We start from the raw sequence: 107,380 nt of genomic DNA, 5'->3' as shown, positions 1-107,380 counted from the left end.
GTGTCGGTGGCACGGACGGTGCTCTCTACGGTGGGGAACATTTTCTTGACGAGTATGCTGGCCTATGCGCTGAGCCGGAAGGAGTATGTGCTGCGCAAGCAGTATACGTTTATCTTGATTCTATCGATGTACGTGAGTGCGGGATTAATACCGTACTACTTTTTGATTCGGAGTCTGGGGCTCATCAATAGCTTCTGGGTGTACGTGATTCCCGGGTTGGTGAATGCCTTTAACTTTATTGTGATCCGGACCTACATTGGGACGATTCCGGATAGTCTTGTGGAATCGGCGCGGATTGATGGGGCGGGGGATTTCCGGATCTTTTTGCGGATCGTGTTTCCGCTGATTACGCCGGTATTGGCGACGGTGGCCCTGTTTGTGGCGGTAGGGAACTGGAACGCCTGGTTTGACACGATGATCTTTGCGTCAGGGCGGCAGGAACTGTCGACGTTGCAGTATGAGCTGATGAAGTTCCTTGCCTCGAGTCAGAACCAGGCCCGGAGCGCGGCCGACGTCGGGGCCATGGGGATGGCCAAGGACTATGCCGCCAGCATCGTGACCCCCGCCAGTATCCGGGCGGCCATCACCGTGGTTGCGGCGGCCCCTATCCTGGTAATCTACCCCTTCCTGCAGCGGTACTTCGTCATCGGTCTTACCGTCGGTGGGGTAAAAGAATAGCAAAGGAGGATGTGATTATGAATCAAAAATGGAAGATTGGTATTATTCTTTTTCTTACCATTGTTACCCTTCATCTCGGGGCTCAAACCTTTAAAAATGAGCTTATTCTTACCAGTGATTTCGAGGATGGTAAGGTTGGCAAATGGGGCCCCCGGGGTACTGAAAAGGTGGAAGTAACTACCGAGGTCGCTAAGGGCGGTAAATATTCACTTAAAATCAGTGAGCGAACGAAAACCTGGAATGGACCCATTCATGTGCTTACGGAGAAGCCGGTTCCTGAGGACACCTATATCATTACTGCCTGGATCTATTACAAAGAAGGTCCCGCTCAATCTGGTTTTGTATTAAGCGCTGAACGTTCTTTCCAGAATGAAAAGCAGGATCATTCGTACACCAATGTGGCTTCTTTCCTGGTAAAACGGGGAGAATGGACCCAGGTAAGTGCGGAGTACAATGTTCCGAAGGATCCTACCCAGAAAACCATTTGGTTCTACTTTGAACTTCCCTATAAGGATGATGCTTCAGTTACCGCGAATGATAAAATCACCTTTTATATCGACGATGTAAAGGTGGAAAAGCTGGACCCCGCCGCAAAACCAAAGATTGAACTCGGTATTCCCAGTTTGTATGAAACCTTGAGCAAATGGTTCTCTGTGGGTGCTGCGGTAGAACCGGAAGACGTTGAGCCTTCTACTCAAAAAGCTCAACTTATGATTAAACATTTTGATACCATGGTTGCTGGAAATGCTCACAAGATGGACTCGGTGCAGCCAAAAGAAGGGCAGTTCGATTGGAGCCGGGCCGATAAAATTATAGAATTTGGCGAGATGACAGGAATGCGCCTTCGGTGGCACACGCTCGTGTGGCACAATCAGGTTCCTGCCTGGTTCTTCCAGGATCCAAAGGATCCCAACAAACCTGCTTCAAAGGAACTTTTGAACCAGCGACTTAAGACTCATATTCAAACGGTAGTTCGTCGGTACAAGGGGCGGGTGGAATCCTACGATGTGGTGAATGAAGTTATCTCTGATAATGGAGGTCTACGGACCGGTGCAGAGGGTTCAAAATGGTATCAAATCCTGGGCCCCGAATATATCGAAAACGCCTTCCGCTGGGCTCGAGAAATAGATCCTAACGCCCAGTTGGTAATTAACGACTATAATCTGGAAAGCAATGCCCGGAAGCGGCAGGATATGTACAATCTCGTGCGGGACTTAAAACGAAAGGGCGTTCCTATCGATGCGGTGGGTCTCCAGATGCATATCTCTATTAATTATCCTTCTATCCAGGAAATCCGGGAAACCATCAATCTGTTTGCTTCCCTCGGGGTAAAGGTGATCATTACCGAACTTGATGTTTCTATCTATGACAATCCGAGTGAACCGAAAAAAAACATCACCAATGATATTCTCTTGCGGCAGGCCCAGCGGTATAAAGAACTGTTTGATCTTTTTAAAGAGGCGGCGAACAAGAAACAGTTGGACACGGTGGTTATTTGGGGATTGACCGATGATGGAAGCTGGCTGAATAACTTCCCTGTCCCTGGACGGACCAATGCTCCCCTCTTGTTTGACAAACAGCTTAAGGCAAAACCGGCCTTCTGGGCCATTGTGGACCCCAAAAAAGTCCCGGGTCTTCGGTAAAAACGTATTGTTTAAAATAGACGGCATGGGAACTACAGCTCAGCCCCGTGCCGTCGGTGGAAGCTAAAAAATAGGGGAGGTTAGGAAGAAGGCTCCTACCCTTTTGGGCTGCCCAAACCTTTGGGCAGCCCTTTTTTGTGGGGTCTGTGTGGCCTGTGGCTCTTATGAACTAAAAAAATTCCGGGGTTTCAGATTAAAAGCCCTTTAGCCTCCCGCATCGGTAAAACTCCCGATAGGAAAAAGAGGAAAGCTGGCCTATCCTATATTTACGTTTTACAAATCTTTGTAAAGGAGGATTCTTATGAAGCGTTTTGTGTTTACTCTGGTTCCGATGTTGCTAGTGCTTGTCTTCGCAATCGGTTGCGCTAGCACAGAAAGTGCCGCACCAGCGGCGCCTGCCGCTCAGGCTGCCCCTGTGGAAAAACCCACTCCCCAGCCCTGGACTATCGACTTTGAAGATGGAACTACCATGGGTTGGGCTGGTAACAATGCTACTGCGGCGGTAGCGAAAGACAAAGTCCACGGTGGCACCTACAGTATGCGAGTTGCGGCTGGAGATGCGGGATGGAAAACCGCCTGGTTCTATAATTGTGGCGATAAAATCCTGGCAGATGTTCCCTATTCCTATTCAGCCTGGATTTATCAAGAAACGGGAAAGAATGTGAAGTTTAATATTGTAATTAAAACTACCATGTCTTCTTATAAGCGAGCTGTGGATAGTGCAGTGGTTTCCTCCGGTGTATGGACTGAAATCAAGAATGATTCTTTTGTTTTATCTTCTGATGCAGGGAAGCCTCAGGATATTTATATTGAGCCCGAAACACCTGGTATTGTTTTCTACGTCGATGATATTGCCATTCTTCCCAAATAAGAGGTAGAAAAATGAAAAAGCCCCTGCTCGCAGGAATAGTACTACTTCTATTGCTGGCCTCTTGTCAGAGCACAGGGCCAAACCAGGGAAAGGAGCCTACGGTGAGTACCCCTAAGAAGTTATGCGCTCTTACCTTTGACGATGGGCCTGACCTTGTAAAGACCCAACGGGTGTTAGATAGACTTGCCCAGCACAGGGTGGTGGCTACCTTTTTCCTGGTAGGATCACGAGTTACGGATCAGACAAAGCCCCTCTTGCAGCAAATGGTCGCTATGGGGTGTGAACTGGCTAACCATAGCTGGGATTATGATAGTTTGAACACCGTTTCGGCAGAGGTGGTGCAGCAAAAATTTACCAGAACCCAGGAAGCGATTAAACGAATCGCCGGGGTGGACGCGAAATTCTTTCGGCCACCGAACCTGGCGGTAAGCCAGACCATGTTCGACGTAATACCCCTGCCCTTTGCAGAGGGAGTCCTGGGCTTTGATTGGGCTGGCTGTGGCACCACTGCTCAGGACCGGGCCCAGAAGGTACTGGCCGGTATGGATGATGGAGCCATCATCCTGCTCCATGACGTGCAGCCCGATCCTCATCCTACCCCCGAAGCGCTGGATATCCTGATCCCTGAACTTAAAAAGCAGGGATATGAGTTTGTAACCCTTTCGGAACTCTTTAAACGAAAGGGGATTGATCCAGCATCTCGGAAGGGGAGCATGTGGAAGTACGTACGCTAGTTGCTTAAGGAAACACTGCCGGCCCAGGCCGGCAGTGCTTGTTTGGGAACGGCGGAAATTAGGTTCGTGCCAATTCTTACCGCTCCTAGGGTCCCGAATGACCTTGGGACCCTGCGAAAACAAAAAAACTGAAAGGAGCAACTATTATGGAACAGGCTGTGCATCAGCAGAGTTACTTTGAACGGCTTGGGTATAGCCGGGAGGAAATAGACCGGCGCGTCAGCGAGGCCTGGCATACCCTCTTTGAAGGCCCCGCGGACGAGCGGATCTATTTCGAATCCGGGCCCGATATGGGCTATATGCTTGATACGGGCAACCTGGACGTGCGGACCGAAGGTCAGTCCTACGGTATGATGATGGCGGTCCAGATGGACAGGCAGGACGTGTTTGACCGAATCTGGAAGTGGACCATGACCTACATGTACCTTACCGAGGGACCCAACGCGGGCTACTTTGCCTGGTCCTGTCATCCCGACGGACGACGCAATTCCAACGGCCCCGCCCCCGATGGGGAAGAGTACTTTGCCATGGCCCTCTTCTTTGCATCCCACCGTTGGGGAGACCGGGAAGCCCCCTTTAATTACAGCAAACAGGCCCGGGACCTTCTTGCCCGCTGCATCCACAAGGGCGAACAGGGAGACGGCTGGCCCATGTGGGAGCCTTCAAACTATCTTATCAAATTTGTCCCCAACTGCGATTTTACCGATCCTTCCTATCATCTGCCTCATTTTTACGAGCTCTTTGCCCGCTGGGCCTACCCGGAGGACCGACCTTTCTGGCAAAAGGCTGCAGCAGCAAGCCGGGAATTCCTCCCCAAGGCCTGCCACCCCGTAACGGGTCTTGCGCCGGAATATTCCTATTACGACGGACGCCCCAATTTTTATAACGACCACGGTGATTTTTACAGCGATTCCTACCGGGTTGCCGCCAACCTGGGACTCGATGCCCTCTGGTTCGGCAGGAAGGCCTATCAAAAGGACATAATCGATAAGATTCATCGCTTTTTTGCGGATAAGGAACCGGAAAACTATCACTGGTATAAAATAGACGGGACTGCCCGACCTGAACCGGCTCTGCACCCCGTGGGGCTCATCGCTACCAATGCCATGGGAGCCCTGGCCACCGAAGGCCCCCTGGCAGAAAAGCTGGTCCGCCTTTTTTGGGAGACGCCCCTCCGACTGGGAAACCGCCGGTACTACGACAATTGTCTTTATTTCTTTGCCCTGCTTGCCCTGTCGGGCCGCTATCGGATATACGAACCCCGGTCGTAACCCCATCGCGTATTCTTTTGTGCCGGCGTTGTCGGGTAGTTACCGGTGGGCCTGGGACGGGGCCCCCAGGGGAGGGGCCCGGTTTCCCCCGTGTCCCGACGATTACTGTGGTGCGGAAGAGGGACCCCGGTCCCTCTTTATTTTTTCCCCCTAGGGGGGTCGTATGAATTCCTGGAGAAGCTGCCCTGGCTGGTGGCGCATATTTTTATTGTCTGGAGCATTTTTATACTATTTTCATGCAACCATCACGCAGTGTTAACCTTACCATGATAAAAATCTTCCTTAGTTCTGTATGGTAAGGAGGATGTGCGGATGCTCAGAAAGAAAATCGTTTGTATGGTGATAGGAATGCTCCTGGCTCTGGGGGGCTCTGGTTTTGCTCAGGACCTGGTGATTCTTGCAAGAGACGCCATCTGGAAGTATGAGGATTCCGGAACAGATCTGGGCAGCGAATGGAGAAAAGGGGAGTATCAGGATAGTCACTGGAAACGGGGGCGGGCCCCTTTAGGGTTTGGGGACGATGTTTCTGAAACGGATCCTACTATTCCACTGGCAACCTCCGTTGGGTTCGGACCGGATCCTCAAAATAAACATATGACCACCTATTTTAGAACCACGATTGAAATCCCCGAGTCTATCCAGAAAGCCCAGGGGGTAGAAGTATACATCCATGTGGACGATGGGGCGGTGGTGTACCTCAATGGGACAGAGCTTTTTAGGCGGGGGATAAAAGAGGGCGAACCGGTTACCTTTAAAACGACGGCCAAATTCAAACCTAAAGAAGAAACCTTTGTAGTACCCGCATCTCTTTTTAAGCCGGGGAAGGCCGTGATTGCTGCTGAAGTGCACCAGGATGGAGGGGATAGTTCGGACCTCTGGTTTGAACTCGGTCTTGTTGCCAAAGGCATTGGGACCCCCGCAAAAGTTTCTGAAACCACGACGACCACCACCGGTACGGGATTGGTCCGATTCATTCCCGATGCTGCCGCCCCGCGGGGAATCGTCACCAGGGTGGTTCAAACCCTGGGGAGTGATTCTGCCCGCACGCGGGCCTTTACCTGGTATACCTCCTTTGCTTCTGGAAGAAGTGATGTACAGATAGTGGAAAAGAAGGGCAACACCCCCAACTTTAGCCAGGCAAAAACCTTTACTGGTCGGCTGAAACCTTCCTACAATAGCGAAAACGAACTGGTGCATATGGCAGAAGCGACGGGTTTACAGCCCGGTACCACCTATTGGTATCGTGTCGGAGATGCTTCCCTTAACCTCTGGAGCGAGGTCGGTACTTTTACCACCGCTCCTGAAAGGGTGCAGAAATTTAGTTTTATTAACCTGGCGGATACCCAGGCAAAGACAGAAGAGGAGGCAATCCTCGTGGCCTCTACGATGGCAGAGGCGGTGAAAACCCTTCCTGCCGCAGCGTTTATCATTCACAATGGGGACCTTATTGATACGGGACGAACAGAACAGCAATGGGGATGGCTTTTGGGGCATGGGGCGGCGGTTTTCAGAAACTATCCCGTCATGCCTGCCGCAGGTAACCATGAGGAAGATCCCTACGCTCTGTATGAACATTTTAATCTTCCTGTCCCAAAGGGGGCAGAAACTAAAAGCGGCGTCTATTATTCCTTTGATTACGGGAATGCCCATTTTATTGTGCTTAATACCAACGAGGATAGCGCGGAATGGAATAATAGTACCCCCGCTCAGATTGCCTGGTTACGGGAGGATGTGGCTACAGCCCGTAAACGGGGAGCCACCTGGATAATTCTTACACTCCATAAAGGTCCCTATACGAGTGGGAACCATGCGACGGACGAAGATATTGCGGGCCCCAATGGGGTACGTACAAAAATGGCGCCCCTCTTTTCTGAGTTAGGCATAGACCTGGTGTTCCAGGGACATGATCATACCTATTCTCGAACCAAACCAATTGGCGGGGTGGTGTATGTTACCCCTGCGACCGCAGGCCCTAAGGCGTACTACAAAAACACTAAGATAGATCCTTCCTACTGGGAGAATTTTGTGGTAGCCCCCGAACATCCGGCCGCAAAATATGGGGTTGACCCCGGTAATGCCGGAAGACCTGTGCGGGGCGTCGTGCAGCACTTTATGGCTATCACCGTCGAAGGGAAAACCCTGAAGGCCACCACCTGGGAGATAGATCGGAAGAAGGGGGGAGCCCCTACCATTATAGATGAGTTTATCATGCAGAAGAGGTAATACCTCTGCTATACAGAAAATAAGAACGGTCCTGTTGGACTAGTTCCAACAGGACCGACGGGCCAGAGTGAAGGAGGAAAGAGCCCTTTTTCAAAGACTATTTTTACCTTTATATTTTTTATTTAGAAGTCTCTTTTATCATTCAAAGAAAATCTTATCCCTTAACAAGGCTAAAAACCCAGAGCTTTTTAATAGCTGGTTATCCCAAAACCTGCAGGGAAGGTCGGGTTTTGGGAATCGTTGGGAAGGTCCTCCTTGGATGTATATACCGCTTCCTGGCTTGATGGAATTTCCATGGGAAGAGTTCCTCGGGGCTGGATAGTCTTATCCTGTACTCCATTTCTCATCTGGAAAACCATATCAAGCAAAGCCTGATCGGTCATGCCAAAATCAGCGGCGAGCACATCAATGTGATCAAGGTAGTCGGAAATAATAAACGGACGATACATGGAAACCACCAGGATAAGTTTGAGGGTGGGATTCTTTTTCTTTACAGCAATGGCGGCTTCGATAGTCTGGGCTATTTTCAACGCTGCTTCGTTGTTGGCTTGTGCAGTAAAACCACGGCTTGAAGCAGTGGAAGGAGTCAGAGAGGGACCATTCTTTTCAAAATCGTAGACCATAATCGGATCTTTGTAGCTTAAGGGTACCCCACCATCAAAGCCAAAATAATAACCGTGGCGTGCACTTACCCGGACGATAGCATAATCGGCCTTGGTGATATCACTGGTGGCAGCAAAATTGGGAACCTTCGTAACATAGTCTTCAATAGCCGTATCATTAAGCCCATCGTAATACACGGTAATTTTCCCATCCCCATTTTGATCCACCGTTTCTTTATCAAGGGGAAGGATAGCTTCGTTGTTTTTAAGTAAGGTGAATGCCCGCATCATGGCCTCGTGAGCTTGTTGGGTGAAACTGTTTACAATTTCTGCTGCTTTGTTTTCATCTACGTAGGGATTTTCAAAAAGACCAGAGGCAAAAGTGACTTCGAGTACTTTTTGTGCGGCCGCTGCAATGTCCTTCGGAGTAAGGGTTCCTTCGCTAAGCCCGGCTTTCCAGACCGCCGCAGGGCTGGAACCCATCCCAATCTGATGGCCTCCACATTCTACATACCGTTTTATCCTTTGTCCGTTAGTCCAGCCCTCAGTTCCCCAGGCTTGGCCGGCAGTCCCATCGTCCCGGTTAAGAACTACCGCGGACCAGTCGGAGGTAACCATCCCATTCCATCCAATTTCTTTTCTGAGAATGTCTTGCATAAAGACCATTGAGTAGTGGGAACTGACTTGTTCAATAGCTTTACCTTTATACGTTACATCTTTGAAAATGCTATAGTTAGGCATGATAGAAAGGGGCTGGCTGGCCTGAATTACTTTTTTCATAATTTCGATGTGTTCTTCTAGATTATTCCCTGGGAAAACGTTGTATTTCCCTGGTGCACTGTGGCTATCCATTCCTCCCTGATTTGCCCCACCTCCTGGATAATGTTTCAGAGTAACGACGATGCCACTAAAAGGATTAACGCCCTTCTCTTTCCCTTGTAATCCTTGAATGTATGCGGTTCCTAAAGTGACCACCCGTTCATGAATGGCCCCGAAGGTGTCGTATACCCGGGACCACATGGGTTCGGTGGCAAAGTCAATCTGGGGGCCTAACATCCAGCGGATCCCCAGGGCCCGCAATTGAGCTGCATGCATACGTCCGATTTCTTTCACATAGGCTGGGTCATTAATGGCGCCAAGCCCCAGCACGAGGGGCCAGTCGGGAATTTGGGGGGCCATGTTTTGATGTGCCAGGGAGGTACTTTCCATGTTATTGGCAGCCCCAAAAATAGGGTCGGTGGTGATAAGTACGGGGATCCCAAAAGGTTCCGACTCGGCTAAAGCCTGGATCTTATTGACCTTTCGGGCAATAGCGGTAGCGCTGATGTTTTCACCGGGCCATCGCATAATCGTATATCGGGAAAACTCTTTTACAATAGCTTCGATTTCGTGGGTTCCCAGTTCGGCTTCTTCTGTTTTGGGAGCAATACCACCTGCCGCAAAACCTCCCCACATGTATTCTCCCAAAAGACCAATCTGTTGATCTGTCGAAAGACGAGGAACTAAATCAGCAGCCCGTTTAGCAGGAGAAAGCCGCCAATCTTCGTAGGGGTCCAGCTTTCCGTTGTTGTTTGAGTCCTTGAATTGCCATTTCCCCACGGTGAGCACTTTGACGCTCCGGACTCCGATTTCTGGTTGTACGAGTTTCCCATCAATGAAATAAGCACTTTCGGTATATCTAGTGCCACATGAGATCAGTAGACCTAATGCAACAATACATCCAAACGATACCATAATTCGTTTCATATAAATTTTCTCCCTGTTGTTTCTAGGGCCCCCAGTTCACAAGAACTGGGGTTTATGAACTCCCTTATCTAGTTACCGTAACCATAGCCACCCATGGATGCGTAATTCAGACCGTACCCAATTTCGTAGGTTTGTCGAGGAGTATCGCCTGCCACATCTTCTTTTTGCTCCAGTACGGCCTTGTCATCCGCGGGAATTTCGATGGGAAGTTTCCCCTTTGGCTCTATACCATCCTGCCAGAATACAATGTCCAGGAATGCCCGGTCGGTAGCGGCAAAATCGAGGTACAGGGCATCTACCTGATTTACAAAGTCTGAGACGATTGGTGGTCGGGAAGCGGTAATCCCCACCACAACCTTAAGGCCCGGATTCCGCCGTTTTGCAGCTAACGTTTTATCGATGATAGATTTACTTTCTTTTCCTGCAAGATAGGTCATATAGCCTTGTCCTATAAAGCCTGCCCCTCCCACCTGGCTCCAATCGCTAAACGTCCAGGGACCAAATTCACGGAAGGCATCGCTGCTTTTTTCAAGGACCGGGACTTTTTTGTCGGTGTATCGCTGGTTTTCTCGATCCCATACAAGGACCGGGGTGTCCCACGAAAGGGGAGTGCCCCCTTGGGTACCGAAGTATGTGGCCCCTCGACTAAAGACTCGAACCACAGCGATGTCTGCCTTTTCGATAGCATCCACAAAATTGACGTTAAGATACTGGGTTTCGGTAGAAAAGGCTTTGGTCTTGGACTGACCGCTGTCCTGATCTGGATAAGCTGAATCAAAATATACATCTACCTTACCGTTTTTATTCCGGTCAACCGCAGCAATGTAGTCCTGATTAGTTCCGAGAACAGGCATAAGAGCAAGCCCTGGGGCTACATCTTTATTTTCCGCAAGAACTATGGCCTTGCTCATGGCTTTTCTTCCTGCTGCAAGCCGTAATTGCATTGACTGTCCATTGGGATCCCAAAAAGCTCGGGCTTCGTTCAGGTCTACGTAAGGATTTTCAAAGAGTCCCAGTTTAAATTGAAGTTCCAGGGCTCGCTGGGCTGCCGTGTTGATCGTCTCTTCGGTGATAAGCCCCTTTTGATAGGCCTCTTTCCAGAGAGCGGTCATGTTTGCTCCCCCATACTGGTAGGTCCCCGCATTGAGCATTTCCGCCAGAATAGCCGGGCTGTTCTTAATCCGTTCGTGTCCCCAGTAGGCCCTATCGGCGATAGCCCAGTCAGAGACGATTGCTCCATCAAAGCCTAGTTTGTTTTTAAGCAGGTCCGTCATAATGGTTTTAGAAAAGGCTGACCCCTCGTCGATGGGATTTCCATCTACCACATCTTTATATGCAGGGACATCCATGATGCTGTAACACGCCATCACTCCTGCTACGTTGGCTTTAATGGCTGCTACGAAAGGTTTTAGGTGCTCTTCTACTTTGTTCCCCGGGAAAACACTGTAACGCCCCGCATAGGTGTGACTGTCCATCCCTTGTTCTACCGAACCTGAGCCGGGGAAATGTTTAATAACCGCCGCAATTCCCTTGGGACTAAGGGTCTCTCCTCCCTGGAGAGCCTTGACAAGCACCGAAATATGGGCTGCTACCACATCTGCATTGGCATGGATGGTATGCTGAATCCGGGCCCAGCGGGGTTCAGTGGCGAGATCTGCCTGGGGGCCAAGTAGTACATGGTGACCCATCATGCGAAACTCCTGGGCCACGGTTTTACCGAATTCTTCGGTGGTGGCAAGATCATCCAGAGCTCCGAGCCCCAAGTAATAGGGCCATTGGGAAAGACGAGCTTTACCTAATTCATCACCCGTCCAACCGGCATGGGAAGGATCGGAACTGATAATGAAGGGAATACCCCATTTGCTGCGTTCTGCCAGCCCCTGCAGGTTATTGTTGTATTTAATTTCGTCCAGAGGTTCGAATTCGAATTGATTATTACCGTATCGAATACCATCATTTATTACTGAATAGGCCATGGACGTACTTGCCCCCGTAGGGGTTGTTATTTTTTCTACAATGGTCCCATCACTGTTTAATCCCTGAATACCGTAGTAATAGGAACTACCATCATCGGATTTTGTCATATTGCTTATCCCTGAACTACCATTCCAGGAAAGAAGTCCTAGTTTTTCTTCTACCGACATCTTTTTGATAAGATCTGCAGCCCGTTCGCGGGCAGGAAGCCGCCAGTCCTCGTAGGGATCTAATTTTTTGTTACCATTGGAATCTTTAAAGATAAGTTTTCCTTTTTTTATTATTCCCTTTGTTGTTCCTACCTTTAGAATAGGTTCCGTACCTTCTTTGGGAAGATCCTGATTAGCCGCGAGATATTCTTCATACGTTACGATTCGGGGTTGTTCCTTGTAAATACTCTGTTTAAAAGGGTCCCCACCACAGGAAATTACTATCAATGATACGAGGGCAATCATTGATAGAAAAAATCCGATGGCTCCTAATTTTTTTTGCATAAATTCCTCCTGATATCGTCTGAATTTTTAAAAATCCTACCATAGAACTTTTTTCCCGCATATAAACAATACGTTACGGGGCAGAAACAATTTGTATGGGATTCTTTATAAAAAAACTCTTGCGTAACAAGCCATTTTCATCACAATTATTATGAAGAACTCATAAGAGATTTTTGGGGGGTATATCCCATGAGTAGTTATTGCTCTTCGCAAAGCAGAAGAGGGAATACATTGATTTTTCAAGGTTCTTATAAAGGAGTTCTATGAATACCAGAACGCTTCGGTGTTTTATCGAAGTTTATGAGAAAAAAAGTATCGCCGCTGCTGCTAAAGAGGTGTATATTTCTCCCCAGGGTTTAAGTAAAATTATCCGGCAGCTTGAATACGACCTGGATACGGAACTGTTTTATCGGGGAGCCCACGGAATGGAACCTACCGAGGCGGCAGAAGTTCTGTATGCCCGGGCCCGACACATTATTTATCTTCTAGATGATATAAAGAAAGAGATTAGTATCCTGGGAGGAAGTAAGACTGCCCTTCATATGGTGATAAGTTTCTCAGGGAGCCTGGCTGTTCCCTATGAAATTCTTCAGCGTTTCATGGAAGTACAACCCCAGGTTCAACTTAAAATCGATGAGTATCCTGATGAATATCCTATTAATGAACTCTTTCAAGATGAAGCCGATGTGGGAATTGTTTTGGGTCATGAAGGAATAGCCCATTGTACTTATGAAATTTTAGTTCCTGGTAGAACGGTAATCGTTGCGAAAAAAGGGCATCCTTTAAGTGAGAAAAAAGAGCTATCAATTCAGGATTTACGGGATGTAACGATCATTCTTAAAGCTACTGAACCAGGCCGGGACAATCCGTTACAGGAAGCCTGCGAGAAAGCGGGTTTTTTGCCCAAAATATTGTATGTTTCGGGTAATTTGCTTGCGGCCCGTCGGACCTGTAAGCAAAGTCTTGCGGTAATGGAATCGGTAGATCTCATTGAAAAAGTTTCCCCCGATGAGGATCTAGTAGTAATTCCCCTTAAAGAAAAAATTAGCCGGCCCATTTACTTGGTAAGCCGGGAACGGGATATTCAAAATCGGGCGGTAACGCTGCTGCAGAAATTTTTACGGGAGAATGTTAAGCGATGAGCAACCTTCGGTATGAGCAGATTATTCGTCAGTTAACAATAGATGAAAAAATATCACTCTTATCGGGAAAAGATTTTTGGCAAACCAGGGATATTCCCCGACTCCATATTCCTAGTATTTATTTGGCTGATGGTCCCCATGGGATTCGTCGACAGGCAGTAGCTGCGGAACGGATGGGACTGAATAAGGGGATTCCCGCTACCTGTTTCCCCACAGAAGCCACCGTTGCCAATAGCTGGAATGTAGAACTGGGAGAAAAGGTTGGAGCTTTCCTGGGAACCGAAGCGGTAAGCCAGGGGGTAAGCGTTTTACTTGGGCCGGGTATTAACATGAAACGAATACCTCTTTGTGGTCGTAATTTTGAGTACTTTAGTGAGGATCCCTATCTGGCAGGAAAAATGGCTGCCGCCTATGTGCGGGGAATCCAATCAAAAGGAATTGCTGCCTGTGTTAAACATTTTGCCGTATCAAATCAGGAATATATGGCCATGAGTATTGATGCGGTTATTGATGAACGGACCCTTAGGGAAATTTATCTTACCGCCTTTGAGATCGCCGTAAAAGAAGGGGGGGCTCGGGCATTAATGTCCGCTTATAATAAGGTGAATGGAACCTATGCAAATGAGAACCTGCACCTTATGCGGGAGATCCTGCGAGATGAATGGGGATTTACCGGTTGTGTTATTACCAACTGGGGCGGGAGTAACAATCGGGTTGCGGCCCTTATTGCTGGTAATGAACTTGAAATGCCCGGTTCTCATGGCGATAGTGATGCAGAGATAAAGCAGGGTTTACTGCGGGGAGAAATTCAGGAAAGCCTTATAGATGAAAATGTGGACCGCCTCTTGGATCTAATCTTTTCTACAGCCTCTGCGGCTCGGGAACCTCAATTTGATTTTAATATTACCCAGCACCATCGAATTAGCCAACGGGTTGCAGAAGAGTCTATCGTCCTTCTCAAGAATGAAGGGGGAATTCTCCCTCTCAATCATACAACCAAAGTAGCAGTCATCGGGAATTTTGCGCTTTCTCCTCGTTATCAGGGCTCTGGTTCTTCTCAGGTAAACCCTACCATACTGGATACAACGCTCCAGTGCCTGGATGAATCGGGTATTACGAGTATCGGATTTGAGGAAGGTTTCGATCGGTATGGCCGTTTTTCGGTAAAGAAAATAGAGCGGGCCTGTCGGCTAGCGAGCCGAGCTGATGTGGTGTTGTTGTATTTGGGATTAGATGAACTCAGCGAAACCCAAGGCATTGACCGGAGCCATATGCGACTTCCGGATAATCAAATTCAACTTCTAAATGCTCTGCATGAGGTAAATCCCAATATTGTGGTAATTCTTTCCTGTGGTTGTGCCATCGAAATGCCCTGGATTGGAAAAGTAAGGGGCCTTCTCCATGCATATTTAGGGGGGCAGGCGGTAGCACGGGCAGTGCTACGGGTGGTTTCGGGGGATGTAAATCCATCGGGGAAGCTGGCCGAAACCTATCCTCTTCGATATGAGGATACGCCGGCGTATTATTACTATCCCGGCAATGGGCAGACCGTTGAATATCGGGAAGGTCCCTATATTGGGTATCGTTATTATGATACGGCGAATATTCCGGTTCTTTTCCCTTTTGGGTTTGGATTAAGTTATACCACCTATGAATATACGGACCTTAGGGTTGAGAACGATGGGGTTTCTTTTACGCTTACTAATACTGGGCAATATGCAGGTATGGAGATAGCCCAGCTTTATGTGGGAAAACCTCAAAGTAAGGTCTTTCGTCCCCGTAAAGAACTGAAGGGCTTTATTAAAGTGTTTATCAATCCTGGGGAAAGTAAACGGGTTCATATACCTTTTGATGATAAGACGTTTCGCTATTATAACGTTGAACACCACGCCTGGGATATCGAACCAGGTGAATACTCCATACTGGTAGGTTCCTCGAGTCGAGATATACATCTTGTCTCATCATATGTGATTAAAGAGAAATCTCTTTGGAGGGAAAGAGGGCCTTCTTCAGCGATAAGTAGTGCGCCCCCTTCTTTTAGTGAGGTGCTTCCTTCATATTTTTCTGGTCACATCCGTCAGGTCCCGGAAAACGAATTTGAACACCTTATTGGAAGAACAATACCTCAACCGCAAAAAATCCGGGGCTCTATTTTTACTTACGAAAATACTATTTCCCAATGTCGCTATGCCCGGGGATGGCTTGGCCGCCTCGCCTTTTGGATTATCCACGGGGCGTACCATGGGCTTCGCTGGATTGGTCGAAGGGACATGGCAAATCTTATCATGATGTTTGTGTACCATCTACCATTTAGGGGTATTGCCCGTTTTACCGGGGGAAAAATAACCATGGCCATGGTAGATGGGTTGTTAGATATCGCTAATGGACATACCCTGCGCGGAATGTATCGTTTTATTCGTGGCTGGTTACGAAAAAAGCGATGAACGCATACCCAACTAATTGTTGAGGTGCTTCAACCACAAGCTGTTGGACAGCAGAAAAATTCCCATGATATAGTGCTATCCCAGAAAAGGAAAAAACCTATTACGGGATGGCCTGCAAAAAGATGTGCTGGCTCTTACGGTGATAGGTACTACCGGTGTGTATGACGAGGTTTATCGGTGAAACAGACAGCAAGTACTTTTACAGGCCTAACAGATATGACAGTGCCTAATGATATTGCAAAACTGGTAGCCCAATTATCCCTGGAGGAAAAGGCATCTCTTTTGTCGGGTAAGAATTTCTGGGAAACCATGGATATTCCTCGCTTAGGTATTTCCTCTCTGTTTCTTGCTGATGGTCCCCATGGGATTCGAAAGCAACAGGCCGCGGCGGATCATTTGGGCCTCAATGTGAGTGTTCCCGCTACGTGTTTCCCTACGGCAGCCACGATCGCTAACAGTTGGGATGTGAAGCTGGTAGAACAGATGGGAAAGTATCTTGGCGTCGAAGCCCGTTCCCTGGGAGTAAACGTCCTGTTGGGACCAGGGATTAATATTAAACGGAATCCCCTCTGCGGAAGAAATTTCGAATACTACAGTGAAGATCCCTATCTTACTGGCAAGTTGGCTGCAGCTCTTGTACGAGGTATCCAAAGTGAAGGTGTTGCGGCCTGCGTGAAACACTATGCGGTTAATAATCAGGAGACAAACCGCATGGCTATCAATGCGATTGTTGATGAGCGGGCCCTTCGGGAGATTTATCTTACGGCCTTCGAAATGGTCGTAAAAGAGGGGGCCGTTCAGACCCTTATGACTGCCTATAATCGGATAAATGGGGTTTATGCTAACGAACATAGCTATCTCCTTCGCCAGATCCTCCGTGAGGAATGGGGTTTTACCGGTCTCGTGGTAACTGATTGGGGGGGGAGTAACGACCGAATCGATGGACTTCTTGCTTCAAGCGATCTTGAAATGCCAGGAACGAACGGTGAATCGGACCGAGAACTGGTTGCCGCTGTACAAAGCGGTAGAGTCGCTGAATCATATCTGGATGAAAGTGTATCTCGTCTTCTGTATCTTGCTAAGAATACGAGCCGAATTCCTGAAAATAATCATGAGATTTCCTTTGATGTCCGGGCTCATCATGAAGTTGCTCGCCATATTGCAGAAGAATCTATCGTTCTATTAAAGAATCAAGGGAATCTCTTACCTCTTCAAAAAGGACAGCGGGTAGCAATAATAGGTGACTTTGCCCGCTCTCCCCGCTATCAAGGTGCGGGATCTTCAAATGTAAATCCTACCCAGATTTCGACCCTGTTAGGTGCGGCACAGCAAGCCGGTATTCAACTTGTAGGCTTTGAACCAGGATATGAACGATACGGCAAGAGGAATCAGTCTCTCCAGAAACGGGCGATAAATTTAGCGAAAAAGGCCGATGTGGTCCTGCTCTGTATTGGGCTTGATGAAGCCAGTGAAGCGGAAGGCCTTGATCGGCCTCACATGAGGCTGCCTGATAATCAAATAGAGTTATTGGGTGCCCTACAATCGGTAAATCCCGCGCTGGTAGTGATCCTCTCCTGTGGGTGTGCCGTGGAAATGCCCTGGATAGGGACTGTCCCTGCGGTACTCCATGCCTACTTGTCAGGGCAGGCGGGAGCAGAAGCGATAGTCAACATCATTACGGGGAAAGTGAACCCTTCGGGGAAATTGGCTGAAACCTATCCCCTGCGATACGAAGAGGTCCCTTCGGCCACTTTGTTCCCTGGGAAAGAGGCCACCGCTGAATATCGAGAATCCCTTTTTGTGGGATACCGATATTTTGATCGTTTCCCGGAAAAGGTACTGTTTCCTTTTGGGTATGGTCTTAGTTACACCTCTTTTTCTTATCGGGATCTTCAGATTTCAGAGGAGGGTGTAAGCTTTGTTATTCAGAACACCGGTAGATGGGATGGTAAGGAAATAGCTCAACTATATGTGCGAAAAAAGGCTTCTTCTCTTTTCCGACCTGAGAAAGAACTTAAGGGGTTTATAAAAGTATTTATCAAAGCGGGTGAAGAACAACGGGTTTTTATACCCTTTGATGAATATACTTTCCGGGTATTTGATGTATTAAACAAAACCTGGTCGGTAGAAGAGGGGGAGTATGAAATTCTTGTCGGTGCATCGAGCAGAGATATCCGTTTGCGAGGGAACTGGTATAAAAAAGGTCACATGGTTTTATCTCCCTGTGATCCGGCATCTCTTATTTCATACTATACCGGTGATCCCGCTCGGGTAAGTCGAGAGGAATTTCAATATCTTATGGAGGCCCCTCTTCCTTCAGATCGATGGGATAGAACCAGATCTCTTTCCTATAACGATACGGTGGCCCAGTGCCAGTATGCCAAGAGCTGTTTTGCCCGCCTGGTCTTCCATATCATTGATTTTTTGCCACCCTTTTTCCGGAAGATTGGTATGCGCAATCAGGCGAATCTTATCATGATGTCCTTTTATTACATGCCTTTTCGGGGTATTACCAAGATGATGGGGGGAATGGTGAATCGTGCAATGGCAGAGGGACTCCTTGTTATTGCAAATGGCCACTTTTTTAAAGGGATTAAACACATCGTAAAAGAATATATCAAACTAAGGAAGGCTGGTTATGCAAAGTACAGAACATAAGAAATCCCTTTCTTTTATTCAGGGACTTGTGTGTGTCTGGAAAGAATTTGGGGAGAAACATCCAGGGCTGGTTCAGTTTTTGGTGTTTTTTCTGCTAAGTAATGGGGTTACCCTGTTCCAGATGCTCCTTATGCCCCTGCTAAAGGGTCTTTTTGAAACCACAAGCCTTGTGGCGGTTAACTTTCAGATTTGGCCGGTAGGGAAAAACCTGGATGGGTCAACGTACTATATTTTTAATTATCCCGCCGGCTCTCTTGCGACAGGCGGAGGTGGAGGTCTCGCCTATTTCCTAGCGGGTACCAAATTACCATAGCTATTGCCCAGGTCATTAATTTCTTTGCCCAGCGCAACATTACATTTAAATCAAACAGTAGTGTCTGGTGGGCTGCCTTTTGGTACCTGGTTGCCTATGTGGCAATTACTATTGGAGCCGCGGCGGCTCAGGGGATATACAAGGTACCCTTGTATACGTTTTTAATTTCTTCCCTTTCTCTTGGTAAGGTGGGAGAAACCGTAGCAGACTTTATTACTATGGTAATTAATTCGACAATTTCTTTCTGGGTTTTCTTTCCTATCTTTAAAGTTATTTTTAGGAGAAAACCCGAAGATGTGAGGTCTTCTTGTGAAGGGTAAAAAGAACCAAAAAAGAAACGGTACATCCGGATCTTTCCGGTACTTTTAAAAACAGAATAATAATACAGAGGGGGATGCCTATGAAAGAGAAAAAAAAGAGATCCAAAAAGCTATTGGTGGTAGCGATTCTAGGGGGCCTTGCGCTTATTATCACTATTGGGATGACTGTGTTCAGTGCCCATATGGATTTATACCTGGGGCGAGGGAAAGCAATCGTTCGGCCGGCGGCAGGAACCGAAAATTGGGAAAAGATTTATTATCAGAAAGACTACGAAAGTAAAGAAGCTTTACAAAAGGCAGCTAATGAACTAGTAGAACGAATTGAAGCGGAAGGTATCGTTCTTCTTAAAAACAATGGAACCTTACCGTTGAAAGGACCGAATAATCGGCCGCTTCGGGTTACTCTCTTGGGGCGTAGTGCTGCGGACCCGGTGTATGGGGGTTCTGGATCTGGTTCGGTTGACTTATCTTCAGTGGTGGATTTACGAACGGCTCTAAAAGATCGGGGTTTTGAAATAAACGAGACAGTTTATAGTGAACTCGCAGAATTTGCGAGCTACACCACCCGTTTGAGTAATACCGGTGCTACGATCAGGGTGTATAAGAATCCCCGGGCAAATATTGTGATGGACCGGCCCGGTTCTTCTACCTATTACATCGGTGAAATGCCGGTGAATAAGTATTCCTCCAGGGCAATCGCTTCTTTTAAGGATTATGCTGATGCAGCAATAGTTGTAATAGGCCGTGGTGGGGGTGAAGGAGGAGACCTGAGCCAGGATATCAAGGGCTTTGATGACAATTATGTAAAGGGACAGCATCAACTTCAGTTGAATAAGGACGAACGGGATCTGCTTGAGCTTGCTACACGGAACTTTGAAAAGGTGATAGTTCTGATCAACTCTAGCTCTGCCATGGAGTTGGGTGTCGTTGAAAAAAATCCCGGTGTTGATAGTATCCTGTGGATCGGTTCTCCCGGGCAGACCGGTTTTTATGCGGTAGCGGATATCTTAAAAGGTACGGTAACTCCATCGGGAAAAACCGCTGATATTTATCCTGCGGATTTTCGGAAGGATCCTACGTTTGTGAATTTTGGTAACTTTAAATACCGAAACATTCACCGGGGTAATGCAATTGGAGATGGTTTCTTTGTTCATTACGAAGAAGGTATATACTATGGATATCGATATTATGAGACGGCCGCAAAAGAAGGTTTTATAAATTACGATGAAGCGGTGGTGTATCCCTTTGGTTTTGGATTAAGTTATACCACCTTTGCATGGGAACTGGTGTCTCAGGAATTAGGTCCTGCCGATGGCCGCATTACCCTTTCTGTTCGGGTAACCAACACAGGGAATTACCCCGGCAAAGATGTGGTTCAACTTTACTGTAGTCCTCCCTATAACAAAGGTGGAATTGAAAAAGCGGCGGTTATATTAGCGGATTTTGCCAAAACAAAACTTTTAAAGCCCGGTGAATCTGATGTGGTTACCTTGGGGGTAGCTGTAGAAGATATGGCTTCGTATGATTACAAAAAGGAACGTGCCTATGTTCTTGAAAAGGGTCCCTATGTTTTTACTCTCCAGACTGATAGCCATCATGTAAAAGAGGGAGTACCGGAAATAGTCTATACGGTAGATCGAACTATTGTGTATAACGGTTCCAATCATCGGCGTTCTGATAAAACGATGGTGACCAATCAGTTTGATGATGTTTCTTCGTTGTTTGTGGATGAACCAAAAGCCGGTTATATCCTTAATATGAGTCGACGGGATTTTGCCAAGACCTTCCCTACCGCACCGGTGGCAGAGGATTATATAGCGAATGATATGGTGCTCGCTGGTTTCCAACCGTGGAAAGCGAGCGAACATGGAGATCCCCGTTTAAAAATGCCAAAGACCGGTGCCCAGAATGGGGTTTCTCTAATCGATTTACGAGGGAAGGATTTTACCGATCCTCTTTGGGATCTGTTCCTTGATCAAATTAATCCCAAGGATATTGCATCTATAGTTGTAAATTCGGCATATGCTACCGAAGCAATTCCGAGCCTTGGTAAGCCCGCTACAGTGGACCTTGATGGCCCCGCAGGTATTTCGGCCTTCATGGGAAATATTCATGGAACAGCCTATCCTTCGGAAGTTGTTATCGCCTCTACGTTTAATACTGAGCTTGCCCGAGAGATGGGGCGTATGGTGGGGAACGAAGCGCTGGAACTAGGAGTAAATGGCTGGTATGCCCCCGCTGTGAACATCCATCGTTCCCCCTTTGCGGGTCGAAACTTTGAATATTATTCTGAGGACCCCTATCTTTCCGGTAAGCTTGCTACTGCCGTTGTTTCTGGAGCTGCTGATAAGGGAGTATACGCGTTTCTCAAACATTACGTGTTGAACGATCAGGAGACAAACCGAAACAATAACGGTCTTGCTACCTGGGCCAATGAACAGGCCATTCGGGAAATCTATCTGAAACCTTTTGAAATGGTAGTAAAGAATGCCAAGACCACCATTAGGTATATTGCGGATGATAAAGGAACAATGAAGGAAAAAGAAATTTCTGCAGCTACCGCATTGATGAGTTCCTTTAACCGTATTGGTGCGGTTTGGACGGGAGGTTCGGTTCCTCTTATGCAACGGGTTCTTCGGGAAGAATGGGGCTTTACAGGGGTGGTTATCAGCGACTTTAACCTGTATCCGCACATGTTTGTGAATCAGGGCCTTATGGCTGGGACCGATTACAACATCACCTTCGCATCGATGAAATCGATGGAAGATGCCACGAGTCCTACGGCGGTAAACTATTTGCGACGAACCGCCCATCGTCTTATGTATACCATTGCCCATAGTAATGCCATGAATGGTCTTGTACCTGGGACCTCTGTGCGGTACACCATGGCTCCCTGGCGGATCGGACTGATTGTTTTTGATGTCTTTGTAGCAATAATAATAGCAATTCTTTTAGTTTTGCACTTCAAAGGATTGAAGAAACAGGGGAGGGGCCAATGAACTTAAACAAACAGAAACTTAGCTCTTCCCGATTTAAATCTATGAAATCTCTTGGAAGTGAATTACTGTGGTGTGGGAAACCTGTTTTGGTATGGTTGTTGGTTCTTCTTGCTTTGATAAGTTGCAGCAAAGAATCAGCGGGAGGGAAAAAGCCCATGAATGCAGAAAGATTTCGTGTTACCCTTGACCCTATCCTGAATGGCAAGCTCTCTTTTAAGCCTGCCGTGGTTTCGGGGGAGGAAGTCCCCGAAGGGATGCTTATCACCGTAGAAGCCCAGCCGGACGAGGGGTATGTACTGGATTCTTTGTATTATGCTATCGAAGGTGAATGGGGCCCCCAATACTATGAATCCATGACACCCTCTCTTACCGTGCAAGTGAAGCAGCCATTAAGAATCGGAGCGGCCTTTTTACGTAAGGATCTTCTTTCTGGTATAGAAGTAATACAGGATGTGGTGTATGCCCAACCGGGGGTAAAACCGCTTAAATACGATGTTTTCCGACCGGTTGGAGCCCAGGATCTTCCCCTTATTGTGATCATTCATGGGGGGGGCTGGCGTATCAACGATGAGAATATCATGCGGGGCATGGCTCGAGAAATGGCAAAAACCGGAAAGTATGTAGTAGCCAGCATTGATTACCGGTGGCTTGGAACCCTTGATGGTGATAAAGAGCCTACCCAAATCTGGCAATTGATTGAAGATGTATTTGGTGCCCTCGTCCACATCCAAGAACATGCTCGGGAGTATGGCGCTACCCCCTCTCGTATAGCCCTGACCGGTGATAGCGCAGGGGGGCACCTCTGTGCCTCTGCGGCGGTCATGGTAGAACGCATTGGTAGTAAGGGCTTTGTGGCTCCGGACCACCAGTTTAAACCGACTTATCTTTCTCCGGGGAAAACAGCAGAAGATGTTCGATCTTCTTTACTCAGGGCAATTAAAGTGGTGGCCCCAAGTTATGGCGTTTTTGGTGGTCCCATGCTTGCCCAAGCGGTAGGGATAGATGAATCCCTTCTTAAATATGTGTCTCCCATAGAGGCTATTCCGCCATCAGATAAACGAACCATCCCTCACTATCTTATTCGGGGGAATGCGGATCCTCTAATCTCTCAAGAAATGGTCCGTTCCTATGCGGAGGCCCTTAAAAAGGCTGGACAGACGGTACAGTATGTAGAGGTAGAAGGCGCAGGACATGCCTTCTTTGATTGGAAGCCCGATGCGGTTACTCGTAAAACTTTTGAACGTTATGGCGTCCCTTATATTCGGGATATGCTGAATTTTTTTGACAAATACTTGTGATCTGTGAGAATTGATACGAGAATATGGCCTTTATGAAGCTCTTAACAATTATTGTGCCGGCGTATAACGCCGAATCATATCTTGCCCGTTGTCTTGATTCCCTGCTTCCCGGAGGAGATGAGGTGGAAATTCTTGTAGTGGATGATGGTTCCACGGATGCTACCGCTAAACTCGCCGGGAAATATGAAGAACAATATCCTACCCAGGTGCGTCTTATATCTCAGTCAAATAAAGGGCATGGGGGGGCTATCAATACCGGTATTCAGTATGCCAGCGGACGGTATCTTAAAGTGGTAGATAGTGATGATTGGCTTGATACAGGGGCATACCAAAAGGTGTTAGAAGTACTGCGCGGACTAATAGTAAACGGAACAGAACCGGATCTTGTTATAGCCAATTATGTCTATGAAAAGCAGGGGAAACGAAGAAAAAAGGTGATTCACTACCGGGGTATTATTCCCGCCAATCGGATTGCTTCCTGGGATGAAATGGGTCCGTTAAAAAAAGGCCGGTATATCCTTATGCATTCGGTTATATACCGTACCCAGCTGATAAAGGATGTGGGGCTTGTGTTGCCGGAACATACTTTTTATGTAGACAACCTGTATGTGTATTTCCCCTTATCAGCGGTAAAAAAGTTCTATTATGTTGATGTGGATTTGTATCGCTATTATATTGGCAGGGCCGATCAGTCGGTCCAAGAAAAAAATATGATCCGTCGTATTGATCAACAACTTCGGGTAAATCGTTTAATGCTCGAAACCGTTTTGTTAGAAAAGGTGGAGAATCCCCGTCTTTTCTGGTATCTTATCCATTACTTTGAAATTGTTACGGCTGTTTCTTCAGTTATGTTAGTCCTTGCAGGAACAAAGGAACACTTTAAAAAACTTCGTGAACTATGGGAAGATATTAATCACCATAATCCTCTTTTGTATCAACATTTACGGCGAAGTCTTGTTGGGCGCTTCTTCCATCTTCCCCTCTGGTTTGGGCGTCCTCTGATTATTGGTTTTTATCGACTTGCCCAGGGGATCTTTGGGTTTAACTGAGTAAAAGAGAATCCCATGAAATACGACGTAGTGATAGTAGGTTCCGGTCTTTATGGAGCAACCTGGGCATATTTGGCTGCCAGGGCAAATATGCGGTGCCTTGTGTTAGAGCGGCGGTCCCATATTGGAGGCAATGTATATACCGAAGAAATCGAAAGTATTCATGTGCATCGATATGGGGCCCATATTTTTCACACTAACGATAAGGAAGTATGGAATTTTATTCAACAGTTTGGAGAATTTAACCATTATATTAATAGTCCGCTTGCCTATTATAAAGGAAAAATATACAACCTTCCCTTTAATATGAACACCTTTTACCAGATGTGGGGTGTGGTTCGTCCAGAGGAAGCGAAGGCGATCATTGAGGCTCAAAGGAAAGATCACTACGTGGAATATCCATCAAACCTCGAAGAACAGGCGATTAACCTGGTGGGTGTAGATATATACGAAAAGCTTATTAAAGGATATACGGAAAAACAATGGGGACGTCCCTGTACTGAACTTCCCCCGGATATTATTAAACGTCTTCCGGTACGGTTCATTTATGACAATAATTACTTTGATTCTCGGTATCAAGGAATCCCTGTGGATGGATATACCGCGATTATTAAGAAAATGCTCCAGGGGACGGATGTCCTCCTTAACACGGACTTTCTATCTGATCCTGAATATTGGAAGAGACATGCTTCGCTGGTGGTATATGCTGGTCCTATTGATGCTTATTTTAATTATGAATTCGGTCCTCTTGAATACCGAAGCCTTTGCTTTGAAACGGAAATTCTTGATATCCCTAACTATCAAGGAAACGCGGTGGTAAATTATACTGATCGGGATGTGCCATACACAAGAATCATTGAGCATAAACATTTTGTGTTTGGGAAGCAACCTAAAACGGTAATAACCCGAGAATATAGTCAGCCCTGGGAAATTGGTAAAGAACCCTATTATCCGGTGGGAGACCAAAAGAATGTAAGCCTGTACCAGAAGTATCTTACGAAGGCTCGAGAAGAGACCTCTGTTGTTTTTGGTGGTCGCTTAGGGGAATACCGATACTATGATATGGATCAGGTGATACGCCGGGCAATGGACACCTTTTATTCGGTAGTAAAGTAGAATGTTTTACTTTATAAAATAAACACCGTTCCCTCAAACATTTTCCCCGAGGCTGGTTTTTAGAGTTGTGTACTGTTTTCGGGGAGTGAGGCCAAGCGGCGCAGAGCACCAGCCAGGAAAGCCCTGGCCAGTAAAGAGGGGTGTCCTTAGGAGAGCCCTGGCTGGCGGCGCTCGCCACCTGCCGGGATTCTCTCCAGCCCTCAGAGGGATCCTTCATCATACAGGATTCCTCTTCGACCACTGGACTCTCGCCACGGGCTTTTGAGCGGCCACGGGCCACGGCGCGGCCCTCAAAGAGCCCCCGTACCAGGGCGGGACCCCCTCCGACCCGCCCCTCTTACCAAAACGGAGCCCCGCGGCCGCTACCGGAAGGGGTTCTCCGTTTTCTGTATTAGTGGGGCGCCCCGTGTTTCCCCAGCCTTTGGTTCAAACGCTGGGTAACCATTTTCAAAAGGGCGTCTCGGCTTATCCATAACAGGATAAGCCCTGTTACCCCAAAGAGGATGGTGGTGAGTGTCAGGGGAATTCCATAGGAAATGAGTCGTCCCTTACCGGCAAATAAACGGTACAGGGCGGGGGAAACAAAATACACCGGGATACTCGCTAGCGCCGAGAAGGCAAGGAGTTTCCCCGTATAGCGGACACTGGAACCTACGATGTGCCCCATGTCGATCTGGGGGGTGCGCCGCATGAAAATAAAGAGGAGCACCGTATTTACCCCGCTGGCTATACTCAAGGCCAGGGCCACTCCGCCGCCTTTCATGGGACCCACCAGCAGGGCGGCCAGTATCATGTTGATAAAAAACGAAAAAACCCCCGCAATCGTAGGAGATTTGGAGTTGCTTTGGGCGTAGAAGGCCGGCGCAAGGATGCGGTTCAGGGCGATAAAAAAGAGTCCCAGCATGTGGAAGGTAAAGGCCTCTTTGGTAAGGGCGACGGAGCTTTCGTCAAAGGACCGGCTCTGAAAAAGAAGTCGAATGATATATTCTCCCTGGATAAGAGAAAAGAAGGTTATGGGAATAGTGATAAGGGCGATGATATCGATGGCCATCACGAGGCGGCGATTGAATTCTCCCCACTGGTTTCGTTTGGCTTGCCCCGCCAGGTCTGGTAACAGGACGGTGCCAAGAGAAACCGCAAAGACCCCCAGGATAAGTTCCTGGAGCCGCAGCGAGTACTGAAGACTCGAAACCACGCCGGGACCCGCATTCCCCGCCAGGGCGGTAGAGACCAGGTCATTTAATTGGTAGGCCGCCATTCCAATGATGGTGGGACCCACAAGGCGGAATACCGTCCGGGTGCCAGGGTTAGTAAAGGCCTGCTTCAGCCCGGTGTAGCCAAACCGATGCCCCTTTCTTAGCACCCCGGGCACCTGGATAAGCACCTGGAGGGTTCCTCCTATCATTACCCCCACCGCCATAGCCCGGGCAGGATTGGCCATGAGGGGCGTTAAAAGGTAGGAACAGCCGATCACCGTGATATTAAGGAGTATGGGGGCGAGCCCCGTGGGGATAAAAATGTGGTGGCTATTCAAAATACCCTGCAATAGGGCCGCAAAGGAGATGAGGGCCAGGTAGGGAAACATAATCCGGGTAAGCAGGATAGTTTCATCCAATTCTGTAAGCCCAAAGAAGGGAATGATCCAGGGGGAAGCGATGATACCGAGAATAACTACCGTCGTTACAAGAACCGTCAGGGCAGTAATGAAAGATGAAAGGAAGGTCTGGGTCTTTGAGGTATCCCCTTCGATGAGGTACCCCTTAAAGGTGGGGATGAAAGCCACCGAAATGGAGCCCTCTGCGAAGAGACGGCGGAATAGGTTGGGAACCATGAACGCCACGGTAAAAGCGTCCGAAAGAGGGGTGGTTCCCAGCAGGGCGGCCTTTACCATTTCCCGCATAAGACCGAGCACTCGAGATGCGAGGGTAAGGACCGAAAGTATACTGCCCTGTTTTACAAGGTTCTGGGGTTCCGTGGTTTGTTCGTCACTCATGAGAAGCGCTCCCAGGATTTTGTAGTGCCGGTACCATATCTTGCGGTCGATTGGTGATAATACCCGCGCACCCAAGGGTTACCAATCCCCGGGCTTTCGCTGAGTCGTCCACTGTCCAGGGGACCACGGGGCGCCGGCCAAGGGTCTGTCGGAAAAACAAAAAGGCCCTGTGTACCATGTCATAGCGGGGCTTAAGGTAGTCACAACCAGAGATCCAGCGACCTTCTCCCCGGCGTAAATACAAGGGAAGCTCCGGATCGTTGCACCAGATGATGGCGGTCGGAAACGATGGGGCCCATCGTTTAAAGGCCCGCAGGGCCAGCGGATTAAAGGAACTCACGGTGACCGCCCCCTGAGCGCGGGGGCCGAATCGTTTCAGAAGCTGGGCCAGAGCTTCTGCCAGAAAATGATCCCGGGAAGAACGGCTTTTTATTTCGATATCGATATAGAGGGTGGGAAGGAATTCTTCCAGAACCTCTTCTAAAAGGGGGACCCGACTGTGAGAAAAGGAGGGATCCTTCCAGGACCCCACATCGATGTGGCGGAGCTCTTCCCGGCTTACCTCTTCGATGGGACGGGGATCTCCCGCTACCCGCATAAGGGTATCATCGTGGAGCACCACGATTTCCCCGGTTTTACAGCGATGGATATCCAACTCGATGCCAGGGGCGCCTACTTCTTGAGCCAGCCGAAAGGCTTCCATGGTGTTTTCTGGAGCCACCGAAGAACAGCCCCGGTGGGCAAAAATCAAGGGCCGGGGATACTCAGGCAATAGGGGTACACGGTGCATCATGGGAAATTCTCCACAAATATCCTAACTGGGGTTCTGGGGGTTTTGCATTTTCTTTTTAAGTTCTTCCAACGCCGCCTGGGCCGCCTGTTCTTTTTCTAAGGCGCTCAGAGCCCGTTCCGTTGCAGTCCCTTCCTCTTCTCCCGGCAGGTGCCCCGTGGTCATGAGCAGTTCCTGTTCGAGTAGGTCCGTATCTATCGACCGTTCTCGAGCCTTCAGCGCCGGCAGTTGGCGTTGCATCTGCTGAATTTGGGTTTTTAGCGTATCTATTTCAGCCTGAAGTTGGGTTTCTTTTTGAAGAACCTCGTCCCGCTTTTTTCGGGCCTCCTCGACCAGGTCCGGTTGTCCAAGGGATTCGGCCAGGCTCATCCGTTTTTCCCACTTCTCCCGTTCCTGACGAAGCTCTTCCTTTTGTTTTTCGGTAAGCTTAAGGGTGCTAAGATGGCCCAGAATATAGTCCCGGGCTTCTTCTGGGCTCATTCCCCGCAGGTCTTCTGGCTGCTGTTCCATAGGCGTTACTATAGCACGTTTTAGTGTCCCTGTCTTGAGTTCCATCCCCTATTACGGATATTCTTGAGCCCATGAAATGCCGTATACGTCCCCATCGATTTTCCGGTACCTACCGGATTCCCGCCTCAAAAAGCCACACCATTCGTCGTCTCCTGTTTGCCAGCCTGGCAGACGGGGTTTCCACCCTGGAGTATCCGCTGGATTCACTGGATACCCGTTCCTGTATGGAGGTTTGTCGGGCCTTTGGCGCCCGGATAGAAGAATACTATCAGGATGCCGAAGAAGCCCGCATCACCAATAACCCTAATGGGCCTACCGCGGATGGTCGTTACCTGTACCGTCTTGAAGTAACAGGAGTGGGGGGAGCCTCAGGCTTAATGACGCCTGAGGATGTACTCAACGTGGGTAACTCGGGGACCACCCTGTATCTGGCATTGGCGGTGGCGGCCCTCCACTGGCGGACCAGCGTATTCACGGGGGATTTCCAAATCCGGCGCCGCAGCGCGGGTCCCCTTCTTGCGGCCCTCCAGGGCCTGGGGGTAGAGGCCTATTCTACCCGGGATAATGGGTGTGCCCCCATTGTTATTCGGGGCCCCTGGAAGGGGGGACGGGTCCGCATCGAATGTCCCACAAGCCAGTACCTTTCGGCCCTCCTCATTGCGGCGCCCCTGGCTCCCGCCGGCACGGTGACGGAGATTGAGGTTCCCCTCTTGAACGAGAGACCCTACATTGATATGACCCTTTCGTACCTTAAGGCCCAGGGGGTCCCCTATACTGCCGCGCCGGATTATTCGTTTTTCAGGATCCCCGGCGGCGCTTCCTATCGTCCCATGGATGGCATTGTGCCGGGAGATTTTTCTTCCGCCGCCTTTCCTGCCTGCGCCGCGGCGGTAAGCGGTGGCACCGTACGGCTTATTGGGCTTGATCCAAACGATACCCAGGGCGACCGGGCCCTGTTTGATATGCTCCGGGTTATGGGCTGTGTTGTCTCCTGGGAGCAGGACCCCCTGGGGCCGGTAATCCAGGTTCAGGCTCCCCCCTATGGTCTTAGGGGTGCCGATTTTGACCTTAATGCCACTCCTGATGCGCTCCCCGCTCTGGCGGCCACGGCGGCCTGTGGTCAGGGGACAACCCGCCTTCTTAATGTGCCCAACGCACGCATTAAAGAAACGGACCGGATTGCCGTGATGGCCCAGGAACTCGGTCGGCTGGGAGTTCCGGTGCAAGAGTTTTCCGATGGGCTTGTTATACAAGGGTCAGCGGGTAAGCTCCTCGGGGGAACTGTGCGGGGCCATCACGATCACCGGGTAGTGATGGCCCTGGCCGTCTGTGGTCTTGCCTGTCAGCAGCCCCTTGTGGTTGATACGGCGGAAGCCGCCGCCGTAACCTACCCCCACTTCCTGACGCTCCTTGAAGGAGAAATGTTCGAATAAACCCAAAAGAGAAAGGGTTCTGTTTTTGTGTTTTTGTGGTTCTATTGTTTATGAAGAAGATATGGTAGGATAGGTTCTATGCGGGTGGTTATTGTGGGAGCGGGGATGGTAGGAACCATTCTTGCCCGTCATCTTATCGACGAAAAACACGAGGTTTCCCTGGTGGAGCAGGACGAAAGCCGGGCTCGCCATGCCTCTAATCGACTTGATTGTCTGGTGGTCCACGGTTCTGGTAACAATATCCACACCCTGGAAGAGGCCGGTATCGGTCGGGCCGATGCCCTGGTGGCGGTTACCCAATCGGATGAATTGAACCTGATTATCTGTGGCCTCGTGGAGGCCCGATATCCCCAGGTAAAAAAAATTGCCCGGGTCCGAAACGAAGAATACGATGAACTCACCCGGGGGAACAATCGGGCCCTTGGGATCGATCATTTTGTGGATCCCGATATTGAAGCGGCCCAATCGGTGGTAAGCGCCCTTGCCCATGGGGCTCTGGGGGATGTGCTTTCCTTTGGGGATAGCCCCTTTGAGTTGGGGACGATTCCTATTCACGCTCGAAGTCCCTTCTGTGGGATCCCCGTAAAACAGTTTCGGTCCCTTGCTAAGGCGGAGGTCCTCCTTACCATGGTGCATCGGGCCGAGGAAACCCTTATTCCTTCGGGGACCACAACCCTTTTGGAAGGAGATCGGGTATATGTGCTGGGCACCCAGGATCAAATTAAAAAGGTGTATGAGCTTAATGGCCAGAAGTATCGATCTCTTAAGAAAATTGCAATCATTGGGGGAAGTCGCGTAGGCATATTGACCATCCGATCCCTCTTGGAAAAGAGTGCTACCCCTAAAAGGGGAACCTTTTTCTCATGGTTTTTCCGATCCTTTTCCCAGAAGAATTTGCTTCTTATCGATAAAGATTACGAGGTGTGTAAGTCTATAGCAGCCCAATTCCCCCAGATATTGGTTCTAAACGAAGATATTTCAGATGAAACCTTTGTTTCTGAAGAGGGGCTACATGATCTTGATGCGGTGGTAACCACCACCGAGAATCAGGAATTGAATATCATTACCGCCTTATATTTAAAGAATCGAGGGGTTGATCGGGCGATAGCTCTGGTGGGAAGCCCCGGGTATGCCGCCATCGCCCGTCACCTGGGGATCGATGTGATAATCCCCATGAAATCGGTGGTGGTAGATTCGATCCTTACCTTTTTGTTAGGAGAAGGGATTAATCGTTTCCATAGCCTGGGCGATGGTTCGGTGGAGGTAATGGAGTTACATCTCGGGGATCATTCTGAACTTATCGGAACCCGTCTCGATGTGTTCGGTCTTGTGTCCGGCGCCCTGATCCTCTATGTGCAACGGGGAAAAGAGACCTTTATCCCCCAGGGAAACTATGAGTTTAAAGCTCAGGATCGTATTGTGGTGCTTGCCAAAAAGGGCTTTGAGCAGGATCTTAAGCGACTTTTTGGTCATAGATCATAGGTATACAGGAAAGGTCCCATGAAACAACCGGTAATCCTGCGGCTCCTTACTATACTCCTTGGCCTTGTGGCTCTTTCCATGGTTCCCCCCTTTATTTTTGCGCTCCTTGATAAGGACCCCCAGGTGATAGGGGGCTTCCTGTTCCCTATTGTCTTTGCCCTGGTGGCAACGGTGGTGGTGCTTTTCCTGGGCTCTCCGGCGAATATTCAGTTTTCTAAAGGGGACGGCTTTGTGGTGGTAAGCCTTGCCTGGATTTTTACCAGCCTGTATGGGGCCCTACCGTTTTATTTAAGCGGGGTTACCCCGAATCCGGTGGACGCCCTTTTTGAAAGTGTCTCCGGGTTTACTACCACGGGGGCCTCCATATTTCAGAGTGTGGAAGCCCTTCCCCGGGCGATTCTTTTGTGGCGGGCCATTACCCACTGGTTGGGTGGGATGGGCATCGTGGTGCTCACCGTGGCCCTGCTCCCCCTCTTAGGGGTTGGAGGCTTTCAGCTTATTAAAGCGGAAACGCCGGGTCCTGAAAAGGATAAGGTAACCCCCCGCGTAACGGCCACCGCCAAGATTTTGTGGCTCATCTATATCTTTTTAACGGCCTTAGAAATCATCCTGTTACGAATGGCCGGCATGACCTGGTTCGATGCGGTTTGCCATGCCTTTGCGACGATGGCTACCGGTGGATTTGGGACGAAGAATGCAAGCGTGGGCCACTATAATTCTGCCCTTATTGATTGGATAATCACCTGTTTCATGTTTTTAGCGGGCATGAACTTCAGTCTGTATTATCGCCTGATTCAAGGAAAGATTGAAGATATCTGGCACAATACGGAACTGCGGGTTTATGTCGCTATTGTGCTCATCGCTACCCTGGTGGTAAGCCTTGCCATTCAGGATACCTACGAAAATTTCATTCATGCCCTCCGGTATGGAGCTTTTCAGGTGGTCTCCATTATAACTACCACCGGGTTTGCCACCGCCGATTTTGATGGGTGGGCTAGCCTTGCAAAGGGGGTTCTTTTTCTCCTTATGTTTGTGGGTGGCTGCTCCGGTTCCACCGGAGGGGGCATTAAGGTGATTCGCCACGTGGTGCTTTTTAAACAGGCGGGGAACGAACTGCGACGGGCTATTTATCCCCATGGGGTGTTCAGCGTTTGTCTTAACGGCAAGGTAGGGCGGAAAGATGTGGTGTATGGAGTGGCGGGTTTTGTGTTCCTGTACCTTTCGCTGGTGTTTGGGGTCACGTTGATAACCACCAGTGCGGGGGTAGATCTTCTATCGGCCTTTTCTACCGCCTTGGTTACCACGGGAAATATAGGTCCCGGCTTCGGTCTTGTGGGGCCCACTCAAAATTATGGGTTCCTTCCGGATTATGTAAAAATTGCCTGTTCTTTTGCTATGATTGCGGGACGCCTTGAGTTGTTGACCCTCTTTGTGCTCTTTAGTCCCGTGTTCTGGAGACGGTAGGGCTCCCTTTTTTTGCGGGTTTTACGGGCCCCGCCCTCTTTCATGGCCGGTCTCTTACCGGAAATGGGGCCTGCCGGTTTTCCCCCTTGACAGTCCCTGGTTCTCTCACTAGTCTACCAAGAAAGGCGTTGACGGAGACGAGTACCTGCAGGGCGGGTCAACCCTGGATGCAAAAAGGGCGTCCAGGCGAGAGAGGAGGGGCCACAGGCTGAAAGCCCCTCTGGCTGCGGCGGCAGGGAAAACCCCTCCCGAGCTGTCCTGGTGAACGGCCTTCTGGCCCAGTATTCAGGACCGGCAAGCCCCCGTCAGTGGCGAAGAGGGCGCTCCCCGTCGCGGGGAAGCGAAGCGGGGTGGTACCGCGGGCACGGTAGGTGTTCGTCCCCGCCCAGTGATACAGCAAGCACCCTTTGCAGACTTTTAGAAAACAGAAGGGTGCCGCTCCTGTATCGGGAGGTACAATATGTCTTCCAGTTCCGTATCGTCGGGGCAGGCCCCCGCGCAAGATCATCAAAAGCAGGATAAACTTTCCACCATTCGCCATTCCGTAAGTCATATCCTCGCTGCAGCGGTTACCCGTTTGTATCCGGGCACAAAGGTTGCTATCGGTCCCGCCATTGAAAACGGGTTTTATTACGATTTTCAGCTTCCCCGGCCTATTACGACGGAGGACCTTCCTGCCATTGAGGAAGAGATGAAGCGGCTTATCGAAAACCGCCATGACTTTGTACGGGTGGTGGTAAGCCGAGAAGAGGCCCTGCGACGATTTGCCGATGAACCCTTTAAGGTGGAGCTTATCAACGAACTTCCGGCGGATGCGGAAATCAGTATCTATGAACAGCGGGATGTTTCGGGGGCCCTTATCTGGGCGGACCTGTGTCGGGGTCCCCATGTGGCAAATACCCGGGAAATTAACTCCGCCGCCTTTAAACTCATGAATATCGCCGGGGCCTACTGGCGGGGCGATGAAAAACGGCCCATGCTTACCCGGATTTATGGAACCGCCTGGGAAAACCCGAAGGACCTCAAGGCCTATCTTAGCTTCCTGGAAGAAGTGGAAAAGCGAGACCATCGCCGGCTCGGGAAAGAACTGGACCTCTTTTCCATCCATGAAGAAGCCGGGGCGGGGCTTATCTACTGGCACCCCAATGGGGGCCGTATGCGGGTGGCCCTGGAAAACTTCTGGCGGACCGAACATTACCGGAATGGCTACGAGATTCTGTATACGCCCCACGTGGGTAAGTCCTGGCTGTGGGAAACCTCGGGGCACCTGGGCTTTTATAGAGAAAACATGTATGCCCCCATGCAGCTTGATGAGCAGGATTACTATGTAAAGCCCATGAACTGTCCCTTCCACATCATGATTTACAAGACCCGCCAGCATAGTTATCGGGACTTACCCCTTCGGTGGGCCGAACTGGGGACGGTCTATCGTTATGAACGGTCCGGGGTGCTCCATGGGCTTTTGCGGGTCCGGGGCTTTACCCAGGACGATGCCCACATCATCTGTACCCCTGACCAGATTGAAGGAGAAATCCGGGAGGTCCTGCGGTTTAGCCTTTCCATATGGAAGACCTTTGGCTTTAAAGATATTAAGGCCTACCTCGCTACCCGACCGGCCGCCTCGGTGGGAGAAGAATCCCGCTGGCAGGCCGCCCTGGAATCACTGCGAAAGGCCATCGAGGCGGAAGGGATGCCCTATGAGATTGATGAAGGGGGTGGGGCTTTCTATGGGCCTAAAATCGACTTGAAGATAAAGGACGCCCTGGGGCGAGAGTGGCAGATGACCACCATCCAGTTCGACTTTAATCTGCCCGAACGATTTGACATGACCTTTATCGATGCGGATGGGCAGCATAAGCGGCCCTACATGGTACATCGGGCCCTGTTGGGTTCTCTGGAACGTTTCTTTGGGGTGATGATTGAACACTTTGGGGGAGCCTTCCCGGTGTGGATTGCCCCCGAACAGGTGGCGGTCATTCCCGTGGCAGAGGCCTTTAATGACTATGCCCGTTCGGTTATTTCCCGTCTTAAGGCGCTGGATATCCGGGTGAGTGGGGAACTCTCGGATGAACGGATGAACGCCAAAATTCGTTCCTGCCAGGGCCGTAAAATACCCTATATGCTCGTGGTGGGCCAGAAAGAGGCGGATGAAGGAACCGTCTCTATTCGCCTGCGGGATGGTCGCCAACTGCCAGCCATGAAGGTGGAAGATTTTATCAGCTATCTCCAGGACAGGATACACACCCGTTCCCTGGAACTGTAGTAAAAAGGCAGGTCTAACCCCAAGGCCTATGGGCCAGGATTTCTCCATGAAAAAGCCCCCGTTTGCCGGGGGCTTTTCTTTTAGACGTTGTATTAATTGAAGATACAGAAGATCTCCACTGCCGGATGATCCGACAGCACACCGCTGCGGGTCATCCTTTTAGGTCCTATCCTCTTAGAAGGGCCGATCCGCCAGGTACTTGTATTCCTTCCAGGTCCGTTCAATCTGGGCCTTTGCCTTAGCCAGAAGCAGGTCTGCCCGGGCGGGATCCGCCGCCTTAAGGGCCTTAAAGCGAACTTCCTTATACATGAAGTCCTCCACGGGCGTGCTGGGCTCCTTAGAGTCAAGCTGGAAGGGATTCTTTCCCTGTTCCTTAAGTCGAGGATCATAGCGATACAGGGGCCATACACCGCTGGTGACGGCCGCCTTCTGCTGATCCATCCCCTTCATCATGTCGATACCGTGGTTGATACAGTGGGAGTAGGCGATGATGATGGAAGGTCCATCGTAGCTTTCCGCTTCCCGGAAGGCCTTGATGGTCTGGGCAATGTTGGCTCCCATGGCAACCCGGGCCACGTAGACGTAGCCATAACTCATGGCCATGGCGCCCAGGTCCTTCTTGGTGGTTTCCTTACCGGCGGCGGCAAACTTCGCGATCGCCCCGACCGGGGTTGCCTTGGACATCTGACCACCGGTGTTGGAGTATACCTCCGTATCCAGGACCAGAATATTCACGTTTCGACCCGAAGCAATCACATGGTCCAGTCCGCCGTACCCGATATCATAGGCCCATCCGTCCCCACCGATGATCCACACGGACCGCTTAATAAAGTGGTCCGCCAGGGACAGGAGATTTTTGGCCAGCGGTTTGGTTTCTTTTGCCAGGGCCGCCTTCAGTTCTTCCACATATTTTCGCTGGGTTTCAATTTCTTCGTCGCTGGATTGGGGGTTAGAAAGAATCTTATCGAGCAGGGCAGTCTGAATACCCGCCTGTTTGGCTTCTTCTGCCACTTCCCGGGCGTGCTCTGCCAGTTTGTCGCTGGTAAGGCGCATACCAAAACCAAATTCGGCCGCATCCTCAAAGAGGCTGTTGGACCATACCGGACCCCGCCCATCGTCTCGGGTCGTATAGGGAGTGGTTGGCAGGTTCCCTCCATAGATGGACGAACAGCCGGTAGCATTGGCGATGAGCAGGCGATCCCCAAAGAGCTGAGACATGAGTTTGATATAGGGTGTTTCCCCACAGCCTGCGCAAGCGCCCGAGAATTCAAAGAGGGGCTGCTTCATCCCAATCCCTTTGGGTACGTTCAGGTTAAGGAGTTTGCTGTCCGTGTTGGGGATCTTCAAGAAGAAGTCCCAGTTCTTAGCCTCTGTTTCTCGCAGAGGTATCTGGGGCTCCAGGTTAATCGCCTTAAGTTCCGGATTGTTCTTGTTCTTTGCAGGACAGATATTCACACAGGCCCCACAGCCGGTACAATCCTCCGGGGCAACCTGCAGGGTGAATTTCATGCCTTCGAATTCTTTCCCCTTGGCGTCGGTGGACTTGAAGGTTGCGGGAGCGCCCACCAGGTATTTGGGTTCATAGGCCTTCATGCGGATAACCGCATGGGGACATACCATGGTACAGTTGCCGCACTGGATACAGGTTTCGGGATCCCAGACGGGAATTTTTTCGGCGATATTCCGTTTTTCGTATTTGGTGGTTCCCGTCGGATAGGTTCCATCGTCGGGTAACTTAGATACGGGAAGCTTGTCACCCCGGTTGGCGATAATTTCGCCCAGGACTTCCTTGACGAACTTCGGTGCCGTTTCAGGAACGGGCGGTAACATGTGGGACTTGCTCGTTACCTGCTTGGGATAGTTCACCTGATGTACCCCTTCCAGGGCCATGTCGATGGTGGCGATGTTCTTCTTAACGATTTCTTCGCCCTTCTTCCCGTAGGTTTTCTTAATAGCCTGCTTGATGAGTTCTACCGCCTCTGCTTCAGGAAGTACGCCGGAAATCTTAAAGAAGGCGGTCTGCATGATAACGTTGATGCGGCCTCCCATACCGGCCTTTTCGGCGAGGGAAATAGCATCAATCACATAGAACTTAAGTTCCTTATCGATGATTTGTTTCTGCACTTCCTGGGGAAGGTGATCCCACACCTGGTCAGCCGGGTAGGGGCTTGCAAGGAGGAATGTGGCTCCCTTCTTTGCCCGGGAAAGCATTTCTACCTTTTCGATAAAGCTGAACTTGTGGCAGGCAATAAAGTCTGCCTTGGATACCAGGTAGGGCTTCTTAATGGGCTTTTTACCGAAGCGCAGGTGGGACACCGTCACGGTTCCTGCCTTCTTGGAGTCGTATACAAAGTACCCCTGGGCGTTGTTGTCGGTGGCATCTCCAATAATCTTAATGGAGTTCTTGTTAGCCCCTACGGTTCCATCGGAACCAAGCCCGTAGAAGAGGGCCTCAAACACCCCTTCTTCTTCAAGATCAAAATGTTCGTCCCATTCAAGGGATGTAAAGGCCACATCGTCGTAAATACCGACGGTAAAGTGGTTCTTGGGCTCCTCTTTTTTCAGGTTGTCGAAAATAGCCTTGGCCATGGCAGGGGTAAATTCTGCCGAACCAAGCCCATACCGCCCGCCTACGATTTTGGGGTACACCTTGAATTGGCTCTTACCACTTCCCATAACTTCGCCGATGGCGGTGCGGACATCTTCGTAGAGGGGTTCTCCGAGGGAGCCCGGTTCCTTGGTGCGGTCCATAACGGCGATGGCCTTTACGGTGGCCGGAAGGGCCGCTACGAACAGGGCGCTATCGAAGGGGCGGAAGAGGTGTACCTTAAGGACACCGACCTTCTCTCCCTTCTTATTGAGGTAGTCAACGATTTCTTCTACCGGTTCAGCCCCGGAGCCCATAATAACGATAACCCGCTCTGCGTCGGATGCACCATAGTATTGGTACACCTTATACTGCCGACCGGTAATCTTGGCAAACTGGTCCATGTATTTCTGGACAATGGCAGGAACGGCTTTGTAGTATTTGTTTACCGTTTCTCGCCCGGTAAAATACACGTCCGGGTTCTGGCTGGTACCCCGAATAGCCGGATGCTCCGGATTAAGTCCCCGCTGTCGGTGGGCCGCCACAAGCTCATCGGAGATAAGCTGCTTCATCACCTCGTACGAGAGCTCTTCTACCTTTTGCACCTCGTGGGATGTCCGGAAACCATCAAAGAAGTGCAGGAAGGGAACCCGGGATTCCAGGGTAGATGCATGGGCAATCAGGGCCAAATCCATAACTTCCTGGACATTGTTGGAAGCCAGCATGGCAAAGCCGGTCTGCCGGCAGGCCATCACGTCCTGGTGATCCCCGAAGATTGAAAGCCCCTGGGCTGCAATGGCCCGGGCCGCAATGTGGAACACCGTGGGGGTCAGCTCTCCCGCAATCTTGTACATGTTGGGAATCATCAAGAGGAGCCCCTGGCTTGCCGTAAAGGTAGTAGAGAGGGCTCCAGTGGTAAGAGCGCCGTGTACCGCGCCGGCGGCGCCGGCCTCAGACTGCATTTCTACAACCTGGGGAACCGTGCCCCACAGGTTCTTCCTTCCCTGGGCAGAAAACTCGTCGGAGAGTTCTCCCATGGGACTCGACGGGGTAATCGGATATATGGCGATTACTTCACTACAGGCGTGGGCTATGTGGGCCGCCGCTGTATTTCCGTCAATCATGACCATCTTTTTATCAGACATAGACCTTCCTCATAGGTGGGATTAATAAGGTGGAATGGCTATTTTACTTATAGCCATCTCTACTATAGAACGGTGAGAAAAAATGTGCAAGCACCCCTTTACTAAGGGGAAGAGAAAACAACCTTTCTTTCTGAAAAAACGTCGGGCTGGGGAAATTTTTGCAGGTCCCCTTTGTGGGCATGAACCGACGCTTCTGTGTTTTGTGGGCCCCAAGGTGAAATTTATAACACTTTTTTGTTTCCCGGGAGCCGCCCCCCTTTCTCTGAAACGGCGCTCCTCGAGGTATCCCTCTGGGTTTTATTCAGGTTTTACAAAGAATTGCATGAGTTGCACAAAATAGTAGATCTTCTTGTAGACTTCGGTGATTCGCTGGTCAATGGGATGTTCTGAGGCTCCCTCGAGCTCTTTCCAGTTAATGATAAGATCGTGGGGTGTTTTTTGATAATCCTCTAGGGCGGATTTCAGGTTTTTCCCGATGACAATACAGTCCTGGGCGGCGGTGGTAATCAGCTTAAGGGCCTCGTCATTTATGCCCTTAAGAAGGGTCCGAACGTATTTTATCTGTTCCTTATCTCGGTCGGCCTTGGCCATGGCGATGCGAAGCCGGGTTCCCATATCTCCCTCGTCGGCCAGGTTGTCATCGAAGGTAACAAGCCGGTTCGAAACTTCCATAAGCTCGTGATACGACTCTGAAAGTTGCTGAGATAACACGTTACTTACCCATTGGCCCCGGACCAAAAGGAGATCGCAGAGTTCCCGAATATCCTTTTTAAAGACATCAAGAAGAAAGGCCTTAAGATAATTCAGGGCCTGCACATAAATAAAGCCCCCCAGCATCTTTTTAGAAAAGACCACGTTCGCCTTATCGGTATAGTTCTTAAGACGGGAAATGGAGGGGGTCCCAAAGATGGCTGTGGCAAGTTCTTCGATTTTTGAAGTCCGCCGCTGCTGGATAATCCGCTGAATGGTAACATCTACCTGGGTTTTTATTTTTTGGATGTGGGGGTCCAGGATTGCTTCATGGGGGACTCGCAGTTGGGCCTGCCAGGTAGGATTCTTTTCTATGTGGCGTACCATCAATTCCAGGATACCAGTTCGTTTAATGTCAGAAAACAGGGAAAGGAGTTTTTGCCACTGGGAAGCTCCGATAACTTCTACCCCTTTGTAGGTCTTTAGTATCTCAAAGACCTTTGTCCACTCTTTTACCTGATCAAGGGGATACATCACTTCGATAAAATCCTTGATGTCGTCTACCACATACTCTGCCCGGATTGCTTCAAAACGGGGTTTATAAGAGAAATTTCGTTCCGCTAGGTTGGCATCAAACTTTTTCAGGAGGAAAAAATAATCAAACTTTACAAGCTGCACAAAGAGGAGAATCGCGTTATAACAATCCTCGATGGCAAGGCTCTTTTCTCCATCAAAGGAAGCGATAAAAGAAGTGAGATCTTCGTTGACCTGTTGGGAAAGATTTTTAAGGGGGATGGTCTTTGCCCGCTCTATAATAGCTTCTTCGGTAAGGCGATTTTGTAATTCCCGGCCCTTATCATCAAGGAAATGTTCGATGACTATTTTCTTAAGCTCGTTTGATTTATCCGCATTTTGTAAGAAGACCTGGGCGGGCGAAACAAGCTTATACACGTCGTAAAAAAATTTTGCAAACAGAGGCTGGGCCTCTTCTCCTTTTACCTTATAAAACCTATATTTATGCTTAGATAGATCCCTGGCTATCTGTTTGAGGAGCCTTTTTTTTTCTACCTCCGGATCGCCGGATGCGGTAAGGAAAGAAAGTATCCTTTCAATAAACCCTAATGCCATGGGAACCCCTGGATATAATAGAACGTCTTCTTTTACAGTAATGGTAAAATGGTCCAGTCGTCAATAGACTTGAAACAGCTACGGGCATATCTCCTGGAAAGGGCCCGACAATCGGGCTTTGTGGCGGTTCGTCTCCTGGAGCAATCCCGGTATGCCCATCTCCCGGAGGTGCTGGAGTATGTGGAGGGGGCTCCGACGCTGCTCCTTGTGGCGCTTCCCTATGGAAATAGGCTTGCCTCCCCTTTTCCGCCCCCTCCCGGCTGGAAGGTTCTTGCTCTGCAGGAGCCCCCTCTGGTGGGTCTGCCGGGATCAGAGGAAAGGGATAGATCCGAAGAAAAGCCCCTTGCCTCAGGTGAGGGGCTTGTGGAGGAAAAAGCCCTTCCGGAAAGAAGGGAGACTCCAGGGACTTTGAAAAGGCCGATAGCCCCTCAAGCAGTGCCCGGCTACATTGCCCCCTTTGCCGTGAGAAACTACTATGGGGAATTGGTGCATCGGCTTAAGCTTCTGGCGGCGGATCTGCGTTCCCGTTGGGGAGGAACAAAGGGGGATTTTCGCATTTTTTGTAATTCCCACCTTCCGGAACGGGAGCTCTGTCTCCGTTCCGGCCTTGGGTGGCAGGGGCGCCATGGGCTTCTGATTACACCCCAGGCGGGTTCGCTGGTAGTGCTTGGGGGAATGGGGCTTCCCTGGCCTTTAGCGGGTGATACGCCTTTCCCCGGTGTCCTCGAGGGGGATTTCCCCGCCTGTCGCCGCTGTATGAAGCGATATCCTCCCGAATCCCTCCCCTGTGTGGCCGCCTGCCCTACCGCCGCCCTTACGGCAGACGGGACCTTACGGCGGGAGCGGTGTATCCAGTGGTATGCCTCGGGACACGCCGCTCCACCCCCTGATATCCAGGCGGTATGGGGGCATCGGTTGTATGGGTGTACGAATTGCCAGGACGCCTGTCCATACAATCAGCGGTACATCCCCGGTGTCCCCACAAACCGGGGGGCCCTTCCTGCGGTCATGGACGTGCAAAGGGTACTTTCCCTGGAAGAAGGCGAACTTGCCTCCTATCTTCGGGGGACCACCCTGGGGATGCGGTGGCTTGGGGCAGCGGTTCTTAAGCAGAACGCTGCCCGGATTCTTACCTGGCATGAAAGATTTTTTTGTGGAGAATAGCCATCTCAAAAAGGGCCCATCCGTGGCTAGCCCTTTGCGGTGACTGGATTCTCCTGACTGCCATTTTCTGCCTGGTTCCCAGGGCCCCCGGCAAGGGGGCCTTTGCTGTTTTCTACCTGGGTTTTCAGGGTCCCCGAAAAGGGACCCTTTGCCGTTTTCCCCTGCTTGTCAGGGCTTAAGAAAGATAGCCTTTGTTTTTTTTTGTCTTTTACTTTTTCTTGCTGCTTACCTGCGCGGCACTGCTGATGGTTTCCACTATTTTACTCAGGGTGTTTCTGCCTGCAATGGCCGCCTCATAGGCTGCCTTGTACTGCCCTGACGCATAACTGGATTCGGCGGTTTTAAGAGAATCCCGGGCTTTCTGGAGATCCTGGCTTAGTTTTTCAATGTTGATGCGAGGATTTCGGGCCTTCCGGGCTGCCGCCAGGGCTGTTTCTGCTTCTGGAAAGGCCTTTTTTAGGGCTTCGATAGCCTGATTCGCTTCGTTTTTGGCCTGCTCTTGCCTTGTTTTAGCGTCGCTTATGGCCTGTTCAGCGGCGGCCTGGGCATCCAGGGCCAGTTTCCTGGCGGTATCATATTTCTTTGCCGCCGCGGCCTCATTCATCTGGGCAAGAAGGTCCGTTGCCCGCTGCAGAGATTCAGGAGCATATACCGGTACCAGGGGATCCTGTTGGGCCTTTGTCACCGCTTCGGTGGCTTTTTGCATTTCCGCTGTGGGCGGCTGCGTGCAGGCCCATGCTGCAAGGACGCAGACAATCAGAATGGCGGGCTTTACAATTGATACTCTTCTTTTCATGAAATATCCTCCGTATATAACTATATATCGGAAGGCTGCCGGTATCTATCAATAGGGGTAAAAACAAATCGATTTTTTAGGTTGATAAATAAAGGTGGAACGGTATAATGGGCTACATCATGCAGAGGTCTATCCGTCGTCGCTTCCGTTTTCTTGCTTTTTTCATAAGTGTTTTTTTCGGTTTAGGGGGTCTTTTCTTGTGGACTGAAAGGAAAGCCGAGCCAGAACCGGGGAAAGTTTTTGAGGTCCTTCGATCATTACGAGAACCGGTGACAGTTCCAGAAAAGGTGGTACTGATTGATTTGCTAGAAGTAAAGAAGGATCAGCAAGTCCCGGTGGAAGCGCTTTCTCCTGGGGATGTGCGGGACCTCTTTATAACCCTGGCGGAGTTGGGAAGCCAGGGTGGCCTGTGTCTTTTCTCGTTGAACCTGGAAACCTCCTCGGGAGAGATAAAGAACGAACGAATCGAACGGGAATTCACCCTCATCAATTCAAATGTGGAAACCTTTTTTACGGGTATCAAAAGAGGTTCTATTCGCCCTCAGGATGCGGATTTTTTTCTGAACCAGCTTAAACGGTCAATCCAGGAAAGTAAGCATCGACTGGTTCTGGCTACGGCGGACAGTCAAAAAAAGGACCTCCAAAAGATGGTAGCGGCTAGTCGTTTGTTTCCTTCGCTGGTGGTTCCCGACGACAGGGAAGGCCTTTTTGTGTTTAAACAGGACGTGGTTGAACGGCCCCCTACTGAAACCTGGGGAAAGGAGGTGCTCTATTCTAAAAATGAGGATCCCCTGGCGTATCGGCGGCTATATCCTCTCCGCAGGGAACCTGAGAATACCTATCTTCATGTGGGGCTTGCGCTGGTAGAGGTGCTTCTTGGTAAGGCCCATTTTTACCTTCAGCCGCAGCAGCTTATTGTGGCTGCTCCGATAGAAGGGGATGCCCCGCAGACTGCTCCCCTCGAGGAAGAAAAACCACCGACGGGACCTGCAAATGGAATGAGACAAGCGTCTAAAACGGAACAGCCTCCGGCGACTACAAAAGGATATACCCTTTCCTCCGTCTCTCTGCCCCTGGTAGTCCCTCTTTCCAGGAAGGGGGGCTTGTTACTGGAAATTCCCCGACGACCGGGGAAGCAAGACCCCTTTTATCGGCTCCCTCACCGGAATTTTGTACGGTATCGGGAAGAAGAACGGCGACTCTACGAGTATCTTAAAGAAATGGAACGGTCTGGCTATTTTGCTTCCCTTGATCCGCTGGAGTATCCAACCACCCGTTTTGAGTACCTCCGTTCCCTTGAGCAGGAACTTCTTTCTCGAGGAGATCCTACAGGCCTGGAACAATGGAGGGCCGAGCGGGAACGGTGGTACCGCCGATTAAAAGAACTCCTTTGGGGGAACCTGGAGACCTCTATACTCCAAGGCTATGATCGTCTCCTGGAAACAGAGCGGCTTGATGCTGAAGGAATCGAACGGATCTGTTCTTTAAAAGAACTGGTCCAGCAATCTTTTTCCTGGGCCCGCAGTACCTACGAATCGGTACTGGAAAAACGGGAATCCCTAAAAGAAGCGGTGGCCGGCAAATGGTGGATCATTGGAGCAGGCCGGGAGCAGTTTCTTGCCCAGGGGGGAGCCTTGCGGGTGGGAGGGGGGCCCAATCTTACGGATAGTGAAATGGCCGCTACCGTGGCCACGACGATCCTTTCCCGTTCCTATGTGCGGTATGGGTCGGTGCTCTGGATTCGTGTGGTAGGAGGGGTGGCTATTCTTCTTATGGGCCTTCTGGTAACCTGGCTAACGCCGGTGGTGGCGGGAATTTTCATCCTTTTTCTCATGGGCCTTGGAGGAGTAGGGTACACGCTGCTTTTTGTGGTAGGAGGCTGGTATGTGTCTCCCCTCGTGCTGCTTTTTCCTCTAGGCACTGCCCTCATGGCTTTTTCAATCCAGTATGGGATCCTCTATTGGTATCGCCGATCCTTTTTGCACATATTCCAGCATCGGGTAAGCCCTGACTTCTTGCAGGTTCTCCTCAATCACGTGGAACCCTTTCCCTCTCCTTTTTATTCGGAGGATACAATTATGGTGACGATCCGCCCATTCCCTTCTTTTTATGCGCTTTCCGAAGAACCCCTTCCTGTAGTAATGGAGCGCCTCAGGACCTTTCAGCGGGAGGTGCGCCGCTTCTGCGGCGCCCATAAAGGAGTGTTTCTTTGGGCTGATGGGGAAATTCTGTGTTTTTCCTTGGCCCTGGGGATGGCAAAGTCCTACCGTAATGCGGCTCTTAAGACCTTTGTGGAGGACCTCCTGGTTTTTCTTGAAAAACACCCCTGGTGCTGTGGCATCGACCGGGGCCCCTGTTCCTTTTCTTTTTCTGAAACGGAGGGGTTTCTTGCCTTTGGCGAGCCGATACGGATAGCCCGGGTTATTTCCAGCCTTGGGGAACGGTTGCATCGCCGGCTTTTCATCACCCGCCCGGTGTACGAAAGTCTTTCTTTTTCGCCGGGAACTTTTGAGGCCCTCCAGGGCCTTGTAGATGGTAGGGAAAAACAGGAGATTCCCCTGTATGGGGCGGTAAAAATATAGAAGAGAAGTTAGGGCCCTTTCTTTTCGAGGATTTTTTTTACTTTCCCAAATACTTTGAATCGTACTACCCGGCCTCCCCCAAATTCCGGGTAGGCCCGGTATCGCTGTCCATCGTCGGAAAAGGGGGAAGAAAATTCTCCGGGGAAGGGGGCGTATCGTTTCTGGGTCCACACCAGGGAGGGGTCTTTTAATGAAAGGTCCTTTTGGTTCGGAGGAAAGTAAATATACGATTCATGGATCCCCCGTTCTTCTAAGGGGGCCTCGTCAGTGCTCTGAAGGTAGCGAATCTGACCTTTTTCGATATTGATGGATTGAATTATTGCAGAATGGGCCGCCTGGCCGTTGGTTCCCCGAAAGAGGATGATATCGCCGGGGGCTAAATTCCCGATCCTGTCGGGGACTGCTTCTATTTCTGGATTCTTAGAATCGAAAAAGGAGGTGCCAATGTACAGGGTAGGATCGGTGATGCGGAGGGACCGGAAAGACCGGCGAACTATTTCCGTAAGATTTATCCCTGCCTGCCGGGCCACGGTGGTTAAAATGTACCAGACAAAACCAGAACAATCGATGCCCACCCTGCCGATGCAATAGATATAGTTATAGATGTCCGGAAGGGTAACTGCTTCGCCATGGACTAACACATAGGGACGATGGGGAAGCCCCTTGTAGGAGCGGGCCTTCATCCGGGCTATCTCGTAGAGGTCCTCTGTCCAGGTCCAGCGACGGGTGGCCAGGTCAAAGATAATGACCTTTTCCCGCCTGTCCTGGAGGATAGTAAGATATCGATTAAAATCATCCGAAACAATGAGTTTGTCGATTTCTTGCCATATGGCGGCGGGGGAGTTTTTCCCTCCTCCCTGGATTTTAAGGAGCGTTGGGGCTAGCTCTGAGCGCTCGTCATTTTCTGCAAAGGGGAGGGGAAGGGTAAAGAAGCGCCCCTGAACCACATAGGTTCTAAAACAGGATCGGTAGGCCTCTTCGATAGCCCCTTCAATTCCGTTCCCCCATTGGTGATAGGCCCGACTAAAGGTTTCTAAGTTACGAAGGGCTGCCTTATCATCCTCTTTAAAAAAGACTTCATTCCTCGCTGAAGGCAAAGGGAATGCCCCAAAGGACTGGGGCGGTTCTGTTTGGGAAAACGGAACCATGCTCCCCAGTCCCGACATGAGAAGGATATATAAAAGAAAGGGGCCCTTCCTTTTCATGCCGTTAAATACCCAAGATAAATTTAGCCGTGCTGAAATAGATGAAAAGTCCCGTGATATCCACGATGGTAGTCAGGGCCGGACTTGCCACCAGGGCGGGATCGAGCTTTACCGCTGCCGCAAGGAGCGGCAGGAGAGCCCCAATAACGGTGGCGCTTACTACCTGAATGCCCAGGGCAAGCCCTATGGCAAGGCCGATGCGAACCACGTCGAGTCCCGGTGGTATCTGGCTGGGATTAGACATGAAATATACCCGGACAAAGGCTAGAACCCCTAACACCAGGGCTAAGAGCAAGCCCACGCGGCATTCTTTCCAGAGCACCTTCAGGGTATCCCGGGGCTCTATTTCTTTAAGGGCCAGGGCCCGGACCACCACCGTCGCACTCTGGCTCCCGGTGTTTCCCCCCGTATCGGCAAGCATGGGCATGTAAAAGGCCAGGATCACCAGGTTGGTAAGGGTTGCTTCGAAGGATTGGAGGATGGCCCCTGAAATGAGCCCCAGGGCGGCGAGGATAACAAGCCAGACTACCCGGTGCCTGAAGTGGGACCAGATGGGGGTGTGAAGGTAGGCCGTATCTTCGTGTTTCCCCGCGATGGCCATGAACCGTTCCATGTCTTCGGTTCGTTCCTGCTCGATAACGTCCAGGGCATCGTCGTGGGTGATAATACCCACCAGCACACCCTGGGGGTCCACCACCGGCAGGGCCACGAGGTCATATTTGGAAAACTTGTATACCGCCTCTTCCCGGTCTGCATCGGCCTGTACGCTGACCACCTGGTCATCCATGATTTCTTCAAGTTTTTTATTGGGATTGGCAAGGATAAGGTCGGCAAGGGCAATGACCCCCAGGAGATGCCGGTGGGCGTCGACCACAAAAATGGAATAAATAGATTCTTTGGCCGAACCTTCAAGCCGAATTCGTTCCAGGGCCTGGCGTACCGAAAGATCCCCCGGCAGGGCGATATAATCGGTGGTCATGATAGACCCGGCGGTTCCTTCCCGGTAGGAAGCGAGTTTCCGGATATCTTCCCGTTCCCGTTGGGCGAGAATAGGAAGGACCTCTTCGAACTGTTCTTCCGGCAGGGCCTTCAGAAGGTCTACCCGGTCGTCCGGGGAAAGGCGAACGACGAGCTTGGCAAGCTCGTTTTTATCAAGCTGGGAAGCCAGTTCTGCCTGCAAGGATTGGGGAAGTTCGCAAAACACATCCGCCCGGACCTGGGGATCCATCCTGTTGAGGATTTCGTATACTTCCTCTTTGGTAAAATTCGAAAGGATTTCTGCCACCTCAGAGGGGTAGCGGTCACTCAAAAACTGGGCCACCTCATCGGTAGCCCCTTCTTCAAGTAAGGCCTTGATATCGGGTAAAATGAGTTCTTCTACCATGGGGTCCTCCATGTGGGTTACATTTCGGGAGGCCCTTAGAGAATAAGAATAAAAGAAGAAAAACAGGTTTTCGCTTTGAGGATCTTTACTATTCCCTGGTTGTCTTCTTGTGCTCTCTTACTAAGGGCATCTCCCGGTTGGGTATTCCGCAAGGAATACATAAGAAAGGTTCCGGGGGCTGACTACCAGGGCCATCGGAATCGGTCATACCCATCCCTCCTTAGTAAAAGATGCGAGATCGCCAGGGGTCAACGCAGGATAGGAATGGCTCCTATCCTGTCTTGTAACATATGCGATTCTTAATATTTATGCAAGCCCTTCTATTTCTTTAAAATAGCGGACGGTTCCCACTTTTAATTCTTCGGTGGCCTCTTCATCGCATACGATGATTGCCCTCGGGTGGAGCTGCAAGATCGAGACAGGCCAGAGGTGCGTTACCGGTCCTTCTACCGCGGCCTGCAGGGCCCGGGCTTTGGCAGGGCCTGAAGCAAGAACCACCACTTCTCGGGCATCCATGATGGTTCCCAGTCCTACGGTTAGGGCTGCGGCAGGAACCTTTTCGGGATCTCCCCCAAAGAAACGGGCATTGGCCCGCCGGGTATCCCGGGTTAATTCCTTATCCCGGGTACGGCTGCTTAAGGAAGATCCTGGTTCGTTAAATGCCAGGTGCCCATCTCCCCCCATCCCCCCAAGGAACAACTCGATTCCCCCATAGTGCCGTATTGTTGCTTCATACCGCTCACATTCGGCTTTTAGGTCCTGGGCCATGCCGTTGGGAATGTGGATGTTTTCGGCAGGAATATCCACGTGAGAAAAAAGGTTTTCCTGCATGAATCGATGGTAACTCTGAGGATGCTCTGGGGAGAGCCCAATATATTCATCCATGTTAAAAGTGACGATATGTTTGAATGAGAGACGTCCTTCCTGGTAATAACGGATAAATTCCCGGTATACCCCCAGGGGAGTAGAACCCGTAGGAAGCCCCAGCACAAAGGGCCTGCCCGGACCGGGGGCAAATTCTTGAATCCTCTTCAGGATGTAGGCCGCGGCCCACTGGCTCATGGCTTCGTAATCCTTTTGAATAATAAGACGCATGGTCTTTCTCCTTAGACAAAATTGTTTTTCTTGAATAAACCGCGAACCAGGGTGGCATGGATAGTAAAATCCTTATCGAATACCACCAGGTCTCCTTCATTTCCCGGAACAAGCGTCCCAAGCCGCTTAAAGCGCATCACGTTGGCAGGATTGGTACTGGCGGCCTGGAGGGCTTCTTCAAGGGAAAAGCCAAACCGCACAAGGTTTTGAACCCCCCGGATCATAGTAAGCCCTGAGCCGGCAATCACATCATCAATTTTACGGTGAAAGGCTCCCTCTTTCCAGATTACCTCTTCTCCGTTTGCATACAAGGGTCCTTCCGCGGGATTTTGTCCGGTTGGTTTAAGGGCATCGGTAACCAGAACAATCTTGTCGGAGGGTTTATCCCGCTTTAAAAGCTTAAAAAGGTCCGGATGCACATGTACCCCGTCGGCAATGATTTCGCAGGACATCTCGGGATGAATGAGCACCGCCCCCACCGCATTGGGATTCCGGTGGTCGAGCTTGCTCATGGCGTTGAAAAGGTGGGTGGTGTGAAGGATACCCACCTGCATTCCTTCTACCATGTTTTCGTACTGGGCGTTGGTGTGACCTGCCTGGAGCACGATCCCCTTCTTAGTACAATACAGGGCCAGGTCCCGCATGTTTTTGAGTTCCGGTGCCACGGTCATGTTGACGATATGGCCGTTACTTGCTTCCCAGAGTTCTTCCATATAGGAAAGATCCACCGGGCTCAAGGTTTCCGGCCGCTGGACCCCAAGCCGTTCGGGGCTTATGAAAGGGCCTTCCAGGTGGAGCCCCATGATGCGGGCCCCCGACTCTTTGCCGATGGCCCTGGAAGCCTCTTTTACAGCTTCGATAAGCCGGGGGCGTTCCGCCGGATAGAGGGTTGGGTTAAAAGCGGTGACTCCCTGTTGGGCCAAGAGACGGGACATTTCGATAACCGAATCGGCGGACATATCGTCGGTACCAAAACCGCCAAAGCCATGGATATGGGTATCGATAAAACCGGGGGCTATATAGCATCCCTGGACATCGACCACCTGTACTTCGCTCCCAAAACGTCGTTGCTCAAAGCGGCGCTGGGAGAATACATCGGCTATGACACCCCCTTCGATAAGAACGGCACACCGTTCCATCAGGGCAAAACCGGTGTATACCGTGGCGTTATACAAACAAACCGATGCCATAGGACCTCCTTAAAACGAAGGCATTTTTTACCATCCTTGTATCCCCGTCCCCCGGGGGAACATCCGCTCCTTCTCTTGTTCTTGAAGGCCTACCCCCACCGGCAAGCTTCCCCGTGGAGCAATATCCCCTTTAATAAGACGGGCTGCGGCTCTCAAAGAACACTCGGCCACCCCATAGGTAAGCACAAGGGTTTCTACCTTTGGGGCTACCTCCACAAGGTCCTGGGGACTCCTTACTACAAGCGTAATAAGTTTGTCTTTTTTTGCAAAAACCTGAATTCCCTGGAGTAGCTCCAACTGTTTTCTGAATTGATAGGCATTATAGGTACAGAAAATCACATAATCGGCCATAAAGGCCCAATCCTGGGCACCGAGGATCTCCGTTTCGTTGGGCTCAAGGCCAAAGGAGTATTCAATGATTTTCTGATGGGGAAAGTATTCCTGGAAAATGTCTTTGAAAGAATGGGTGTAGAAATTGGTGTTATCCGACATGACAAGCCGTCCCATGGTGGGGCGCAGGATAACGATTCGCTGGTTTGGCGAAGGTTTCAGAGGTAAGAGCCCTGCCGAATTCTTTATCAACGTAAGGGACTTGTCTGCCGCCTCTTGAACGGTTTTGAGGTGGACGGGGATGGCGCAGACTTTTTTCCGTTCCTTTTCTGTGGGGAATTCTTCTTTTATCCATTGTTTCTTTGCATCCAGCACCCGAAGGACCGATTCGTTAAAACGATCTTCATTGATATGCCCCTTTCGAACCGCCTCCGCAATGATTCTGTTTGCCTCCCGTACCCCTGCCGAAACGATGACGATATCGACCCCAGCCTGAATGGCCCGAATAAGGGCTCCCTCAATGCCGTAGGTGTCTTTTATGGGTTTCATCTGGATGTCATCGGAAATAACAAGCCCCTGATAGCCCAGCTTCTTACGAAGATATTCCTGGAGAATCACCGGCGACAGGGTTGCGGGTAACCCTGAAGGATCAAGTTGAGGATAGGCGGCATGGAGGGTCATCATCATGGCGACCCCTCCATCAATAGCCGCCTGGAAGGGTATCCATTCACGATTTTTAAGGCGCTCGTAGGTATAGGGCACTACATCGAGTTCAAAATGACTATCGATATCTACATTTCTCTGGCCCGGAAAATGTTTTGCGCAGCCCATGACTCCCTGTTTCTGCAGTCCCTGTACAAAGGCCCGGGCAAGGGTAGCTGCTTTCTGGGGGTCGCTTCCAAAATAGCGATTATCCTTTACCGGAAGGCCCTCTTCTTCACACAAATCAACCACGGGAGCAAAACAGCAGGTTATTCCGATGGAAGCGAGTTCTTTGCCGGTTATTTCGCCAGCCTTTTCGGCATAGCGGGGTGCCTCGTTTTCTGCGATAGCCGCCAGGGCCATGTTGCCGGGGTGGATGCTTATTCCCGTGGTAATCGGAGCGAGTTGTCCCCCTTCCTGGTCGATGGCAATAAAGGCGGGTATTCGCCATGGTCCGCTCCGGGCTGCGGTCTGAACCTTTTCAGTTAGGATTCGTAATTGATACGAATCGATAACGTTGCATCCAGAGAAATACAGAATAGAGCCAATAGCTCCTTCAGCTAATCCCTGAGTAACATCCTGGGGGACCTCCCATCGTCCTACAAAGTCCTGCATCACGAGTTGTCCCGCCTTTTCTTCTAAGCTCATGCGGGAAAATAGTTCTCTAGTATCAAACATCCTCATATTCTCCTTGATTCTGGCTCTTGTTTTTATTTGGGTATTGGGTCCGGGCATCGGTCTTTTCTCTGGGCCGGGAATTCCCACGGATCATCCCTTTACCGCCCCTGCCGAAACGCCCTGGGTTATTTGTTTTCGGAAGATGAGATAGAACACGAGCATGGGGACCATTCCAATAGTTAGTGCTGCAAATTGCTTGCCGTAGTCTGTGGCGAGGGCCCCCGAGAATTTCAGGATCCCCACGGGTAAGCTTTTAATGGTTTCTTTAGAGGCCAGAATGTTAATCAACATGAATTCGTTCCAGATGCCGGTAAAGGTAAGGATGGAAAGGGTGATAGCCACGGGCTTTGTCATGGGCACTACGATGGATGCAAAGATACGTCCGTAACTGGCCCCATCGATGCGGGCCGACTCTATTAATGCGTCGGGGATGGATTTAATGAATTCGGTGCCCAGGTAGACTCCCATGGGAAGACCGATCCCAATGTAGGGGATAAGAATCCCGAGGCGGGTGTTGTACAATCCCACCGCATTGGTTACTAAAAACAGGGGAACCATGATGGATTGCAGGGTGAGGAGAATTCCAATGACGAAGCTTTTATAGAGCCAGCCCGTGGCCTTGCTTTTTATCTTTGCGAAGGCAAAGCCGGCCATAAACGAGAAGAGGAGCACCGCCAACGTGGTGGTTATCGTGTAAAAAAGGGAATTCCCGAAGAGGATGTCGAACTTCCCTATCTTCCATGCCATGGGATAATTGCCGAAAAAGAAGGGGTTGGGTAAGCCGAGCCTATCCATCTGAAAGGCCTGGGTGGTTTTGAAGGAGGACATAACGAGCCAGAAGAGGGGATAAATGGTTAAAAAAGTGAAAATCCAGAAAACTCCATAGAGGAGAATCTTGCCAAGAAAATATGAAAATCCCAATTGATATGACTTTTTCATCCTATTCCCTCCCCCCAAACCGTTGTTCCAGTTTTTGGATGATGACAATCAGTAGTAAGCTAAGCACTACCATGAAGGTCGATATGGCGTTTGCAAGGGGGTAGTTTGGTGCCCCCCGGAAGGCATTGTCGAACATATAAATCGAAAGCACACTGGTTCTTCGTGCCGGATTTCCTGCGGTCATGGCGAAGATAAGGTCAAAGCTTTTCAGGGATCCGGATATTGCAAGGATTGCCGTGGTAACAATCACCCCTGAAAGGGCAGGGAGGATGACATACCGAAGGGTTTGCCACTCGTTGGCTCCATCAATCTTAGTAGCTTCGATTACTGAAATATCTATTTTTTGGAGATTTGCAAGGAAGATAATCATATAATAACCGGTATACATCCACAGAATCACGATTAAGACCGGGATCATTGCAAGGTTAGGATCCAGCATTAAGGTATTTTCGTAGGTAGGATTTATTTTTTTGAGTAATTCCGTGTAGGCCCCATAGGGGGAAAAAAAGGATTGAAACATCACCCCTATCACGATAGTAGAAATCGTATTTGGGAGATATACCATGGTTTGAAAAAAGTTTTGCAGACCTACTAGTTTCCTAAATAAAACATAGGCAAGGACAAAACCAATCGGAATCTGTCCAAACACCGAAACCAGGATGATATAAAAATTGTTCTTTAAAGCGAGCCAAAAATAAGGGTCCTTAAACATTTCTCCATAATGACGGAATCCCACAAATGTAAGTTCCGCCCCAAAAAGCTGACCTCCGCTAAAGTTTGTCATACTCAGATAGATGGAAAAAATGGTAGGGAAGGTTATGACGGCAAAATAGAGCAGAACCGCTGGAAGAACAAGCAACCAATAGGCCCATCGCTCTTCTCCTTTAGATGTTGTGATTTTCACAGAATCCTCCAACGTCAACATGGGTATCCAGTTTCTTCCTGGATAGCTTTTGAAAAATGCCCCCTGCCAAATCATTAAATCTGACAGGGGGCTCCGCCCGTTAGTTGTTTAAGAGCGTGTTAAAAAGCCTAGTACGAGGGAACTTACTTTTGTCCGGCCTTCCATTCATCAAAGGCCTTTTGTACCTTTGCGGCTACCTGCTCAGGCGTGGCAGTCCCAAGGCCAATCTCCTGCAGACCTATGTTGATAGGCCCATACACCTTGGGATCCAGTACCGCGTCGAGAACGTAGGTCCCTTTGTAGTTTTCATAGAACTTCGCGCGGTTCTGCATGATGGGTTCAAGGGATGGTACTGTTACCCCCTTAAGGGAGGGGAAGGCCGCACCGGATTCAAGCCGGATCTTCTGGACATACTCGGAGTTAAGGAACTTAATGAGTTCCCATGCTGCCTTTTCCTTAGCAGAACCGGCAGGAATCTTGGCGTTCATGCCAAACCCAACGCCCACCACGGCAGAACTGGTGTTGGGGAATTTTTCGCCCGGAAGGGCAGGGAGCACCATGAGCTGGATGTCCTTCTGCTTTTCCGGTGGGATGAGGGCGACCCCAGTGCTCTTGTCGGTGATGAAGGCGCCGGTTCGCCAGTCACCGTCGATAAGGAAGGGCGCCTTGCCAGCGGCAAAGAGGGCAGGCACTTCTCCATAGGGAGTCTGGAGGGCTTTCTTGGAGATGATTTCGCTCTTGAACATGTCTTCTACGATCTTGAGGGAGTCCACAAAGGGCTTGTCGGTAAACTTGGCCTTCCCGGCGAGCACATCATCGATAAACTTGTCCCCTGCGATGCGGCCCACAATGGCGGAGAAGAGACAGCTCTGCATGACCCAATCGTCCTGGGCCGCGATAAGCACCGTGTCCAGCCCCTTAGCTTTGAGCTTGGGAACCATGGCCTTCAGTTCTTCATAGGTCTTGGGCACGGAAAGACCATTATCCGCAAGCAGCTTGGTATTCACATACAGCATGTGGGTGAAGGTAATACCAATCGGAAGTTCCGCCAGGTATCCCGCCATCTGGGGAGCGACCGCAGCGGGGACAAATTTGTCATAGAGCCCATCGGCCTTTAAGAAGGGGGTAAGGTCCTTTACCAGCTTCTTGTTGTGGAGTTCCGCAGAACGACCACTGGGCCACATGTAAAGAACGTCAGGAAGCTGACCACTTGCGATGTACGCAGAGGTTTTCTGATGGAAGGGTTCGTTAAAAAGATCTTCCCGTTCGATCTTGATGTTAGGATAGCGCCTTTCAAATTCCCCCCAAATTTCCTTGATCTCCCGTTCGGAGTTTGCCTGAGAGGCATCAAGGTAATTCAATACCTTGAGGGTAACTACCTCCCCCTCTTTTGTAGAGGCGCCCTGTTGTTGTCCGCTGGCAAAGGCCAGAGCGGAGAGGAGCGTCCCCAGGACCAGAAAACTGGTCAACCGTTTAACAATAGACATAGCCTATACCCTCCTTTATACTAGAGGTAGCTGGAATTGGGCGAACCATACGGTTCGTCATATGTTCCCGGGACACGATGGGCCTATCGTGTCCCGTTTTTCACCCGTTCAAAAATTTCTTCCCAGCTAATTCGGTACGAACCCTTGCGGTCGGTGAGTTCAGGAACCGAAAACAGCCGGTGGATAAACATGGATGCCGCCCCGTGGGCCACATCAAAAACGTCGCCGGGGGAAAGCTCTAGTCGACAGCCTACCCGCTGAAGCACGCTTTTTAGGCCGTGCTGTTCATCTTTTTCCAAGAGATCGAGTACTACCTCCCGATTGCGGCATGCTTCGCCATGGAAGAACAGCACCTCGGGATCAAAAACGGAAACGATGGGTTTCAGACTTTTGAATAGCTCAATCAGAAATTGGCGGTAGGCCCCTTCGTTATCTGCCACATGGAGCATCACTTCATCGGACAATTCAAATTGACCGGATTTTCCCTGTTGCCACAACACACTGGTAAATTCACCGGCCGCATATCGTTTGCCGTAGTGGATTTTTCCCCCTAAGGCAATGCCCATGCCCACGCCTACTCCCGACCGGAGTCCCGTAAGGGGATTCTTGGTGTGATATTCTGCTAAGACGCTGATAAAATCCTCCAGGGGGGTATCGCGGTAGCGGTTTAAGTCTTCCCAGGCGCAGCAGTTGGCATCGTTTTCTATCATGATTGGTACGGGATATCGGGCTGCCACCTCTCTGTAGAAGTGATAGTTCGTGAGATCAAAAGGGTCCGATTGAATGATGATTCCCTCATCAGGGTTTATTATGCCCGGCAAGGCGATGCTTATTCCTAAGAAGGGAAGCCGGATGTTTTCTACCACCGTTCTCAGATGATCAAACAAAAACGCAAAAACTGCGGCCAGGGAGCTATCCTTTAGGGGCTTTTCTTCTTCATAGAGCCGCTGTCCATAGATGTTCGTTACCGCCGCCCGGTAAAAATCCGGTTGAATTTCAAGACCTACCACACAGCCCATTTTTTCATTGATTCGGAGCAAAATAGGTCGACGCCCTCCCTGGGGGGTAACTTCTCCTGCCTCCGCTTCGTATACAATGCCTGCTTCTATAAGATTTTGAATGATATTGGTTACCGTGGATCGATACAGATTGAGCGCCCGGGCTATGTCGATCCGGCTGATGCCTGGATGCCGCCAGATGGTTTGGGCCACAAGAGAGATATTGGCATCCCGCTGAAAGGTATTGTTGTTTATCCTCATAACGGTATTTTCACTCCCTGGGGGTATAGGATAAGGGACCTTATGGTCGATCGTAGCATACGCCCTTTCCCCCTTCCTGAAAATCCCTGAACTGTGATGAGGGGTTTCGCTGCCAGTTCCCCTCGTTTTATTGTTCGTTCTCTGTACAAACTATAATAGCACTGCTATACTGGGCTGTCAAGAAAAATTTTATCAAGGAGGGCATATGAAAATAGAGACATACAACCGGCCAGAGTGGAAGTTAGACGATGAGGGCTTTCATCTGTTTACCCCCCAACGCGTAAGACCCTGGTATAACTATCTTTCTAACGGGGAAGGGGGATTAAAAATTTCTCATCTAGGGGATGGCTACAGTACTACCTTGAAGGAACCCCGGATAGTGGTAAGTAACTATGATTTCTGGACGCCCCTAAAGGGACGTTTTGTGTATATTACCGACGGTGGATGCGTCTGGAATCCCTCATATCATCCTTCAGGGACAGCCCTCGATACCTATCACTGTATTCACAGTCCCTGGGCTACCCGCTGGATTTCGGAGAAAAACGGAATCCAGGTTGAACAGACGGTGTTTCTACCCCGGGAAGGGACTCTGGAAGTGCTTCTTGTTACCGTCCATAATCGGAGCCAGAAAAATCGATGTCTTTATGTGACGGCGGTGCAGGAATTCCTTTTGTATAATTCTTTTGGGGTTGATCCGGTGTATTACTCCTGGTTTACCGATACTACTTGGGACCCCGAAAGAACTATCCTGTGGCTAAAGAAAAATGTGGGAGCCCAGGTTGTAGGGGTGTATCATACGGGTACGGCGCCGAGTTCTTGGCAGGGAAGTCTTAAACGGCTTATTGGGGAAGGAACCCCCGGTATACCCCAGGAAATCCAGACTCCGCCCCTTTCGGGCTCTATGAGCGGCGGGGACCCCTATGTGGGAGCTTTCCAATGGGTTATGGAACTCGTGCCCGGGGAAAGTAAGACGGTAGCGGTGGTTTCTGGGCTGGCGCCCCTCACAAAAAATTCGATGGTAGGTGGTTCTTTTCTCACTGAAGTATCAAGTCTTCTTTCCCCCGACTTCTTACAAAAAATAAACCACCTCGGAACTCCCCAGGGAGCCCAGGAGGAATTAGCCCTGGTTCGGAGTCTCTGGCAACGACGGCTTTTCCGGAACTGGTATGGTGTTACCGGTTCGGGACTTTTTTCATCGTGGCTTAAAACCTTTTTTGGAACCCAGGTATATCAACAGTCTACCGGTATGGTTCGCTCTACCTTCCGGGGGTTTCGGGATGTGGCCCAGGACGTGATGGGCCTGTGTCGCTTTGAACCTGAGAAGGCCCGGAGCCTTCTGGTGGATCTCTGTTCTCATCAATATCTTTCTGGACGCTGTGTCCGACAATGGAATACCGAAGGCGGAGCCCCCGATGAACGGGATTTTCGGGATCTTCCCTTCTGGATTCCCGTTGCCCTTGCTACCTATGAGCGCATATGCCAGGACCCTTCTATCTGGGAAGAACTGGCTCCCTATCTGGATAGCCCCCAGCCAGAAACTTTGCGACACCACGCGATACGTGGAATTACCTATGCCCTTAAATATGGCGAACATGGACTTGTTCTCATGGGAGCCGGGGACTGGAACGATGCCCTTTCGGGACCGGGACCGCAGGGTGGGTCTACGTTCCTCAATATGTTTGCCTATTGGGCATTATCTTTGCTTGAGACAAGTCCCGGTGCCCAAAGGGGCGAAACAGAATTGTACCACCGCTATTCCCTTTCTCTCAAAGAGCATAAAGAACGATTGTATGAAGGGGTGTTGCGGTACTGGAATGGTTCCTGGTTTGACCGGGCCGTGGTAGGATCGGATAGTCCTACCGGTGCCGCACCTGGTACGATTGTGGGAACCACCAATAGAGAAGGAGGGGATAACCGAATATTCCTTTTGCCCCAGGCGTGGTTTACTATCAGTGGAATGGCAGAGCGAAACCCGGAAATAGCCCGCCAGGCCCTTACCAGCATGCTCCGGGAGTTAGAAACAGAGGTAGGTCTATTAAAATGTAAGCCCGGCTATACCGCCTGGGACCCCGCGGCGGGGAACCTTTCTTCTTTAAGCCCGGGTATGGCCGAGAACTTTGCGGTGTATAACCATGCGGCGGCCTTCGCGGTATATGCCCTTTTTAAGGCAGGAATGACCGACGATGCGCTGCGAATTTTCCGGAAGATACTTCCCCTTTACAAGGACTGGCGTAAAACGAGAGCAGAGCCCTATGTTCTGGTTAATTTTTACAACGGCGGCTACTATCCGGAACGCGCTGGCGAAGGGGGAATTCCCTGGTTAACCGGGACGGTCAACTGGGTTGCCCTCTGTTTGTGGGATTACCTTCTTCCCCTCGGCTTATCGGTTGAAGAAGGCTGAGAACGTTTTTTACAACACCCCGCATCCCTATCTCGATGGGGCAGGTTGAAGGAGGGGGGCGACTTCCCTTCTGTGCAGAGAGGGGGACGAGGAAGGGGGGGCGGCACGAGTTCCCTTCTCTGCAGATGGGGGGCGAAGAAACGGGTCCGGTGCTACTCCCCCTTACCAAATATGGGGCAGAGTTCCCCGGCGTAGTGCTTAGGAAGGCCGGGACCCGTCGGTGAACCAGCGGACTACCCCTACTTTGTTTTTCTTTTTGTTGTAAATCATTCCCCCGTTCCAGTATTCCAGGGCGGCGATGAGGCTATTACCCCCATCGTCGCTATCACTGTGGGGCCCCCGATAGCTTGCCAGGGCAAGAAAGGTATCAAAATCTTCTCGATACAGCGCTTCCTGCCGTTTTCGATAGAATTCGTTCCAGGCCTCTAGCTCCTGGAAACCCTCTCCCTCATCTTCAACGATAAACCGGACCCGGTTGCGAAAATCATACCAGACCCGCAGGAGTTTGCTAGGGTCCTTTTTATTCCCATGCTTTATCCCATTTTTTATGATTTCCGACAGTTGCTGTTCTAGCAGATTCCCCTCCAGGTACTGGGGAGGGCATTCCTGCAAGATGATGTGGGTGTATTCCCTGATTTTTGCATAGTCGCTGGGGAATTCTCGATACTTCATCCCCTGGGCATCAAAGAGTTCATTGTATTCGTCCACAATAAGTTTTCGTATAATAAGCTGTTTCATGGTTTGCTCCTTCTGGCTCAACATTATCCCTGCTTCCTCGGCTTCCGTCCTGGGAGAACGTTTTCTTCCTGGCGTTTCCCCCTTTTGTCATGGCCCCCTGCAGATTTCTACCCCTCTTTCTGGTGCTAAAAACAGAGGGAGTCCTGTTCACAGGGAAAGGCCTTTGCCCTTATTACCGTTCCTCGAGGTTAATGGGTAAGGGATAGTTCTGAAAGTTCCTTGGGCACTGGAATTTCTTGTAAAAGGGGGAGTATATTGGCCATGGAAAGGACCTTTCGGGGAGAGCCGCTAATCCCTGAAAAGGTAATAGCCGTTCCACGGTTTTTAACGAGCTGAAGGGTTTTGATGATAGTCCCCACCCCAGAAGAGTCCAGGTATTCCACCCCCGAGAGGTCCAGGTGCAGGGCGGAGGGGCCCTTTTCTACGATGCTTGTAATGGTGGTAAAAAGCCCGGGCGCTGAGTATAGGTCGACCTCGCCTTTTATCTGGAGTATTTTCCCATTTTGAGTAGGCCACTCGTATATTTTGGTTTCCATGGCTACAGGATGACAGAGAAAAATAAAAAGGCCGTGAAAAGTCTATCAAAAAATTATAAAATTAGAGGGGAATGGGCGGAGACGAGGGGCCGGGGAACGAGAACCAGAAACGAAGGGACTGGGAACAAAGACCGGCGGACCTGATATTTTAAAGGAAAATTCACATTTCAATAGCAGTTTTATAAAAAACACCCCCTACACTGTTCCCTATGATGGTAAAGAAAACCTGCCTTTTTATGGTTCGTCCCCATAAACGGTATCCCAATGCCATCAGTACCATAGCCCGGTACTTCATGGCTGTGTCGGCTTCGGACCGTCTTTTAGACGTGGCCGATGAATTACAGCGGCATCCAGACGTACCGGTTCTGGGCGTACTGGATGAACATCAACGGTTCTGCGGGGTTCTTGAGCGGGAACGGCTGTTTACCATGATTGGCAAGCCCTTCGGCCGGGATGTGTTTCAGCGGAGCATCGTGAATGAACTGGTTGCGGAGGTCCCCCTCTTTGATAGCCGGACGGGTATTTATGAGGTGGCCCAACAACTGCAGGCCTTTACCGATACCGCCCGGGATATTCATTACTATGGACTTGTCTCCCATGACGGAGAATTCGAAGGGATTTTTTCTAACATAGACCTTCACGAGTTTCTTTCCCGCATGACCCAGGAAGATATTGAACTGGCCGGTCGTCTCCAGGCCCGGTTGCTTGACCAGAACATGATAGAACGTCCTGATTGTGTTGTCCAGGGATGGTCCCGGCCGGCCAAAGGGGTAGGGGGAGACTTCTATTATGTACAGGAATTGCGGAATGGGAATGTTTTTGCAACCCTCTGTGATGTGTCGGGGAAGGGGGTTGCCGCTTCCCTGGTGGTCTCGCTCCTCTGGGGAATGCTCCGGGCCTACGAATACCGACGGGGCCTACGGGAACTGCTCATCGATTTAAACACGGCCATTGTAAACACCTTCCATCTTGAAAAATACCTCACGGGCTTTTTCTGTTTGTACGAGCCGCAGAAGAAATTTCTGATATACGCCGATATGGGGCACTCCCACAGCATACTCCTGCGGAACAACCACATCGTTCGGGTAAAGAGTAAGCACACCAACCTTCCCATTGGGGTAGACATCTCGATTACTCCCCACCTTTCGGGTATTCTCCTGAAAGAAGGGGATACGCTGTATGTCTATACCGATGGGATAACGGAACAGGAAAACTCGGAGGGGACCGAATTTGGAGAGGACCGGCTGTTCCGTTCTCTCCTTGGTGCCCGGCGGGAACAAAAGTCCGTGTGCGAAGTGGTAAGCCGGGCGGTAGACCAATTCCGGGGAACCGTACCGCAACAGGATGATATGTCTTTGTTGTATTTTGAATACAAAGGAATATAGGAATAGGATGAAAGGGATGCGACGAAATTCGACCTGTTGCTCCTTGCTTCTTGTTAAGAGGGGGTAAGGGGGCCCTCTTTTGTTCCGTTCCTTTTATCCGTGATAGGAGAAAATATCCGGGGCGAGGGTGCCTGGGCCAGAAGATGACCGACCACGACTGAGGTCTCTTTTACGAAGAGGCACTTTGAGGAGAGGCTCCCGCCACATTCCGTTGTCGGGCCAGCAGTATGGTCCGCTGCAAGAGTCCCGCCCCCCACATGGTGGTTCGATTCCTTCCCCGCTGTTTTGATTGATACAGGGCCTTATCCGCCCGAGCGATGATTTCTTCCGGGGTAAGGTTGCTGGCTGGTTCGTATTCTACGGCCCCTACACTGATGGTCACCGAGGGGAGGGGAGGATCCCAGGGAATCTGGGTTTTTGCGACCTTCTGGCGCAGCCGTTCTGCCACAAGCCAGGCCCCTGCCCGGTCTGTTTCGGGAAGGAGCACCGTAAATTCTTCGCCCCCAAAACGGGCGGGAATGTCCTGAACTCGAAGGCTCTCGCGGATAGTCAGGGCTATGGCTTCCAGCACCCGATCTCCGGCCAGATGTCCATAGGTATCGTTAAAGCTTTTAAAACGATCCACATCCATTATGATGAGAGAAAAGGGGATATGGAGCCGGTGGGACCGGGCGATTTCATCCTGGAGGCGCAATCGGAAATATCCATGGTTATACAGTCCCGTCTTAAGGTCCCGCACGGAGTGTTCATAATTCAATAGGTTTTGAATTGCCTGGGAACAAAAGGCCATGAGTCGGTCCAGGTATAAAAGTTCCTGGGGACTGTATTGGTCTTCTAGTAACTTATTGCCGACAAGGATAAGCCCATAGAGCCCCGAGGGCCCAATGATAGGAATAACGATGGCTGGTTCATAGGCCCTGAGGGGGGCGGTGGCCACTTCATTCTGAAGCTGAAACTCGAAAAGCTCAAAACTAATAGGCCGCGGATACTGTTTAAAAAAGGTTTCAAAGACCGAAAGATTGGGCAGGGCGATGCGAACATCGAAGGGACGGAAATTCTTGTACCCCTTTACAATAAGGTCCTGGTGGGTTGTGGAGGGTTTCCAGAGAAAAATCATAAAACTGGGCAGGAATTTATCCGAAATGAGTTTTACCGTAGTTTCTAGAACCGTATCGATGGAGGGCTGAGTAAAAATTTCCCGGGCTCCCCGCAGGACGTCTTCGTAATCCTTAATTTCAGCCTTAAGGGTATCAATATAGGTGAAAACCCCAATTTCTTCTAAGAGGCTGTAATTGGAAAGAACCTTAGGATTCCTTAAAAAATCTTCCTGCCGGGTCATGGAACTCCCTCAGGTCGTAGAGTAGTTGTCACAGATTTCTTTCCGCCACTGAGGACGGGAATCCTTATCTTCCCACTGGATAATCTTTTTTATGGTGAATTTGGTGGTATTCGTTGGCTCAGGATAGTGGACAATCCCAAATCTCCCCCCGCCGATGTAGCTTAGCACGTCTCCTTCAGAGAGGAACTCCATGGAGCGAAGCCGTTCCATGACGCAATCAAAATGAACGGGGACCCCGGTTTCTCGGTCTGCGAGGGCGGCCATAATGTCCTGAATAGGCTTACCACAGTAGGGACACTCAAAACGAGGCAGTTTTGCCTGACCCAGGCGAGGAGGTATCCATTGGGGGCGTTCTACGAGGGTTCCCCGTTGTTTATCATAGCGAATCTTATCTGGTTGTTTGGCAGAAACCGGAGCTTCGGTGGTTTTAGGGTTTTGCTTATTTTTTTGTTTTTGTTTTTTCCGATGATTCCACGGTCGGTTATGATCGTTCATGGTCTTCTCCTTGGTCAGGCAGGGCCATTAATTCCTCGGTCAGTACCTGGGCTATCCTCTGTATGGCATATGCTACATATCGTTCATCGTTAATAAGCCGTTTCAGTTCCTCTATTGAATGCCGCTGGTACTGCTGTCGCTGTTGTATTTCTATCATACACACTCCGTAAAGGCCCCGACAAGATGGTGAATCGCCTGTCCCTGAATAAAGAGTACATCAAACCGTACATTCATACGGTTATATTGTCGATGGCTGTCCAGAAAAACGTTAGCCGTTTTAATGATCCGTTCTTGTTTTTTATGGTTGATAGAATACTCAAGGTCCTCTTCTCCATAGCAATCCCAATTTTTCACTTCTGCGAAAACGATAGTATCTTCTTGTAATGCAATAATATCTATCTCTCCCGAGATAGAGCGAAAATTCCGTTCGAGAATTTGATAGCCCCTTTTTTCAAGAAACCGAGCGGCCAGATCTTCTCCCTGTTTCCCTTTTTGCTTGTTTTTCATACAAGGTTTTCGATTTCCTTTGGATTGATGGCCCGAACGATGAAAAGGCTCTTTTCGGTTAAAAGATCCAGCACTTCTCCTTCGTTCCCTTTATATGCTTTGCCAAATTCATCGATCAAGATTTGTAGTTTAGGACGCAGGGGCGCATCGCCATGGACATCGATGACCCGGGCTAAGGCGCCATTGTTGATAAGTACCAGGGAGCCTATAGGATAGATCCCCATGGTCTTGATAAAGGCTTTCAGTACCTCTGGATCGAAGCGGCGACCATTATCGGAAAGAAGATTCTTCATGGCCTGATACCCAATCATGGAGTTGCGGTAGGGTTTCTCGCTTACCATGGCTTCAAAGGCATCGCAAACGCTCACGATACGGGCCCCTATGTCGATAGCTTCGCCGGAAAGTCGCCGGGGGTAGCCTTCTCCATCCCATCGTTCGTGGTGCTGCAGGGCAATGCGACCAACCTCTTCGGAGTAAAGCAATTCTTTTACGATGATTTTATACCCATATAGGGGATGTACCTGAATTCGCTGAAGCTCCTGAGTGGTTAGATTTTCCTTTTTTTCAAGGATTTCTCGAGGAACCCGGAGCATCCCGATATCATGGAGTAAGGCACCGGTAGTGATGGTAAGAATCTTTACATTCGGAATTTTCATTTCTTCCGCGATCATCGCCGCAAGAATGGCCGTGTTTACTGAGCTTTTTGCCAGGGAGGCACTTGTTATTTCTCCCGCTAGAATGTAGGTAACCACCTGATCGCTGTTTTCTCGAACCAGTTCTAAGAGACGATCGGTAATCGTATCGATACTCCGATTGTTTACCGATAGGCCCTGGGCGATAGTTTCGAAAATGTCTGAGAGTTTTTCAATAAGATTGGTGTATGTTTTATAGGCCCCGGACCGTTCGAGTACTTCGGGTAAACTCAGAATTTGTCGTTTTGCTGAAGAAAGCTCTTCTTTTGCTTGTGGGGATGAAAGTGTCCCTTCATCTGGGGTTTTTGCCGTTCCTCTCGAGGGTGCCGCTTCTTCTTTTTCTTGCGGGGGAACTAGAATGTCGCCATTGGTGTATACGGCATCAATGCCCCAGGCTTTAAGCCGTTCCAACTCTTTTGGTTTTACCGGAACACCGGCGGCTACAAACAGGTGGTTATCCTGAATGTAGACCGGTTCTGTAAAAACGATACCCGGATTCAGCTGACTGAGCGGTACTTTTTTCATAGACCTTCCTCTTTCCGTTTAATGTATGCCAGAATTCGGGCCACCGCCTCCCAGCACCAGGAGGGGATGTAGGAACCAATGGGGGCAGACTCCTCCAGAAGCTGGGCAAGGGTAGCGTCCTCTACGATAGTAATACCCCATTCTTGCGCAATCCGAAGCAGGTATTCCGCCTGTTTCCCCTTTGCCTGGGCTACAACTCGAGGTGCATAGTCTCCGGTTTTATAGGAAAGGGCAGAGGCCAGCTTTTTTTTCATAGTTCCAGGAGGTCCTCCAATTCTGGGAAGAGTCCCTCTTCCTGAGGGATGGGCTTATAGGTGACTTCCTGCGTAAATGGCGCAAGGATGGCCTGGATACCTTTAGTATCGGATGGGTAGGGGCGGGACATTACAAGGGCCCGCCATTGGTTTGAGCTTCCCTGGCTGAATACAAAGACAAAGCGAAAACGGGGTATATCGGTTACATCTATCGTAAAACTCTGGAGAAGAGGAGGATTGTTAGGGGCGGTGCTGAAAAGGAAGCGCAGGGTACCGCTGACCCCTTCTTCTGGGGTAAGGGGAAGGATAAGCCATTCCCGCCCTGTTTTTGAGGGAATTCGGTTAAAAAAGTTCCAGGAAGGGAGGGAGGAAACAAAAAGAGAAGAAAGCAGTCCCCCCGGTTCCTGCGAAGAAAAAGAAGGTCCCCCTACCAGAGGGTCACACAGTTCCTGAATTTTTTGTAACAGGAACCTGGCAGGAGCTTCTTCTTCACTTTTTTCTTCCGATTGGGGAGGATTCTTTTCATTAAAAGATTGGTTTTCGTTCTGAGAAAAGGTAGAGGCCCCATCGTCTGGGTGGCCCCCATCGGGGTCGAGGGATTCTACGGCTTGGGATGGGTTAGGAGAAGAACTCGTCTTCACGGGAAAATATCCCCCTTGTTCTTCTTTTGTGGAAGGCAGGGTAGGGAAAAGCTCCGAAAGAGTCCGAGAAACAAAGTTGATGGAGAGGTGTACCCCCTTAGCCAGCGCAAGGGTGTGTAACCAGGCCGCTCCCTCCCGTTGGTTGATGGGATAGGGGAGGCTCGAAGCGCGAAGGGATTGGATTATCTCCTTTTTAAAAGGAAGCTGAAGTAATGTGAGAAACTGGACAATCCTCCGGGAGAGAGTATCAGCGGGAAGCCCAACTGATTCCAATATCTTTTCGGGAGAAAAGGTTCGAAGGGAAAGAGAAAAAACAGAACCCCCTCCCTCTTTTTTTTCAGGAGCAGGGCTCTTTACTGGGGAATGGAATGATTCTGTCGGGTCCACCGGTGCGGGATGTCGCTTTCCTGCCTGAACTCTGTCAGGCCCCGCAGGCGGCAGGGGCCCTGTTTTCATACTATCCTATGCTTGAACTTCTTCCCGGGCTGCTTCGTCGCTCTTCTTGGAAATAAGCTCCTTAATCTTAGAGGCCTTTCCAATTTTCTCGCGAATATAGTACAGCTTCGCCCGCCGAACCTTACCGGGTCTCATGACTTCGATCTTAACAATCCGGGGCGAATGAAGGGGGAATACCCGTTCCACCCCAACGCCGTAGGAATTTTTCCGAACCGTAAAGGTTTTTCCTACCCCGGAGTTTTTCATGCAAATAACAAGCCCTTCGTAGGCCTGGACCCGCTCGGTTTTTCCTTCCACGATTTTAAAGTGGACCCGGACCGTATCTCCTACTTTGAATTGATCCACCTCTTCCTTCATTTGTGATGCCTGGATAGCCCTAATCTCGTTCATCTGTGTCCCCTTAATTCTTCTCTGCGATATAAGAGAAGGACTACTCTCCCTTTCGCAGTTTTTCTATTAACGCTTTCACTTCTCCGTCGAAGACCCCCTCTTTAAGGCCCCGCTCAATCAGATCGGGCCGGACCGTAAGGGTCTTACGAACCCGTTGTTCCAGTCTCCATCGACGGATCTGTTCATGGTGTCCTGAAAGGAGCACCTCTGGAACTCGCATCATATCATAAACTTCTGGCCTTGTATACTGGGGGTATTCTAAAAGGCCTCCAGAAAAACTTTCTTCTTCCAGCGATTCCCGCGAAATGACCCCCTCTACCAATCGATAGGTGGCGTCAATAAGAACGAGGGCTGCCACTTCACCGGAAGATAGTACATAGTCCCCGATAGAAAGTTCTTCATCCACGTAGGCATCGATAATCCGCTGATCGATACCTTCGTACCTTCCACAAATAAGCACCAGCTCTTTCTTTTGCGCAAGCCCCCGGGCCTTTTCCTGGGTAAGGAGCTTCCCCGAGGGAGAAAGGTATATCACATAGGGAGCCGAACCCTGAGGTGCCTCTTCGCTCTCTGGCGCCCCTTCTGGGATTTGCCTTTGCCACCGGGGAACTACCCCTGCCGCCTGGAGGGCCCTTCCCAGGGGCTCGGGAAGCATGAGCATCCCCGCCCCACCCCCATAGGGAGCATCATCGCATTTATGATGTTTATCCAGCGCAAAATCTCGAATGTTAATGGTTCGGTAACCAATATGGCCCCGCTCCACCGCCTTTGCCATGATGGAGGTGGCAAAGAAGGCCTGGATAATTTCCGGGAAAAGGGTAAGAACGGTGTATTTCACTCTAAAATCCACCTTTCTTTAAGGACCGCAAACCCCTTTTCCACTTCAATGGCTCCAAAAAACTCATTCCGGAAGGGAACCAGTTTATAAGAACCATCGGCACAATGAATTTCCACAAGTTGACCGCCTCCGCCCTCTACCACGTCGGCGATGGTCCCAACCACCTCTCCTTCTGGTGTCGGGCTATATACGGTAAGGCCCCGCAGGTCTTCAATGTAATATTCATCCTTCCGGAGGGGAGCCGCCTCTTCTCGTCGGACAATCAGCTCTGCACCTTGCAATAAACGGGCCGCTTCAGGGCTATCCACCCCTTTCAGCTTTATAAGGAAGGCTTTCCCCGCTTTTTGGGTGCCCTCTACCTCAAACAGGAGCTCTTTTTCGCCCCGACGCAACACTATCCGTGAAAGCTTCTTTATATGGGCCGTTTCACCCGAAAAAAGCTGGAGTCGTATATAGCCACGTACACCATAGGGGGCCCCGATGATACCGGTAATAAACCGATCTACCACCCGGGCTCCTTATTAATCGAGAATTTCCAGTACTGTTCGCTTCCCGGAAGAGACCGTGGCAGCCTGGAGGATAGTCCGAATTGCTTTGGCGATGCGCCCTTGCTTACCGATGACCTTACCAATATCTTCTGGCGCCACTTTTAATTCTAGAATGGTGGACTTTTCTCCTTCTACAACCTTTACCTGGACAGCCTGAGGATTGTCAACCAGAGATTTCGCAATGTACTCAACGAGATCCTTTTCCATAATAGCTTCTCCCTTGATTTATTTAGAAGGTGAAATGGGCATTGTTCAGGATCTTCCGTACCGTATCGGTGGGAATAGCTCCTTTCTGCAGCCAGGAACGGACCTTTTCACTATCAAAGTGAATTTGGGATCCTTCCGCAGCGATGGGATGGTAATACCCTACCTCATCGATGGTTGCTCCATCCCGGGGAGCACGAGAATCCATTACCACGATCCGATAACAGGGACGCTTTTTGGTACCAAACTTCTTTAGTCGTATCCGTACGCTCAAGGGTTTCCTCCTCGAAATCAATTCCCTAAGGGAAGGCCCGGACAATGAATCCACCGATTCCGGAGTCGGGCTTTTCTCCGAAACCTGTTTGCGCTTGTAGTAAAGGGGCGCGTAAGCTTACTATGTACCAGAAAGAACCTGTTTCGTCAAGGGAAGAAAGGGGCGTTCTGTAAACAGACATGGTATCCCCCTGGGCCTACCCCAATCCAACAGATAGGGGTAGGCGGAGGTGTTCCCAAGCCCCTCTAGAGAAGGGGCTCTCCCCATTTTTATCCCCTTCCGCCAAGACGGGAAAGGAGCGACTGGGCCGCCTGGGGATTCTTACTCATCTTTGCCATTTTTTTCATCATGGTCCGCATCTTTTCGAATTTCTTCAGTAAACGGGCCACCTCTGCCACGGAGGTGCCCGACCCGCGGGCAATGCGGGCCCGGCGAGAGGGTCCGATAATAAGATAGTTGGCCCGTTCCTGCTTGGTCATGGAACAGATAATGGCCTCTTCTATCTTAAGCTCCGCCGTGTTAAGATCTTCTTCGTTTATTTGGCCCGCCATCCCCGGCAGGAGTTCCAGCATCGACTTAAGGGAACCCATCTTCTTTACCGATCGAATTTGATCCAGCCAGTCCTGCAGGGTAAACTCCTCTTTTTCCATTTTTTTCTGGAGTCTGGCGGCCTCTTCCTGGCTCACCACCTGCTGGGCCTTTTCTACAAGGCTTACCACGTCGCCCATACCTAAAATGCGGCTTGCCATCCGATCGGGATAGAAGGGTTCCAGATCCTCCGGTTTTTCACCCACCCCCACGAATTTGAGGGGCTTGCCGGTGATGGTTTTAAGGGAAAGGGCGGCACCCCCTCGGGTGTCAGAATCGAATTTGGTAAGGATGACCCCCGAAAGGCCAATCTGTTCATCAAAGGCTTTGGCGATGTCTACCGCCGATTGGCCGGTCATAGCGTCGGCCACGAGGAGTAATTCGTCCGGTTGAGCCACGTCCCGGAGCCGCTTAAGTTCGGCCATCATGGCCTCATCGATTTGCAGGCGGCCGGTGGTATCCACAATGATCGTGTTGATCAGGTTTTTCTTAGCCCAGGCGAGGGCCCCCTGATATACCCTTACCGGATCGGTGGCGCCACTTTCTTTATACACGGGAACACCGATTTTCTCACCCAGGACTGAAAGCTGTTCTACCGCCGCAGGTCGCACCAGGTCGGCCGCCACGAGGAGGATCTTACGGCCTTCTTTTTTAAGCCGCAGGGCTAGCTTGGCCGCCGTGGTAGTTTTACCGGACCCCTGGAGCCCCATCATAAGGATGACCGATATCGCATCGGGCCCCTTCAGATGAAGGTCCTGTTTCTGATCCCCTAAGAAGGACACCAGCTTATCATGGACTATCTTGATAAACTGTTGCCCCGGCTCCACCGACCGAAGAACCCGTTCGCCCTTTGCTTCTTCGATGGTACTGTTGACAAAACGCCGCACCACCCGGATGTTTACATCCGCTTCTAGCAGGGCCATCTTAATGGCTTCTACCGCATCTTCAATATTCTTTTCGGTAATCGTAGCTTTCCCTGCGATGGTGCGCAGGGCATCCTGTACCTTCTGGGTGATTTTCTCGAACATGGCTTACCCCAGATCTTTGATAAAGGTGTGGAGAAAGTCTAGGGGCCCGATTTCCCGATTCAGGATACGGTACACCCCTTGAGAGATGGGCATTTTCAGCTTGTACTGTTCTGCGAGCTGATATACATACTTGGCGGCCACCACCCCTTCAGGAAGATAACCGATTTCTCCGATCCGCTCAATGATATCATCAATAGAAGTGAAAGAGGCAAGGATATCCTTTTCGATAATTTCCCGCCCAAAGCGCCGGTTTCGTCCAAAGATAGAACGACAGGTTACATCCAGGTCTCCCACACCGGAAATGCTGGTAAAGGTTTCCGGATGGGTGGCCCCCATGGCCCGACCTAACAGCTGGATCTCGTTAAGCCCCGCCGCAAGGAGGAGTGATTCGGTCCCATCCCCAAACATGTCTTCGATATCTTTTTTGCACGCCTCCGTTTTAAGAGCATCAAGCATGCCAAAGGCGATGGCGACTACGTTTTTAGAGGCCGCTGCTACCTGGACCCCCTTTACATCAAAAGAAGAAAACACCAGGAGTCGATTGGTGCGCAGGAGGTCCCGGAAGCGAATCGAGTGTTTAGCGCTTTCGCTTGCCGCAATGAGGCCCGTGATTTTCCCGCGGGACACCTCTTCGGCATGGCTTGGACCGGCAATGTATACCAGGGAATGTTTGTAAAAGCCAGGGAGATAGTCCTCCAGGGTCTCCAGGATAAGCCGGGGCCCCTTTTTCGTGGGAATGAACCCCTTGGTAATGACCCCAATGGTGGTCTGGCCCTCCATGATTGAAGGAACCGAAAGAATTTTCTTTACCGTATCTAACAGGTAGAGCGAGGGGGCCGCCAGAATAAGGAACTCCTTCCCGTTAGCCACGGCTTCCGCATCCGTCGACGCCCGCAGGTTTTCGGGCAGGCGTACCTCGGGGAGAAAACGGCGGTTCTCGTGCAGTTGGTTAATGTCCTCGGCGGTGCTTTCTTCATGGCTCCAGATATCTACGGGGATACCCTTTTCGGCGATCACCTTGGCTACCGCCGTTCCCCAGGCTCCCGCTCCTAAAATACCGACGTTCGTGGTCATGGTGTTTCCTCTATCAAGTGTTCAAAGAGATCAACCCGCTCCTGAATGAGCGAAATTCCCGACTCCCAGAAAGAGGGGTCTTCTATGGTAAAGCCGGCTGCCTTTCCTACCGCTTCTGCCGGTGCCTGACCGGTAAGCCGCAGGAGTTTCCGGTAGGTTTCCGCAAATGATGGCCCTTCTTTCTGGAACCGTCGATACAGGCCATAGGCAAAGAGTTGCCCAAAGGCGTAGGGAAAGTTGTAGAATCCCAGGGCCTGGCTATAGTAGTGGCTCTTCACGGCCCACATGTAGGGATGAAGAAAATCCGGGTCGAGCCCTTCCCCGTAGGTTGCCTTTTGGGCTTCCAGCATAAGGGAACACAGTTCTTCCGGACTCAATTCTGCTCCAGCCCGTTTTTCAAAGAGGGCCCGTTCAAAATAAAAGCGACTCAGAATGTCTACCAGGACCTGGCAGGCATCTTTTAAGCTGCTTTCAATAAGAAAGAGTTGTTCTTCTTTGCTCGCCCTTTCCAGGGCCTTTTCAAGGATAAGGGTTTCCGCAAAGGTGCTGGCCGTCTCTGCCAATGTCATGGGATAGGCCGTTAAGGTCCGGGGGAGGTCTTTGATGACCTCGTGATGCCAGGCATGTCCCAGCTCGTGGGCCACGGTGCTCACCGAATCAAAGGACCCTTCGAAGTTGCACAGAATCCGGGACTCCCCTGGCAGGGGAAAATCGGTACAGTAGGCGCCGCCGATCTTGCCTTCCCGAACTTCCGCATCAATCCAGTGGCGGGTAAAGGCGGCCCGGGCAAAATCCCCCATTGTGGGGTCGAAGGCTTCGAAGGAACGACAGATAAATTCCTCCGCCTCTTTCCAGTCCCAGTGCTTGTGGCTCTTTCCCACCGGCGCAAAGAGGTCGAAGAAGGCGCACCGCCCTACACCAAGGGCCCGGGCCTTCAGGGCTAGGTAACGCCGAAACAGCGGAAGAGAGCTTTCGATGGTGCTGATCAGCGCTTCCAGGGTTTTCATGCTGATCCGGGACTGGAAGGCCGCTTTTTCGATGGGCGATTTCCACCCCCGTCGGGAGTCCACGGAAATAGCAAAGCCCTTTACCCCATTCAGGGAAGCCGCCAGGGGGATTTCCATCGATTTCCAGGCCTCTAGCTCTGCTTCGTATGCCCGTTTCCGTACCGATCGATCGGGATGAAAGGCCAGATTCCGCAGGGCCACCACGGTTTTTTTCTCCCCCGTGGTAGCATCCCAGACCACCGAAAGGTTCGAAGAAATAGCCTCCTGGAGGCGGCTCCAGGCATCGGCCCCGGAACGACAGAGATCGTTGGCCAGGTCCTCCAGGTCCACGCTCATCTGGTGACGGGCCTTTATGAAGGATTCTTCTATGAAAAAGCGATAGGGCTCAAGTTCGGGGTGTTCCAGGAGGGAACGCAGGAGAACTTCCTTTTCTGCGAGACGGCTCCGTAACAGGACCGCCGCCTTTCCCAGGGGAAGCGAAAGGGCTTCGATGTCATTGATTTCTTTGAGGGCCCGGGTGTTTTTGGTATCCGCTGTGTAGATTGCGGACGCGTAGGCTTCCAGGTTTTCCGCCAGATCCCCGCACCGTTCATAGGCATGGAACAGTTCCAGTACGGCCCTTACCACTTCGTTCTCAGAAGAAGGTTCTGCCCCGTCAGGCAGAGGTTTGCTCAGCAGGAGTAACAGCTTTTCTGTTTCTTCTTTAAGATGAATCTTGTCCTGCTGATACCGGGGACTATCAAAATTGTCGTAAATAGGAGATAAGTCCCACCGGGGAAGTTTATTAGAACCACCGGGCATTGCCGTCCTCCCAGGGATGAATTTCTTCGGGCTCAAAGAATAGCTTGATTTCCCGCTCCGCCGCTTCAGGAGAATCTGAGGCGTGGACGATATTGAGTCGGGTCTGATACGCATAGTCCCCCCGGATGGTTCCCGGCAGGGCCGCGGTGACATCGGTGGGACCCACCAGGCGCCGTACCGTAGCGATAACCCCTTCTCCTTCGATGATAAGGGCAATCACGGGACCTGACGTAGTGTAGGCGATCAATTTTTCGTAAAAAGGTTTGCCCTCATGTTCTTTATAGTGGGTTTTTACCAATTCTTCGCTTAGCTGCATCATTTTCAGGGCGATAATTTTAAGGCCCTTCCGTTCAAAACGGTGCAGGACCTCTCCGACGATTCGACGTTGTAAGACGCCCGGTTTGAGCATCACAAAGGTGCGTTCCATAATAGGCTACTATAGCAAGATTTCTCTAGGTGTGCTATAGGGGCCCTTTGGCAGGGCCTCTCGTTCCGGGATATATACCCCGGAACTCCCCCTGGTGCCCTGCTTCTACCTTCTACGCGAGGGCGCCGGTTCCGGCTCCGGCCTCAGTTTCAGCTTTTCTGCCCCTCTCTTTGTTACCATTCGATACCAATGGCCCGGCGCAGCCGCTGAATCGTTTGACGGGCGATGGCCCGGGCTTTCTCTGCCCCTTCGGCAAGGATCCGATCTAGCTCAGCGGGATTTGCCATGTAGGCTTCGTACCGTTCCCGAATGGGGGTCAGTTCCCGGTTCATGACCTGGAAAAGGGCTTCTTTGGCTTCGCCCCAGCCCATGCCACCCGCCCGGTATCGCTGGGCAAGCTGGGCCTGTTCTTCCGCCGTGGCAAAGAGCTTGTACAGGGCAAAGATCTGGCACTTGTCGGGATCCTTCGGTTCTTCTACGGTCTGGGAATTGGTCACGATCCGCATGATCAGCTTTCGTAGCTGTTTTTCCGGAACAAAGAGGGGAATGGTGTTGTTGTAGCTCTTACTCATCTTGCGGCCATCTAAGCCGGGGACCACCGCCACTTCTTCCTGGATAAGAGCCTGAGGAATGACCAGCAGGTCCTTCTTGTAGTTGTAATTCAGGGCCTGGGCGATATCCTGGGCCATTTCTACGTGCTGGACCTGGTCTTTCCCCACCGGAACCACGTGGGTATCAAACAGGAGAATATCCGCCGCCATAAGGACGGGGTAGGTGTACAGGCCCATGTTGATACCCGCATCGGGATCTTCCCCTTTTTCAAGGTTAGCCTGGACCGCCGCCTTGTAGGCATGGGCCCGGTTCATTAGTCCCTTGGCGGTAAAGCACATCAAGATGGTGGAAAGCTCAAAGGTTTCAGGAATAGAACTTTGTCGATAGAAGATTACCCGATTGGGATCGAGCCCCGCGGCGAGCCAGCTGGCTGCCACGCTGCGGATGTTCTGCACCAGTTCGTCCCGATTTTTTACGGTATTTAAGGCGTGATAATCGGCGATAAAATACCGGGCTTCATAGGTTTCTGCAAGACGAAGGGCCGGTTTGATGGCTCCAAAGTAATTTCCAATATGGACATCGCCGGTCGGTTTGATGCCCGTAAGGGATACCTTTGACATGGGCTGCTCCTGGTTTAGTGATAAAGTCGTGCTTGTAGGCCCCCTTATTGTACTGGTTTTGGGCAGCCGCGGCAAGGAATGATAGGGTCTTCTTTTCCTTCGAACTCAGAAAAAGGATAATCTCCGCACCTTTGAGTAAAACTGTCACCCTTCTAAAAACGGACTATTTTTGCATGATCGGGCCTTTCAACAAATCGCGGGGCCCCTTTCCTTTTTCACTTTTCCCCGATCCATGAGAAACAGAAAATAGGACCCCGCTTTATTGTAACTGCTGCGAAGAATTTTCGGAAAGATTTATCTATAGAGAGGCCCCAGGGTCTTACATGCCCGATAGTCGGCTCCTTCACTATCCATCCCAAAGGCCTTCCAATAGGTGGGACGGAAAATGTGATCTTCTTCCACATTGTGCATACATACAGGAATCCGGAGCATGGATGCCAGCGTAATAAGGTCTGCCCCAATGTGGCCATAACTTATGGCCCCATGGTTAGCGCCCCATGCGGCCATCACGGAATAAACATCCGTAAAGGGGCCTTTGCCCGTTAATCGAGGGACGAACCATGTGGTAGGCCAGGTCTCGTTGGTTCGTTTGTCCAGCTTATCGTGAACTTCCGCGGGAAGTGTGGCGGTAACCCCTTCAGCAATCTGAAGAACCGGACCCAACCCTTTAACCAGGTTTATCCGACTCATGGTAACAGGCATGCCCCCTTCGGTAAGAAAGTCTGATGAATATCCGCCGCCCCGAAAATAGCCAAGGTCCGCATAACGCCACAGAGTTGCATCAAGGCAGGCCTTTGCTTCTTCGGCAGTTACTTGCCAGTATGGTTTTATGGCCGGTTTTCCGTCCTTTTGTTGTTTGCCCGTGCCGTCAAGGCAGGTGGCCCCTGAATTAATAAGATGGATAAAGCCCCCTTCTGTCACTCCTTGAGGCTTCCATCCGGTGACCCGTTGCACCGCCTGGGGATTCCAGTAGGTTCGAACATCGGAAAAAATCTGGGCGGTTCCAGTAAGAAGATGTCCAAAAAGCATGGCGACACCATTGAGAGCATCATTTTCAGTAGCCACAAGGTAGGGCTGTCGAATGCCAGTCCAATCGAAAGAGGAGTTTAGGATGGTTTCCAGGAAGTCCCCATTGGGAAAGTGATCAGTCCATTGTCTTTGCCCCTGGAATCCGGCAAGAATTGCATTATGCCCCAGGGCCTCTTCTGAAAAACCAAGGGCCCTCAACTGGGGGTTCCCCACCATAAGGTCCCGGACAATCATGGCCATCTTAATGCTTGTTTCCCATACCTGATCTTTCCGGGTTCGGCTATGTTGTTTTTCTGGGGGATTAATGTCACTACCTTCATGACAATAGGTTTTGACCCATTGGAGAGCGTGTTGAAATTCCTCCTTTGAATAAATCCCTTCGTTTATTCGCCGGACCAATTCGCTCATATCTACGTATTCGTTTCGCATCCCCAGGTAGGTCTGGAAAAAATCGGGATCCACGATAGAACCGGCAATTCCCATGGAAACGGAACCTACCGAAAGATAACTTTTTCCCCGCATCCATGCCACCGCAAGGGCTGCTCGGGCAAAGCGAAGAATTTTTTCTGCCACGTCAGGAGGAATCTTGTCCGTATCCGTGAGGTCCTGTACATCATGTCCGTAAATACCAAAGGCGGGTAATCCTTTCTGATTATGGGCCGCGAGAACCGCTGCTAGATATACTGCTCCTGGACGGTCGGTTCCGTTGAATCCCCACACGGCTTTGATGGTCAGGGGATCCATATCCATTGTTTCAGACCCATAGCACCAGCAAGGGGTTACCGTGAGGGTGATGGCCACGTTTTCTCTACTGAATTTAGCCGCACAGGCTGCTGCCTCTGCTACTCCCCCGATGGTGGTATCGGCGATAACGCATTCTACGGGCATCCCGTTGGGATGGCGTAGATTATCCTGAATGAGGCGAGCGGCTGCTCGGGCCATTCCCATGGTGACTGTTTCAAGGGATTCTCGCACCCCTCCCATCCGGCCATCGATGGTGGGACGAATCCCTATCTTAGGGGGCTCCCCTTGGTATCGATATACCGGTTGTTGGATCTCAAAATCTTTGTTCATAGCGCTACCTCCTTAGCGTATGGTGTATAGTCCTTCATCTGGACAGGTATAGAAATGTGTGGGGGCTCCCGGATGTCCCTTGGGAGGGAGGGGTCCTTTGGGAAGAGATCCTGGGCCGGATCCGTTTCCCCTTCGACCCGTTGTAGTAAACGTCGAACCGCTACTTTTGCAATTTCCTGGACATTTTGGTGGGCGGTGGCAATGCAATGAGGGAAGAAAGGAATGTAAGGACTTTCATCAAAGGCCACGATTGGTACCGGTTGGGAAAGAGGGAAATCCAGTAACTGCCGTTGTATTCCTATATGCACCAGAAGATTAACCGCAAAGATACCATCAAAATAGAGACCTTCTTGTCGAAGTTCAGTCATCCGTTTGTATCCGTCCTGGATTTCCATGCCACCGAGTCGATATAGCCGAGGGTCTTGAGATATCCCCGCTTCTGTTAGGGCCTTCTGAAATCCCGCAAATCGATCTCGAGCGGGAGATAGATCGAGGGTTCCCCCCACAAAAGCAATATGCTTACACCTCCGCTGAATCAGACGGCGAGTTAATTCCCAGGCACCGGTAATATTATCGGAAACCACCCCTTCCAGAGGGAGACCTTCCACGTATCGGTCTACGAGAATAAGCGGTGGTCCGGCCTCGACAAAATCCCGTAGATACTCAGTCTTTTTGCCTGCCGGGATAAGAATGATCCCATCTACCCGCCGTTCTGCAAATAGGGAAAGCCGTTGGGCTTCAATATCAGAATCATTGGAAGAAGAGGCTATCAAAAGACTATAGCCTCTATCCTGCAGTTCCTGCTCAATTACCTCTGCCAATTCCATAAAGAAATCATTGGTAAGTTCTGGAGCGATAATACCAATAGTACGGGAAGAACGGGTCTTAAGACTTCGGGCAATAGGATTGGGTCGATATCCCAGTTCTTCGATAGTACGAAGGACCTTCTGGCGGGTCTCCTCTCGAACAAGATGACTCGTGTGGTCGTTCAGTACCCGGGATACGGTGGCGACTGAGACCCCTGCCTTACGGGCTACTAATTTTACCGTTACTGAATCGTTACTACTCATAGTATGTAATCGATTACATTTCTTAATGTGTATTATCCTATGGGAATTCGTTGGTGTCAAGAAAAATGTGTGGCATATTTGTTCTGTAAACAGCCATGGTACCCCCTTGGGGTACGTGCCCCATTGGCCTGGTTCGGTTTGGAACTACGGGCACTCTTTCCCTTATGACAGGAAACACAAAAATTCCCCGATTTAATTTTTTTGTTTTACAATATACGTCATGAAGCGTTTTTATACCTGTGCGGTGGTAGATGATGAACCAGAAATCCGGGAAGGAATGAGTAATCTGGTTCCCTGGGAGGACCTGGGGTTTCGCTGGGTAGGGGCCTGGGACAATGGGAAAGAAGCCCTGGAGATGCTCGAGAAAGAACCGGTTGATGTTCTTATTACCGATATTAATATGCCCTTTATGGATGGACTTGCCTTAAGCGAGCAGGTTCTTACTCGATATCCGGGGACTAAGATTCTTATCATTTCTGGTTATGATGAATTTGAATATGCCCGTCGGGCCTTGCAGCTACAGGTTCATGATTACATTGTAAAACCTATTACCCTTAAAGAGTTTAAACAAACCCTTGAAAAACTTAGAGATTTCCTTGATGCAGAACGGAGCCAGAAAGAAGAATATAGCAAGCTACGACAACAGCTTGCCGAAAGTCTTCCGCTCTTAAAAGAACGATATCTAGCTCAATTGTTTACAGCCGTACCGGACCTTCAGGAACTTCAGGAACGATTCCACTATTTTTCCATTTCCTTACCCTTGCAGGGGATGGTGTATCTTCTCTTGATGATCGATACCTGTTCTGTTCTTCAGGGAGAAACGCTGGATCTAACTATTCTCTCTCTTCGTAATGAAATTACTCTGAGGGGAGGAGAATCTCTTTTGCATGATGAGGGATACCTCGTGGGTATTTTCTGGGAAGAAACGGTGAATACGTTGTACGGCAAGGCCTTTTCAATTGCAGAGATTTGCCTTCAACGATTTCAAGAACATGCATTAGGTCCTATCGTGGTGTGCCTTAGTGAGGTTATTCGGACAATACATCAATTTCCCGACCAATATCGGATAACTCGCCGAATTCTGCAAAGTCATGTGCTTCGAGGAGAAGGAGGAATTGTTCTCGTACGAAATGAAATTTCGCAAGAAAATACCCAAACGCTTGAGCCCTTCAGGCAAACCCTGGATCTTTTGGAACGAGGGTTAACGTTGATTCAACCTGTTTTGATATCAAAGGCCATCGATGAACTAGTCTCGAAGGTTGTGTTGTATGAGCTATCCCCTCATGGTTTTCATCTTTTGCTTGAACGTTTGGCGGCTCTGGTGGTGGTAGTGTTAGAAGAACTCAATATCCCCTTGTCGGAACTTTTCCCTCCGGGGGCCGGCCCTTTTGAAGACCTTCGTTCTATTCGTACGTTAGATACTTTAAGAAACTGGCTTTCTGCCATGGCGGAAAGTATCCAGGCTCTGATAACACGACGACAAGAGAAGTTGGCTATCCAGAAGGTTCGAGAGACCCTGGGGTATATAGAACGTTTTTATATGCAAGAGGATCTTTCTATTCGTCGTCTCTGTGAGGAACTATATATTAGTCCTAGTTATTTAAGTGCCCTTCTCAAAACCCACACCGGCAAAACCTTTGTGGAACTTCTTACCGAAACGAGAATCCAGAAGGCCTGTGAATTACTGCGAAGTTCCGACAAAAAAACCGCGGAAATTGCCCGCCTTGTGGGATATCAGGATCCGCACTATTTTGGGCTAATATTCAAAAAACTAATTGGCAAGACACCTGGCGAATATAGGAAGAATTATGAGTGAACGAGCAGCATCCCATTCTCATAGTATTCAAGTAACCATGGCCCTGGCTTTTTCGGTGGTATCGGTCTCTATCATCGTGGCTGCTATTTTACTTTCATATGCTTTTACAGAGGAAGCGGCCCGACTTTCTTCCCGGACCTATACTCGCCAATTGATTCGTCAGATTGCCCAGAATGTGGACATGTATATCGATTACATGAAGAGTATTTCTTCCTTTATCCAGGGAAATCAGGATATTCAGGGATATCTTTCTGCTACAGAGGAAAGTCGTTTTTTTTCTCGTCAACGGGCCCGGGAAGTGTTGGAAACTATTATCCGCAGCCGGAAAGATATAAGTTTAGTCGCTCTTTTTGATATGCAGGGCAAACCTCTTTTTCATGATGAGCGGCTCGAAGTAAATCCTCATCGGGATCCAAGGCGGGAAAACTGGTTTGTCTCGGCTATGCAAAGGCCGGGAGAAAGTCATATTTCCTCTTCCCACGTCCAGAACATCCTTAAAAATCAATATCGGTGGGTGATATCTTTATCCCGTTGTATTGTTTCAGAACAGGACGCCTCTACTCTTGGTATCTTGCTGGTGGATCTGAATTATGATCTTATCCAGCGGATCTGTAGCTCTGTCCGGCTTGGGAAACGGGGGTATGTATTTATTATTGATGGAAAGGGGGAATTAGTATACCATCCCCAGCAACAGCTTATTTATAGTGGTTTAAAAAAAGAGAATATCCCTCAAATTCTTGAAACAAAAAGTGATTATTTTATCGCCGATATTCCCGACATGAAAGTTCTGTATAGTGTTCAAAACCTCCAGAATGTGGATTGGAAAGTGGTGGGGGTTAACTATAAAGATGAATTAGTGGAAAATCAGGAGCACATTCGACGGACCTATGCATTGTGGGGGGTGGCTTTTTTCTCGATTTCGATACTTCTTTCTATTGTTGTAGCCCAACAAATTTCTCGTCCCATAAAGCGACTGCGGAATTCGATGCGTCTTGTGGAACAGGGGAATTTCCATATTCGGTCAAATATTCGGGCGAATAATGAAATAGGGGAACTGGCCCGGGATTTTAATCTGATGGTAGAAGAAATCGAAAAACTTCTCTATCGAATTAAGGAACAACAGGAAGCAAAACGAAAAAGCGAGTTAAAGGCCCTTCAAATGCAAATAAATCCCCACTTTTTGTACAATACATTGGATTCTATTATTTGGATGGCCGAAGGAGGAAAACAGACCGAAGTGGTAGAAATGAGTGCAGCCCTGGCAAAGCTCTTTCGGCTCAGTATTAGTAAGGGTCGGGAGATTGTGACTATTGGCTCGGAAGTGGAACATGTCCGTAATTATCTTACTATTCAGAAGATCCGTTATCGGGACCGACTCGATTATCGAATAGAAATACCGGACCTTCTTATAGAATATCGAACGGTAAAAATTATCCTCCAGCCGTTGGTAGAAAATGCTATTTATCATGGCATCAAAAACAAAGGAGGCCCAGGACTTGTGGTAATTGGTGGTTGTTTGATCCATGAACCTGAGGGAAGTAGAGACCGGATAGAGCTTTTTGTTCAGGATGATGGGGTTGGCATGGATGATGAGACGCTTCAAAGATTGCGAAAACGACTGGGAAGGGTAAAAAATGAAGGTCTTCCCTCTGAATCTGAAGCCGGTGGGTTTTCTGAAGGAGAATCTGGTGCGTCCTTTTCTGGGGAGGGAGGCCTGTCTAGAAAGGGAGGGACATCCTTTGGAATTCCTTTAAAAATAGCAGATAATTCTCATAGCGGGACTTCGCATCATGGACTGGGGGTTCTTAATGTGGATGAACGAATCAAGTTGTATTTTGGTCCAGCCTATGGTTTACGCTATGAAAGCCAGGAAGGTAAAGGAACAACTGTCTACATCGACCTGCCGGCGATTTTAGAAGATATAGAAGAATAGGGGAAAAGTATGAAACGACGTACGGTTTTTATTGTACCGGCGATACTTCTTTTTCTTCTTTTTACGGGGATTTTTATCATCCTGTATTTTACTCGAACCCCTTTTCCACAAAAAGAAATACGAGTTGTGGCGGTTTTAAAAACCATCGATACAAATATGGAATTCTGGGAAGTAGTTAAAACGGCCATGCGAATGGCGGCGAATGAATTAGGAATAGGTCTTGAAATTGTAGGTCCTCCCGACGAAAGTGACATCGAAAGTCAAATCCGTATTATGGAGGCAGTAATTCAACAAAAGCCATCAGTAATTATTCTGGCGGCCACAGATAGAGATCGGCTTGTTCCTCTGGTAGAAAAGGCTCATAGCCAAAGAATTCCGGTAATTACCCTCGACTCGGGGGTAAAAAGTCCGCTACCCAGGACATTTGTGGCAACCAACAATGTGGAAGCGGCCCGGGAACTTGCTCGCTATGCCCAGCAACATATCCCGCCAGGGAGTATGGTAGCTATTGTAAATCACATCCCTGGAGCCACTACAGCTATAGAACGAGAACAGGGGGTTCGTAGTATCCTTGAAAAGGATCCTCGCTTTACTATTATTGGTACCTATTTTACCGACAATTTTGAGGAAAATGCCTATACCATCGCCCGTTCATTGATGAATCAGCATCCTCGCTTAAGGGCACTCCTTGCGATGAATGAGGTCTCGGTAATCGGGTGTGCCCGGGCCATCCGGGATCTGGGGAAAAAAGGTGTGGTGCAACTCTATGGTTTTGATAATTCCCTTGTGGAGGTTCAATTCCTCGAAGAGGGAGTCTTGAATGCCACCGTAATCCAGCGGCCCTTTTCGATGGGATACCTTTCTGTCCAAATAGCAGCGGATGTCCTGAGGGGAAAAACCTTTCCCTCTTTTACCGACACTGGTTCAGTGTTGATTACTCCTGAAAATATGTATTATCCAGAGCACCAAAAGCTTCTGTTTCCTTTTGTGAAGTAAAGCGATGCGAGGCTTGCTGTTTGAAAAATACTAGCCTCGGTAACCGGTGTTTAAAAAAGCCCCCTCTAAATTTCTTTCCCCTTTGTTTTTTTCAAAAAGACTGTTGATTTACTTATTTTCTGCTTGCATTTCTCGTATTATGATGTATAATATGAAAGTGTAATGAAAGTAATATGAAACTATGACGAAAGGTTTTGGCGTTATGATTGATGAACTTCAGGATCGGGAGCGACTTATCCTTGAACGACTTGCCCGGGAAGGGTCCCTCCAGGTAAGCGAGCTTGCTCAGGAATGGGATCTCTCGGAGGTTAGTATCCGGACTATCCTGCGGGGGCTGGAAGAAAAGGGCTGGCTCATCCGGACCCGAGGGGGAGCGGTTCCCGCCTATCACAAGGATATTCTGGAACGACAACAACAGCATATAGAAGAAAAGCATCGGATTGCCCGGGCTGCAGCAGAGCTCATTCGAGATGGGGATGTGGTAATGATAGAAGCAGGAACCACGACGGCGCTTATTACCCGCTATTTAATAGGGAAACGGGATGTCCATATCGTGACCAATTCTACCCTGGCGTTTTCCTATGCCCGTATGAATCCGGCGTTGCAAGTTACTATGACGGGGGGAGAATTTCGCAGACCCACCGAATCGCTGGTGGGTCCCCTGGCGCTTGAGACGATTGGTCAGCTTAATGTGCGTCTTGCCTTTGTAGGTACCGATGGTTTTAGCCTGGGCCGGGGAATGACTACCCATCTTATTGAAGGAGCGGAAATCGTAAAAGCCATGAAGCGTCATGCGGAACAAACAATCCTCGTGGCTGATTCAAGTAAATATGGAAAGGTTGGTTTCGTGTCGGTCCTTCCTCTTTCAGCGGTGGCCCTGATCATTACCGATTCGGCCCTTCCAGAGGCGGCGGTAGCGGAACTTCAGGAAGCGGCGGTTAATCTGAAACTGGTATGAAGGGTTCGGAAAGGGAAAAATTCCGAACCACAAGGAGGTGTACGGTATGGCCCAGGTGGTGGTAATGCCAAAGCAGGGAAACACGGTAGAATCATGCATTATTGTGGCCTGGCATGTTAAGGAAGGAGATTTGGTACAACCAGAAACTCCTCTGTGTGATGTGGAAACCGATAAGGCCACCTTTGAGGTGCCTGCCGGTGTGGCAGGGGTGGTTCTGAAGTTGTTATATCCCGAGGGAGAAGATGTTCCGGTATTACAGCCTATTGCGGTTATTGGCGAAGCGGGAGAAGCCTGGGAAACGGCCCTCGGCCAGAAAGAGCACAAAGAGGATGCGAGGGGCTCACTCTCCGCTAGGGGACAGGAGGAGAAAAACCTGGGCCCGTTGTCCACATCTCCAGGTGGGGTACCTTCCGGACAAGTAAAAGGCCCCATTTCGGTTGAAGCCCCCTCTCAGGAAATGAAACCCCCATCCTCACCCCCCGCGGACCATGTACCTGCTTCGCCACGGGCTCGGAAACGGGCGGAAAAAGAAGCGGTGCCCCTTTACCACCTTTCGGGTAGCGGCCCTGAGGGAAGAATTATCGAACGGGATGTAGAGGCCTATCTTGAAAAACGACCGCCCCTTACCACCGCAGCCCGGGCAACTCTGATAGAAAGTAGGAATTCCGGGCCGCCTCAGGCTGGTTACGGAAATGATGTTTCTGGAAAATCTCAAGAATTTACATCCCTTCCGACTGAAGGAACTGGAATTGGAGGTCGGATCCGGGAAGAAGATCTTCGTTCTTTTGTATTTCCAGAAGGAAAAGAGAAGGATCGCTCTTTCCCGCCTGGGGTAAGCCAGAAAGGGGTTCTTACTTCACAGGAAGAAAAAGAGACCCCAACATCTGGTACAGAGGGGCCCATCGTTACCCCTATCAAGGGTATTCGGAAGGTTATCGCAGAACGGATGTGGCAATCCCTGGCTACTACCGCCCAATTTACCCTTCATAGTCATGGATCCGCTCAGAAGATCCTTGCTCTGCGACAGGAATTTAAAGAGAGTGCAGAAACACTGGGCCTCAGGAATATTACCATCAACGATATGATTCTTTTCTTAGTGTCCCGGGTGCTTCTTCACTATTCATACATGAATGCCCATAAGGTGGATGAACAGCTTATTACCTACCAGGATGTGCACCTGGGAATGGCGGTGGATACCCCCCGAGGGCTCATGGTACCGGTGATTCGTTATGCCAATCGCTGTTCGTTAGTAGAAATTTCTCGGAAGGCAAAACTCCTTGCCCAGGCCTGTCTCGATGGAACCATTTCGCCGGATGACCTCACGGGTTCTACATTTACGGTCACTAATCTGGGGGCCCTCGGCGTAACAAGCTTTACACCGGTACTTAATGTGCCAGAGGTAGCTATCCTCGGTGTATGTTCCATAGAACCGCGGCCTATCCAGGGGCCTGAGGGGAACCTCGTGTTGGAACCTCACATAGGCTTTAGTCTTACCATTAATCACCAGGTCGTAGATGGGGCCCCGGCTGCCCGGTTCTTGCAGGCCCTGGTCCAGGCGGTAGAACAGTTTGATCTCTGGATGGCCCTTTGATGGGGAAGCAAGGAGGCCTTCTGACTGTTAGGGGAAGGAAAAAGATGAGGTGTAGATCATGAAAGAGCATAATAAGGAAAGGGAAAAACCATGTCAGCCTTTGATGTGATTATCCTGGGGGGTGGCCCGGCGGGTTATCAGGCGGCAGAGCGCCTAGGGAGCCACCATCGTAAGGTATTGTTGATAGAACCTCAGTTTTTAGGGGGCACCTGTCTTAATGTGGGGTGTATCCCCACCAAGACGCTCCTCCATAGTGCAAAGCTCTACTTCCATAGCCGAGATGCGGGATCCTTTGGCGTAACCGTGGAAGGGCTTCGCTATGATTGGGAGACCATGCAGGGCTGGAAAGAAGAGGTGGTGACAAAGCTCCGGGAAGGGATTGCCTTCCAGATGAAACGGTCTGGTGTCGCCGTGATAGAAGGGTGGGGTAGGTTGATATCTCCACCTCGAGGAACGGAGCCTGCCCGTGTCCAGATTAGCCAGGGGGAAAAGGCCGGAGAAGAATACAGCGCCCTCGCGGTGCTCGTGTGTACCGGTTCAGTACCAATAATACCCCCTATTCCCGGGATCCAGAATAACCCCGCCGTTGTGGATTCTACGGGGCTTTTAGATAGTAGGGATCCTCCCCAGAGCTTAGTAGTAGTGGGAGGGGGAGTCATCGGGGTTGAGTTTGCTGGTCTCTTCTCAGCCCTCGGGGTGCCTGTCACGGTAATTGAAATGACCGATGAGATTCTCCCCTTTATGGATCGAGAATTGGCGCCCCTGCTTCGAAAATCCCTTAAGGGAGTGGATTTTCGTCTCGGTTTTAGGGTGGAGAAAATTGAAGGGAATACGCTTGCGTATACGAATCGGGAAGGAAAGAGCGAACAGCTCACCGCAGACCGAATCCTTATGGCAGTAGGACGCCGTGCCCAAACCCAGGGATGGGGAGCTGAAACGGTTGGCCTTGACGTAGGTCCCCAGGGAGTTGTGGTGGATGAATGGATGCGCACCAATATACCGGGTATCTGGGCGGCGGGGGACGTGACGGGGAGGAGCCTGCTTGCCCACGGAGCCTACAGGATGGCCGATGTGGCATCCCAGGATATCCTGACCTATCTTGAGGGGGCCTCCCCTCGGCGGGGAACGTTCCGTATGCGGTGGGGGGCCATCCCCTGGGTGGTATATGGAATAAACGAAGCGGCAGGGGTTGGCCTTACTGAACAGGATGCCCAACGGCAGGGGATCCCTTACAAAAAGGTAACGGTGCCCCTCAAGGTTTCGGGTCGCTTTGTGGCAGAAAATGGCTTTGGAATCCCCGGCACTTGCAAAGTTCTGGCGGACCCCCATAAAGGCCGTATCCTGGGAATTCACCTGGTGGGTCCCTATGCGTCGGAAATTATCTGGGGGGCCGCCCTCATCCTTGAACAGGAACTCCGTATTCAGGATGTCCGGGAATTAATTTTTCCTCACCCCACAGTTTCAGAGGTGCTGCGAGATGCGGTGTGGGCCTTTGAATAAAAAATAGGAGGATGTTTATGCCAAAATCCATAGTGATAGATCCCAAAGAGGTACGAAAAAAGGGTACTTTAAAAATCGAATCGATCCCTCTTAATTCTTATACGAGCGATCTCTCAAGGGAATTGAAAGAGTATGGCAAGGAAGGGCTTATTCACATCTGGTACGATATGGTGACCATTCGTACCTTTGAAAGCATGTTGAATGCCATAAAGACTACCGGTTCCTGGGAGGGAATATCGTATACCCATAAGGGCCCGGCCCATCTTTCAATAGGACAAGAAGCCGCCGCTGTTGGTCAGTGTGTGCATCTGGGCCCAGAGGATTTTATTTTTGGGAGCCATCGCAGTCATGGGGAAATCCTTGCCAAGTGTTATTCAGCTCTTCGAAAGATTGAAGAACGCCAGCTCGAAAAGATAATGAAACAGTACCTTGGTGGAGAAACCCTTTCCTATGCCGAACGGATACCATATACGAATATCCGGGACCTGGCAGAAAATTTTGTGCTTTTTGGCACCCTGGCTGAGATATTCGCCCGAAAGGCTGGTTTTAATCGCGGCCTTGGGGGCTCTATGCATGCCTTTTTTACTCCCTTTGGTTCCATGCCTAATAACGCCATTGTGGGAGGTTCTGCGGACATCGCCACCGGCGCGGCCCTGTACAAACGGATAAACCGGAAACCGGGAATTGTTATTGCCAACATTGGAGATGCATCGATGGGCTGTGGCCCCGTATGGGAAGCCATGATGTTGGCTTCGATGGATCAGTATCGGACCCTCTGGCCAAAGGAAATAGGTGGGTCCCCGCCTATTCTCTTTAATTTCTTCAATAACTTTTACGGTATGGGTGGCCAGACCATGGGAGAAACCATGGGCTACCAGGTCCTGGCCCGGGTAGGCGCGGGGGTAAATCCCGAAAACATGCACAGTGAACGGGTCGATGGGTATAACCCCCTCGCCGTAGCCGATGCGATTAAACGAAAAAAGGAAATTCTGCTTGCTGGCAAAGGACCGGTTCTCCTGGATACCCTTACCTACCGGATTTCGGGACATTCCCCCTCGGATGCATCGAGTTACCGGACTGCCGAGGAAATTAAGCTCTGGCAAGAGGCGGATTCTATTGCCTGGTATGGAAAGTACCTGGTAGAAGGCGGTGTGGTAAGCCAGACTGAACTTGACAGCATACAGGGAGCTATTGTGGAAAAGGTCCGGCGAGTATTGGCCCTCGCCGCAGATGATACGGCCTGTCCCCGGGCAACCGGGACGTTTATTGAATCGGTAATGTTTTCTAACGGAAAGGTAGAAAGGTTTGATGAGCGACCAGTGGAACTCTTGCAGCCCCTTGAGGAAAATCCCCGAGTAAAGTCTATTGCAGGTCGGGCTCGGTATGCCCTCGATACCGAGGGAAAACCTCTCCCTAAGAACAGGGTATACCAGTATCGGGATGCCCTTTTTGAGGCCCTGGCCTATCGATTTTCAGTGGATCCTACCATGGCGGCCTGGGGTGAGGAAAACCGTGATTGGGGTGGCGCCTTTGCGGTATATCGGGGCCTTACTGAACTTCTTCCCTATCATCGTCTTTTTAATAGCCCCATTTCGGAAGGAGCCATTGTCGGTGCCGGTGTAGGATATGCCCTGTCGGGTGGGCGAGCAGTGGTGGAACTCATGTATTGCGACTTTATGGGCCGGGCGGGGGATGAAATTTTTAACCAGGCCGCAAAATGGCAGGCCATGTCGGCGGGTCTTTTGAAAATGCCCCTCGTCGTCCGGGTTTCGGTGGGGAACAAGTACGGAGCCCAGCATAGCCAGGACTGGAGTGCCCTGGTGGCCCACATCCCCGGCCTCAAGGTAATGTTCCCTGCTACCCCTTATGATGCCAAGGGAATGCTTAATCTGGCCCTGCGAGGAACCGATCCGGTGATTTTCTTTGAAAGCCAGTTGCTCTATGATATGGGAGAACTCTTTGTTCCTGGTGGTGTCCCTGAAGGGTACTATGAGATTCCCGAAGGGGAACCCATTGTTCGTCGTCCAGGTCAGGATCTTACCATTGCGACCCTGGGAGCTACCCTCTATCGGGCCCTGGATGCAGCAAAGCTCCTGGAGGAACGATGGGGTCTTTCTGCGGAAGTCATCGACCTGCGGTTTATCAATCCCTTAAAATACGATCTTCTTGTGGAGTCGGTGCAAAAAACGGGGCGGCTTCTGCTGGCAAGCGATGCGGTGGAACGGGGAAATTTCTTGCATACCGTGGCCAGTATGGTACAAACCCTGGCGTTTGATTACCTCGATGCGCCAGTGGCGGTGGTCGGAAGCCGCAATTGGATTACCCCTGCGGCAGAAATGGAAAGCCTCTATTTCCCCCAGGTGGAATGGATAGTGGATACCATTCATGAACGGATTCTTCCCTTGCCGGGGTATCGACCGACAACCGTGCAAACTCGGGGAGATCTGGCTCGTCGGTATCGTATGGGAGTATAGGGGGCCCTTATGGAACCTATTCAACCATGTCGGGAAGGCCCTAGGGAAGCGAAAGTCAGAGAACAGCAGGAACTGCTTGAACGAATTGATACCCCCTTTTCTACTAGGGAAGAACGGCTGCGAGCCCTCGTGCTATACCTTGAAGGATGTAACGGGGAAGCGGAACGAAAGCTTACCTCATCTTCTCAGGAAGAAGTTCAGGAAGTAAACAACCATATTCACACGGTGTATAGCTTTAGTCCCTATACTCCGACCATGGCAGCCCTGCGGGCTTGGGATGCGGGACTAGGAGCGGCTGGCTCGGTAGATCACGATTCGGTAGGCGCTGCAGAAGAAATGAAGGCCGCCTGTGCGCTCGTGGGAATCGGATCCTGTGTAGGCTTTGAAGTTCGGGTCAGTTTTAAAACTGATCGACAGGGGAACTTTACTACTTTCAAGGATCGTAAGATTAACAACCCCGATTCTCCCGGGATTGCCTACATGACGGTACAGGGTATCCCTTCACCATCCCTTGGTGTGGTCCAGCAATTCCTTGATCCTGTCAGAAAGGCCCGCTATCTCCGTAGTCGTCGCATGGTAGAACGGCTTAATGAAAAATTACTTGAAAGTTCACCACTCGGTCCCCTTTCTTTTGAGAGTCATGTGGTGCCCCTCTCCCTCTATCATCGGGGGGGGACCATTACGGAACGACACATTCTAGCTGCTCTGGCCCAGCGATGTATGGCGGTTTTTGGAAGGGGTCAGCCCTTACTTACAGCTTTAGAAGAAGTTTTGCTCGTTCAGGTCCCCCCTCGATTTGTGTCATACCTTTTGGAAGAAAACAATCCCCATTATCTTTACGACCTTCTGGGAATTTTTAAGACCGAAATCCTTCCCCTTATTTATATTGAACCGGACGAGACCGAGTGCCCACCGGTACATAGGGTGGTAGATTTTGCCCGTACTATCGGAGCCATTCCTGCCTATGCGTACCTGGGGGATGTGTCTGAATCTCCGACGGGGGATAAAAAAGCAGAACAGTTTGAAGATTCATATTTGGATGAACTGTTCTCTTTCCTTAAAACAACGGGTTTCCAGGCAGTAACCTACATGCCCCCCCGCAATAGCCGGGAACAACTTCGTCGTGTGCAAAGGCTCTGTGCTGAATATGGATTTATGGAAATATCAGGGGTAGATATCAACAGTTCCCGCCAATCCTTTCGGTGCCCCCAGGTGGTAGAACCAGAGTTTCGCCACCTGGTGGACACTACCTGGGCCCTTATTGCCCATGAACGGCTGGCCTCGGTCCGGCCATCCTTAGGACTTTTTTCGTCAACCAATCCCTGGAAAGAGCTTTCGCTTAAAGAACGACTTGACCGTTATGCCACAATTGGGAAAGGCCTGGACCGGAAGGAACCAGAAAAAAGTGCCCACCAGTGGGCAGAGCGAATCGAACAAGGAGGATGGCATGGGTGATCTTGAAATCCTATTAGCTCCCTTTGTCCGGGGCCTCTATCTTGATAGGTTACGGTATTCGGTTTTAGTCCAGGGGCGTCCTGTAAAGGAGGTTCCCCCATCGGTACCCCTGGTAGAGGTACCGGTACTCCCGCAGGAAAAAAATCCCGCAGAGGGAATCCCTGAGGGGAGTACAGAAAAACAAAGCGTGTCGGCGAAACTCCAGGGTCCGAAAGGGGGGACCTTCGAGACTTCGTTGGCGGCCCGCCGGCAGGAATGGGAAGAGGGGGTCACCAAAAAACTTAGAGAGGCTTTCTCTGGATTTACTGATGGACCTGCTCCAGGGAAAAAACTTTCTGGATCCCGCTCAAAGGGACAGGAAGGAACCGCCCTCACAGAAAATCGGGCGGCTCCTTCCCCTGCCGCCGGGGATGAAGGAAACGGCGGTTTTACTTCTTTGTTGGCCCTTCGCTGTGGCAATGATCTTTTTTGCTTCTGGGTCGATACAGACTACGATCGGCTCTGCCGGCGGGCCGCTACAGAGGACTTCTCCTCATTGGAGCTTGTTCTGTCAAAGGAAGACACCCCAGGACAAGAACCCGCAACAAATACTCAATGGGAGAAGCCCGGGCCGCCGCATATGAAAGAAGGGGAGGCCGACAACGTTACTCTTCTTTCTATCGATGCGGTGGCGCCACTATGTGCCCGGGCAGAGGGGCGAAACCAGGTTGTTGCCGGCCGTGTAGCCCTGGTTACTGGTGGCGCCCAGGGCTTCGGAGAAGAACTCGTCCGCGGGCTCGCCGCTTCGGGGGCCCTGGTGTATATCGCTGATATGAACCTGGAAAAAGCCAAAGCCCTTTCGGAGACAATAAATCGTGCTCTCAACAAAAAAATTACCATTCCCGTTTTTTGTAATGTGGCAGAAGAAAGGTCAGTGCGGGATCTTTTTGAGCTTGTAAGCCAGCAAACGGGAGGACTGGATATTTGTGTCAGTAATGCGGGGATTCTCCGAGCTGGGAGCGTACTTGATCAATCCCTTGAAGATTTTGATCAGGTAACTCGAGTGAATTATACGGCTTTTTTCTTGGTGACCAAGTATGCAGCGCAGGTGCTTCGTCGTCAGGCTCTTATGGCCCCTTACTGGTATACGGATATAGTTCAAATTAACTCTAAATCAGGGCTTGAAGGGTCTAACAAGAACGGCGCCTATGCGGGGAGTAAATTTGGAGGAATTGGCCTGGTGCAGAGTTTTGCCCTAGAACTGGTAGAGTATAACATAAAGGTGAATGCCATCTGTCCTGGTAACTTTTTTGATGGGCCCCTCTGGTCTGACCCTGAACGGGGGCTCTTTGTTCAATATTTACGGGCCGGGAAGGTCCCGGGGGCGAAGACCGTGCAGGATGTGCGGGCCTTTTATGAAGCCAAGATTCCTATGAAACGGGGCTGTACGGGGCCAGACGTACTCAAAGCCCTTTATTACATCGTGGAACAGGAATATGAAACGGGTCAGGCTGTGCCGGTAACGGGGGGACAGGTGATGCTCCACTAAGAAAGGGGGTGCCTATGGAATATGCCATTGCGGTTTTTGATATTGGAATGACCAATAAACGATTGGCGATTTACGATGAAAACTTGAACCAATTGGAGGCGGTATACCGGACGTTTCAGCCAGTAGAAAGGGGGGGTATACCCTGTCATGATCTTGAGGGAATAGAAAAGTGGTTTATAGAAGAATTGAGGAAGGTTGCCCAAAAATATCCGATTGTGGCTCTTTCGGTATCAACCCATGGGGCGACCTTTGTGGGTGTGGATAAAAAAGGGAAACCCGTACTTCCCTGCGTTTTATACACCCACGAGCCGGGACCTTCCTTCCACACCGAATTTTATAAGCGTTTTGGTAATCCCATCGAACTCCAGAAAAGCACTGGCACGCCTCCCTTTGGAGCCCTTATCAATCTTGCCAAGGGAATCTGGTTTGCCCAGCAACAATTCCCTGAAGACTGGTCCCAGGTCAGATATGTCTTGAATTATCCCCAATATTGGGGATTTCGTCTTACAGGACAGGTTGGGGCGGAAGGGACCTATACGGGCTGCCACACCTATCTGTGGGATTGGGAGCGCCAGGACTGGTCTTCGGTGGCCCGAGCGTTGGGGCTCCTTCCTCTACTGCCGTCTCACCTGCAAAATTCCTGGGATATCTTGGGAACCCTGAATCCAGAGATAGCGCGGCTCACAGGGCTTTCCCCAAATGTTCTGGTTACCATGGGTATTCATGACTCCAATGCGGCCCTTCTTCCTCATTTTGCAAAGAAGGGGAAAACCGGCTTTGTGCTCAATTCTACCGGTACCTGGTGTGTCATCATGAACCCGATGGATACCTATGGATTCAATCCCGAAGATCTGGGAAAGGTGGTGTTTTTTAATCAGTCTGCTTTTCGCAGTCCCGTAAAAACCGCCATTTTTCTCGGTGGTTTTGAGTTTGAGCAATGGTCTTCCTTGTTGATGCGCTTATACGGCCGGTCTGACATTCCTCCCTTTGAGCCTGGACGGTACCAGCGACTCCTTTCAGAGCGATCTGTCTTTGTGCTTCCTGAACTTACCCCCGGTTCGGGACAGTACCCTCAGTCCCGAGCCCGTCTTGTGGTAAAGGGCTATTCCTATGAATACGAGGAACTTGTAAAGATGGCAGGGCTACCAGGATCGGTGCCCATCCAAGAAAGGGAAAAACAGAGCTCAACGCAAGAAAACTTCAATGCCTCTGGACGAGGGCCATTGGCAGGATTTCCCTATGAGGATGCTATTGCGGCTCTCCGAATAGGACTGGTGATGCAAAGTCTTACTGCCCTGGAACGGGTGGTGCTTCGGTCTTCTCAGCCGATCTTTGTGGAGGGAGGCTTCCGAAAAGATCACGCCTATAATCACCTGCTTTCCGCAGCTCTCCCCGGGAATCCTCTTTTTTTGACAGATATTGCCGAAGCCAGTGCCTTTGGAGCTGCTATGATCGCCAAAATGGCTTATGCCGGCAAGGGACTTTCTGATTTGTCGGAAGATTTTGTGGTTGAGTACCGGGAAGTCCCCAAAGAATCCTATAAAGAAATAGGGGACTATCGAAAAGCCTGGGAACGGTGGATCCGGGGCTAGGGGAAAATACGTATCACCAATGAGGAGGGTACCATGAAAACAAAGGCGGTCCGTTTGTACGGAGTTAACGATTTACGGCTTGAGGAATTTGAACTCCCTGAACTTCGGGACGATGAGATCCTGGCCCGGGTAGTAACCGATTCGGTCTGTATGTCTACCCATAAGCTTGCCATGCAGGGAACTTCCCATAAGCGGGTCCGTCATGACCTCGCGAAGGAACCGGTGATGGTGGGGCACGAATTCTGTGGGGTTATCGAGAAGGTGGGTAAAAAATGGCAGGGCCGTTTTAAGGAGGGTTCTAAATTTGCAATTCAACCGGCTCTGAATTATCAAGGGACCCTCTGGGCGCCGGGTTATTCCTATCAATATATCGGCGGAGATGCCACCTACGTGATTATTCCCCCTGAAGTAATGGAAATGAACTGCCTATTGGATTATCAGGGGGACAACTTCTTTATGGGATCATTGGCGGAACCGGTCTCCTGTATTGTGGGAGCCTTCCACGCCCAGTATCATACTTCTCCCGGATCGTATGTTCATGAAATGGGTATAAAAGAAGGGGGAAGCCTCGCCCTCCTTGCAGGAGTGGGACCGATGGGGCTCGGGGCCATCGATTATGCCCTTCATAATCCTCGCAAACCCCGGTACATCGTCGTTACTGATATTGATGAGGCCCGTCTCAGCCGGGCTCAGGAACTGTTGAGCCCCGCTGAAGCCCAGCGCCTGGGTATTACCCTTCATTATGTAAACACCCGGGACCTGCCAGATCCGGTAGACCATTTGGTGAGCCTGAACGGGGGCAAAAAGTTTGATGATGTGTTTGTCTTTGCACCAGTCCGGGCCCTGGTGGAAATGGCGGATCGGCTCCTGGGGCATGATGGGTGTCTCAATTTCTTTGCGGGTCCCACGGATCCTGCTTTTTCGGCCCAACTGAACTTTTATGACGTCCATTATGAATCCCATCACCTCGTAGGTACCAGTGGGGGGAATACGGAAGACATGATCGAATCTCTGGAGATGATGTCCCGGGGCTTGTTAAATCCGGTTTTCATGATAACCCACGTGGGGGGACTGAATGCGGTGCCCGATACGGTGATTCACCTTGATAAAATCCCCGGTGGAAAAAAGCTGATCTATACCCATAAAAAGTTGGACCTAGTGGCAATCACAGATTTTGCCGAACGGGGGAAGACGGATCCTTTCTACGCCGAACTTGCCCGGATCTGTGCAAAACACGGGAACCTGTGGAGTCGAGAGGCGGAAGAGTATTTGTTGCAGCACGCTCCGGATATTTAGGGTTCCGGTGGCCCAGAGGGGATGATATTCGATGAAACTGCGGGGAAAGTTCGTAATTATCAATTTTCTTGTTTTTTCTGGAATGCTGGTGGTGGTGTTACTTTCCTTGAGGATCCAGTTTCAACTGCAGGCCCTTTCCGGGGCCATGAAAGAGGGGCAGGCTCTTCTTGAACAGACAAGAAAAATCCGCCATCTTACCAAAGATGCCATGATTGGCGCCTTTGCCCCGGAGGCCTATGGTAATCTGAAGGATATTCTGTATTTTCAGCCCTATCATACCACCCTCCGGGAATGGAAGGAAGCGACCCGCGACTTCCAGCAATTATTTTATTCTTTCATGCGTCATCCTCTTTTATTACAGGTGGTACAGGAACGGAAATTACGCGATGAATACGATACCGCGGAGGTGATGTTCCACAAGGCTCTGGCAAAACTGGAGGGGCTCCAGCAACGATTACAGCGGATACAAAATTCTTCCCTCTGGGGGGAAGATCTCTATATTAAGATCCAGATTTCCAGTGACCCTGATGTGATTGCCCTTTTCGATGAGGCCCGACAAACATCATATTACCTTGTAAATAGTTTTGAAAGTTATTTTAACTATTTTATCGAGACCCTCGAAACGGAGGGGGATCGGGTTCGGGCCGGTATGATGTATACCTTTCTCGGGCTTTCATTGGTAATGGCCTTAATTACTACAGGGATTCCCCTGGTTTTTTCTTCCCGGATTGTTTTTCGGCTCACGAGTCTTAGTAAGGCCCTTTCCCGCCTTTCAGAAGGTGATTTTTCGACGCCCCTTTCTTTTAATGTGCAGGACGAATTTCAGACTCTGGCTCATCAGTTTAATGGATACACTGCACTTTTGCAGGAAAACTTGCGGAGTTTGGTGTTTCTTGCCCGGGGACTTTTAGAAAACCGTCATGAATACGGGGAACTCCAGAGTCTTGATCCTGTTCTGGCAGGCGTTGTGGACCGGTGTGTGCAACTTTTTCCTGCTGAGGGAGGCTTGCTTATTTCTAAAGATGGGGAATCGTTCTTTGGGGGTATTCGGGAAAAGGGGGTAGAAAAAAAGCCTTTTATTTCTTGGCGGAATCTTCCTTTTCCTCTCTCAGAACATCTACAGATGCGTTTTCAGGCTGCTATTAAGGAAGCTCGACGTACCTATCCGGCTATTATTAGCGATGGAGATTCCCAACAGGGTTTCTGGCTAGCGGGGCACCTCCTTGTGGAAGAACAATCGGGAGGATTTTTGCTTCTTTATCGATCTAGCGGGCCCTTTAATGATCTAGAAATAATTCGATTTGAGAATTATTTAGATTTTGCGTCCCTTTTTCTTGCCCATGTGATCATGTCGATGGAATTGATGGAAAAACGGAATGCCGAATATCAGTCCCTTCAGGCTCAGGTGCAACCCCACTTTCTTTACAATGTGTTAAATAGTTTTGTGGCTTTGAATCAAATGGGAGAAAGAGAAGAGCTAGAAAAATCTCTCCTCGCATTAAAAACGCTCCTGCGATACACCGTAGATCATCGGAAGGAAAGCACCCTCGCGGAAGAACTCGACTTTATTGAACGATACCTGGAACTCCAAAAACTCCGATTCCAGCATCGCCTTCGGTGGACTATTGATGTCGATCCAGAAGCGGGTCCGGTACGTATTCCCAAGTTGCTCCTGCATCCTCTGGTGGAAAATGCCCTTATTCATGGAATAGAGCCCAAAGAGGAAGGAGGTACCGTAACAATTCAGATTGAAAAACCAGGCGAAGAACCCAATCGGACCCTCCGCATTATTATTCATGATACAGGGGTCGGTTTCGATCCTCTTACGACTGCGGAAGGAATAGGATTACAGAATGTCAGAAAACGGTTAGAACTGTGGTATTCTTCTCCCCGCTCTCCTATGCCCCAATTTAGCAAAGATTATTTACGGATTGAATCCTATCCAGGTGGTGGAACCACCATAACCCTTATTATGCCGGTGATATCATGAGATACCTTATAGCCGATGACGAACCCCTGGCTCGATACAATATAAGACGTCTCCTTCTTGAGATAGATAGCCATGCATGGATTGAAGAGGTAGAACACGGACGAACCCTGGTACAGGTTCTGCGAGAAAAAACGTTCCATGGGGTTTTTGTGGATATTCGAATGCCAGGGATCGATGGACTTACTGCTATAAATCTCCTTGTCCAAGAAGGATATACCTTCCCCTGGGTGGTTCTTACTAGTTATCCTGAGTTCTCCTATGCCAAAGAAGCCCTGGATCTGGGGGCCTGTGGATATCTTTTAAAACCGGTAGAACGGAAGGATGTAGAAGAAGCTTGCCGAAGATGTTTCGAACAGCTTAAGAAAATAAAAAAAGAACATCTGCAGGACCTTAAAAAAAGGTGGGAGTATTGTTTGTGTTCTTCTGGTCAAAAGGAAAAAATACCGGAAAATCCCCGGATCTGCTATATTCCCCTGGTGTTGGGGGGTGATCTTTTTTCACTCGCCCAGGTGATAGAAGAATATCTTTCTCTCCAGTACGACCCTGATGAAAACCTTGTGATGCGTATCAATATGGAAGGGTATACCCTGGAGTTAATAGGAGAATATCGATCTGAGAAAGGAGAAGAAAATCCCCCTGTCAGAATGGCTGTAAAAGAACGGCTCCGATTGCTTCTAGAAAAAACCGGCCTTCCCTATTATGGCCTTGAGGGTATGGTTGTTCTCCAGTTTGAGGAAGCCCTCGAACAGTTCCCTTCTCTTGAAAAGAATCTTTTCTATGCTCCACTTTTCCCTCAACGGCTGTTCTCGTGGATGACGCTGCGGGAATCCCTTCTTCCCTATGGTTCCCGGGAGTTGGAGGGGGCTCAGTTTTTATATGAGGGCATCATCGCTTTGAAACGTCGGGATGAAGAGAGGGCCCTTGAATGTTTTGTTTCGCTGGGAGAGCTTTTTGAAGATTTTTCGAAGGAACTCCAACAAACGTTCGATCAGTTTTTTCAGACCTTTGTGGAAAAACAGGTCTCTTTAGAATATCTGATAGGGGGTAGGCCGAACATTCCTAGACTTCGAGAACGGCTTGGACTACAGTTCCCTGATCTTTTTAGTGTATCCCAGGCTCTGAAAGATCCCATAAAAGAAATTCAACAATATATGGCAGCACATTTTCGGGAAGAACTCTCCGTAGCCATGCTCGCTCGACGGTATGGTTTTTCTCCAAATTATCTTTCTTCTCTATTTCATCAAAAAACAGGCTACACCTTTATAGAGTATCTAACGTTTTTGCGCCTAGCAAAGGCCCGTCTTTTACTTCGGGAGGGACACTCGGTCAAAGAAACCGCCTGGGAGGTAGGCTATCGGGATGAGAAATATTTTGCCCGGCTCTATCGGGAACATTTTGGGGTTGTTCCTTCTGAAGAAAAGGATGCTGCTGGTAAGAGCGAGCGCTTAAAAAAACTCACCGTAAATAATGGATGAACCCATTCTGTTTCCCTATGCAGGATCCAAAGATGAGGAATTTTTCCATTGATATCGTAGATTTATCCCCCCTTTAGGAGAGATCTCTCCTATATGCGGTACACAAAAGAGGGGCCATACTAAAAGGGTCACCCCTGTGGGTGAAAAATGGTATACCGTAAAGGAGGAAGACATGAAACGGAAAAGTCTCTTACTCTTGGTGCTGCTTATCGCAGGATTCGGGAGTCTTTTTGCAAGTGGAGGGCAGGAAGCCAAGGGTGGTGCTCCTGCCAAGAAAATTCGGATTGCGATTCTTGTAAAAAGCCTAGGAAACGGATTCTTTGAAGCTGTCCGGGATGGGGCTCAGGAGGCTGCAAAGGAACTTGGGAATGTGGAAATTATCTATCAGGGACCCAGTTCTGCTACTGCGGAAGGTCAGATTGAAATTATCAATAATTTGATTGCCCTTAAAGTAGACGCAATTGCGATTTCTGCGAACGATCAGGATGCTCTGGTCCCGGCCGCTAAGAAGGCCATGGAAGCGGGTATCAAGGTTATTTCTTTTGATTCAGGGATTGCTGAAGCAGGGCGTATCCTTCATCTTGCCCCTTCTGATACGGAACTTATTGGGCGCAGCCAGGTACGGCTTTTAGGGGAGATGATTGGCTGGAAAGGGGAAATCGCTATCCTTTCTGCTACCGCCCAGGCTACCAATCAAAATGCGTGGATCGAATACATGAAAAAAGAACTAGCCGAAAATCCCAAATGCAAGGAAATGAAACTTGTTTCGGTCGTATATGGAGATGACTCTTCTGATAAATCCTATCGAGAAGCCCTGGGCTTATTCAAATCTTATCCAAACTTAAAAGGAATCATTGCACCGACTACCGTGGGGGTGGCGGCCACTGCCAAGGCTATCCAGGATCAGGGGCTTACCGGTAAGATTCAACTGACCGGTCTTGGGCTCCCGTCCGAGATGAGGGCCTATGTGGAAGGTGGGGTTTCCAAGGCGATTGCTCTATGGAATCCGATCGATCTTGGTTATACCTCTACGTACATCTGTTACAACCTGGTAACAGGCAAGAATACTGGAAAGGAAGGGGATACTATCTCTGCGGGTCGGATGGGAACCATTAAGGTTGGTCCAAAAGGCCAGGCAATCATGGGTGAACCTTTTACTTTTACCAAAGATAACATCGCGAAGTTCGCGGCTATGTTCTAAGGTTGTTGTGAACTAAATCCTTATAAAGAAAGGAACCGCCCTCTGGTTTGGAAACAATTTTCTGCTTGTTCAGAAACGAGCCAAAGGCGGTTCCTCTATAGAGAAAGGAATATTCATGCAAGGACCGATACTTAGTCTAGAGCATATTTCTATGTATTTTCCGGGAATTAAAGCCCTGGAGGATGTGCATTTTACGGTCCGTCCTGGTGAAGTTCATGCCTTGATTGGGGAAAATGGGGCGGGAAAATCCACCCTTGTAAAAATAATGACCGGGGTGTATCGACCCACAAAAGGTACCATTACCTACCTGGGAAAAAAGGTGGATTTTAAGTCTCCCCAGGAAGCCCAGGCGGCGGGTATCGCTGTAATCCACCAGGAAACCAGTATGTTTGCGGACCTTTCGGTGGCAGAAAACATCTTTATAGGCCATGCCCCTCTCCTGGGGAAAGGTCTTCCTCTCCCGTGGCGGCCCCTTTCTTGGCGGGCCATGCACGAACAAGCTCAGGGGGTGCTTGAAAAATTAGGGATGCCCCTGGATACCCATGCCCTGGTCAAAAATCTTTCTACCGCAGAACGACATCTGGTGGAAATTGCCAAGGCCCTTTCTCGGGAAGCAAAGGTCCTTGTCATGGATGAGCCCACCAGTGCATTGACGTTTCGAGAAACGGAGGAATTATTTTCCCTGGTGCGAAGACTTAAGGCCCAGGGGGTTGCCATTGTCTTTATCTCTCATAAATTTGAAGAAATCTTTGAAATTGCGGACTATTACACGGTTCTCCGGGATGGTTCCTATATTGGAGAAGGGCCTCTCGCAGGAACCACTGAAGAAGAGCTTATTAAAATGATGGTTGGTCGTACCATCGAGCAACTCTTTCCTAAAAAAAATTCCTCCCCTGGAGAAGTTCGGCTAGAGGCGCGAAACCTATCGAAAAGTGGGGTGTTTAAGGATATCTCTTTCCAGGTTCGAGCGGGGGAAATCCTTGGATTCTTCGGCCTTGTTGGTTCGGGACGAAGCGAGGTAATGCAGGCTCTTATTGGGGTTGATTCCTATGATTCAGGGCTCCTTCTCTTGGATGGCCAGGAATGTCGTTTTACAAATCCTGGAGAAGCTATGCACAAGGGGGTGGTATATGTCCCTGAAGACCGTCAACGCCAGGGGGCGGTGCTTACCATGTCAATTATGGAGAACATAACCCTTCCTCAGATTGATGTTTTGTCGCGGATAGGTTTTTTGGATCGAAAGAGAGAATTACAATTCGCGAAAGAGTATGCCCGGTTATTGGAAGTTAAGGCTGCTGGTTTGCAGTACGATGTGCAAACCCTGTCAGGGGGAAATCAACAAAAGGTGGTACTCGCCAAGTGGCTCGCAACTCGTCCTCGGGTACTCATTCTTGACGAACCTACGAAGGGTATTGATGTGGCCACAAAGGCGGCGGTCCATGGCATTATTAGCGATTTGGCTGCTGAGGGAATGGCGGTTATTATGGTGTCTTCAGAACTACCGGAAATCATAGGCATGAGCGATCGGGTGGTGGTAATGCATGAAGGAGTGGTGGCTGGTGTTTTTGAACGGAAAGACTATAAAGAAGAACTAATTATGAAAGCTGCCATGGGAACAAAAGTGTCACATCAAAAGGAGCTTGTCCACCATGGGTAACTGGATACAGCGACGGGAAGTAACGTTAACAATTATCATTTTTCTTTTTATTGGGCTAGTAAGCCTGCGGGCTCCAGGATTTGCCCTTCCTTCTAATATGTACGATGTTCTTAATGATACGGCGGTGCTCATGCTGGCTGCGACGGCCCAGTTCCTCGTTCTTTTAACGGGGGGAATCGATCTTTCTATCCCATCAATAATGGCTCTAACGGGTATGAGCCTTGCCATGCTTAACATGAAGGTTCCTTTGCTACCGATTCCAGTGGTAGTTGCCCTTGCCATTCTAGTGGGGCTTATCCAGGGAGGACTCAATGGATTGTTTGTAGGAGTTCTCCGAATTCCCTCCATTATTACTACCCTTGGAACCATGGCGATGTATCGAGCCTTGGTTTTTCTTCTTTCAGGGGGACAGTGGGTAAGTGCCCACGAGATGGCCGAATCCTTTAAAAACATCCCTCATACACCTTTTTTGGGGATAAGCGGGATATTGTGGTATACCGCCATAGTGGTATGTCTGGTAGGGATTTTTTTAACCTACAGTCGGTGGGGGCGTTTCGTGTATGCGGTGGGAGGAAATCGAACAGCGGCCCGGCTTGTAGGTATTTCAGGCAGCAAAGTTGATGGTCTTGTTTTTCTGTTAAGTGGTGCTATTTCAGGGTTGGCGGGACTCCTGTATGTAACCCGCTATGCCGCGGCTCAGACCGATTCGGCCCTGGGATATGAATTACAGGCCGTAGCCGCCTGTGTGATTGGAGGGGTTTCTGTGAGTGGAGGTTCGGGGACTATCCTGGGGGTGGTTCTGGGAGCTTTTTTTCTGGGTCTTTTATATAACGCCCTCACGGTGGTCAATCTTTCACCTTTTTATCAGATGGCTCTCCAGGGCTTCGCAATCCTTGTGGCTATTGTGGCTAACACGGTGGTAAATCAAAAAAATCAGAAAACGATGGTTGCTAAAAGGAAGCTGATATGAAAGTGGAAGGTCTTGGGATTCAGGAACAGCGTATATTATATTCTCGGGGCTGGCAGGAGCGATTGTTTAATCTTTTTCGAAGCTGGGAGGTGGTCCTTACTATCATTTTTTTTGTAGTGATGGCCGTTGGGGCCTCCCTTTCTCCTTTCTTTCTTGATTGGGGAAATCTTCTAGAAACCACCTTTAACTTTACTGAAAAGGCGATTATTGCCCTTCCCATGATGTTTATCATTCTTTGTGGGGATATCGATGTCTCGGTAGGGTCTATCGTGGCGTTGGCCTCTCTTGCAATGGGAGCTGCAGCCCAGGCCCAAATGCCAACCCCGGTATTGGTGGTTGTGGGGCTCATGGTGGGGCTTGCAGCAGGGATGCTTAATGGTTTTCTTATCACTCGCTTTGGGATTCCTGCAATTGCGGTTACCATTGGTACCCAGTCTCTCTTTCGAGGAATTTCTCAGGCCGTTCTGGGGGATCAGGCCTATACCCAGTATCCAGCGGATTTCGCCTATTTGGGACAGGGATATTTCCCGGGGACCCACGTACCGTTCCAGCTTGTCCTGTTCTTGGTGCTGGCCACTGGTACAGGGATCCTGCTCCATCGTACCACCTTTGGTCGCAAGGTGTATGCCATTGGGAGAAATCCTGTGGCCTCTCGTTTTTCGGGTGTACCAGTAGATACCATCCGCTTTTTAATTTTCTCCTGGGCTGGCCTTTTTTCAGGTCTTGCCGCTATTTTGTTAACCAGCCGTATTGGTTCTACTCGACCCAACATAGCCATGGGATTTGAACTTGATGCAATTACCTCGGTAGTGTTGGGTGGAGTGGCAATTACTGGTGGTTTTGGAGGTATCTATGGAGTAGTACTGGCGAATTTTCTCCTGGGGTACCTCAAATTCGCCATGGGGCTCGTCAATATTCCCGGTCGAGTTATGAATTTCGTAACGGGGGCCCTGCTGATTCTTTCGGTTATCATCGGGGAAACCTTTAAACGATTGCGAAAAGGGAGGTAAAGAGTGAAACGACATGCCTTTGTGATGTACCTTAAGCCGGGCTGCCAGGAAGAGTATAAGCGACGGCATGATGCCATCTGGCCCGAACTTAAGGCGGAACTCCGAAAAGCGGGGATTTCCGATTATTCAATTTATCTGGAACCCAAGACGAATCTTCTCTTTGCGTTCCAGTATCTAGCCGATGATGCCACTGATGGGGAGCTTCCTAAGAATCCGGTAGTGCAAAAATGGTGGCACATGATGAAGGATCTCATGGAAACCAATCCTGACGAGTCACCGGTCGCGGAAGATCTCATCGAAATGTTTCATATGGATTAGGGGTACCCATGGGTATTACAGAGTTAGTACAGTTATCCCGCTGGTATGGATCTACTCCCGGCTATGTCATTGGAGGTGGTGGAAATACTTCATATAAAGAAGGTTCTATTCTGTATATAAAAGGGTCGGGCACATCCCTCGCAACGATAGATGAAGCTGGTTTTGTTCGCATGGATCGGGAACGTCTTAGGTCCATCTGGCTTCGTTCCTATAGCACGAATGCCTCGGAACGGGAAGTCCAAGTATTGGGTGATTTAATGGCTGCTCGTCTCCCTGGGGAAGAACATAAACGGCCCAGTGTAGAAACCCTGCTCCACGACCTTTTGCCCTTTGCTTACGTGGTTCATACCCATCCCGCGCTGGTAAATGGTCTTACCTGTGCTCAACTCGGTGAAACGGTGGCCCATCGTCTTTTTGGGGAACAGGCTCTCTGGATTCCCTACACAGACCCGGGGTATGTTCTTTCATGCAAGGTTCGAGAGATACTGGATAGTCGGGGCCGGGAAGGTAAGGCAATTCCGCCTATTTCGTTTTTGGAAAACCATGGCGTTTTTGTGGGAGGATCTAGCCCGGAAGAAATTCGGCAGATCTATGATGGTATTATGAGCACCCTGGAAATGGCTCTGAGGCGTCGCCCTGATGGTAAGAGTCTTCCGGTAGATCCAGCTACGATAGAACAAATTCAGGAACGTTTGAAAACGTTGGTGGCACCTCCTCATATCCCTGGTGGTTTTTCAGAGACACAAGAAGAGAAAAGCCGAGAAAGAGAAGATGCTCCTCTTTTTGTGGCTGCTAGAAATACGCGGGAATTGGAATTCCGTGCTCAAACTGAAACTACTTTTTCTCCCCTGGCAGGGGCTTTCACACCTGACCATATCGTGTATGCAGGACCTGAGCCCCTGTATGTGCCTACTCTAGAGGAATTGTCTCCTCGCTGGGAATCGTATTACCGTCGATATAACCGTTCTCCTAAAATAATAGTAGTCCGGGGCATTGGGGCCTTTGGCATGGGAAATACCGAAAAGGCGGCTCATTTGGCGGTGGCCCTGTTTATGGATAGTTTGGAAATTGCTGCTTATGCCGAATCCTTTGGGGGGAGTAAACTCCTTACCAGAGAACAGGTTGCCTTTATTCTAAATTGGGAGGTGGAGCAATACCGGAGTCAAGTTTCGACCCGTTAGGAAGGGAAGAAAAGGTATGTCCTGTCCGATAGCCTAATATTAAAGGGAGAAAATCCCATAAGAACAAGGAGAAGATTAATTATGGAAAGAACACAGCAGACCTCGATAGAAAAGGCCTATGAAATTGCTAAGGAAATTTATGCAAGTTATGGGGTGGATACGGATCAGGCGATAACCCAAACGCTGGCGGTTCCCCTTTCGCTTCATTGTTGGCAGGGAGACGATGTGGTAGGCTTTGAAGGAAGCGATTCCTTGTCCGGCGGAGGAATCCTTGCCACCGGTAATTATCCTGGCCGGGCCCGAAACGGAGATGAACTTCGTCAAGATGCTTCCTTTGCCTTTTCCCTTATTCCCGGGAAAAAACGTTTTAATCTCCATGCCATGTATGCGGAAACTGGTGGCAAAAAGGTAGATCGGGATGAGCTAGAACCAGAACATTTTAAAAAATGGATTGATTGGGCTCAGGAACAACAGATAGCCCTGGACTTTAATCCTACCTTTTTTTCTCATCCTAAAGCATCTTCAGGATATACCTTAGCCCATCCAGATAATGCTATTCGACAGTTTTGGGTTCGTCATGGGAAAGCCTGTCGGCGTATTGCGGCTTACCTGGGAAAGACCCTTAATGAGCCCTGTATCGATAACATCTGGATCCCTGATGGTTCAAAGGATCTTCCCCTGGATCGGCTCGGACCGCGGGAGCGGCTTTTCGACTCCCTGAATGAAATCCTTAAGGAATCCTATCCTGCTGGACACATCATAGACACCGTGGAGAGCAAGCTTTTTGGGATCGGGAGCGAAGCCTACGTGGTGGGTTCCCATGAATTTTATATGGGCTATGCGGTGCAACGTCAAATAGGGCTTTGTCTTGATATGGGGCATTTTCATCCGACTGAGACAATCCACGATAAAATCTCTGCCTTAAGTCTTTTCGTCCCAACGGTGCTTCTCCACATAAGCCGGGGAATTCGCTGGGATTCGGATCACGTCGTTTTGTATTCCGACGATGTGCGGGATGTCTGCCGGGCGGTGGTTCGGGCTAATTTAGTGAACCGGGTTGCCTTTGCCCTGGACTTTTTTGATGCCTCGATTAATCGGATTGCTGCTTGGGTGATTGGGGCCCGTAGTTTCCGTCTGGCCTTGCTGGAAGCGTTCCTTGAGCCGGTTAACCAAATTCGGAAGGCCGAAATGGGGGGAAAACTCCACGAACGCCTTGCCCTTATGGAAGAAGCAAAGACCCTTCCTTTCACGGCGGTTTGGGATTATCTGTGTTATCGGGAACATATCCCCAATGGTCCTACCTGGCGATCCCAGGTAGAACGGTACGAACGGGAGGTACTTTCTCATCGAAGATAGTATTTTATTGTATGACTTACTACTTCTTTTAATCTTGTTTATTCTATGTTAGAATACTTATATGAACATTCGAGCAAAACTAGTTGCCCTAGTGGTCGCGGTGGTGGCCCTGGTTCTCGGGGCCTCTTCTCTTTATGTGGTGATGCAGGCCCCTGTTGAACGGATAGAATCAGAACGGCGAATCCTGGATACGGTCAAAAATGGCATGTACAACCTTTCTATCGAAACGAATCGGCTCAGTACGGCCATGTTTAGCCGAAGTAAGCTTCGTTTTGAGGAAGCCCAGAATCGTTATAGAGAGGTTTTTACGAGGATAAACGAGGTTTCCTATTTGCGGCGGGACGCTACTTTACGGGAAGCCCTGGAGATTATCGAGCGACTTCAGAAGTTAAACGAAGAAAATCTTAAAAATGTGGACCAAATTTTTAAAGAGCTTTATGCCAATACGGAAGAACTTTTCGTCTCGGTAGATCGAATGACTTTCCGTCGAATTCTTACCGATGACCCTCTTAATAAGGATGGCAATCTCCGGATGCAGGCCCTTTTCAACTTGAACCGTCTTGAATCGGCCATCGGTATTTTAAACGATAGTCTTGATTCTTCCATCAAGGTGATTGATGAACAGAGCCTGGTTATCGATGACCGTATAGCCCAGATACGGCGCCAGTCCCTCTTTGTTACCCTGGGGGTTATTGCGGTGTTTGTGGTGCTTACCACCGTAGCGGCCCTGCTGTTTTCCGGTACCATTGCACGGAGTGTAGTATCGATCGTGGGGGGTATTCGCTCCCTGAGTGAGGGGGATCTGACGGTAGAAC

At 50.0% G+C, this 107,380-nt stretch carries 81 protein-coding genes; 43 read left to right on the top strand and 38 right to left on the bottom strand.

Annotation, left to right across the window (positions count from 1 at the left end; translation table 11 throughout):
- The 6 genes from C5O22_RS07875 to C5O22_RS07850 all read left to right on the top strand — a co-directional run.
- Nucleotides 1-678: carbohydrate ABC transporter permease (locus C5O22_RS07875; protein WP_132780672.1), on the top strand; the 678-nt coding region annotated here is incomplete at its 5' end.
- A 17-nt stretch (nucleotides 679-695) separates the two neighbouring features.
- A complete protein-coding gene (locus tag C5O22_RS07870) occupies nucleotides 696-2,321 on the top strand; it encodes an endo-1,4-beta-xylanase (RefSeq protein ID WP_132780671.1) in 1,626 nt (541 codons plus the stop codon).
- Nucleotides 2,322-2,622: 301 nt separating this feature from the next.
- Complete coding sequence (locus tag C5O22_RS07865; RefSeq protein ID WP_132780669.1) at nucleotides 2,623-3,192, top strand: carbohydrate binding domain-containing protein; 570 nt, start codon at nucleotides 2,623-2,625, stop codon at nucleotides 3,190-3,192.
- An 11-nt stretch (nucleotides 3,193-3,203) separates the two neighbouring features.
- Nucleotides 3,204-3,926 (top strand): polysaccharide deacetylase family protein, encoded by a 723-nt coding sequence (locus C5O22_RS07860; RefSeq protein ID WP_132780667.1) that lies wholly within the window; start codon nucleotides 3,204-3,206, stop codon nucleotides 3,924-3,926.
- Between the two features lie 146 nt (nucleotides 3,927-4,072).
- On the top strand, nucleotides 4,073-5,197 hold the full coding sequence (locus C5O22_RS07855) for a family 8 glycosyl hydrolase (RefSeq protein ID WP_132780666.1): 1,125 nt from the start codon (nucleotides 4,073-4,075) through the stop codon (nucleotides 5,195-5,197).
- Between the two features lie 312 nt (nucleotides 5,198-5,509).
- On the top strand, nucleotides 5,510-7,420 hold the full coding sequence (locus C5O22_RS07850) for a purple acid phosphatase family protein (protein ID WP_132780664.1): 1,911 nt from the start codon (nucleotides 5,510-5,512) through the stop codon (nucleotides 7,418-7,420).
- A gap of 188 nt (nucleotides 7,421-7,608) precedes the next feature.
- Here the strand turns inward: C5O22_RS07850 and C5O22_RS07845 are convergent, their stop codons facing one another.
- Nucleotides 7,609-9,768 (bottom strand): glycoside hydrolase family 3 protein, encoded by a 2,160-nt coding sequence (locus C5O22_RS07845; protein ID WP_132780663.1) that lies wholly within the window; start codon nucleotides 9,766-9,768, stop codon nucleotides 7,609-7,611.
- Between the two features lie 68 nt (nucleotides 9,769-9,836).
- On the bottom strand, nucleotides 9,837-12,236 hold the full coding sequence (locus C5O22_RS07840; protein ID WP_132780662.1) for a glycoside hydrolase family 3 protein: 2,400 nt from the start codon (nucleotides 12,234-12,236) through the stop codon (nucleotides 9,837-9,839).
- A 263-nt stretch (nucleotides 12,237-12,499) separates the two neighbouring features.
- Between C5O22_RS07840 and C5O22_RS07835 the strand changes: the two genes are divergently transcribed.
- The 8 genes from C5O22_RS07835 to glf all read left to right on the top strand — a co-directional run bounded on the left by C5O22_RS07835 (nucleotide 12,500) and on the right by glf (nucleotide 25,575).
- Nucleotides 12,500-13,378 carry a LysR family transcriptional regulator gene (locus tag C5O22_RS07835; protein WP_132780661.1) on the top strand — a complete coding sequence of 293 codons (879 nt, stop codon included), beginning with the start codon at nucleotides 12,500-12,502 and terminating at the stop codon, nucleotides 13,376-13,378.
- Entirely contained in the window at nucleotides 13,375-15,822 is a 2,448-nt protein-coding gene (locus C5O22_RS07830) for a beta-glucosidase (RefSeq protein ID WP_132780660.1), read from the top strand. Before C5O22_RS07835 ends, C5O22_RS07830 begins: the two co-directional genes overlap by 4 nt.
- A gap of 177 nt (nucleotides 15,823-15,999) precedes the next feature.
- Nucleotides 16,000-18,480 (top strand): glycoside hydrolase family 3 C-terminal domain-containing protein, encoded by a 2,481-nt coding sequence (locus C5O22_RS07825; protein ID WP_207895363.1) that lies wholly within the window; start codon nucleotides 16,000-16,002, stop codon nucleotides 18,478-18,480.
- Nucleotides 18,461-18,793, top strand: a complete 333-nt coding sequence (locus C5O22_RS13605) for a hypothetical protein (RefSeq protein ID WP_207895362.1) — start codon at nucleotides 18,461-18,463, stop codon at nucleotides 18,791-18,793. Before C5O22_RS07825 ends, C5O22_RS13605 begins: the two co-directional genes overlap by 20 nt.
- Nucleotides 18,794-19,193: 400 nt before the next feature.
- Nucleotides 19,194-22,112: a glycoside hydrolase family 3 C-terminal domain-containing protein gene (locus C5O22_RS07815; protein WP_165910455.1), complete on the top strand. Its 2,919-nt coding sequence runs from the start codon at nucleotides 19,194-19,196 to the stop codon at nucleotides 22,110-22,112.
- A gap of 155 nt (nucleotides 22,113-22,267) precedes the next feature.
- A complete protein-coding gene (locus tag C5O22_RS07810) occupies nucleotides 22,268-23,410 on the top strand; it encodes an alpha/beta hydrolase (RefSeq protein ID WP_165910454.1) in 1,143 nt (380 codons plus the stop codon).
- Between the two features lie 32 nt (nucleotides 23,411-23,442).
- Nucleotides 23,443-24,459, top strand: a complete 1,017-nt coding sequence (locus tag C5O22_RS07805; RefSeq protein WP_132780657.1) for a glycosyltransferase family 2 protein — start codon at nucleotides 23,443-23,445, stop codon at nucleotides 24,457-24,459.
- A 15-nt stretch (nucleotides 24,460-24,474) separates the two neighbouring features.
- Nucleotides 24,475-25,575 carry a UDP-galactopyranose mutase gene (gene glf / locus C5O22_RS07800; RefSeq protein WP_132780656.1) on the top strand — a complete coding sequence of 367 codons (1,101 nt, stop codon included), beginning with the start codon at nucleotides 24,475-24,477 and terminating at the stop codon, nucleotides 25,573-25,575.
- 391 nt (nucleotides 25,576-25,966) lie between these two features.
- Here the strand turns inward: glf and murJ are convergent, their stop codons facing one another.
- From murJ to C5O22_RS07785, 3 genes are read right to left on the bottom strand one after another with little or no spacing between them, the layout of a single operon-like run.
- Complete coding sequence (gene murJ / locus C5O22_RS07795; protein WP_132780655.1) at nucleotides 25,967-27,568, bottom strand: murein biosynthesis integral membrane protein MurJ; 1,602 nt, start codon at nucleotides 27,566-27,568, stop codon at nucleotides 25,967-25,969.
- Nucleotides 27,561-28,361 carry a glycerophosphodiester phosphodiesterase gene (locus C5O22_RS07790; RefSeq protein ID WP_243692907.1) on the bottom strand — a complete coding sequence of 267 codons (801 nt, stop codon included), beginning with the start codon at nucleotides 28,359-28,361 and terminating at the stop codon, nucleotides 27,561-27,563. The genes murJ and C5O22_RS07790 overlap by 8 nt, the downstream gene beginning before the upstream one ends.
- Before the next feature lie 21 nt (nucleotides 28,362-28,382).
- Nucleotides 28,383-28,868, bottom strand: coding sequence for a chromosome partitioning protein (locus C5O22_RS07785; protein WP_132780654.1), 486 nt, complete (start codon nucleotides 28,866-28,868; stop codon nucleotides 28,383-28,385).
- Between the two features lie 71 nt (nucleotides 28,869-28,939).
- On the opposite strand from C5O22_RS07785, the gene aroA reads away from it, so the two are divergent.
- From aroA to thrS, 4 genes are all read left to right on the top strand, one after another.
- Nucleotides 28,940-30,301: a 3-phosphoshikimate 1-carboxyvinyltransferase gene (gene aroA, locus C5O22_RS07780; RefSeq protein ID WP_132780653.1), complete on the top strand. Its 1,362-nt coding sequence runs from the start codon at nucleotides 28,940-28,942 to the stop codon at nucleotides 30,299-30,301.
- A gap of 78 nt (nucleotides 30,302-30,379) precedes the next feature.
- On the top strand, nucleotides 30,380-31,783 hold the full coding sequence (trkA, locus tag C5O22_RS07775; protein WP_132780652.1) for a Trk system potassium transporter TrkA: 1,404 nt from the start codon (nucleotides 30,380-30,382) through the stop codon (nucleotides 31,781-31,783).
- An 18-nt stretch (nucleotides 31,784-31,801) separates the two neighbouring features.
- Nucleotides 31,802-33,247, top strand: a complete 1,446-nt coding sequence (locus tag C5O22_RS07770; protein ID WP_132780651.1) for a TrkH family potassium uptake protein — start codon at nucleotides 31,802-31,804, stop codon at nucleotides 33,245-33,247.
- Between the two features lie 460 nt (nucleotides 33,248-33,707).
- A complete protein-coding gene (gene thrS / locus C5O22_RS07765; protein WP_132780650.1) occupies nucleotides 33,708-35,510 on the top strand; it encodes a threonine--tRNA ligase in 1,803 nt (600 codons plus the stop codon).
- 174 nt (nucleotides 35,511-35,684) lie between these two features.
- Here thrS and nifJ read toward each other — a convergent pair whose 3' ends face one another.
- Nucleotides 35,685-39,242 carry a pyruvate:ferredoxin (flavodoxin) oxidoreductase gene (gene nifJ / locus C5O22_RS07760; RefSeq protein WP_132780649.1) on the bottom strand — a complete coding sequence of 1,186 codons (3,558 nt, stop codon included), beginning with the start codon at nucleotides 39,240-39,242 and terminating at the stop codon, nucleotides 35,685-35,687.
- A gap of 297 nt (nucleotides 39,243-39,539) precedes the next feature.
- Complete coding sequence (locus C5O22_RS07755; RefSeq protein WP_132780648.1) at nucleotides 39,540-41,060, bottom strand: DUF5312 family protein; 1,521 nt, start codon at nucleotides 41,058-41,060, stop codon at nucleotides 39,540-39,542.
- A 48-nt stretch (nucleotides 41,061-41,108) separates the two neighbouring features.
- Here C5O22_RS07755 and C5O22_RS07750 point away from each other — a divergent pair, with 48 nt between their 5' ends.
- Nucleotides 41,109-42,224, top strand: coding sequence for an epoxyqueuosine reductase (locus C5O22_RS07750; protein ID WP_132780647.1), 1,116 nt, complete (start codon nucleotides 41,109-41,111; stop codon nucleotides 42,222-42,224).
- A gap of 208 nt (nucleotides 42,225-42,432) precedes the next feature.
- On the opposite strand, the gene C5O22_RS07745 is transcribed toward C5O22_RS07750, so the two are convergent.
- Complete coding sequence (locus C5O22_RS07745) at nucleotides 42,433-43,020, bottom strand: DUF4398 domain-containing protein (RefSeq protein ID WP_132780646.1); 588 nt, start codon at nucleotides 43,018-43,020, stop codon at nucleotides 42,433-42,435.
- A gap of 119 nt (nucleotides 43,021-43,139) precedes the next feature.
- Here C5O22_RS07745 and C5O22_RS07740 point away from each other — a divergent pair, with 119 nt between their 5' ends.
- Nucleotides 43,140-45,602 (top strand): MFS transporter, encoded by a 2,463-nt coding sequence (locus C5O22_RS07740; RefSeq protein ID WP_132780645.1) that lies wholly within the window; start codon nucleotides 43,140-43,142, stop codon nucleotides 45,600-45,602.
- Between the two features lie 8 nt (nucleotides 45,603-45,610).
- Here the strand turns inward: C5O22_RS07740 and C5O22_RS07735 are convergent, their stop codons facing one another.
- From C5O22_RS07735 to C5O22_RS07695, 9 genes are all read right to left on the bottom strand, one after another.
- Nucleotides 45,611-46,768 (bottom strand): NlpC/P60 family protein, encoded by a 1,158-nt coding sequence (locus C5O22_RS07735; protein ID WP_132780644.1) that lies wholly within the window; start codon nucleotides 46,766-46,768, stop codon nucleotides 45,611-45,613.
- A gap of 43 nt (nucleotides 46,769-46,811) precedes the next feature.
- Entirely contained in the window at nucleotides 46,812-48,191 is a 1,380-nt protein-coding gene (gene mgtE, locus C5O22_RS07730; protein ID WP_132780643.1) for a magnesium transporter, read from the bottom strand.
- A gap of 306 nt (nucleotides 48,192-48,497) precedes the next feature.
- Nucleotides 48,498-49,286, bottom strand: coding sequence for a glucosamine-6-phosphate deaminase (gene nagB, locus C5O22_RS07725; RefSeq protein ID WP_132780642.1), 789 nt, complete (start codon nucleotides 49,284-49,286; stop codon nucleotides 48,498-48,500).
- Between the two features lie 11 nt (nucleotides 49,287-49,297).
- A complete protein-coding gene (gene nagA, locus C5O22_RS07720) occupies nucleotides 49,298-50,476 on the bottom strand; it encodes an N-acetylglucosamine-6-phosphate deacetylase (protein ID WP_132780641.1) in 1,179 nt (392 codons plus the stop codon).
- A gap of 27 nt (nucleotides 50,477-50,503) precedes the next feature.
- Nucleotides 50,504-52,186 carry a glycoside hydrolase family 3 protein gene (locus C5O22_RS07715; protein ID WP_165910453.1) on the bottom strand — a complete coding sequence of 561 codons (1,683 nt, stop codon included), beginning with the start codon at nucleotides 52,184-52,186 and terminating at the stop codon, nucleotides 50,504-50,506.
- A gap of 90 nt (nucleotides 52,187-52,276) precedes the next feature.
- Nucleotides 52,277-53,125: a carbohydrate ABC transporter permease gene (locus tag C5O22_RS07710; protein WP_132780639.1), complete on the bottom strand. Its 849-nt coding sequence runs from the start codon at nucleotides 53,123-53,125 to the stop codon at nucleotides 52,277-52,279.
- A gap of 1 nt (nucleotide 53,126) precedes the next feature.
- On the bottom strand, nucleotides 53,127-54,029 hold the full coding sequence (locus tag C5O22_RS07705) for a carbohydrate ABC transporter permease (protein WP_132780638.1): 903 nt from the start codon (nucleotides 54,027-54,029) through the stop codon (nucleotides 53,127-53,129).
- Between the two features lie 143 nt (nucleotides 54,030-54,172).
- Nucleotides 54,173-55,516: an ABC transporter substrate-binding protein gene (locus C5O22_RS07700; RefSeq protein ID WP_132780637.1), complete on the bottom strand. Its 1,344-nt coding sequence runs from the start codon at nucleotides 55,514-55,516 to the stop codon at nucleotides 54,173-54,175.
- A gap of 83 nt (nucleotides 55,517-55,599) precedes the next feature.
- Nucleotides 55,600-56,775 (bottom strand): ROK family transcriptional regulator, encoded by a 1,176-nt coding sequence (locus C5O22_RS07695; RefSeq protein WP_132780636.1) that lies wholly within the window; start codon nucleotides 56,773-56,775, stop codon nucleotides 55,600-55,602.
- 205 nt (nucleotides 56,776-56,980) lie between these two features.
- Here C5O22_RS07695 and C5O22_RS07690 point away from each other — a divergent pair, with 205 nt between their 5' ends.
- On the top strand, nucleotides 56,981-59,176 hold the full coding sequence (locus C5O22_RS07690) for a GH36-type glycosyl hydrolase domain-containing protein (protein ID WP_132780635.1): 2,196 nt from the start codon (nucleotides 56,981-56,983) through the stop codon (nucleotides 59,174-59,176).
- Between the two features lie 198 nt (nucleotides 59,177-59,374).
- Here C5O22_RS07690 and C5O22_RS07685 read toward each other — a convergent pair whose 3' ends face one another.
- Both C5O22_RS07685 and C5O22_RS07680 read right to left on the bottom strand, forming a co-directional pair.
- A complete protein-coding gene (locus C5O22_RS07685) occupies nucleotides 59,375-59,914 on the bottom strand; it encodes an ATP-binding protein (RefSeq protein ID WP_132780634.1) in 540 nt (179 codons plus the stop codon).
- Between the two features lie 188 nt (nucleotides 59,915-60,102).
- Complete coding sequence (locus C5O22_RS07680; protein ID WP_132780633.1) at nucleotides 60,103-60,450, bottom strand: STAS domain-containing protein; 348 nt, start codon at nucleotides 60,448-60,450, stop codon at nucleotides 60,103-60,105.
- A gap of 209 nt (nucleotides 60,451-60,659) precedes the next feature.
- On the opposite strand from C5O22_RS07680, the gene C5O22_RS07675 reads away from it, so the two are divergent.
- Nucleotides 60,660-61,835, top strand: a complete 1,176-nt coding sequence (locus C5O22_RS07675) for a PP2C family protein-serine/threonine phosphatase (RefSeq protein ID WP_132780632.1) — start codon at nucleotides 60,660-60,662, stop codon at nucleotides 61,833-61,835.
- A gap of 169 nt (nucleotides 61,836-62,004) precedes the next feature.
- On the opposite strand, the gene C5O22_RS07670 is transcribed toward C5O22_RS07675, so the two are convergent.
- The 19 genes from C5O22_RS07670 to C5O22_RS07585 all read right to left on the bottom strand — a co-directional run bounded on the left by C5O22_RS07670 (nucleotide 62,005) and on the right by C5O22_RS07585 (nucleotide 78,268).
- Nucleotides 62,005-63,174, bottom strand: coding sequence for a GGDEF domain-containing protein (locus C5O22_RS07670; RefSeq protein ID WP_132780631.1), 1,170 nt, complete (start codon nucleotides 63,172-63,174; stop codon nucleotides 62,005-62,007).
- 9 nt (nucleotides 63,175-63,183) lie between these two features.
- Nucleotides 63,184-63,669: a hypothetical protein gene (locus C5O22_RS07665; protein WP_132780630.1), complete on the bottom strand. Its 486-nt coding sequence runs from the start codon at nucleotides 63,667-63,669 to the stop codon at nucleotides 63,184-63,186.
- Nucleotides 63,656-63,826 (bottom strand): hypothetical protein, encoded by a 171-nt coding sequence (locus C5O22_RS13490; RefSeq protein WP_165910451.1) that lies wholly within the window; start codon nucleotides 63,824-63,826, stop codon nucleotides 63,656-63,658. Before C5O22_RS13490 ends, C5O22_RS07665 begins: the two co-directional genes overlap by 14 nt.
- The gene (locus C5O22_RS07660) at nucleotides 63,823-64,176 is read right to left on the bottom strand and encodes a YraN family protein (protein WP_132780629.1); all 354 of its coding nucleotides are present in this window, start codon (nucleotides 64,174-64,176) and stop codon (nucleotides 63,823-63,825) included. The genes C5O22_RS13490 and C5O22_RS07660 overlap by 4 nt, the downstream gene beginning before the upstream one ends.
- A complete protein-coding gene (locus C5O22_RS07655) occupies nucleotides 64,173-65,393 on the bottom strand; it encodes an HD-GYP domain-containing protein (RefSeq protein WP_132780628.1) in 1,221 nt (406 codons plus the stop codon). The genes C5O22_RS07660 and C5O22_RS07655 overlap by 4 nt, the downstream gene beginning before the upstream one ends.
- Nucleotides 65,390-65,647 (bottom strand): EscU/YscU/HrcU family type III secretion system export apparatus switch protein, encoded by a 258-nt coding sequence (locus C5O22_RS07650; protein WP_132780627.1) that lies wholly within the window; start codon nucleotides 65,645-65,647, stop codon nucleotides 65,390-65,392. Before C5O22_RS07650 ends, C5O22_RS07655 begins: the two co-directional genes overlap by 4 nt.
- Nucleotides 65,644-66,744, bottom strand: coding sequence for a hypothetical protein (locus C5O22_RS07645; protein WP_132780626.1), 1,101 nt, complete (start codon nucleotides 66,742-66,744; stop codon nucleotides 65,644-65,646). The genes C5O22_RS07650 and C5O22_RS07645 overlap by 4 nt, the downstream gene beginning before the upstream one ends.
- Before the next feature lie 6 nt (nucleotides 66,745-66,750).
- Nucleotides 66,751-67,134: a 50S ribosomal protein L19 gene (gene rplS, locus C5O22_RS07640; protein WP_132780625.1), complete on the bottom strand. Its 384-nt coding sequence runs from the start codon at nucleotides 67,132-67,134 to the stop codon at nucleotides 66,751-66,753.
- Between the two features lie 40 nt (nucleotides 67,135-67,174).
- Nucleotides 67,175-67,972 (bottom strand): tRNA (guanosine(37)-N1)-methyltransferase TrmD, encoded by a 798-nt coding sequence (gene trmD / locus C5O22_RS07635; protein ID WP_132780624.1) that lies wholly within the window; start codon nucleotides 67,970-67,972, stop codon nucleotides 67,175-67,177.
- A complete protein-coding gene (gene rimM, locus C5O22_RS07630) occupies nucleotides 67,969-68,481 on the bottom strand; it encodes a ribosome maturation factor RimM (protein ID WP_132780623.1) in 513 nt (170 codons plus the stop codon). Before rimM ends, trmD begins: the two co-directional genes overlap by 4 nt.
- Nucleotides 68,482-68,493: 12 nt before the next feature.
- On the bottom strand, nucleotides 68,494-68,727 hold the full coding sequence (locus tag C5O22_RS07625) for a KH domain-containing protein (RefSeq protein ID WP_132780622.1): 234 nt from the start codon (nucleotides 68,725-68,727) through the stop codon (nucleotides 68,494-68,496).
- Nucleotides 68,728-68,749: 22 nt separating this feature from the next.
- On the bottom strand, nucleotides 68,750-68,998 hold the full coding sequence (gene rpsP / locus C5O22_RS07620; RefSeq protein WP_132780621.1) for a 30S ribosomal protein S16: 249 nt from the start codon (nucleotides 68,996-68,998) through the stop codon (nucleotides 68,750-68,752).
- A 269-nt stretch (nucleotides 68,999-69,267) separates the two neighbouring features.
- Nucleotides 69,268-70,614: a signal recognition particle protein gene (gene ffh, locus C5O22_RS07615; protein WP_132780620.1), complete on the bottom strand. Its 1,347-nt coding sequence runs from the start codon at nucleotides 70,612-70,614 to the stop codon at nucleotides 69,268-69,270.
- Between the two features lie 3 nt (nucleotides 70,615-70,617).
- Entirely contained in the window at nucleotides 70,618-71,688 is a 1,071-nt protein-coding gene (locus tag C5O22_RS07610; protein ID WP_132780619.1) for an NAD(P)H-dependent glycerol-3-phosphate dehydrogenase, read from the bottom strand.
- Nucleotides 71,685-73,496, bottom strand: a complete 1,812-nt coding sequence (locus C5O22_RS07605) for a M3 family oligoendopeptidase (protein ID WP_132780618.1) — start codon at nucleotides 73,494-73,496, stop codon at nucleotides 71,685-71,687. The genes C5O22_RS07610 and C5O22_RS07605 overlap by 4 nt, the downstream gene beginning before the upstream one ends.
- Nucleotides 73,480-73,923 carry a nucleoside-diphosphate kinase gene (gene ndk, locus C5O22_RS07600; protein WP_132780617.1) on the bottom strand — a complete coding sequence of 148 codons (444 nt, stop codon included), beginning with the start codon at nucleotides 73,921-73,923 and terminating at the stop codon, nucleotides 73,480-73,482. Before ndk ends, C5O22_RS07605 begins: the two co-directional genes overlap by 17 nt.
- 173 nt (nucleotides 73,924-74,096) lie before the next feature.
- The gene (locus tag C5O22_RS07595) at nucleotides 74,097-75,095 is read right to left on the bottom strand and encodes a tryptophan--tRNA ligase (RefSeq protein ID WP_132780616.1); all 999 of its coding nucleotides are present in this window, start codon (nucleotides 75,093-75,095) and stop codon (nucleotides 74,097-74,099) included.
- Between the two features lie 294 nt (nucleotides 75,096-75,389).
- Nucleotides 75,390-77,198, bottom strand: coding sequence for an L-fucose isomerase (locus tag C5O22_RS07590; protein ID WP_132780615.1), 1,809 nt, complete (start codon nucleotides 77,196-77,198; stop codon nucleotides 75,390-75,392).
- Complete coding sequence (locus C5O22_RS07585; protein WP_132780614.1) at nucleotides 77,195-78,268, bottom strand: LacI family DNA-binding transcriptional regulator; 1,074 nt, start codon at nucleotides 78,266-78,268, stop codon at nucleotides 77,195-77,197. The genes C5O22_RS07590 and C5O22_RS07585 overlap by 4 nt, the downstream gene beginning before the upstream one ends.
- 220 nt (nucleotides 78,269-78,488) lie before the next feature.
- Between C5O22_RS07585 and C5O22_RS07580 the strand changes: the two genes are divergently transcribed.
- The 21 genes from C5O22_RS07580 to C5O22_RS07480 all read left to right on the top strand — a co-directional run.
- On the top strand, nucleotides 78,489-80,084 hold the full coding sequence (locus C5O22_RS07580; protein ID WP_132780613.1) for a response regulator transcription factor: 1,596 nt from the start codon (nucleotides 78,489-78,491) through the stop codon (nucleotides 80,082-80,084).
- The gene (locus tag C5O22_RS07575) at nucleotides 80,077-82,017 is read left to right on the top strand and encodes a sensor histidine kinase (RefSeq protein ID WP_132780612.1); all 1,941 of its coding nucleotides are present in this window, start codon (nucleotides 80,077-80,079) and stop codon (nucleotides 82,015-82,017) included. Before C5O22_RS07580 ends, C5O22_RS07575 begins: the two co-directional genes overlap by 8 nt.
- A 9-nt stretch (nucleotides 82,018-82,026) precedes the next feature.
- Entirely contained in the window at nucleotides 82,027-83,013 is a 987-nt protein-coding gene (locus C5O22_RS07570) for a substrate-binding domain-containing protein (RefSeq protein WP_132780611.1), read from the top strand.
- Between the two features lie 181 nt (nucleotides 83,014-83,194).
- Nucleotides 83,195-83,971: a DeoR/GlpR family DNA-binding transcription regulator gene (locus C5O22_RS07565; protein WP_243692906.1), complete on the top strand. Its 777-nt coding sequence runs from the start codon at nucleotides 83,195-83,197 to the stop codon at nucleotides 83,969-83,971.
- 46 nt (nucleotides 83,972-84,017) lie between these two features.
- A complete protein-coding gene (locus C5O22_RS07560) occupies nucleotides 84,018-85,562 on the top strand; it encodes a dihydrolipoamide acetyltransferase family protein (protein ID WP_132780610.1) in 1,545 nt (514 codons plus the stop codon).
- Between the two features lie 90 nt (nucleotides 85,563-85,652).
- Entirely contained in the window at nucleotides 85,653-87,062 is a 1,410-nt protein-coding gene (gene lpdA / locus C5O22_RS07555) for a dihydrolipoyl dehydrogenase (RefSeq protein WP_132780609.1), read from the top strand.
- A gap of 17 nt (nucleotides 87,063-87,079) precedes the next feature.
- Entirely contained in the window at nucleotides 87,080-89,536 is a 2,457-nt protein-coding gene (locus C5O22_RS07550) for an alpha-ketoacid dehydrogenase subunit alpha/beta (RefSeq protein WP_132780608.1), read from the top strand.
- Between the two features lie 9 nt (nucleotides 89,537-89,545).
- Nucleotides 89,546-90,991: a PHP domain-containing protein gene (locus tag C5O22_RS07545; protein ID WP_132780607.1), complete on the top strand. Its 1,446-nt coding sequence runs from the start codon at nucleotides 89,546-89,548 to the stop codon at nucleotides 90,989-90,991.
- The gene (locus C5O22_RS13810; protein ID WP_486389493.1) at nucleotides 90,984-92,519 is read left to right on the top strand and encodes an SDR family NAD(P)-dependent oxidoreductase; all 1,536 of its coding nucleotides are present in this window, start codon (nucleotides 90,984-90,986) and stop codon (nucleotides 92,517-92,519) included. The genes C5O22_RS07545 and C5O22_RS13810 overlap by 8 nt, the downstream gene beginning before the upstream one ends.
- Nucleotides 92,520-92,533: 14 nt before the next feature.
- Nucleotides 92,534-94,111 carry an FGGY-family carbohydrate kinase gene (locus tag C5O22_RS07535; protein WP_132780606.1) on the top strand — a complete coding sequence of 526 codons (1,578 nt, stop codon included), beginning with the start codon at nucleotides 92,534-92,536 and terminating at the stop codon, nucleotides 94,109-94,111.
- A 33-nt stretch (nucleotides 94,112-94,144) separates the two neighbouring features.
- Nucleotides 94,145-95,407: a zinc-binding dehydrogenase gene (locus tag C5O22_RS07530; RefSeq protein WP_132780605.1), complete on the top strand. Its 1,263-nt coding sequence runs from the start codon at nucleotides 94,145-94,147 to the stop codon at nucleotides 95,405-95,407.
- A gap of 31 nt (nucleotides 95,408-95,438) precedes the next feature.
- Complete coding sequence (locus C5O22_RS07525; RefSeq protein WP_132780604.1) at nucleotides 95,439-97,397, top strand: histidine kinase; 1,959 nt, start codon at nucleotides 95,439-95,441, stop codon at nucleotides 97,395-97,397.
- Entirely contained in the window at nucleotides 97,394-98,872 is a 1,479-nt protein-coding gene (locus tag C5O22_RS07520; protein WP_132780603.1) for a helix-turn-helix domain-containing protein, read from the top strand. The genes C5O22_RS07525 and C5O22_RS07520 overlap by 4 nt, the downstream gene beginning before the upstream one ends.
- A 172-nt stretch (nucleotides 98,873-99,044) precedes the next feature.
- Nucleotides 99,045-100,073 carry a rhamnose ABC transporter substrate-binding protein gene (rhaS, locus tag C5O22_RS07515; protein WP_132780602.1) on the top strand — a complete coding sequence of 343 codons (1,029 nt, stop codon included), beginning with the start codon at nucleotides 99,045-99,047 and terminating at the stop codon, nucleotides 100,071-100,073.
- A gap of 115 nt (nucleotides 100,074-100,188) precedes the next feature.
- Nucleotides 100,189-101,730: a sugar ABC transporter ATP-binding protein gene (locus tag C5O22_RS07510; RefSeq protein ID WP_132780601.1), complete on the top strand. Its 1,542-nt coding sequence runs from the start codon at nucleotides 100,189-100,191 to the stop codon at nucleotides 101,728-101,730.
- Entirely contained in the window at nucleotides 101,723-102,700 is a 978-nt protein-coding gene (locus tag C5O22_RS07505) for an ABC transporter permease (protein ID WP_132780600.1), read from the top strand. Before C5O22_RS07510 ends, C5O22_RS07505 begins: the two co-directional genes overlap by 8 nt.
- Nucleotides 102,697-103,710, top strand: coding sequence for an ABC transporter permease (locus C5O22_RS07500; protein WP_132780599.1), 1,014 nt, complete (start codon nucleotides 102,697-102,699; stop codon nucleotides 103,708-103,710). The genes C5O22_RS07505 and C5O22_RS07500 overlap by 4 nt, the downstream gene beginning before the upstream one ends.
- 3 nt (nucleotides 103,711-103,713) lie before the next feature.
- Nucleotides 103,714-104,028: an L-rhamnose mutarotase gene (rhaM, locus tag C5O22_RS07495; RefSeq protein ID WP_132780598.1), complete on the top strand. Its 315-nt coding sequence runs from the start codon at nucleotides 103,714-103,716 to the stop codon at nucleotides 104,026-104,028.
- Nucleotides 104,029-104,036: 8 nt separating this feature from the next.
- Complete coding sequence (locus C5O22_RS07490; RefSeq protein WP_132780597.1) at nucleotides 104,037-105,209, top strand: class II aldolase/adducin family protein; 1,173 nt, start codon at nucleotides 104,037-104,039, stop codon at nucleotides 105,207-105,209.
- Nucleotides 105,210-105,290: 81 nt separating this feature from the next.
- On the top strand, nucleotides 105,291-106,565 hold the full coding sequence (locus C5O22_RS07485; RefSeq protein WP_132780596.1) for an L-rhamnose isomerase: 1,275 nt from the start codon (nucleotides 105,291-105,293) through the stop codon (nucleotides 106,563-106,565).
- Between the two features lie 61 nt (nucleotides 106,566-106,626).
- A partial coding sequence (locus tag C5O22_RS07480; RefSeq protein WP_132780595.1) for a hypothetical protein occupies nucleotides 106,627-107,380 on the top strand: 754 nt, incomplete at its 3' end.

Source organism: Treponema sp. J25 (assembly GCF_004343725.1).
Lineage (GTDB): Bacteria > Spirochaetota > Spirochaetia > Treponematales > Breznakiellaceae > J25.
This window is presented reverse-complemented; position numbering and strand designations above follow the sequence as displayed.

Coding starts and splice junctions, on each gene's coding strand:
- trkA (WP_132780652.1), top strand. CDS start 30,380: ATGCGGGTGGTTATTGTGGGAGCGGGGATGGTAGGAACCATTCTTGCC.
- ffh (WP_132780620.1), bottom strand. CDS start 70,614: ATGTTCGAGAAAATCACCCAGAAGGTACAGGATGCCCTGCGCACCATC.
- aroA (WP_132780653.1), top strand. CDS start 28,940: ATGAAATGCCGTATACGTCCCCATCGATTTTCCGGTACCTACCGGATT.
- C5O22_RS07660 (WP_132780629.1), bottom strand. CDS start 64,176: ATGAAAAACAAGCAAAAAGGGAAACAGGGAGAAGATCTGGCCGCTCGG.
- C5O22_RS07745 (WP_132780646.1), bottom strand. CDS start 43,020: ATGAAAAGAAGAGTATCAATTGTAAAGCCCGCCATTCTGATTGTCTGC.
- C5O22_RS07530 (WP_132780605.1), top strand. CDS start 94,145: ATGAAAACAAAGGCGGTCCGTTTGTACGGAGTTAACGATTTACGGCTT.
- C5O22_RS07835 (WP_132780661.1), top strand. CDS start 12,500: ATGAATACCAGAACGCTTCGGTGTTTTATCGAAGTTTATGAGAAAAAA.
- C5O22_RS07650 (WP_132780627.1), bottom strand. CDS start 65,647: ATGAAAAAAAAGCTGGCCTCTGCCCTTTCCTATAAAACCGGAGACTAT.
- C5O22_RS07770 (WP_132780651.1), top strand. CDS start 31,802: ATGAAACAACCGGTAATCCTGCGGCTCCTTACTATACTCCTTGGCCTT.
- mgtE (WP_132780643.1), bottom strand. CDS start 48,191: ATGGTAGAAGAACTCATTTTACCCGATATCAAGGCCTTACTTGAAGAA.
- C5O22_RS07595 (WP_132780616.1), bottom strand. CDS start 75,095: ATGTCAAAGGTATCCCTTACGGGCATCAAACCGACCGGCGATGTCCAT.
- C5O22_RS07735 (WP_132780644.1), bottom strand. CDS start 46,768: ATGTCGGGACTGGGGAGCATGGTTCCGTTTTCCCAAACAGAACCGCCC.
- C5O22_RS07550 (WP_132780608.1), top strand. CDS start 87,080: ATGCCAAAATCCATAGTGATAGATCCCAAAGAGGTACGAAAAAAGGGT.
- C5O22_RS07485 (WP_132780596.1), top strand. CDS start 105,291: ATGGAAAGAACACAGCAGACCTCGATAGAAAAGGCCTATGAAATTGCT.
- C5O22_RS07505 (WP_132780600.1), top strand. CDS start 101,723: ATGGGTAACTGGATACAGCGACGGGAAGTAACGTTAACAATTATCATT.
- C5O22_RS07585 (WP_132780614.1), bottom strand. CDS start 78,268: ATGAGTAGTAACGATTCAGTAACGGTAAAATTAGTAGCCCGTAAGGCA.
- C5O22_RS07680 (WP_132780633.1), bottom strand. CDS start 60,450: ATGGAAACCAAAATATACGAGTGGCCTACTCAAAATGGGAAAATACTC.
- thrS (WP_132780650.1), top strand. CDS start 33,708: ATGTCTTCCAGTTCCGTATCGTCGGGGCAGGCCCCCGCGCAAGATCAT.
- C5O22_RS07695 (WP_132780636.1), bottom strand. CDS start 56,775: ATGAGGATAAACAACAATACCTTTCAGCGGGATGCCAATATCTCTCTT.
- glf (WP_132780656.1), top strand. CDS start 24,475: ATGAAATACGACGTAGTGATAGTAGGTTCCGGTCTTTATGGAGCAACC.
- C5O22_RS07665 (WP_132780630.1), bottom strand. CDS start 63,669: ATGAACGATCATAACCGACCGTGGAATCATCGGAAAAAACAAAAACAA.
- C5O22_RS07850 (WP_132780664.1), top strand. CDS start 5,510: ATGCTCAGAAAGAAAATCGTTTGTATGGTGATAGGAATGCTCCTGGCT.
- C5O22_RS07560 (WP_132780610.1), top strand. CDS start 84,018: ATGGCCCAGGTGGTGGTAATGCCAAAGCAGGGAAACACGGTAGAATCA.
- C5O22_RS07580 (WP_132780613.1), top strand. CDS start 78,489: ATGAAGCGTTTTTATACCTGTGCGGTGGTAGATGATGAACCAGAAATC.
- C5O22_RS07510 (WP_132780601.1), top strand. CDS start 100,189: ATGCAAGGACCGATACTTAGTCTAGAGCATATTTCTATGTATTTTCCG.
- C5O22_RS07655 (WP_132780628.1), bottom strand. CDS start 65,393: ATGAAAAAAGTACCGCTCAGTCAGCTGAATCCGGGTATCGTTTTTACA.
- C5O22_RS07840 (WP_132780662.1), bottom strand. CDS start 12,236: ATGCAAAAAAAATTAGGAGCCATCGGATTTTTTCTATCAATGATTGCC.
- C5O22_RS07700 (WP_132780637.1), bottom strand. CDS start 55,516: ATGTCTATTGTTAAACGGTTGACCAGTTTTCTGGTCCTGGGGACGCTC.
- C5O22_RS07645 (WP_132780626.1), bottom strand. CDS start 66,744: ATGAAAACAGGGCCCCTGCCGCCTGCGGGGCCTGACAGAGTTCAGGCA.
- C5O22_RS07605 (WP_132780618.1), bottom strand. CDS start 73,496: ATGCCCGGTGGTTCTAATAAACTTCCCCGGTGGGACTTATCTCCTATT.
- C5O22_RS07525 (WP_132780604.1), top strand. CDS start 95,439: ATGAAACTGCGGGGAAAGTTCGTAATTATCAATTTTCTTGTTTTTTCT.
- C5O22_RS07805 (WP_132780657.1), top strand. CDS start 23,443: ATGAAGCTCTTAACAATTATTGTGCCGGCGTATAACGCCGAATCATAT.
- C5O22_RS13810 (WP_486389493.1), top strand. CDS start 90,984: ATGGGTGATCTTGAAATCCTATTAGCTCCCTTTGTCCGGGGCCTCTAT.
- C5O22_RS07865 (WP_132780669.1), top strand. CDS start 2,623: ATGAAGCGTTTTGTGTTTACTCTGGTTCCGATGTTGCTAGTGCTTGTC.
- C5O22_RS07755 (WP_132780648.1), bottom strand. CDS start 41,060: ATGGCATTAGGGTTTATTGAAAGGATACTTTCTTTCCTTACCGCATCC.
- C5O22_RS07570 (WP_132780611.1), top strand. CDS start 82,027: ATGAAACGACGTACGGTTTTTATTGTACCGGCGATACTTCTTTTTCTT.
- C5O22_RS07690 (WP_132780635.1), top strand. CDS start 56,981: ATGAAAATAGAGACATACAACCGGCCAGAGTGGAAGTTAGACGATGAG.
- C5O22_RS07845 (WP_132780663.1), bottom strand. CDS start 9,768: ATGAAACGAATTATGGTATCGTTTGGATGTATTGTTGCATTAGGTCTA.
- ndk (WP_132780617.1), bottom strand. CDS start 73,923: ATGGAACGCACCTTTGTGATGCTCAAACCGGGCGTCTTACAACGTCGA.
- C5O22_RS07565 (WP_243692906.1), top strand. CDS start 83,195: ATGACGAAAGGTTTTGGCGTTATGATTGATGAACTTCAGGATCGGGAG.
- C5O22_RS07490 (WP_132780597.1), top strand. CDS start 104,037: ATGGGTATTACAGAGTTAGTACAGTTATCCCGCTGGTATGGATCTACT.
- C5O22_RS07535 (WP_132780606.1), top strand. CDS start 92,534: ATGGAATATGCCATTGCGGTTTTTGATATTGGAATGACCAATAAACGA.
- C5O22_RS07790 (WP_243692907.1), bottom strand. CDS start 28,361: ATGATGCACCGTGTACCCCTATTGCCTGAGTATCCCCGGCCCTTGATT.
- nagA (WP_132780641.1), bottom strand. CDS start 50,476: ATGGCATCGGTTTGTTTGTATAACGCCACGGTATACACCGGTTTTGCC.
- C5O22_RS07830 (WP_132780660.1), top strand. CDS start 13,375: ATGAGCAACCTTCGGTATGAGCAGATTATTCGTCAGTTAACAATAGAT.
- nagB (WP_132780642.1), bottom strand. CDS start 49,286: ATGCGTCTTATTATTCAAAAGGATTACGAAGCCATGAGCCAGTGGGCC.
- C5O22_RS07870 (WP_132780671.1), top strand. CDS start 696: ATGAATCAAAAATGGAAGATTGGTATTATTCTTTTTCTTACCATTGTT.
- C5O22_RS13490 (WP_165910451.1), bottom strand. CDS start 63,826: ATGATAGAAATACAACAGCGACAGCAGTACCAGCGGCATTCAATAGAG.
- C5O22_RS07685 (WP_132780634.1), bottom strand. CDS start 59,914: ATGAAACAGCTTATTATACGAAAACTTATTGTGGACGAATACAATGAA.
- C5O22_RS07815 (WP_165910455.1), top strand. CDS start 19,194: ATGAAAGAGAAAAAAAAGAGATCCAAAAAGCTATTGGTGGTAGCGATT.
- rplS (WP_132780625.1), bottom strand. CDS start 67,134: ATGAACGAGATTAGGGCTATCCAGGCATCACAAATGAAGGAAGAGGTG.
- C5O22_RS07810 (WP_165910454.1), top strand. CDS start 22,268: ATGAATGCAGAAAGATTTCGTGTTACCCTTGACCCTATCCTGAATGGC.
- murJ (WP_132780655.1), bottom strand. CDS start 27,568: ATGAGTGACGAACAAACCACGGAACCCCAGAACCTTGTAAAACAGGGC.
- C5O22_RS07625 (WP_132780622.1), bottom strand. CDS start 68,727: ATGGAAAAGGATCTCGTTGAGTACATTGCGAAATCTCTGGTTGACAAT.
- C5O22_RS07610 (WP_132780619.1), bottom strand. CDS start 71,688: ATGACCACGAACGTCGGTATTTTAGGAGCGGGAGCCTGGGGAACGGCG.
- C5O22_RS07740 (WP_132780645.1), top strand. CDS start 43,140: ATGCAGAGGTCTATCCGTCGTCGCTTCCGTTTTCTTGCTTTTTTCATA.
- C5O22_RS07715 (WP_165910453.1), bottom strand. CDS start 52,186: ATGTTTGATACTAGAGAACTATTTTCCCGCATGAGCTTAGAAGAAAAG.
- C5O22_RS07520 (WP_132780603.1), top strand. CDS start 97,394: ATGAGATACCTTATAGCCGATGACGAACCCCTGGCTCGATACAATATA.
- C5O22_RS07500 (WP_132780599.1), top strand. CDS start 102,697: ATGAAAGTGGAAGGTCTTGGGATTCAGGAACAGCGTATATTATATTCT.
- C5O22_RS07785 (WP_132780654.1), bottom strand. CDS start 28,868: ATGGAACAGCAGCCAGAAGACCTGCGGGGAATGAGCCCAGAAGAAGCC.
- C5O22_RS07860 (WP_132780667.1), top strand. CDS start 3,204: ATGAAAAAGCCCCTGCTCGCAGGAATAGTACTACTTCTATTGCTGGCC.
- C5O22_RS07670 (WP_132780631.1), bottom strand. CDS start 63,174: ATGACCCGGCAGGAAGATTTTTTAAGGAATCCTAAGGTTCTTTCCAAT.
- C5O22_RS07855 (WP_132780666.1), top strand. CDS start 4,073: ATGGAACAGGCTGTGCATCAGCAGAGTTACTTTGAACGGCTTGGGTAT.
- C5O22_RS07710 (WP_132780639.1), bottom strand. CDS start 53,125: ATGAAAAAGTCATATCAATTGGGATTTTCATATTTTCTTGGCAAGATT.
- C5O22_RS07575 (WP_132780612.1), top strand. CDS start 80,077: ATGAGTGAACGAGCAGCATCCCATTCTCATAGTATTCAAGTAACCATG.
- lpdA (WP_132780609.1), top strand. CDS start 85,653: ATGTCAGCCTTTGATGTGATTATCCTGGGGGGTGGCCCGGCGGGTTAT.
- nifJ (WP_132780649.1), bottom strand. CDS start 39,242: ATGTCTGATAAAAAGATGGTCATGATTGACGGAAATACAGCGGCGGCC.
- C5O22_RS07590 (WP_132780615.1), bottom strand. CDS start 77,198: ATGAACAAAGATTTTGAGATCCAACAACCGGTATATCGATACCAAGGG.
- C5O22_RS13605 (WP_207895362.1), top strand. CDS start 18,461: ATGCAAAGTACAGAACATAAGAAATCCCTTTCTTTTATTCAGGGACTT.
- C5O22_RS07750 (WP_132780647.1), top strand. CDS start 41,109: ATGGTCCAGTCGTCAATAGACTTGAAACAGCTACGGGCATATCTCCTG.
- rhaS (WP_132780602.1), top strand. CDS start 99,045: ATGAAACGGAAAAGTCTCTTACTCTTGGTGCTGCTTATCGCAGGATTC.
- C5O22_RS07675 (WP_132780632.1), top strand. CDS start 60,660: ATGATGGTAAAGAAAACCTGCCTTTTTATGGTTCGTCCCCATAAACGG.
- C5O22_RS07545 (WP_132780607.1), top strand. CDS start 89,546: ATGGAACCTATTCAACCATGTCGGGAAGGCCCTAGGGAAGCGAAAGTC.